At 58.7% G+C, this 115,107-nt stretch carries 101 protein-coding genes and 8 pseudogenes (1 of these 109 only partly in view); 40 read left to right on the forward strand and 69 right to left on the reverse strand.

Annotated features, from left to right (window positions below; all coding sequences use genetic code 11):
* A partial coding sequence (locus tag A3A9_RS0124910; RefSeq protein ID WP_027061204.1) for a transposase occupies window positions 1-396 on the forward strand: 396 nt, incomplete at its 5' end.
* A 510-nt stretch (window positions 397-906) separates the two neighbouring features.
* On the opposite strand, the gene A3A9_RS0124920 is transcribed toward A3A9_RS0124910, so the two are convergent.
* From A3A9_RS0124920 to A3A9_RS0124935, 4 genes are read right to left on the reverse strand one after another with little or no spacing between them, the layout of a single operon-like run.
* A complete protein-coding gene (locus A3A9_RS0124920; RefSeq protein ID WP_027033242.1) occupies window positions 907-1,461 on the reverse strand; it encodes a sarcosine oxidase subunit gamma in 555 nt (184 codons plus the stop codon).
* Window positions 1,454-4,387: a sarcosine oxidase subunit alpha family protein gene (locus A3A9_RS0124925; RefSeq protein WP_027033241.1), complete on the reverse strand. Its 2,934-nt coding sequence runs from the start codon at window positions 4,385-4,387 to the stop codon at window positions 1,454-1,456. The genes A3A9_RS0124920 and A3A9_RS0124925 overlap by 8 nt, the downstream gene beginning before the upstream one ends.
* On the reverse strand, window positions 4,384-4,674 hold the full coding sequence (locus A3A9_RS0124930) for a sarcosine oxidase subunit delta (protein ID WP_027033240.1): 291 nt from the start codon (window positions 4,672-4,674) through the stop codon (window positions 4,384-4,386). The genes A3A9_RS0124925 and A3A9_RS0124930 overlap by 4 nt, the downstream gene beginning before the upstream one ends.
* Before the next feature lie 7 nt (window positions 4,675-4,681).
* Window positions 4,682-5,932 (reverse strand): sarcosine oxidase subunit beta family protein, encoded by a 1,251-nt coding sequence (locus A3A9_RS0124935; protein ID WP_027033239.1) that lies wholly within the window; start codon window positions 5,930-5,932, stop codon window positions 4,682-4,684.
* Between the two features lie 1,094 nt (window positions 5,933-7,026).
* On the opposite strand from A3A9_RS0124935, the gene A3A9_RS0124945 reads away from it, so the two are divergent.
* On the forward strand, window positions 7,027-8,064 hold the full coding sequence (locus A3A9_RS0124945; protein WP_027033238.1) for an IS110 family transposase: 1,038 nt from the start codon (window positions 7,027-7,029) through the stop codon (window positions 8,062-8,064).
* Between the two features lie 476 nt (window positions 8,065-8,540).
* Here the strand turns inward: A3A9_RS0124945 and A3A9_RS0124950 are convergent, their stop codons facing one another.
* Together A3A9_RS0124950 and ectB are read right to left on the reverse strand one after the other, a co-directional pair.
* Complete coding sequence (locus A3A9_RS0124950; RefSeq protein WP_027033237.1) at window positions 8,541-9,383, reverse strand: hypothetical protein; 843 nt, start codon at window positions 9,381-9,383, stop codon at window positions 8,541-8,543.
* Window positions 9,373-10,632, reverse strand: a complete 1,260-nt coding sequence (gene ectB, locus A3A9_RS0124955; protein ID WP_027033236.1) for a diaminobutyrate--2-oxoglutarate transaminase — start codon at window positions 10,630-10,632, stop codon at window positions 9,373-9,375. The genes A3A9_RS0124950 and ectB overlap by 11 nt, the downstream gene beginning before the upstream one ends.
* Before the next feature lie 616 nt (window positions 10,633-11,248).
* Here ectB and A3A9_RS44230 point away from each other — a divergent pair.
* From A3A9_RS44230 to A3A9_RS0124990, 7 genes are all read left to right on the forward strand, one after another.
* Complete coding sequence (locus tag A3A9_RS44230) at window positions 11,249-11,482, forward strand: hypothetical protein (RefSeq protein WP_152536176.1); 234 nt, start codon at window positions 11,249-11,251, stop codon at window positions 11,480-11,482.
* Window positions 11,483-11,650: 168 nt separating this feature from the next.
* A complete protein-coding gene (locus tag A3A9_RS0124960) occupies window positions 11,651-11,971 on the forward strand; it encodes an iron-sulfur cluster assembly accessory protein (protein ID WP_027033235.1) in 321 nt (106 codons plus the stop codon).
* 26 nt (window positions 11,972-11,997) lie between these two features.
* Window positions 11,998-12,459, forward strand: coding sequence for an iron-sulfur cluster assembly scaffold protein (locus A3A9_RS0124965; protein WP_027033234.1), 462 nt, complete (start codon window positions 11,998-12,000; stop codon window positions 12,457-12,459).
* Window positions 12,460-12,695: 236 nt separating this feature from the next.
* Complete coding sequence (gene queE / locus A3A9_RS0124975) at window positions 12,696-13,331, forward strand: 7-carboxy-7-deazaguanine synthase (RefSeq protein WP_027033232.1); 636 nt, start codon at window positions 12,696-12,698, stop codon at window positions 13,329-13,331.
* On the forward strand, window positions 13,328-13,681 hold the full coding sequence (queD, locus tag A3A9_RS0124980; RefSeq protein ID WP_027033231.1) for a 6-carboxytetrahydropterin synthase QueD: 354 nt from the start codon (window positions 13,328-13,330) through the stop codon (window positions 13,679-13,681). The genes queE and queD overlap by 4 nt, the downstream gene beginning before the upstream one ends.
* Before the next feature lie 4 nt (window positions 13,682-13,685).
* A complete protein-coding gene (gene queC / locus A3A9_RS0124985) occupies window positions 13,686-14,423 on the forward strand; it encodes a 7-cyano-7-deazaguanine synthase QueC (RefSeq protein WP_027033230.1) in 738 nt (245 codons plus the stop codon).
* Window positions 14,424-14,908: 485 nt separating this feature from the next.
* A complete protein-coding gene (locus A3A9_RS0124990) occupies window positions 14,909-15,949 on the forward strand; it encodes a LacI family DNA-binding transcriptional regulator (protein WP_027033229.1) in 1,041 nt (346 codons plus the stop codon).
* 303 nt (window positions 15,950-16,252) lie between these two features.
* Here the strand turns inward: A3A9_RS0124990 and A3A9_RS0125000 are convergent, their stop codons facing one another.
* Window positions 16,253-16,450, reverse strand: coding sequence for an XRE family transcriptional regulator (locus A3A9_RS0125000; RefSeq protein WP_027033227.1), 198 nt, complete (start codon window positions 16,448-16,450; stop codon window positions 16,253-16,255).
* Between the two features lie 546 nt (window positions 16,451-16,996).
* On the opposite strand from A3A9_RS0125000, the gene A3A9_RS46535 reads away from it, so the two are divergent.
* Complete coding sequence (locus A3A9_RS46535) at window positions 16,997-17,416, forward strand: hypothetical protein (protein WP_167334839.1); 420 nt, start codon at window positions 16,997-16,999, stop codon at window positions 17,414-17,416.
* Window positions 17,417-18,285: 869 nt separating this feature from the next.
* On the opposite strand, the gene A3A9_RS0125020 is transcribed toward A3A9_RS46535, so the two are convergent.
* From A3A9_RS0125020 to A3A9_RS0125060, 8 genes and pseudogenes are all read right to left on the reverse strand, one after another.
* Entirely contained in the window at window positions 18,286-19,299 is a 1,014-nt protein-coding gene (locus A3A9_RS0125020) for a 1-aminocyclopropane-1-carboxylate deaminase (protein WP_027033225.1), read from the reverse strand.
* 1,292 nt (window positions 19,300-20,591) lie between these two features.
* Window positions 20,592-20,912, reverse strand: coding sequence for an exopolysaccharide production repressor protein (locus A3A9_RS0125030; protein WP_027033224.1), 321 nt, complete (start codon window positions 20,910-20,912; stop codon window positions 20,592-20,594).
* A 37-nt stretch (window positions 20,913-20,949) separates the two neighbouring features.
* A complete protein-coding gene (gene fdxB / locus A3A9_RS0125035) occupies window positions 20,950-21,267 on the reverse strand; it encodes a ferredoxin III, nif-specific (protein WP_027033223.1) in 318 nt (105 codons plus the stop codon).
* Window positions 21,264-21,467, reverse strand: coding sequence for a CCE_0567 family metalloprotein (locus tag A3A9_RS0125040; protein ID WP_027033222.1), 204 nt, complete (start codon window positions 21,465-21,467; stop codon window positions 21,264-21,266). Before A3A9_RS0125040 ends, fdxB (A3A9_RS0125035) begins: the two co-directional genes overlap by 4 nt.
* Before the next feature lie 25 nt (window positions 21,468-21,492).
* Window positions 21,493-21,899, reverse strand: a pseudogene (locus A3A9_RS41300) (DUF269 domain-containing protein).
* Between the two features lie 1,127 nt (window positions 21,900-23,026).
* Window positions 23,027-25,027, reverse strand: coding sequence for a class I tRNA ligase family protein (locus tag A3A9_RS0125050; protein ID WP_027033221.1), 2,001 nt, complete (start codon window positions 25,025-25,027; stop codon window positions 23,027-23,029).
* A 327-nt stretch (window positions 25,028-25,354) separates the two neighbouring features.
* The gene (locus A3A9_RS0125055) at window positions 25,355-26,134 is read right to left on the reverse strand and encodes a phytanoyl-CoA dioxygenase family protein (protein ID WP_027033220.1); all 780 of its coding nucleotides are present in this window, start codon (window positions 26,132-26,134) and stop codon (window positions 25,355-25,357) included.
* Between the two features lie 761 nt (window positions 26,135-26,895).
* On the reverse strand, window positions 26,896-28,200 hold the full coding sequence (locus A3A9_RS0125060) for a lysine N(6)-hydroxylase/L-ornithine N(5)-oxygenase family protein (protein WP_027033219.1): 1,305 nt from the start codon (window positions 28,198-28,200) through the stop codon (window positions 26,896-26,898).
* Window positions 28,201-28,920: 720 nt separating this feature from the next.
* Between A3A9_RS0125060 and A3A9_RS42935 the strand changes: the two are divergent.
* Window positions 28,921-29,467, forward strand: a pseudogene (locus A3A9_RS42935) (GDP-mannose 4,6-dehydratase); the annotation flags it as partial.
* Window positions 29,468-29,575: 108 nt separating this feature from the next.
* Here A3A9_RS42935 and A3A9_RS0125075 read toward each other — a convergent pair.
* Complete coding sequence (locus tag A3A9_RS0125075; protein WP_032926733.1) at window positions 29,576-30,421, reverse strand: SPASM domain-containing protein; 846 nt, start codon at window positions 30,419-30,421, stop codon at window positions 29,576-29,578.
* A gap of 1,209 nt (window positions 30,422-31,630) precedes the next feature.
* Between A3A9_RS0125075 and A3A9_RS0125080 the strand changes: the two genes are divergently transcribed.
* Entirely contained in the window at window positions 31,631-32,374 is a 744-nt protein-coding gene (locus A3A9_RS0125080; protein ID WP_027033217.1) for an acetoacetate decarboxylase, read from the forward strand.
* 24 nt (window positions 32,375-32,398) lie between these two features.
* Window positions 32,399-32,800, forward strand: a complete 402-nt coding sequence (locus A3A9_RS0125085) for a hypothetical protein (protein ID WP_027033216.1) — start codon at window positions 32,399-32,401, stop codon at window positions 32,798-32,800.
* A 718-nt stretch (window positions 32,801-33,518) separates the two neighbouring features.
* On the opposite strand, the pseudogene A3A9_RS39425 reads toward A3A9_RS0125085, so the two are convergent.
* The 10 genes and pseudogenes from A3A9_RS39425 to nifH (A3A9_RS0125135) form a co-directional block, all read right to left on the reverse strand.
* A pseudogene (locus A3A9_RS39425) lies at window positions 33,519-34,142 on the reverse strand (NAD(P)/FAD-dependent oxidoreductase); the annotation flags it as partial.
* A gap of 176 nt (window positions 34,143-34,318) precedes the next feature.
* Window positions 34,319-35,206: a universal stress protein gene (locus A3A9_RS0125095; RefSeq protein WP_027033215.1), complete on the reverse strand. Its 888-nt coding sequence runs from the start codon at window positions 35,204-35,206 to the stop codon at window positions 34,319-34,321.
* A 98-nt stretch (window positions 35,207-35,304) separates the two neighbouring features.
* Window positions 35,305-36,090, reverse strand: coding sequence for a response regulator transcription factor (locus tag A3A9_RS0125100; protein ID WP_027033214.1), 786 nt, complete (start codon window positions 36,088-36,090; stop codon window positions 35,305-35,307).
* Window positions 36,091-36,114: 24 nt separating this feature from the next.
* On the reverse strand, window positions 36,115-36,594 hold the full coding sequence (locus tag A3A9_RS0125105; protein ID WP_027033213.1) for a NifX-associated nitrogen fixation protein: 480 nt from the start codon (window positions 36,592-36,594) through the stop codon (window positions 36,115-36,117).
* 17 nt (window positions 36,595-36,611) lie between these two features.
* Entirely contained in the window at window positions 36,612-37,109 is a 498-nt protein-coding gene (gene nifX, locus A3A9_RS0125110) for a nitrogen fixation protein NifX (RefSeq protein ID WP_027033212.1), read from the reverse strand.
* Window positions 37,075-38,457, reverse strand: a complete 1,383-nt coding sequence (gene nifN / locus A3A9_RS0125115; RefSeq protein WP_027033211.1) for a nitrogenase iron-molybdenum cofactor biosynthesis protein NifN — start codon at window positions 38,455-38,457, stop codon at window positions 37,075-37,077. The genes nifX and nifN overlap by 35 nt, the downstream gene beginning before the upstream one ends.
* Before the next feature lie 9 nt (window positions 38,458-38,466).
* The gene (gene nifE / locus A3A9_RS0125120; protein WP_027033210.1) at window positions 38,467-39,957 is read right to left on the reverse strand and encodes a nitrogenase iron-molybdenum cofactor biosynthesis protein NifE; all 1,491 of its coding nucleotides are present in this window, start codon (window positions 39,955-39,957) and stop codon (window positions 38,467-38,469) included.
* A 60-nt stretch (window positions 39,958-40,017) separates the two neighbouring features.
* Window positions 40,018-41,559 (reverse strand): nitrogenase molybdenum-iron protein subunit beta, encoded by a 1,542-nt coding sequence (gene nifK, locus A3A9_RS0125125; RefSeq protein ID WP_027033209.1) that lies wholly within the window; start codon window positions 41,557-41,559, stop codon window positions 40,018-40,020.
* Between the two features lie 127 nt (window positions 41,560-41,686).
* Entirely contained in the window at window positions 41,687-43,192 is a 1,506-nt protein-coding gene (gene nifD / locus A3A9_RS0125130; RefSeq protein WP_027033208.1) for a nitrogenase molybdenum-iron protein alpha chain, read from the reverse strand.
* Between the two features lie 104 nt (window positions 43,193-43,296).
* On the reverse strand, window positions 43,297-44,190 hold the full coding sequence (gene nifH, locus A3A9_RS0125135) for a nitrogenase iron protein (RefSeq protein ID WP_006331760.1): 894 nt from the start codon (window positions 44,188-44,190) through the stop codon (window positions 43,297-43,299).
* A gap of 1,019 nt (window positions 44,191-45,209) precedes the next feature.
* On the opposite strand from nifH (A3A9_RS0125135), the gene A3A9_RS44240 reads away from it, so the two are divergent.
* The 7 genes and pseudogenes from A3A9_RS44240 to A3A9_RS44245 form a co-directional block, all read left to right on the forward strand.
* On the forward strand, window positions 45,210-45,515 hold the full coding sequence (locus A3A9_RS44240; protein WP_152536177.1) for a hypothetical protein: 306 nt from the start codon (window positions 45,210-45,212) through the stop codon (window positions 45,513-45,515).
* Window positions 45,516-45,535: 20 nt separating this feature from the next.
* Window positions 45,536-46,066: a hypothetical protein gene (locus A3A9_RS0125145; protein ID WP_152536178.1), complete on the forward strand. Its 531-nt coding sequence runs from the start codon at window positions 45,536-45,538 to the stop codon at window positions 46,064-46,066.
* A 233-nt stretch (window positions 46,067-46,299) separates the two neighbouring features.
* Window positions 46,300-47,111, forward strand: a pseudogene (locus A3A9_RS41310) (IS1595 family transposase); the annotation flags it as partial.
* Window positions 47,112-47,188: 77 nt separating this feature from the next.
* On the forward strand, window positions 47,189-47,635 hold the full coding sequence (gene tnpA, locus A3A9_RS0125155; protein WP_027033206.1) for an IS66-like element accessory protein TnpA: 447 nt from the start codon (window positions 47,189-47,191) through the stop codon (window positions 47,633-47,635).
* 26 nt (window positions 47,636-47,661) lie between these two features.
* Window positions 47,662-47,988 carry an IS66 family insertion sequence element accessory protein TnpB gene (gene tnpB, locus A3A9_RS0125160; protein WP_224690299.1) on the forward strand — a complete coding sequence of 109 codons (327 nt, stop codon included), beginning with the start codon at window positions 47,662-47,664 and terminating at the stop codon, window positions 47,986-47,988.
* Between the two features lie 109 nt (window positions 47,989-48,097).
* On the forward strand, window positions 48,098-49,576 hold the full coding sequence (gene tnpC, locus A3A9_RS0125165) for an IS66 family transposase (RefSeq protein ID WP_106406564.1): 1,479 nt from the start codon (window positions 48,098-48,100) through the stop codon (window positions 49,574-49,576).
* A gap of 14 nt (window positions 49,577-49,590) precedes the next feature.
* Window positions 49,591-49,722: pseudogene (locus tag A3A9_RS44245) on the forward strand (IS1595 family transposase); the annotation flags it as partial.
* A gap of 51 nt (window positions 49,723-49,773) precedes the next feature.
* Here the strand turns inward: A3A9_RS44245 and A3A9_RS0125175 are convergent.
* Together A3A9_RS0125175 and A3A9_RS41875 are read right to left on the reverse strand one after the other, a co-directional pair.
* Window positions 49,774-50,658, reverse strand: a complete 885-nt coding sequence (locus tag A3A9_RS0125175) for a DNA adenine methylase (protein WP_027033204.1) — start codon at window positions 50,656-50,658, stop codon at window positions 49,774-49,776.
* A gap of 67 nt (window positions 50,659-50,725) precedes the next feature.
* A complete protein-coding gene (locus tag A3A9_RS41875; RefSeq protein WP_152536179.1) occupies window positions 50,726-51,994 on the reverse strand; it encodes a hypothetical protein in 1,269 nt (422 codons plus the stop codon).
* Window positions 51,995-52,076: 82 nt separating this feature from the next.
* Here A3A9_RS41875 and A3A9_RS45330 point away from each other — a divergent pair, with 82 nt between their 5' ends.
* On the forward strand, window positions 52,077-52,253 hold the full coding sequence (locus A3A9_RS45330) for a hypothetical protein (RefSeq protein WP_167334892.1): 177 nt from the start codon (window positions 52,077-52,079) through the stop codon (window positions 52,251-52,253).
* Between the two features lie 498 nt (window positions 52,254-52,751).
* Here the strand turns inward: A3A9_RS45330 and phnL are convergent, their stop codons facing one another.
* From phnL to A3A9_RS0125345, 29 genes and pseudogenes are all read right to left on the reverse strand, one after another.
* The gene (gene phnL, locus A3A9_RS0125190; protein ID WP_224713126.1) at window positions 52,752-53,447 is read right to left on the reverse strand and encodes a phosphonate C-P lyase system protein PhnL; all 696 of its coding nucleotides are present in this window, start codon (window positions 53,445-53,447) and stop codon (window positions 52,752-52,754) included.
* A 53-nt stretch (window positions 53,448-53,500) separates the two neighbouring features.
* A complete protein-coding gene (gene phnM, locus A3A9_RS42200) occupies window positions 53,501-54,706 on the reverse strand; it encodes a phosphonate metabolism protein PhnM (protein ID WP_080680392.1) in 1,206 nt (401 codons plus the stop codon).
* Window positions 54,707-55,504, reverse strand: coding sequence for a phosphonate C-P lyase system protein PhnK (gene phnK, locus A3A9_RS0125200; RefSeq protein ID WP_051371143.1), 798 nt, complete (start codon window positions 55,502-55,504; stop codon window positions 54,707-54,709). It abuts the gene before it with no gap.
* Entirely contained in the window at window positions 55,501-56,451 is a 951-nt protein-coding gene (locus tag A3A9_RS39440) for an alpha-D-ribose 1-methylphosphonate 5-phosphate C-P-lyase PhnJ (RefSeq protein WP_051371145.1), read from the reverse strand. The genes phnK and A3A9_RS39440 overlap by 4 nt, the downstream gene beginning before the upstream one ends.
* Window positions 56,448-57,554 carry a carbon-phosphorus lyase complex subunit PhnI gene (locus A3A9_RS0125210; RefSeq protein ID WP_027033200.1) on the reverse strand — a complete coding sequence of 369 codons (1,107 nt, stop codon included), beginning with the start codon at window positions 57,552-57,554 and terminating at the stop codon, window positions 56,448-56,450. The genes A3A9_RS39440 and A3A9_RS0125210 overlap by 4 nt, the downstream gene beginning before the upstream one ends.
* The gene (phnH, locus tag A3A9_RS0125215) at window positions 57,555-58,160 is read right to left on the reverse strand and encodes a phosphonate C-P lyase system protein PhnH (protein ID WP_027033199.1); all 606 of its coding nucleotides are present in this window, start codon (window positions 58,158-58,160) and stop codon (window positions 57,555-57,557) included. It abuts the gene before it with no gap.
* Window positions 58,157-58,612, reverse strand: a complete 456-nt coding sequence (phnG, locus tag A3A9_RS0125220; protein ID WP_027033198.1) for a phosphonate C-P lyase system protein PhnG — start codon at window positions 58,610-58,612, stop codon at window positions 58,157-58,159. The genes phnH and phnG overlap by 4 nt, the downstream gene beginning before the upstream one ends.
* A 237-nt stretch (window positions 58,613-58,849) precedes the next feature.
* Window positions 58,850-59,551, reverse strand: a complete 702-nt coding sequence (gene phnF / locus A3A9_RS0125225) for a phosphonate metabolism transcriptional regulator PhnF (protein WP_080680390.1) — start codon at window positions 59,549-59,551, stop codon at window positions 58,850-58,852.
* 68 nt (window positions 59,552-59,619) lie between these two features.
* Entirely contained in the window at window positions 59,620-60,849 is a 1,230-nt protein-coding gene (locus A3A9_RS39445) for an alkaline phosphatase family protein (RefSeq protein WP_051402054.1), read from the reverse strand.
* A gap of 25 nt (window positions 60,850-60,874) precedes the next feature.
* A complete protein-coding gene (locus tag A3A9_RS42940) occupies window positions 60,875-61,903 on the reverse strand; it encodes an ABC transporter ATP-binding protein (protein WP_080680389.1) in 1,029 nt (342 codons plus the stop codon).
* Window positions 61,900-62,916: an ABC transporter ATP-binding protein gene (locus tag A3A9_RS0125245; protein WP_027033197.1), complete on the reverse strand. Its 1,017-nt coding sequence runs from the start codon at window positions 62,914-62,916 to the stop codon at window positions 61,900-61,902. The genes A3A9_RS42940 and A3A9_RS0125245 overlap by 4 nt, the downstream gene beginning before the upstream one ends.
* A 35-nt stretch (window positions 62,917-62,951) precedes the next feature.
* Window positions 62,952-64,466 (reverse strand): ABC transporter substrate-binding protein, encoded by a 1,515-nt coding sequence (locus A3A9_RS0125250; RefSeq protein WP_027033196.1) that lies wholly within the window; start codon window positions 64,464-64,466, stop codon window positions 62,952-62,954.
* A 70-nt stretch (window positions 64,467-64,536) separates the two neighbouring features.
* A complete protein-coding gene (locus A3A9_RS0125255) occupies window positions 64,537-65,439 on the reverse strand; it encodes an ABC transporter permease (protein WP_027061207.1) in 903 nt (300 codons plus the stop codon).
* A 2-nt stretch (window positions 65,440-65,441) separates the two neighbouring features.
* Window positions 65,442-66,353 (reverse strand): ABC transporter permease, encoded by a 912-nt coding sequence (locus A3A9_RS0125260; RefSeq protein ID WP_027033194.1) that lies wholly within the window; start codon window positions 66,351-66,353, stop codon window positions 65,442-65,444.
* A gap of 713 nt (window positions 66,354-67,066) precedes the next feature.
* Complete coding sequence (phnF, locus tag A3A9_RS0125270) at window positions 67,067-67,768, reverse strand: phosphonate metabolism transcriptional regulator PhnF (RefSeq protein WP_027033193.1); 702 nt, start codon at window positions 67,766-67,768, stop codon at window positions 67,067-67,069.
* A gap of 399 nt (window positions 67,769-68,167) precedes the next feature.
* Window positions 68,168-68,944, reverse strand: a complete 777-nt coding sequence (locus A3A9_RS39455; RefSeq protein WP_051371149.1) for a class I SAM-dependent methyltransferase — start codon at window positions 68,942-68,944, stop codon at window positions 68,168-68,170.
* Window positions 68,945-69,288: 344 nt separating this feature from the next.
* Window positions 69,289-69,488: pseudogene (nifH, locus tag A3A9_RS42945) on the reverse strand (nitrogenase reductase); the annotation flags it as partial.
* 620 nt (window positions 69,489-70,108) lie between these two features.
* The gene (locus A3A9_RS0125285; RefSeq protein ID WP_027033191.1) at window positions 70,109-71,818 is read right to left on the reverse strand and encodes an aminotransferase class I/II-fold pyridoxal phosphate-dependent enzyme; all 1,710 of its coding nucleotides are present in this window, start codon (window positions 71,816-71,818) and stop codon (window positions 70,109-70,111) included.
* 143 nt (window positions 71,819-71,961) lie between these two features.
* Window positions 71,962-73,854, reverse strand: a complete 1,893-nt coding sequence (asnB, locus tag A3A9_RS0125290; protein ID WP_027033190.1) for an asparagine synthase (glutamine-hydrolyzing) — start codon at window positions 73,852-73,854, stop codon at window positions 71,962-71,964.
* A 32-nt stretch (window positions 73,855-73,886) separates the two neighbouring features.
* Window positions 73,887-74,801: a class I SAM-dependent methyltransferase gene (locus tag A3A9_RS0125295; RefSeq protein WP_006333821.1), complete on the reverse strand. Its 915-nt coding sequence runs from the start codon at window positions 74,799-74,801 to the stop codon at window positions 73,887-73,889.
* A 12-nt stretch (window positions 74,802-74,813) separates the two neighbouring features.
* A complete protein-coding gene (locus tag A3A9_RS0125300) occupies window positions 74,814-75,416 on the reverse strand; it encodes a phosphatidylcholine/phosphatidylserine synthase (RefSeq protein WP_006333822.1) in 603 nt (200 codons plus the stop codon).
* Window positions 75,413-76,231 (reverse strand): phosphocholine cytidylyltransferase family protein, encoded by an 819-nt coding sequence (locus A3A9_RS0125305; protein ID WP_006333828.1) that lies wholly within the window; start codon window positions 76,229-76,231, stop codon window positions 75,413-75,415. The genes A3A9_RS0125300 and A3A9_RS0125305 overlap by 4 nt, the downstream gene beginning before the upstream one ends.
* A 30-nt stretch (window positions 76,232-76,261) precedes the next feature.
* Entirely contained in the window at window positions 76,262-77,452 is a 1,191-nt protein-coding gene (locus A3A9_RS0125310) for an aminotransferase class I/II-fold pyridoxal phosphate-dependent enzyme (protein ID WP_006333830.1), read from the reverse strand.
* 47 nt (window positions 77,453-77,499) lie between these two features.
* The gene (gene aepX, locus A3A9_RS0125315; RefSeq protein WP_027033189.1) at window positions 77,500-78,408 is read right to left on the reverse strand and encodes a phosphoenolpyruvate mutase; all 909 of its coding nucleotides are present in this window, start codon (window positions 78,406-78,408) and stop codon (window positions 77,500-77,502) included.
* Window positions 78,409-78,916: 508 nt separating this feature from the next.
* Window positions 78,917-79,960, reverse strand: a complete 1,044-nt coding sequence (locus tag A3A9_RS0125320) for an LLM class flavin-dependent oxidoreductase (RefSeq protein WP_027033188.1) — start codon at window positions 79,958-79,960, stop codon at window positions 78,917-78,919.
* 250 nt (window positions 79,961-80,210) lie between these two features.
* Window positions 80,211-81,851 carry an SDR family oxidoreductase gene (locus A3A9_RS0125325; protein ID WP_027033187.1) on the reverse strand — a complete coding sequence of 547 codons (1,641 nt, stop codon included), beginning with the start codon at window positions 81,849-81,851 and terminating at the stop codon, window positions 80,211-80,213.
* Window positions 81,852-82,034: 183 nt separating this feature from the next.
* Window positions 82,035-82,574, reverse strand: a complete 540-nt coding sequence (locus A3A9_RS0125330; protein WP_027033186.1) for a nuclear transport factor 2 family protein — start codon at window positions 82,572-82,574, stop codon at window positions 82,035-82,037.
* A 211-nt stretch (window positions 82,575-82,785) separates the two neighbouring features.
* A complete protein-coding gene (locus A3A9_RS0125340; protein ID WP_027033185.1) occupies window positions 82,786-83,031 on the reverse strand; it encodes a ferredoxin in 246 nt (81 codons plus the stop codon).
* Window positions 83,032-83,069: 38 nt separating this feature from the next.
* Complete coding sequence (locus A3A9_RS0125345; RefSeq protein WP_027033184.1) at window positions 83,070-84,287, reverse strand: cytochrome P450; 1,218 nt, start codon at window positions 84,285-84,287, stop codon at window positions 83,070-83,072.
* A gap of 166 nt (window positions 84,288-84,453) precedes the next feature.
* Between A3A9_RS0125345 and A3A9_RS0125350 the strand changes: the two genes are divergently transcribed.
* The 3 genes from A3A9_RS0125350 (at window position 84,454) to rpoN (ending at window position 87,849) form a co-directional block, all read left to right on the forward strand.
* Entirely contained in the window at window positions 84,454-84,654 is a 201-nt protein-coding gene (locus A3A9_RS0125350) for a hypothetical protein (protein ID WP_027033183.1), read from the forward strand.
* A gap of 1,117 nt (window positions 84,655-85,771) precedes the next feature.
* Window positions 85,772-86,320 carry a peroxiredoxin gene (locus tag A3A9_RS0125360; protein ID WP_027033182.1) on the forward strand — a complete coding sequence of 183 codons (549 nt, stop codon included), beginning with the start codon at window positions 85,772-85,774 and terminating at the stop codon, window positions 86,318-86,320.
* A gap of 74 nt (window positions 86,321-86,394) precedes the next feature.
* On the forward strand, window positions 86,395-87,849 hold the full coding sequence (gene rpoN / locus A3A9_RS39460; RefSeq protein WP_051371151.1) for an RNA polymerase factor sigma-54: 1,455 nt from the start codon (window positions 86,395-86,397) through the stop codon (window positions 87,847-87,849).
* On the opposite strand, the gene A3A9_RS0125370 is transcribed toward rpoN, so the two are convergent.
* From A3A9_RS0125370 to A3A9_RS0125385, 4 genes are all read right to left on the reverse strand, one after another.
* Window positions 87,846-88,499, reverse strand: coding sequence for a nitrogen fixation protein NifQ (locus A3A9_RS0125370; RefSeq protein WP_027033181.1), 654 nt, complete (start codon window positions 88,497-88,499; stop codon window positions 87,846-87,848). The genes rpoN and A3A9_RS0125370 overlap by 4 nt on opposite strands.
* Window positions 88,496-88,813 (reverse strand): ferredoxin III, nif-specific, encoded by a 318-nt coding sequence (gene fdxB / locus A3A9_RS0125375; protein WP_006333844.1) that lies wholly within the window; start codon window positions 88,811-88,813, stop codon window positions 88,496-88,498. Before fdxB (A3A9_RS0125375) ends, A3A9_RS0125370 begins: the two co-directional genes overlap by 4 nt.
* The gene (locus A3A9_RS0125380; protein WP_027033180.1) at window positions 88,810-89,013 is read right to left on the reverse strand and encodes a CCE_0567 family metalloprotein; all 204 of its coding nucleotides are present in this window, start codon (window positions 89,011-89,013) and stop codon (window positions 88,810-88,812) included. Before A3A9_RS0125380 ends, fdxB (A3A9_RS0125375) begins: the two co-directional genes overlap by 4 nt.
* A 631-nt stretch (window positions 89,014-89,644) precedes the next feature.
* Window positions 89,645-91,540, reverse strand: coding sequence for an ABC transporter ATP-binding protein (locus A3A9_RS0125385; protein ID WP_161634538.1), 1,896 nt, complete (start codon window positions 91,538-91,540; stop codon window positions 89,645-89,647).
* 34 nt (window positions 91,541-91,574) lie between these two features.
* Here A3A9_RS0125385 and A3A9_RS44905 point away from each other — a divergent pair, with 34 nt between their 5' ends.
* The 13 genes from A3A9_RS44905 to A3A9_RS39465 all read left to right on the forward strand — a co-directional run bounded on the left by A3A9_RS44905 (window position 91,575) and on the right by A3A9_RS39465 (window position 103,136).
* The gene (locus A3A9_RS44905; protein WP_154674715.1) at window positions 91,575-91,730 is read left to right on the forward strand and encodes a hypothetical protein; all 156 of its coding nucleotides are present in this window, start codon (window positions 91,575-91,577) and stop codon (window positions 91,728-91,730) included.
* A gap of 537 nt (window positions 91,731-92,267) precedes the next feature.
* On the forward strand, window positions 92,268-93,524 hold the full coding sequence (gene nifS / locus A3A9_RS0125395) for a cysteine desulfurase NifS (protein WP_027033178.1): 1,257 nt from the start codon (window positions 92,268-92,270) through the stop codon (window positions 93,522-93,524).
* Window positions 93,505-93,888 (forward strand): nitrogenase stabilizing/protective protein NifW, encoded by a 384-nt coding sequence (gene nifW / locus A3A9_RS0125400; RefSeq protein WP_006333852.1) that lies wholly within the window; start codon window positions 93,505-93,507, stop codon window positions 93,886-93,888. Before nifS ends, nifW begins: the two co-directional genes overlap by 20 nt.
* Before the next feature lie 182 nt (window positions 93,889-94,070).
* Window positions 94,071-94,922 carry an electron transfer flavoprotein subunit beta/FixA family protein gene (locus A3A9_RS0125405; protein ID WP_027033177.1) on the forward strand — a complete coding sequence of 284 codons (852 nt, stop codon included), beginning with the start codon at window positions 94,071-94,073 and terminating at the stop codon, window positions 94,920-94,922.
* Between the two features lie 20 nt (window positions 94,923-94,942).
* Window positions 94,943-96,049 (forward strand): electron transfer flavoprotein subunit alpha/FixB family protein, encoded by a 1,107-nt coding sequence (locus A3A9_RS0125410; RefSeq protein ID WP_006333854.1) that lies wholly within the window; start codon window positions 94,943-94,945, stop codon window positions 96,047-96,049.
* A gap of 12 nt (window positions 96,050-96,061) precedes the next feature.
* On the forward strand, window positions 96,062-97,369 hold the full coding sequence (locus tag A3A9_RS0125415; RefSeq protein WP_027033176.1) for an FAD-dependent oxidoreductase: 1,308 nt from the start codon (window positions 96,062-96,064) through the stop codon (window positions 97,367-97,369).
* 12 nt (window positions 97,370-97,381) lie between these two features.
* The gene (locus A3A9_RS0125420) at window positions 97,382-97,681 is read left to right on the forward strand and encodes a ferredoxin family protein (RefSeq protein ID WP_027033175.1); all 300 of its coding nucleotides are present in this window, start codon (window positions 97,382-97,384) and stop codon (window positions 97,679-97,681) included.
* A gap of 156 nt (window positions 97,682-97,837) precedes the next feature.
* On the forward strand, window positions 97,838-99,598 hold the full coding sequence (gene nifA / locus A3A9_RS0125425; RefSeq protein ID WP_027033174.1) for a nif-specific transcriptional activator NifA: 1,761 nt from the start codon (window positions 97,838-97,840) through the stop codon (window positions 99,596-99,598).
* 250 nt (window positions 99,599-99,848) lie between these two features.
* Window positions 99,849-101,330, forward strand: coding sequence for a nitrogenase cofactor biosynthesis protein NifB (nifB, locus tag A3A9_RS0125430; protein ID WP_027033173.1), 1,482 nt, complete (start codon window positions 99,849-99,851; stop codon window positions 101,328-101,330).
* A gap of 32 nt (window positions 101,331-101,362) precedes the next feature.
* Window positions 101,363-101,557: a 4Fe-4S binding protein gene (locus tag A3A9_RS0125435; RefSeq protein WP_027033172.1), complete on the forward strand. Its 195-nt coding sequence runs from the start codon at window positions 101,363-101,365 to the stop codon at window positions 101,555-101,557.
* Window positions 101,558-101,647: 90 nt separating this feature from the next.
* Entirely contained in the window at window positions 101,648-101,974 is a 327-nt protein-coding gene (locus tag A3A9_RS0125440) for a nitrogen fixation protein NifZ (RefSeq protein ID WP_006333875.1), read from the forward strand.
* Window positions 101,971-102,183 (forward strand): putative nitrogen fixation protein NifT, encoded by a 213-nt coding sequence (gene nifT, locus A3A9_RS0125445; protein WP_027033171.1) that lies wholly within the window; start codon window positions 101,971-101,973, stop codon window positions 102,181-102,183. Before A3A9_RS0125440 ends, nifT begins: the two co-directional genes overlap by 4 nt.
* 41 nt (window positions 102,184-102,224) lie before the next feature.
* The gene (locus A3A9_RS39465) at window positions 102,225-103,136 is read left to right on the forward strand and encodes an SIR2 family NAD-dependent protein deacylase (protein ID WP_027033170.1); all 912 of its coding nucleotides are present in this window, start codon (window positions 102,225-102,227) and stop codon (window positions 103,134-103,136) included.
* Window positions 103,137-104,193: 1,057 nt separating this feature from the next.
* On the opposite strand, the gene A3A9_RS0125465 is transcribed toward A3A9_RS39465, so the two are convergent.
* From A3A9_RS0125465 to A3A9_RS0125475, 3 genes are all read right to left on the reverse strand, one after another.
* The gene (locus A3A9_RS0125465) at window positions 104,194-105,147 is read right to left on the reverse strand and encodes a GDP-L-fucose synthase family protein (protein ID WP_006333891.1); all 954 of its coding nucleotides are present in this window, start codon (window positions 105,145-105,147) and stop codon (window positions 104,194-104,196) included.
* Window positions 105,148-105,234: 87 nt separating this feature from the next.
* Window positions 105,235-106,335, reverse strand: coding sequence for a GDP-mannose 4,6-dehydratase (gene gmd / locus A3A9_RS0125470; RefSeq protein WP_027033167.1), 1,101 nt, complete (start codon window positions 106,333-106,335; stop codon window positions 105,235-105,237).
* 142 nt (window positions 106,336-106,477) lie between these two features.
* A complete protein-coding gene (locus A3A9_RS0125475) occupies window positions 106,478-107,467 on the reverse strand; it encodes a nodulation protein NodZ (RefSeq protein ID WP_027033166.1) in 990 nt (329 codons plus the stop codon).
* Window positions 107,468-107,929: 462 nt separating this feature from the next.
* Here A3A9_RS0125475 and A3A9_RS42950 point away from each other — a divergent pair.
* Window positions 107,930-108,325: pseudogene (locus tag A3A9_RS42950) on the forward strand (IS481 family transposase); the annotation flags it as partial.
* Window positions 108,326-108,397: 72 nt separating this feature from the next.
* Here the strand turns inward: A3A9_RS42950 and A3A9_RS0125480 are convergent.
* Together A3A9_RS0125480 and A3A9_RS46540 are read right to left on the reverse strand one after the other, a co-directional pair.
* The gene (locus A3A9_RS0125480; RefSeq protein ID WP_027033165.1) at window positions 108,398-109,564 is read right to left on the reverse strand and encodes an NAD(P)/FAD-dependent oxidoreductase; all 1,167 of its coding nucleotides are present in this window, start codon (window positions 109,562-109,564) and stop codon (window positions 108,398-108,400) included.
* A gap of 132 nt (window positions 109,565-109,696) precedes the next feature.
* A complete protein-coding gene (locus A3A9_RS46540; RefSeq protein WP_411970577.1) occupies window positions 109,697-110,011 on the reverse strand; it encodes a methionine adenosyltransferase domain-containing protein in 315 nt (104 codons plus the stop codon).
* Between A3A9_RS46540 and A3A9_RS45865 the strand changes: the two genes are divergently transcribed.
* On the forward strand, window positions 109,902-110,171 hold the full coding sequence (locus A3A9_RS45865) for a hypothetical protein (RefSeq protein ID WP_167334891.1): 270 nt from the start codon (window positions 109,902-109,904) through the stop codon (window positions 110,169-110,171). The genes A3A9_RS46540 and A3A9_RS45865 overlap by 110 nt on opposite strands.
* A 223-nt stretch (window positions 110,172-110,394) precedes the next feature.
* Here A3A9_RS45865 and A3A9_RS42965 read toward each other — a convergent pair.
* From A3A9_RS42965 to A3A9_RS0125495, 3 genes and pseudogenes are all read right to left on the reverse strand, one after another.
* A pseudogene (locus A3A9_RS42965) lies at window positions 110,395-110,917 on the reverse strand (IS3 family transposase); the annotation flags it as partial.
* Between the two features lie 77 nt (window positions 110,918-110,994).
* Window positions 110,995-112,362, reverse strand: coding sequence for a sigma-54-dependent transcriptional regulator (locus tag A3A9_RS0125490; protein ID WP_027033163.1), 1,368 nt, complete (start codon window positions 112,360-112,362; stop codon window positions 110,995-110,997).
* Entirely contained in the window at window positions 112,359-114,212 is a 1,854-nt protein-coding gene (locus tag A3A9_RS0125495; protein WP_051371163.1) for a sensor histidine kinase, read from the reverse strand. Before A3A9_RS0125495 ends, A3A9_RS0125490 begins: the two co-directional genes overlap by 4 nt.
* A 274-nt stretch (window positions 114,213-114,486) precedes the next feature.
* Here A3A9_RS0125495 and A3A9_RS0125500 point away from each other — a divergent pair, with 274 nt between their 5' ends.
* Window positions 114,487-115,107, forward strand: partial view of a dicarboxylate/amino acid:cation symporter gene (locus A3A9_RS0125500; RefSeq protein WP_027033161.1) — the start only. The gene runs 813 nt beyond the window's last position; 621 of the gene's 1,434 nt are visible here — the first part of the coding sequence; it begins with the start codon at window positions 114,487-114,489; its stop codon lies beyond the right edge, outside the window.

Genomic DNA, 115,107 nt, shown 5'->3' on the forward strand with positions numbered 1-115,107 from the left:
ACCTTCATCGCCGGGCTGCGATGCCACGGTCTTGTCGCGCCATGGATCGTCAACGCGCCGATGAATGCCGCCATCTTCGAACGCTACGTCGAAACTCAGCTCGCTCCCGAACTGTCGCCCGGCGATGTCGTCATTCTCGACAATGTCGGCTTCCACAAGAACGAGCGCGCCGCGCAACTGGTTCGCCAAAGGGGCGCATGGCTCCTGTTCCTGCCGCCATACTCGCCAGACCTCAACCCGATCGAGATGGCCTATTCAAAACTCAAGGCGAGGCTGCGAAAGAAGGCGGCCAGAAGCTTCGATGCCCTCTGCGAGGCTCTCGGCGATATCTGCCATCTGTTCCAGCCAGCCGAATGCAGAAACTTCTTCAAAGCTGCCGGATATGAGGCCAATTAATCGCGACACGCTTTAAGGCCTAAGGTCTTTGCGCCGCCAGCGCACCATGCCGTTTGCGCCCAGGATCGTGGCCCTGTTCCACCAACGCGCCAACGCGACCTTCTGCGTCGGCGTCACTGCGCCTGGAGCTCCAGCGATTTGCGGCTGCAAAGGCCGCTCAATCCGCCCGCATTGTAGCGAAGCATGCAGTGGCGCGGCGTCTGCCGATGCATGCCCAGTGTCCGCCGCTATCTTGCGGTCGCGGGCGATCGCCCGTGTCCGGGGTGCCGCCCGTGCATCCCGCGTCTTCGCCGGCGCAGCCCGAACTCGCGCTGCCGTCAGGTCCATCCGCGTGATTGCCATCTCGCCAAGCCGCGTTCGGCTCGCGACAGCCGTGAGTAAGGCTCGTCGCCTTTTGGCGACCCCGTACGAGTCATCCGCAAATGCTGTTGCTATAAAAGCGCGTGAACGTCCGAGCCTTTTCTGGCTTGGCAACCATTCGGCGAATTGGAAAGCCTGCACTAAGCTACCTTACTCTATCCTCCTTGAGGCAATTTCTAGCGCGTGCCAGAGCGAAGCGCCAAACGAGCGCGCGCCAAGCACGGCGACATGGGTTTCGCTGCGGCGGATTACGAAACAGGTCATGTGATCAAGGACTGTACGCGTCGCGCGACCCGGACCGAAACCGGCAAGATCGATGTTGATTAGCTTCGCCAGCAATGCGTCGAGGGGGCCTGTGCCGGCCCGAGATAAAATTTCGACAGCCACCCACCCACCAGTTTGCTCGGTCACCGAACAACCGCGGGCAGCCTCTTTCAGATCTGCGGCAAAGTCCTCTTCGGCGCGGCCTTCGGCTTCAACCATCCACTGACCTGGTCCAGTCCAGAAAGCTGCCACTTCCTGATCTGCTACCCAGCGTCCCGGCCTCGGCAAATTCAAACCGAACGGTTGGGGTGCAACGGTTTTCCGGCGCAGCGCTAGAGAGGCAAGCGCCAAATCTAGGTTCTCACGAATCTCCAGCGCTGCAAACGATGCGTAACGAGGATTTTCGGCGCCCAGCGCCTTGAGCGGTCTCAGGTTAGCCACGCAGACGTACTCCTTCAGCATCAACGAAATGGGACGAAACGACGCGCAGGCGTGCGCTTTCCCCTTCGACCGGGTTCGCAGCCATGATCACCTCGCCCAACCGTTCATAGCCATTCTCGAGGAAAGCCAGCCCGATCATTGAGCCGACATGGGGCGAATAGCAGGCTGACGTGATCCAGCCCTGATCGGTATCGTGGTTCAATGCTGCTCCTTCGGCGAAGAGATGTGAGCCGACAACGATCTTGCTCCCAGGCTCGACGGGCTGAAGACCCATCAGTCGGCGCTTATTTCCCGCCAGCCCCTCGCGCCGAGACATGATCGCGCCGATTGCGTCTTTCTTCTGCGACACCATTTTGCCGAGTCCGAGCATTTCGGCAGTGGTTTGGCCGTTAAGCTGGGCTCCACCGACGTGACCCTTTTCCATCCCTAGGACAGATAGCGCTTCGACTCCAAAAGGTGTCACTTCCAGATCTTCACCCATCTCCATCAGCCGATTCATCAGTGCATGCCCGTAGCGGGCGGGAACCGCAAGCTCGTAGCCAAGTTCTCCCACGAATGAGACGCGGAAGAGCCGCGCCCGCAGACCGCCGCAAACCGTTAGTTCCGCGCAAGCCATAAAAGCAAACGCGTAGTTCGATAAGTCGAACCCGTCGACGACCCGCTCGAGCAGCGCACGCGATCTCGGACCTGCGACAGCAATTTGCGCCCAGGCCTCCGTCGTGGATATGAGCTGTACGTCAAGCTCGGGCCAGAGGCATTGCCTGGCGAAATCCATATTTCGGAAAACCAGGCCCGCATTGCCCGTCGTTGTGGTGACCACATAGTGGTCATCGGCGAGTCGCGCGCAGGTACCATCGTCATAGGGAAAGCCGTCCTCGCGCAGCATCAGCCCATAGCGAACGCGGCCGACCTTCAGCGTCGACATCATGTTGCTGTAAAGACGATCGAGAAACTGCCCCGCATCGGTGCCCTGCACGTCGATCTTTCCGAGCGTGGAGACGTCACACAAGCCAACGGCGCTACGCACGGCCTGCGCCTCGCGATCTACACTCTGGCGCCAGTGCGTTTCCCCCTTACGGCGAAAATAATCGGCTCGCCGCCAGGGGCTAGACTCGTCAAATACCGCGCCTTGGGCTTCGGCCCACCGATGGGTCGGCGTCAAGTGGGGAGGGTGGAAATGCGGCCCTATATCGCCGCCCCCCAGGACCGCCAGTGCCACGGGAGTATAGGGCGGGCGGAAGATTGTAGTTCCGGTTTCCCGGATTGTTTTTCCAGTGAGCTCCGCCATTACGGCGAGCCCGATCACATTGGCGGTCTTGCCCTGATCCGTCGCCATGCCCAAAGTCGTATAGCGTTTCAAATGCTCTACCGACCGCATGTTCTCGGCATGGGCGAGCTTGATGTCCTTCACCGTCACGTCGTTCTGGAAATCGACCCAGGCGCGTCTCCTACCCGGCACGTGAAAGACGGGTGCGATTTTATATGCATCCTCTTCCGGGGTCGGAAAATTAAGAGATTTCGCCGTGATCCCTATGTCTGCCAACGCACATCTCGCCGTTTCCGCACCCGAACGCAGCGCTTCCGCGGTCGAGAAGCGGCCCGCTGCAGCGCCCGCCGCCCGCAACCCAGAAGGCCCGTACTCGCCAGGCAGGAACGCCAGCAGCAGCTCATTCCAGGTCGGCTTACCCCGATGGTGCGAAGCCAGATGCACGTTCGGGTTCCAGCCGCCCGCGACCCCAAGGGCGCCGCAATCGATCCATTCGGACCTGCCCTTTGTTTGAAACTCAATCGAGGTTAGGCCAAGACGGCCGCGCGAGCCGGTCACAACCCCGCCGGCGATTAAACGGTAATCACCACGAGCCTTCGCCTCTGGGCGCGCGTCGATGACAGCGGCGATCTCGACGCCCTTGGCGGCGAGGTCGCAGGCGGTACGGTGACCGTTCTCGTTGTTGGTGAAGACGGCGACCCTTTCGGATGGGCACGCTGCCCAGCGATTCGCGTAAGCTCGCATCGCGCCGGCCAGCATGATGCCGGGACGGTCATTGTCCGCAAAAGCGACGGGTCGCTCTATCGCGCCTGCAGCCAAGATGGCACGTTTCGCCGTTATGCGCCAAAGTGTCTGGCGTACGCGGCCTCTTGGCTGCGCAAGATGATCCGAAACCCTTTCCACCGCACCATAGATGCCGTGGTCATAGACGCCGAAAACCGTGGTTCGGCTCATCACCCGAAGACGTGGCAGGCTCTCGAATTCTGACTCCAGCGCTGAAATCCAATCGAGGGGCGGGGCCTCGCCCAGTGTTTCCGTCTCGCATAACAGCCGCCCGCCCAGGCGGAAATCCTCCTCCGCCAGGATCACACGTGCGCCTGAGCGAGCGGCCGTCAGCGCCGCAGCAAGTCCGGCTGGCCCCCCGCCGATCACCAGCAAGTCGCAATGCAGGAAGCCCCTGTCATAGGCATCGGGATCGGCCTGCATTGAGATGCTGCCGAGTCCTGCCGCCCTACGGATGGCTGGCTCGTAGACTTTTTCCCAGAAACTTTTCGGCCACATAAAGGTCTTGTAGTAGAACCCGGCTGTGAACAGCGGTGAGAACAGGTCATTGATAGCCATTGCGTCGAAACCAAGCGAGGGCCAGCGATTCTGGCTTCGCGCCTCCAGTCCCTCGAACAGCTCGACCGTTGTCGCGCGTGTGTTAGGCTCCTGTCGCGGGCCGGTGCGCAGCTCGACCAAGGCATTTGGCTCCTCCGAACCGGCGGACAACACCCCGCGGGGACGATGATATTTGAAGCTGCGCCCAATCAGGCGAACGCCGTTGGCTAACAGCGCCGAGGCAAGCGTGTCGCCGGGATGCCCCTGGTAGCGTTTTCCGTCAAACTTGAAGTTCAGTGTTTGTGTACGGTCGATTAATCCGCCTGAGAGCCGCGTCATTTTACGCTCCTCTTGCGCGCAAGGGCCACGTCGTGGGCCAACTCGGCGCCGAGAATTTCGTGGGTGATCGTATTGCGCGTAACGACCAGCCAGGAGTGGTCGCCGTGCTCGTGGAACCACAATTCCCGGTGCGCGCCCGCTGGATTGTCGCGCAAGTATACATAGTCGCAAAAGGCGGCCTCGGCATCGGGTGCAGATGGGTCTGGACGGTCGATAAGCCGGGCGTCTCCGAGATAGGCAAATTCTCTTGCATCGCGCAAACCCAGAACTGGATGGGGAATGAGCATTTTGACCTCACTGTAGGTTCGGCTGCGCACCAGCGCCGCTTTCATCGATTAAGTATCCTCTTGCGAAGCGATCGAGTCGGTAAGCGCGCGCAGTCTCATGAGGCGTATCGGTCGCAAGAAGATGGGCGAAGGCGTGGCCGCTGGCGGGCGTCGCCTTGAAACCCCCAACGCACCAGCCCCCGTTAAAATAAAGGCCTTCGATGCCCGTGCGGTCGATGATTGGCGAGCCGTCCATCGACATGTCCATAACGCCGCCCCATTGCCGCAGGAGCCGCACCCGACCGATCATCGGCATCACGGCCATGGCGCCTTCGCAGACATCCTCCACCATCGGCAAGTTCCCACGCTGCGCATAGGAATTGTAGCCGTCGATTTCGCCACAGAAGACGAGGCCGCCCTTATCGGATTGGCTTATATAGAAGTGCCCCGCGCCGAACATGATAACACAAGGAATAATGGGCTTGAGACCTTCCGTGACGAACGCCTGCAGGACATGGCTCTCGATCGGAAGGCGCATCCCCGCCATCGCCATGACGCGGCTCGAGGAGCCCGCCACTGCCACGCCGACCTTGTTGGCACCGATGAAGCCACGCGAGGTCTCCACACCACGGATGTTGCCATCAACGATGCGAAAACCTGTCACCTCGCAATTCTGGATAAGGTCCACACCGTACAGATCGGCGCCACGAGCGTAGCCCCAAGCGACAGCGTCATGCCGTGCCGTCCCCGCGCGTGGCTGCATAAAGCCGCCATGGATCGGAAAGCGCGCATTGTCGTAGTTCAAGAAAGGAAGCATCGCCTTGAGATCCTCGCGGCTTAACAGGCGCGCGTCCGCACCGGCGAGCGCCATCGAATTGGCGCGGCGTCGATACGCATCTCGCTGCCAATCCGAGTGAAAGAGGTAAATGACGCCGCGCTGGGAGACCATCGAGTTGAAGTTCAGTTCCTGCTCCAGCCCCTCCCAGAGCTTCAGTGAAAACTCGTAGAACGGCCCGTTACCGGGCAGTAGGTAGTTCGAACGGATGACTGTCGTGTTTCGGCCAACATTCCCGGATCCCAACCAACCCTTTTCCAAAACGGCGATACGGGATTGCCGGAAGGTCTTGGCCAGGTAATAAGCCGTCGCGAGGCCGTGCCCGCCGCCGCCAACGATGACGTAATCGTAAAACGGCTGCGGATCAGGATTGCGCCATAAAGGTTTCCATCCAGAATGACCTTTGAGCGCTTCAGAAAGAACGCGAAAGCCTGAAAATCTCACAGCGGGATTCCTCGATAGCAACGTCAGAACTACAACTCCGTCACCCAAGACACGCAGTTTCGAGATGTCCGAATGTGGCAGAAAAGGTGTACCACTGCGAAAATGGCGGGGGTATCGCAAAAAATCTGAGGATCTGTTCGTGACGTGTCAAAAAAGGGCGTCGAATGACGAATTGCGCCACGCGGACCGCACTTGGCGCATTGAATGTTGCGATGGGTTAGGCGATCTCTTTTGGGCTACCTTGATGAGGATACCCTAAGGCTTTGTCATGACAGGCGAATAATGCCAGTCAAGCGCGGCAGTTTGCCGGCGATCGGTTCGAGCTATGATGTGGCTCTGGTGAAGATGCAGCGCTGCCCCGCAGGGCCACGGTGCGGCTCAAGCAGGACTAGGTGGTGCAGGTCAATAAGTGCGGTTCCAATGGGTTAAGTAACGGCAGAATCTCCGGTTAAGCCGCCGCTGTTGAATGACAATCAAGGCTCGGCATTGTCGCAAGCAATCGACCTCGACGGGGCCATGTGCTGATGGCTGTGTGACCTGGCCTGGTGGCTTTGGGGGGAATTACGTCTCAGTAAGCGAGCAGACCTTGGGGGGCGCGGAGTGCGCCAGACGGGCTACCGCACCCCTCGTCCCGCCCGAGGCATCATGCGGAGGATGCCTCGGGCGCTTTCGATCGAATATAGAGCCACCCAGTATTGGCGGACATTGACATCTCACCGTCGCGAGCCGCCGACATGTTCAGCAGCCTCTCAGGTTTTGCCGAGGCGATGCTCCGCCTTTACAGCGCGTACAAAGAGGAGCAATTCGCTGCTGCCGATCCGCGGAAGTCGCGATGGTCGGTTGCGTGGGTGCGAAGGTTCCTTGCCACATGACGCGACTGCGTTCTTGGCTTAGGAGGCTGAAAAAAGAGCGGAGATACCCGTTTTGAATTTGCTTTGTGCTTGATCTGATTCCGACACGTTCCGTAAACAAAACAGTTGTTCAACAGATGGGGTGATTGGGGTCTCGCCCGAGCCAAATTGAGGGCGGCTGCTCCTATCGAGATGTGAGAACGTGGTCGATGTAGATCGCCACAAACATCAGGAGGAGCAGCCATGAAGTATTTTGCCGGACTTGACGTGTCTTTGGAAGAGACCGCCATCTGCGTCGTCGACGAGAGCGGCCGGATTGTGAAGGAAGGGCGGGCGGCGAGTGAGCCGAGGGCGCTTTATGAGGTCTTGCGGAAAATCGATCTGCCGCTGGACCGCATCGGGCTCGAAGCCTGCTCGCTGGCGGCCTGGCTTTATGACGGTATTCGCGCCGAAGGATTGCCGGCCATTTGCATCGAGACCCGACTGGCCAATGCGGCGATGAAGACGATGCCGAACAAGACGGACCGGAATGATGCCCGCGCCTTGGCGCAGATCATGCGCACCGGCTGGTATCGACAGGTGCATGTGAAGAGCCAGCAGTGTCGGCGCTGGCGGTCCCTCCTCGTCGCACGACGCACGGTCCTCAATGAAATGCGATCCATCGAGAACGTGATCAGAGCGATTCTGCGGGAGGCCGGCATCAAGCTCGGCACGCCAAGTCGTGCAGCTTTCGCCGATCGCGTGCGCGAACTGATTGGCGCAGATACGGTCGTCATGGCGCTTGTCGAGCCGCTTCTGGCGATCGTGGCCACGATGCTCCGCGAGTTCGGGCGACTGACAAAGCAAGTCCTCAATATCGCCCGCAAGGAGCAAGTCTGCCGGCGACTCATGTCCGGGCCCGGTGTGGGACCCATCACCGCGCTCGCCTTTCGTGCCACGGTCGATCAGCCGGACCGCTTTCGCCGATCGAGCGATGTCGGAGCGCATCTGGGTCTGACCCCGGCACGCTATCAATCAGGCGAGACGGACATTCAGGGCAAGGTAAGCCGATGCGGTGACGAGCTCGCCCGCACGGCTCTCTATGAAGCGGCTCATTCGCTGCTTGTGCTCAGCAAGAAATGGTCGTGCCTCAGAGCGTGGGGTATGAACGTCGCCAAGCGGCGCGGTATGGCCCGAGCCCGAGTTGCTGTTGCCCGCAAGCTCGCTGTCATTCTGCATCGCATGTGGAGCGACGGGACAGAATTCCGCTTCGGCAAGGCACCCGGCCCCGTATCGGCATGAAATAGGGACAACAGACCAACGAAGGAGGAGTTGATTCCGCCCGAAAGGGCGTGATCCGGATCGTTCCCGCGGGGACGATGGGCAAGGCGATCTCGTTAGCAGGCACGATCCTGGGACGAACTCTCTCAAGGTCGTTCAACAGATTGAGACGCCTCGCCCTACTGACCCCATCATGCGGCGGCCTAACGTCGACCGCGAAGAGAAGCGAGTGACCCGCGGGGCGACATGGTCCGGAAAAAAATATCAGGAGGAGCTTGACCCCAAGGACCCCAATCAGAGAAGCCTGCTAGATCACCTCTCGCGTTGCGTCTGCCTTGCTTAACATCACCTCGCGATGCCTGTTCAGCTTGGCACCGCGAACAGTGGAGCGCCGGGTAATGCGGACAGGGCGGCTGTGACTAAAGGCTCCCCTCGGGTTGCGACCGATGTGATACCTGTCGGCGGAAGCGCAGTCAGTCGCTGCGACATCCTTAACTTCAAGTCCACCAGAGAACAAGATCTGGCCGGGCAAATCCGAAAAAGCTGTTTAGCAGCACGCGACGCTTTCCGTTGCCTGCTTGACCAGTGACCCCATGAACGAAACCGCCGTCAAGTAAGGCGATGTCCCCGGCCTTGAGCCGGATGTCGCGACAAGGCACATCCTTTAGATAGACTGCAGAATAGGGATAGCCCGTTGTCTCCACCCCCTGCGACTTTCGGTCGTCAACTGTCGGCTTGTGGCTCCAGAGCCGCAGATTGCCGCCTTCCTCGGACATGCTGGGGTAGAAGTTGAGCGCGGCGACGGTATTGTGCGCCACCGCAGATAGCTCGTAATCGTTCCCGGCACGTAGCACTTGAGCGACATCGTCGTGGGGGTCCAAGGAAAACGTGCCGCTGCCGGTCCAACTGAGAGCCCGACAAACGTTAGCCTGACCGTGTTCTGAGCGCGCCAGCCGCAATTCAATGCCTTGTTTGTGAAGCTCGCGCTTCAACGCGTCGAAGAGGGCTCGGACCGGATCAACTAAATTGCCAAAAAGAGCGTCAACGTGCGGCCGCGCAGTTTCTGCCTCCGCGAAATAGGTGGCTGCATCCTTCCTGTAGTGGGATGCGCCCACATATTGTCCGGGGACGCCATCTTTGCGCTCCCTGAGACCGGGACTGCCAAAAAACTTCGCGGTGATCTCCTCGGCTATTTCGGTGCTGAAAGCTTGGCTGATATGCAGAGCCGTGATCTCACCTTTTAGGACCGAGATGATCTCCGCAGTGCTGATCGAGCCGGTTCGTTCCTCGATCGTAAGAGGCGAGATGGCCGGCGTTTGACGTGCTTGGTTAGTCGCCATTTGTTTTCTCCTGTAGTGCCTGATCGAGGATGGCAATTCCGTGATCAAGTTCGTCATCTGAGATGGTTATCGGCGGAAGGACTTTAATGACGTCGCGATTTGGCCCCGACGATTCGATCAGCAGGCCGTTTTCGAACGCGACATCGTGCACACGGCCAACAACGGCCTGTGATCGGCACTTGAGGCCGGCCATCAGACCACGGCCGCGCTTTTGTTCGATGCACTTAGGGAATTTCGCAACGAGGCGATCAAGGTGTTCTTGCAGTTTGACGGCCGTCCCCTCAACGGCTTTAGTAAACTGCCTATCGGACCACATTTTGCACATGGCCGCGGAAGTCACAAAGGCGAGATTATTGCCTCTAAAGGTCCCGCTATGTTCTCCCGGTTTCCATATGTCCATCTCGGGGCGAATCAGAACTATGGACAACGGATTACCTGAACCGCTTAGGGACTTCGAAAGACACACGATGTCGGGCTCGACTTTCGCGAACTCGAATGAGAAGAAATCGCCCGTTCGTCCCGAACCTGCCTGAATGTCGTCGACGATGAAAACGACGTCGTGCTTACGGCAAATGCGCTGAATTTCTGCAAGCCATGGTGCGGATGCGGTGTTCATGCCGCCTTCTGCCTGGATGGGCTCCAGGATGATTGCGGCCGGCTTTTCTATGCCGCTGCCCGGGTCGCCCAACACGTGATCAATGTAACTCGCGGAATCGAAAGTTTGGTTCGGATAGTTCTCGTAAGGGACACGGATCACGTCGTGGCGAGCAACGCCGCCAAGCTGTCTGGTTGACGCTGAACCCGATACAGCCAAGGAGCCGAGTGACATGCCATGGTACGAATTTGTGAAGGCCATAACACTCGAGCGGCCGGTATATTTTCGCGCCAGCGCCAACGCCGCTTCGTTAGCGTTTGTCCCGGTTGGCCCAGGAAACTGTATCTTGTAAGAAAGGCCCCGGGGCTTCAGGATCGAATTGACGAACACTTCGATGAAATCACGCTTTGCAGTTGTGTACATATCAAGCGACAAGACGATATTTTGGTTGGCGAGATATTGAATTGCCGGCGCCATAATATCTTGATTGTTATGACCGTAATTGAGCGCACCTGACCCAACAATGAAATCAATATAAGGTTTTCCGGACTCGTCCCAGATTGTCGCCCCAAGAGACTTTGTAAAGACTGTTGGGAAGGATCGTCCATAGCGACGAACGTTAGACTCGTAAGCTTCAAAAATGTCGATATCCATTAAAGGGCCTCTCTGTATGCGGCTTGCGATTCAACGCTGCAGGTTCTATGTTCACGCATTCCAAACCAATTATTTCGACGATCAGCTACGGCAAATCTCTGCCTTAAAGCGAACGTATCATGGTCAGCGACTTGAGTTCGCAAAGAGTCTGTAAACTTGTTTGACGAATCTGTTGCAACGCATTGGATAGCGATAGCGTGACAGTCAGTACCCGCCTTGCGGCAGCGCTAATCGGCGGCGTTGTTGGCGGGGGCACTGACCACCGGTTTTTCCAAGCATGACTGCAACCACGATGCTTGGGTATTTCCCTATGTCGGCCGTGACGGGATCCTTGCCGACGAGTAGCTGTGACAGATAGCGATTTCTCTCCTTCGATGTGACGGCGAGACCGGTGGCCGCTCGAGTTTCGTTTTGGACGCGGACGAGCCAGACCGCGGTTTGCGATAGAACTGGAACTGTCCGCGGCCTCTAATCGCGGCCGTGGCCGCCGTGGCGGTGATTGCGCTGTTGCCTGGGCGGCGTGTTGGCCCACCTCCTGGCTTCACGGCATATTGAACGCCTCAGTCGGCCCTCGCGAGATGGCGGCCGCACTACAGTCCATGGACCGAGCACGCGAGTGGTGTTCGGCACCCACGAGCCGACGCAGAATCGACTGCGCCCTCGAGGAAGCGCGATCGATGCGGCTATCGACCACCCGGTGTTCGCCACCGCACTGCGTGGTCACGATGGCGCGGCTTTTGGAGCGCAGCACGACTTAAGAGTTCCCACCCTTACACTGGTCAACATTCATGTGATCGAAAACGCTGGCTCAGGCGACGCCACTGGCGATGTGTCCGATGCCGCTTTTTGAACGCAAGGTTCACTCTGTCCGACATCCGACAATTGTTAGATGTCAGACAGGGCGCAAAATCAGCTAACCCGTTGTTTAATTGAATTTTCCTCTCTGGCACGTTCTGTGCAGCGTAGCTTGCGAAGCATCAGCAAGAAACTTGCGAAGCATCAGCAAGAAAATAGTCCCATGATCACACTTACTGAAAACGCCGTCGCTGCCATCAAGACCGCGCTTTCCCGCGCCGACGAACCGGCGGAAGGCTTTCGCATCATGGTCGAGGCGGGCGGCTGCGCCGGCCTCAAATACCTGTTGGGTCTGGAAAGCGTCTCGCGCGAGGGCGATGCCATCATGGAGACGGACGGGTTCAAGGTGTTCGTCGACGCAAACTCCCAGCCCCATCTCGCCGGCATGACCGTTGACTTCGTCACGGACCTGGAGTCCTCGGGCTTTGTCTTCGACAATCCCAATGCGCGGGACAAATGCGCCTGCGGCAAGTCCTTCGGCTAGCCGCCATCACGACAAGGATCGGCGCCGTGCGGGATAATACCGACAACGTCTACCTCTTCAACGACAAGCTCTATCTCATCAACCCGCACAATGTCGGCGCTTTGGACACCCCCAATGCGGCCGGCGAGGTCGGCGCCGTCGCCTGCGGCGACGGGCTTAAATTGATAATGGGTTTCGACCCCAAGACCGAGACGATTACTGCCGCAACGTTCCAGACCTTCGGCCGCGGCTCGGCCATAACCGCTTCCTCGACATTTACCGAATTCATCGTCGGCAAGACCATCGATGAAGCCCTTCAGATCACCGATCAGGACATGGCGGATTTTCTCGGCGCCCTGCCGCCGCACACGACCTACTCATCGCTCGACCGCCTCATCCTGGAGCGCGGCTTGCGGCTGATGAGCGAGTTCTTCCGTGCTGTGAGGCAGGCTTTCGAGGAGACACCAGGATTCTCACGCCTCGTCGTCGTCAAGGCATCATCGCCATGACCGGCGTGATAGCGGCGTTTTTCGAGGTGATAGGTTTCAAGGAGGGAGAGGCCCTTCCCCGCAGCCTCCGCCCGCTGAAACCTAATTCTGCGTGGAGTTCGGGTGAGTGGGTTTTCGGCAATCAGCCTCGATGGTGGAACGAACTGCAAAACCTGCAGTGGGACATTTCCCACCGATTGCCGCGTCTCCTAAGCCAGCAGAGATGCTCCCTTGCTCACTCGAAGGCCGCTTAAGCCATGCCATATGCGGTCAAAGAAATTTTCTACACCCTTCAAGGTGAAGGACGAAATGCCGGGCGGGCTGCCGTATTTTGTCGTTTCGCCGGCTGTAACCTTTGGTCGGGACGTGAAGGCGACCGGGCAAGAGCATTCTGCGAATTCTGCGACACGGATTTCGTTGGGGTAGATGGCCCCGGTGGCGGACATTTTGCCACCGCACAAGAGTTTGCGTTGGCGGTCGAACAAGCCTGGCGCGGGTCGGGAACTAGGCAGCGTCTTGTCGTGCTCACCGGAGGGGAACCCCTCCTCCAGATCGATGAAGAACTCCTGGAAGCTCTGCATTCCTTGGCGTTTGAAATTGCCGTGGAGACCAACGGTACCATTCCCACACTCGCCGGCATCGACTGGCTGTGCGTCAGTCCGAAATGCAATGCACGCCTCGTGGTCATGGCAGGGGACGAGCTAAAGCTTGTATATCCTCGGATTGGCGCGGAGCCCGAACATTTCGAAGTTCTCGCGTTTGAGCACCTTCTGCTTCAGCCGATGGATGGGCCCGAACGCGAGGCGAATACGGCCGCCGCAGTGGCCTATTGTCTTGCCAACCCACGTTGGCGCTTGAGCCTTCAAACCCACAAGTTTCTCGGGATCCCATGAAAATTACGCAAGCTTTCACCTTCGAGGCAGCGCACTGTCTTCCGCGCGTGCCAGAGACCCACCGCTGTCACCGCATGCATGGCCACTCATACCGTGTGGAACTGCGTCTGGAAGGGCCCGTCGATCCAGACACGGGCTTTGTCATCGACTTCTTCGATGTCGGGGCTGTGTTCGGACCGCTTCTGCAACGTCTCGACCATCAGCATCTGAATGAGGTTGAGGGTCTCGACAATCCGACAGCGGAAAACATTGCGGTCTGGATCTGGAACCAAACCAAGCCGCTTCTTGGCCAAATGTGCTCGGTAACGGTCTATGAGACGCCGCTGTGCTGGGCTGAATACGAGGGTTGACCCGATGCAACGAGATCCGGGAACCGCACTCGTCCTTTTCTCCGGCGGCCAGGATTCGACAACCTGCCTGGCTTGGGCGCTCGAGAACTTCGAGCGCGTCGAGACAATCGGCTTCGACTATGGGCAGCGGCACCGGATCGAGCTCGATGTGCGGCCCTACCTGCTCGGGCGCATTCGAACAGACTTTCCGGCCTGGCGTGGGCGACTAGGCGAGGACCACATGATCGACATGGCCGTGCTCGGTCAAATCAGTGATACCGCGCTCACGCGCGACGTCGAGGTCGCACTGAACGCGAACGGTCTAACAAATACCTTCGTGCCTGGCCGCAACCTTCTGTTCCTCGGCTTTGCGGCCGCGATAGCTTACCGGATGGGCGCGAAACACCTCGTGATCGGCGTGTCCGAGACGGATCGTTTCAGCTACCCGGATTGTCGGGATGACGCAGTCAAAGCGATGCAACTTGCCCTTAACCTTGGAATGGAGACGCATCTCGTCATTCACACACCCCTCATGCGGCGCGACAAGGCGCAGACCTGGGCGCTGGCGGGTTGGCTGGGCGGCGAGGTGCTGGTGAAGCTCATCTGCGAGGGAAGCCACACCTGCTATAGCGGAGACCGCGAACATAGACATAGCTGGGGTTTCGGTTGCGGGACCTGCATCGAGTGTAATCTTCGCGCAGCGGGATGGGAGCAATTCCGGTGCTGCAAAGAGGCACCCGTGGCCGCCCATGAAATGACGTGAGCGCCCCAGGTCCGGGCCGACGGTGGCAATCTGTTCCATAGATCGTTTCCTTCTCTTTGTGGTGTTCAGCACGACCAGGGTGGGTGCCTTCGATGCCGTTTCGAAGGGCTGTTCCATAGGATTGAAAAGGCGGCTGCCGTCACGAACGATACGCGTGACCGCATCAAGCGCCGGGGCAAAGCCATCCCAATGAATTAGAATGGCGAAAGTGTTGTCGAGGTCCAGAAAGCACTGTCCGTTGACGTCAGCCAGATTGGCGCCTTCGCGTTGCAGCGCGCCGCGTGGCTTCGGATCGCACAGCCGCAGCGCGCGTGGTGCCATCGGGAAAAATGGCGGCCGCGGGCGAACAATCGTGCCGATTGGCGTCAGGCGGCGCGAAGCTTTGTGCAATATGTCAGACCTCTCCTTGGGCCTACTCCGCCTTCGTCGCTGACTAGATGGCGTTTGCACTTGGTAGACGTCATTCACGAAATGAGAGGCGGCTGATGAACAGGCCAACGATCGCCGATCTGGCGAAAGCCGCGGGCGTAAGTGTTTCCACGGTCAATAGGCTCTTGCACGGAACTGGCACACTGCGACCGCAGACGGCCGACCTCATTTTGAGCGCAGCGCAGCAGATCGGCTTCCGCAGTTCGGGGCCGCTGCACGAACGCAGGCGGGACAATCTCCCGCATCGGCACTTGAGCTTTCTCATGCAGCAATCGCACCGGCCGCTCTGCCGGATCTGGGCCGAGGCGCTTCTAGGTGCCTGCGCGCGACGCACAGATGCGGTTATTGAGCCAGACGTGCTCTTCGAGGACGACCCTTCCCCCGAAGCGGTTGCTGCCAATCTGCTGAAGATAGGCGGAAGCGCCGACGCAATCGCGGTAATCTCGGCCGATCACCCGCTCGTCGGCCAGGCGATTGATGAGTTGCGCCTCAAAGGCGTTCCAGTGATCGCCTACGTCACTGACCTGTCCGCCGCCAGCCGGGCCGGCTTTGTGGGAACCGACAACTGGAAGGCCGGCCGCACCGCAGCATGGTTTATCAGCCAGACGTCCGGTCGGCCCGGCAAGATCTTTCCTCTCATCGGCAGCAACCGTTATCAGTTCCAAGACATCTCGGATGCGAGCTTTCGCTCCTACATGCGCGAGCACGCGCCCAAGTTCCACGTCAGCGAAACCCTGCTGACCCATGAGGCGCCGAAGAACGCCTATGCAATCGTTCGCAGGCTGATAGCGGAGGAGCCGGAGCTCCGGGGCATCTTCGTTAATGGCGGCGGCATTTCCGGCGTTCTGCGTGCTATGCGCGAGCTCGCTGCGGAGCAGCAGTGCAAAATCCGGGTCGTCTGCCGCGACATCGGGCCCGAGGCACGCAAGGGATTGAGCGAAGGCCTGATTACTGCTTCCTTGTGCCATCCCGTCGACAGGATGCCTGAAGAACTCATCAATGTGATGCTGCGCATGATCGAACGCACGGACACACGGTTAATCGAACAGCGGATTGTTCCGTTCGAGATCCTCACGCCAGAGAGCATTTGGACTTAAGAATCGGAAGAACCATCGTCGTCCGGATAAGGTCGTCCGTGCCGCTGCGAAGCGAACCGCTTCGTGGGTTAAACTGGGGCGCAAAGGGCAGCTCGGCACTCATGATCCTCGTTGCAACCGAAATTGGCCAGGAGGACGAGGAGATGGAAATCTCCGAGGAAGCCGATCTTGTCGAGAGCTGGACCCCACGCTCGCGCCAATGATTAGGCTGCTTCGGCCGTCCGTGCCGATTTGCGCGGCTTGTGGCGCACCACAACGTCCACCTTATAAGCGCGCGTCGATCGAGGCAGCGCACCGGGCGATCTATAGAGAACTTGCCTGTTCGCCCATGACTACGGCGGATATGTCGAGCTGTTTCATAACAAGCAATTGAGCTGATTTGGCTTGAGTGAGGCGCCGACGCATAATGATGGCGCGGATCTCACGGGCGAGCTTGGCTTTCCGCAATTCCTCTTCGGAATTATCAAAGCCAAAATCCGCAAACACGTTGCCGCTGGTCATTCGGCCGGTGATTCTTCGTCATAACTTTGTTCCTTCCCATAGTTTTCGCGATCGTGCGTCTCGGCCGCCTTCAATCGCGCCTAACGAGATCGATTTCGCACTTGGGCGTGTCCCTGCCTTTCTTCTGGAAGCAAGGATGTAGATCACGCCAGCGAAGCGACGGCATGGACGGCGCGATAAGTATCCCTGTCTAAGTCGTCGACCCCCGCAAGGATGCGGCCGCCAAATCCCTTGAGGGCTTTGACCGCCAGATGCTGTTCGCCATTTGGGCATCGTTGATTGCAACACCCATCACGCTGCAGATATCGACCAATCTGACTCCGCTCAGCCACTGAAAAGAAAGATTCGGGTCAAACAGCCGTTTTCGCCAAGTGATCATATTTCCTATGAACGCATTTTGGACTGCACGGACCGTTCCAGCTCGGCGCAAAACCCTCCCAGATATTCGTCAATCGCGCTCTGCAAATGCACCCAGTAGAGCACTTTGGCGGTGCTACATCGATAATGAGCCCAGTTTTGCTTTTTTTGAGAAGATGTCCCTCTTGCTTGGCCGCAGCCAATATCCCGGTAAAAATTGGCGGCAGCGCATCGCGTTTAGCGCTCGCCGGGCGGAGCTGGTCCGGGTTGCGAAGCCCGGCGAGCGCGGATCGTCTTGGGCGATGTGTTGATCAGGCGCGGTTCTTGGAGCGCCAGGATTCATGTCCGGTTTCGATGATCTCGCAATCATGCGTGAGAGGATCGAGCAGTGCGGTCAGTTGTTCCGTCGAAGTAGCCGCGCCCGCTGACGCGGATGAGCGCCCGGGCGATGGCAATGGCCAGATGCCGCTTCCCGTTCCGGGCCACCAATCAACACGCCATTGGACAAATGCCATCAAGGGCATCTCACCGCCGGTCGGCGGCGAACAAGAAGGAGAGGAAGACATGGAACGCAGGCTTGATGACGTGATCGCAGCCCTCCCTGAGTAGCGTCGGGAGCGTGTCGATGCACGTTTCGAAGAGCTAAGGACGGAGGTCGAGTGCCTCGGCGGTCTGCGCCGTGCGGCTGGGAAGGCCCAGGCGGAGATTGCCTTGCCCCTCAAGATCAACCAGCCCTCTGTCTCGAAGATCGAGCAACAGGCCAATACGTATCTGTCGACACTTTAGAGCTACGTAGAGGCGATCGGGGGACAACTCGACCTCATCGTCGCCTCGCCGCGCGCGCCCCTCCGTATAGAGCGGCTCTGCGACGTCGTAGCCCAACCCCCTCCGCACGTAGTGCTGAAAGAGCGCCAGGTGGATGAACCCGCCCGAAGGCAACGCGCCGGCTGAACGCGCCGTTTCGGTCAAAATTGCCGAAGGGACGACAGTCTCGTCGACGCTCGCAATAGGTATGAGCAAGGCCTCGTTAAACCGGATACCGACTGCCCGCGGTCACGTCGCGGGGGACGCCTCTTCCCCTCCCCCATGCTGGCCCAGCTCACCGCCGCGCTGGGGGTGTCCGGCGATGTGCTCGCCGACGACGACCCCGCTCGAGCACGCTTGGTCACAGCTTCCATACCTGCTCAAGTAGATACCACGCGCCTGCGGATATCTTCGGTGGCTTACAATTTATAAAATTTACGGCGATTATCGCCGCACCGCAAAATGACAAAAAAGTCAAACGGACACGTCTTCTCCCTTCTTATGCGGCTTCAGGACACATTGAGCACAGGCAAATGCTGCCAAGCATGCCAGCACCACGACCCCACGTCGTGGCGGCAGTTAACAACTGCCCGCTGAAGTTTGCCAACGGGCCTTCGGTCAAACCTGGCGGAGCGCTGTTACGGCAGGCACAGCACGTGGAGAGCTGTCGAGCATCAGCCATTGCGAAAGGTGTAGCCATAACCGTTGATGGCCGGCGCGCCGCCGAGATGCGCGTAGAGTATCCTCGAGCCCTCAGGAAAAAAGCCTTTTTGAACGAGGTCAATCATCCCTTGCATCGATTTGCCCTCATAGACGGGATCGGTAATCATACCCTCGAGCCGCGCACACAGACGGATCGCCTCCTTGGTTTCCTCGGATGGAATGCCGTACCGCGGGTGCGCGTAGTCCTCCAGCAACACCACGTCATCCTCGGCAAGTTCCGATCCGAGCTCGACGAGGGTCGCTGTATGTCGGGCAATGCTAAGCACCTGCGCCTTGGTCTTGGCCGGGGTAGCAGAGGCATCGATACCGATCACGTTGCGCTGCCGACCGTCCTTGGCAAATCCGACGAGCATGCCGGCGTGCGTTGAACCGGTGACCGTGCAAACGACCATGTAGTCGAAGGCAAACCCGAGCTGTTCCTCCTGGGCGCGCACTTCCTCCGCGAACCCCACATAGCCGAGGCCTCCATTCGGGTGAACAGACGCCCCGGCCGGTATCGCATAGGGCCTGCCGCCCCTTGCCTTGACCTCATAGAGCGCTTTTTCCCAGCTGCGGCGGATACCGATGTCAAAGCCATCGTCGACCAGACGCACCTCTGCGCCCAAGATGCGGCTCAAGAGAATGTTGCCGGCCCGGTCGTAGACGACATCCTCATGTGGAACCCAGCTCTCCTGGACCAGGAGACATTTCATGCCGATCTTGGCGGCAACGGCGGCGACCATCCGCGTGTGGTTGGACTGCACGCCGCCGATGGTGACAAGGGTATCGGCATCTGACGCGATCGCGTCAGGGATGATGTATTCGAGCTTGCGCAGCTTGTTGCCGCCGAACGCCAGACCGGAGTTGCAGTCCTCGCGTTTGGCGTAGATCTCCACGTTGCCGCCCAGATGCTTGCCGAGCCGGTCGAGCTTCTCGATGGGTGTGGGTCCAAAGGTGAGCGGGTAACGCTCGAATTTTTCCAGCATATTCTCTCCGGCGATGATCATTCAGCTGAAATAGCCACGCAAAACTCGTTCCATAAGCGCTGCTTGGATTGGTCGGCCGCGCTCTCCGACCACCCATCAGAGCTTTGGGGATTTCCAGCGCTCTCCTTGCGATTGAGACGAAGCGATCCACATGTCGCCATGCTGCGATGAGGCGACCATCGCCTAGGAAACCTAGGACGACACGCGGTCGACATCTGCGTTTTTGCCAGCTTTGCAAGTGCAGCCAGACTGCCAAACCAACAGACTTCGATAAAAACGCAGTGGCTCTTGTTTGCGATTGGACCGGCAGGAACTGCACGGTTGCCGAGCCGGATTCCGCGAGGCGATTTTTGTGGCGCTCAACGCGTCACAGAGGTTTCAGCTGCTCGATCGAAGTGCTCGTCTACCTGATCGAAACGGGTGCCAATGCCCTCGAAAGGCTGGGCTCGCCGCGGCCGTAAGTCGTCGGATTGTAGTTGACGAGCGTGTGGGTCCTAGCGGTATCCAGCAACTGATTAGTAATCTGTGTCGGTGTTGCTGACGTGAACTTGCTGCTCTTCTGAACGCGAGTCGTCTGAAAGGCATGCCCGGCAGAGACGGAGCTCCCTGCCGGGCCGGGTTCGCCTTGGGAGGTGGCGTAAGCTAGCGACTTTCGTGGCGGTGGAACCACTCAATCCGTGCGTTTTGCGCAATAACGAGCATGTACCGTGCCAAGCCAAAAAGCATTTAAAAAACACCCAAGAGTCAGCTTCCTCTACGTTGCATACCCGACATTGTCGGTTATCGGACAATGCCGAACGTGCCTCTCGGCATCGACCTACGCCTGAACCCGAGCGCCCCCGCAAGGTCGTTCGCTGCCATTTCGACCTGGTGGTGACCGGGTTTTAGCTCCGACTGTTCTCCGCTGACGGACAGGGCGGATGTCGCTTTTAAAAGAGGAACTGTCTGTACCTTCAATTCAAGAGGGCGCGGCCACGAGAGACGGCGCGGCGAATGCGGTCGCGCAGATGATCGCGAGGATCAACACATCCGGCAGACTGGCAAATCAGCAGCCTGATATCTGTCCACCCTCAGGGGCGCACTCCAAACCGGGGTCAAAATTGGACGCCGATTCCCCGCCTCAGGTGTCAAAATCGCACGCCGAAACACAGGACCGTCATCGGCGAATCCGCCCGGAGAACCGAAACTGCATTCCCCTGGGCGGTAGAACGATGAGAATGCCGTCGCCTTCGACCCTACCAGGGAACCACAGCCTGAATAATGAATCTGCGCTCTGATCTTGTTACGGCGCCTCAAGGGAGGAGCAGCGATATGCCGAGCGTTTGATTGCGCTGGGGCACATCTTGAGTTTCATTCCTATGCTCATCGTCGCGCGACTGGTACCGAACTTCCTGGGACCCATCGAAAAGCTCAGCCCCTTGGCCGGCTTTGCCAGCGCAGCTGGATCGCCAAATCAGAAAGAGCACACTTACGAAATAGCCCAGCTGAAGAAGTAGCGAGCAGCCCAGCGTCGTGACGACTGCTAGACGGAAAGAATGCGAGGCGAAGTAAACCGCCACAGCGTTGCCGCACAGGACCAGCCCGAGGAGCCGACAAAAGATGATGAAGCGCATGCCGTTCTCCTGATTTTGTCTCGTCAAATCATGCAGCTCATGCTGCGATCTGGTCGGCCGCGAGATGGGTCTGGCAGTTCTTTGGGCAGACGCGGCCGCAGGCTCCGCAGCCAATGCAGCGGCCGGCATGGTCGACAACCATGATCATACGATTGAGCTCACCGTCGAAATCGTCGTCATCGGCGCCGCAGGCGCCGAGGATTTCACCCGCGTCATCGACGCCGTAAAGATGCATGACCTCCCGCGAGCAGACTTTGAAGCAGCGGCCGCAGCCGATACAGATCTTGCCATCGATAGCGATCAGATATTCCGGCACCCATATTGAGCCGTCGCGGCTGATGAATTTGCTCCTCATCGCAAAGTCTTCATTTTGGCAAGCTCTCTCCTGGCACCATCCAACTCGGCATAAACGGCATGCGTTTTCTCGGCGACTTCCTCTATCTCAATCCATTTGACCGGGAGACCCTCGGCAAGGTCGCGCAAGTTCGTCTTGGCAATTGCCGCGCGCAGTTGAAGCTTTCGGACTTTCTTCGCCATCTCATCCAGGTTTGACATGATCCTTCCTCGAAAATGGGTTTCTTCACGCCCGCGCCACTTCGGGATAGGCAATAGCTGCAGTCTCATCGCCGACCAGTTTCGCGCCGGTATCCGCGAGTTTCCGGAGAGTCTCGAAGCCGAATCGGAGACGTCTCGACAGCCGTTTGATTTCTGTTGTTGACAATGTCATCACGCCTGAGCGCTCCTCGATCGCCAGCTCCGACATGTCGAGCCTCCACAGCACGTCCGGATCCGGATTGCCAATGAGTGGATATTCCGGCGCAGTTCCTCGGTGATAATGAAATCGGCCAGCAGCCAAGTGTCCGATTTCCGTTGGCATGAGCCGTGGAAATCCTGAGCACGGATCAGCCGCAGGAGGCATTTGACGAACGGGCGGGAAAGGGCCTCGCCATTCTTGTTGACGGCAGGGCCAAGCGCTGCGTGAGACATTTCGTTTCGTTTCCTCAATTTCAGGTCTCGTCCTCAACGGAGGATTTCTGCTTTCGGTTACGCTGACTTCGGGCTCGCTTCCGCAGCCGACGTCCGGCCTCGCCAGGCCGATTCCACGTAAATGCTGCCCCTGTGGCCGACCTTGAACAGGTCCTGGACTGTGACGTCTTCAACGGCGGGCCAAATTCGCTTCGAATATCGCCGCCGCGGCTATTCGGTTGGAAGTCTAAGGTCCGAGCCCTGAGCTGGAGCAAACCGTCGACCCTGTGCTCCATGGACACAGTTACTGCGGGCGCGCCGCAGAAAATGGGCGAATTGACCAGGGTTCCATTCCACTTGTCATCCCGACACCTTGCCGGGCTGAAAGTTCGTGAGAGGATCGCCACGCAGCCAGTCGTCCACTTTGATCAGAGGAGCCGGTGACTCTCTACGCAACATGTTGTTCTCCATTCCCACACCTTTCCTGACGTTTATGCGCGAGCTGGTTCTCTCAGAACGGAACATTAGGAGACCATCAAAGTCTTGCGTGTTCTCATGCGATCAGCCCTCACTCAGTATTTCCGATCTCAACCAGCAAACGTCATGCCAGCGCGTTGCCCGCAGTAAATGCATGATTCTGCCTGGAAACCTTACAGGCCCAAGACGGCCGGTTGTTTTGAACCCAACATGTTTTCTGCTGCTGTCAGCTTTTGGACACGCATCATGCGTCAGACGCTTGAGGGCGAGAACGGCTTGGCTGTCTGCCCTGCGGCAATGTTGGCGTCGGCTCATCTAGCATCATTCGCCGCTGGCGATGCGCGGGCGCGCTAGGCTGACCCAGCGCCCCGAACCGCATGACCTTCTTGATCGGCTGGCTACAGGTCGGAAATTCCGCGATTCCGAAAAAGTTGGTCAGCGCAGTGCAGCCCGCTCGGCATTTGCCGCACGAATGGCAAGCGCCCGAAAGCTGTCAACCGAGGGATCCTCCAAGGCGCGGGCCGGCATCTCGACGATATGTTGGTTAAGGCCGGCCAGTGTTTGTGCCTATGGTCTGGGAGTGGCCTTCGGGCAGCCAGTGGTAGCGAGTAAAGCTTTGGCATCCTCGGCTTTGATTGCCGCCCAAATCTGGTCGAAATCACGATAGGCTATTATGCCTCCTCCTCATGGAGAACAGGAAGCTCTGCTCTGGCGTAGAAGCCTAGCACGGGTCCGAGATCAAAGGTCGTTCCTGGCGCAAGGCGCCGGACGGACGTGGGCCATGTTTCGGTCGAGACGCCATCGATAGCTCGCGCCAGCGTGCTGGCGAATCGGGGCATCAGCGGTGCGAGTGTCTGCGCCAGGATCGCAGCGGCCGTCGTCTGAAGGGCGAGCGAAGTGCGGGTGCGGGCGGGATAGAGACGTCGCGCCGCTTCATAGTCTTGCGCCTGTCGGTAGACTACACAATCGCTCACGAAATCGCAGGCCTGCGCGGCCGCGCGCCGGACCGAGAAGCCATCGTCCGAATAGGCGCGTTCCATCGCCGCGCGATGGATCTCTATCCGAGCAAAGAAAGCGCGATCGGCGGGAGCCCAGTCGCCTGCATCGGGCACACAGCCGCCAAAGTCCTGCTTGATTTCCCGGTGCAGCGCATCAAGCCAATTCAGCCAGATCCCTTGGAACACCTCGTTCTTGGTGCGGCGTAGCGCGTCCAGCGTGAAGTTCGTTCGCTCACCTTCCGGGCGTGTCAGGCCCAAATGAAGACGGACGACATCGACTGTCTTTGGGCCCAGAACCTCTTTGCCCCAGACCGCATGACCGCGGCTGGTCGAGAACTTCTGGCCGTCGAGCAGGTAGAACTCGTTCACATGATACCGGATGCGCGGGGTCCAGTGGGAGAAGACCTCAGCATAAAGCGCCGGATAAAGCAGGGCGTGATAGAAGGAATTATCGAAGCCGAAGAAATGGACAATTTGCCAGTCCTTGCTGGGCAGGGCCGCATTCCAGTCTCGGCCGAGCGATGTAGCTAGCGCCTGGATGTTGTAAAGAAAACCAAACGCCATCTCTGGCCAGACCCAGATCACCTGCCCCGGGAGCCCCTCGGCCGGCAGGCCCCAGTCCGAGGGGTGGGTGATGGGCACGGAAAAGTCGCCACGTTGGCGTAGACGCGCGAAGAGGTCCATGATCCGAACGGGGGCGCCCGACGCCCTTAAATGCCGGTCGATAGTGTCGTAGCACCGTTCCAGCGCAAGTTCGGGACGGCGCACGGAGCCGACCACCGGCGCCTCGGCCGAGTGCCGCGACCGGACTGCACCTAGGTCGTGGCATAGGTTCGGTGCGCCGCATTCCTCGCAGATGTTGCCACCAGCGGAGCTGCCGCAATAGGGGCAGAGGCCGATTACATCCGGTTCGTAAAGGTAGTCGCCTGTCACAGCATCGAAGAGCGCAGGGCTCCGGCGCAGATCTACCGCCGTGCTGCTCAGAAGACTACGGAAACACGCGGCTTGAAACTCTGCGTAAGCGCTATCGCCCAAAGTCGGGAGGAAGCTATGGACCTCACAGTCGAGAAGCGCAAGCGTGGCTCGAATCTCGTCGGCGTAGTTGCGCGCCACCTTTGCGGGCGTCGATTGATCGGCATCGGCACGCGTGGCGACGTAGCTCTGGTAATCGTCGCTTCCAGTCAGGTGATAGGCTTCGACCCCTTTCATGCGCAGGAAACGCGTGTAGACATCGGCGCCAAAATAAGGGCCAGAAAGATGCCCCAGATGCAGATCGCCATTAGGTGTCGGCGGCGTGGAGAAGACGAAGATCGGTCCGCGCGGAGTCGCGACCTGTGCAGCAGCTTCGAGGGCGGCCTTGCCGTCGCGCCAGTAGACATCGACGAAATTTAGCTCTTCGTCCCCATCGTTGTGCAGCACATGCGCTTCAAAAGGGTGGAACAGAACGACGTCGCCGGCTTTGACCGAGATTTCCCCAAGGTCGGTCCTGACCTTGCCCGCTCCTGACAGGACCACGAAGGCCTCGATTTCGTCGTGCCGATGGGGCTCGGATGTGACGCCTGGTGCCACCTTGCCAAATGAAAACCCGGTGCCCGCGCTTCCCGTCCCAAGCGCAGCCATGTCGATACCGAACACCCGCGACAGCTGCGTTCGAGAAAACGTGGATTTCCGCATGACGAACCTCAGCTGTCGAAACAGTGGTCTCTTCGGCTGCCGACGCAACAGCATCTGCTGCAAGTTGCGAAGAGAGCGGCAGCCCGACACGTTGGCCCCCCGTCAGAATAGTCCGGCTCTGGGCCCCAGGCGGGCGAAACTACGGGCGCCAGGAGGGCTTTAGGCGTCACAGAAGAGCGCCCGGCGACACCTCTTCACATCGACATACCGAAGCGTCGTGACGGACTGCAGGCGATGCTCCAGTAGCCGGCAATCAAAACCATGCTCTCCGCGCATTTTTTTGGCGGCCGATCAGTTTCGTTTGCATTCCCGCCTGGTTCCGTGAGCTCAATCGCGATAGAAAATGCCGTTTGGGAGCTTGAGGTTGTCGAGATCAGCCACTTTGCCCTCTGGCGGATTAAGGGCGCGCTTAAGCACGTTATACTCAGCGCGGGTCGGTCCACCGGTTGAAGCACGCTGGAACACCAAGTAGAGCGTCCGCCGCGAACGATTGCTTTTATTCGGCTTCGAGTAATGCGGTGCATAATCGTCGAAGATGAAGATGTCGCCAGCCTTCCATACTACGGGTTCCCAGGAGAATGTTTCGGCGACCTCAGGATCAATCACCCCGCCGGCATCCATGGGAAATACCCCCTTCTTGTGGTTGCCGGGGCTGAAGAAAAGGCCACCATTGTCCGGGTCGGAATCGTCAATGCCTATGGCAACGATCGCATGGACCATCCGGTCGGGCAGCCTGTGTGGAATGTGATAAATGTCCTGATGCGGGCGATAACCGCCGCTATCGGGATAGTGGAAGATCAGCAACTCCTTGAGTCTGCGCGAATCTTCGCCAAGCAAATCCTCGACCGCAGAGTTTATGCGCTGATCTTCTAGGAGGAGCAGACGCAATGGGTCATGGAAGTCCAGAAAATTCTCGGCCTTAGACGTGATCTTTCGATCATCAGTCGTCTTCTCGAACCACATGAGCCATTTATCATCGCTGACATCCCAGCGTGATATGTCTTCAACAAAGCTAGACATACCTTCCACAGCCGCGGGATCGAAGAACCTTTCGAGCCTGATGTATCCGTCTTTCTGCCACTTTTCTCTTTGTGCATCGGTCAACATGCGAAAAGCCTCCTGTTGGAAAGAGTGGTTGGTCAAACATTCCGGTTAGAGGCAGTCGGGCGCCGTCAGGGTGTGGGCCGGAGACGATACTCCACGGCATGCAGACGGCGACGCTAAGTGCGTTGCGCTCCGGGTGGATTGCAAGGCTTTGTTGTCCCTCCTCAATGGAGAGATCGCCCAGGCCCGTAAAGATCTATCGATCCGGTACGTCTGCATAGTAGTCACGGCCGAGCATGCTGTTGATGGTGCGACTGCCCGATAAGAGGACCTTTCGTGCAGCCTGACGCAACGCAAGTCGTGCGCCGCGCAAATCTTTGCGACAAGTTCCCGTTCGGGTCGGGCGATCAGGGAGGCACGTCGCTGGCATCGGGTCCATCGATGCTCCAAAAACGAGTATTGTCCGCACAAGTTCGGCGCCAGACTGCCCATCCGAGGCCACGCAGGGTCCAGGGATTCCCGAAGCTGGTGCCGATCACTTACCTCACCCGGTCCAGCCACCACACGCATCGCTACGAGCCGGAAGCCTCCGCTGACGGCCGACGCAGCCATGGTCGCCAGGGCCACTGCGCACTTTCGAGTGAGCGACCTAGTACGGTTTCGACGACCCTGGGGCAAATGGACGCCCGCAGAATAAAGCGATGCGCCCATAGATCCAAGGGCATGTTCAGTGACGATGAGTTCGGAGCGGACTCCGGCCGTCGCCGCGGCGGAGGCGGATAAAATTCCTTGGATGCCACCGCCGATGATCAGTAGTCGCTGAGTCATATCCCGCTGCCCATTTCTTCGGCTACCGGGTCGGGCCAGCTCTCGACGGTGGTACGGCTGATAAAGCCAGGATGCTCAGGGTTCGCGCACGGCGCGCGCTGTAGAAGGCTGTCAAGAATGCGGCGAGCTCGCCACGCCAGCAGGCTTAGGTTCGGATCGGCCAGCCCGCGCTGGCCGGGATTGGCGTTCTGTACGAAGATGCGTCTGTCACGCGGTCCGTCCCAGCACACCGAAAAATCCTCGTTGATGACCAACTCATTGTCGGTCTGTTGCAGCTGATCCGCCATCGGTTCCAAAAAGCTTGGCACGGCGTTCTCGTAACCGGTGGCCAGGATGACGATGTCGGCCGTGACTTCTTCGACGTCGCCCAAGCCGCGCTGCAGCGTCAAGTTGTGACCCGCGCCGGCGTTGATGCAGCGCGAAACGTTGCAACCCGGCCGCAGTGCGATGTCACATAGGTCTGGCTCAAGAAATTCGTGGCGATACAGCGCCTGGTAGACGGCGCGCAAAGTGCGATCCGAAATCCCATCCGAGGCGAGCACGAAACGCCGCAGGAACAGCTTGCGCTGCGGCTCGCTCATGGCCGCGAAACGATCCGAAAAACAGGGCATGAACAACTCGTTTGTGAACGGGCTGTTGTCGAGGGGCAGGTAGTTTTCGCGCTGCGAGACCCAGGTGATCGAGGCAGGCCGCCGTTCTCTTGGCCCACCGACCAAATGCAACAGCACCTCGGCTCCCGACTGGCCTCCACCAACGACACAAACATGTTTATGTCGCACCTCAGGATGGATGTGCAGCAAATCGGATGAATGGAACAGGTTGCGTCCGATCCAGCCCTGAAATTGAGGTGGAATCCGCGCTTGCTTGCCGATGCCGACCACCAGGTCTCTTGCACCGAGAACTGCATCGTCCGTCCGCACCCGAAACTCGCCATCATAGCGTATTTCGCGGACGGTCTCGCCGCCGCGCACAAGTGGGTTTCTGCGGAACGCCCAGTTCAGGTATTGTTCGAACTCAGCCCTGAGCACAGCATCGAACTGTGCATTCAGAAAGTGGTATAGACGCCCGTTCTCGTGCAGGTAGTTTATGAACGTGTAGGCGGATCGCGGATTCACCAGCGTGACCAGATCCTTGATGTGGCTGACCTGGAGTTCTGAGGACTCGAATGCGCTGCCTGGATGCCAGCGGAAGTCGACTTGCCGATCCAAGAACAGTGCCCCGTGCCCAACCTGCTCATGGATCTGACACGCGAGGCTCAAATTGGACGGGCCAGCACCGATCCCAATGCAAGAGAGCTCCAGGTGCCTTGCTCCTGCTGACGCCTCCCAATCAGGCGCTGTACGCGGCGAATGTCGGCCATAGCCGGTCGGCTTGCCCTCCCCGCACGCATCATCGACACCACAGGACTTGCAACAGTTTGTCCGGGCGTTCGTAGTATCGGGTGTGACGCCCGCAGATGCCGGCTCCGTGATGAGATCTGAACTCATGCCGACGACATGTTGCGCGTGGCTGGCATCAAGACTCCCGCCTCGATGACCCGGAGTGGTCAGTGACATGCTTTCGCAGCCTATCCCTCATTGCAATTGGGCTCGGTTGCCCGCCTCGACCGTGATGAGCCGACCTTCGGCCTGCTTGGCGACCAGCGAGGGCACGATCATGAGTGCGGCGACAGCATTTTTCCGTGGGTTTGATCATAGAAGACCTCCGCTGCTGCTTTCGGGAGGTCCCCTGCATCGAACGTGCCAGAGCAAAACATCAGCAAAGGGAACGGAAGGCAGGTTCGCAATCCTGTCGAGTATCCGACATTGAGGCCGAAACCTTGCACCGGCGCCGATTTTTGCACGCAATCGTACTCTTCGACTTCATAGCGTTGCAGGCTCTCTTGGCACTTTCCACACGGCCGTCATCGAGGACTGGCCCGGCGCCGAGTGTCGATCCCTGAAAAGGAATTTCCGTTATCAAGGTCCTCATGAGGACTATCCCGACATGGTCCTGCATTACGGCGACACGACGGATGCGGCTATGCGGTGGCGAAGCTCTACGGCTACTGGAGCACCATGAACTACCGCGAGGTATACGGGCTCTATGGCATCCTGTTCAATCACGAAGGGCCGACGCGCGGCGAAACTTTCATCACGCGCAAGGTGACGCGTGCGGTGGCTCGATCATGGCCGGCAAACAGGACTGTCTCTATCTCGGAAACCTGGAAGCAAAGCGCGACTGGGGCTCGGCGCGCGCCTATGTCGAGGGCATGTGGCGCATCTTGCAGCATCAACCTGACGATTTCGTGCTGGCAACCGGCGAGACACACACGGTCCGCACCTTTGTCGGGGCTTGCCTTCAGGCGAGTCGAAAAGGAAATCGTCTGGGAGGGCGAAGGCGTTGACGAGGTGGGCCGTGAACGCATGAGTAATCAAGCGCTGATCCGGATCGACAAACGCTGTTTCGGGCCAATCGAGGTTGACCTGCTGATCGGCGATGGCTCCAAGGCAGCCGACAAAACTCGATTGGAAGCCGAAGACCACTTTCGATGAGTTCGTCTCGGAAATGGTCGAGGCTGACTGCCGCGCCTACGGGATCGTGTTAGCGTGGCGTGAAAACACGATGACTTCGCGGCATGTGCATCTTGCCGTTTCAGGGACGTCGGCATTTCAGGCCCGCCGCGGTCAGCCGGCGTCAGTCAGTTCTATCGTTTGGATCGGCAAATTCACACATCCTGCAAAGCAGAAAACCAGCCGCTCCATTCATGCGATCGACGATTTCGCAAAAAACTTGGCTTTTAAAGAGATCGCCATATTCGTCGCATAGAAGGTTGCCCAATACGTGACGCCGCTCAAAATCCATGGAGCAGAGAGTGACCTCGCCGTTTGGAAGTAGTACATTCCGATACTGCCGTTCGTCCACGCATATCAGCGCTCCGACGACTGGCTGCCGTGGTTCTACAATCTTAGGGTCTACGCTTCCACCCCTGCTGCTCACCGGTCGCGCGCGAACTAGGGCTTGGGCAGGGATAATGTCGGCGATATCGGGATGGGGCTCACCCAAAACCACGAATCGGATCGAAGGGATGTCGGCGTCGACGAGTTGACCAACCAAATCGCGATACTTGGCTCCGACAAGGCGGCTATTCATGTGGGCGCCATCATCAAAAACATGAACCACGAATACCCCCAACCGCAGCGCCTGCAAGCGTTGTAGATCCTGCCCCTTCATTCCCACAAGCGTCGTGAAAATCCTGATGCCGTGGCCTTTGGCGGAAGCGTGCTCGACCATTTCGGTGCAATCGGGATTGAGCCATGGCTCAGAATACCCGGCAAAACTAATGTCGACGGAGGCTGGTACGCGCGCCAGACAGCGCTTGAAATCTCCAAGACTAAGATGCTTCGTATCAGATACTTTTCTTTGCCGGTCAGCGAACTTGTCCTGCGGACAATATGAACATCCCACGATGCATCCGGTGGTCGTCGTTATCTCCAAAACTCTGCCGGCTGGGATAGCAGAGCGCAGTTCCGGTAAAATCATTCGTTGTGACTCCCACTCGTCTTGGTCATGCATAACGTCCAGCATGGTGTCGTTGGCTTCATGACACCGACGGTCAAGACAGTCCGAATGAGCCCAGCCATCTCCGCCTGGGCAGCAGTCAACAGCCGGTTTCCTCAATCTGCCGGGCGGACTATCAACGAACTTTGGGCGCATCGGCGCGGCAGGGCGGCGCAACCGCAAAGTCGCGCGTCAGCCATTGCCAAGGTGTAGCCGTGACCGTTGAGCGGGCGCGCCGCCGAGATGGCGCAGCAGAAAATCAATCGTCTCGCGTTCTTATGCGGTCAGCCCCCACTCAACATTGCCGCATCTCCAGCAAAGGCCGTGCCAGCGCGCTTAGCCGCAGCAACTGCACGAGTAGGCTTCGAGAAACCTCACGCCCAAGGCGGCCGGTGGTTTTGGACCAGACAGTTTTTTGTCGCTGTCAGCTTTTGGACATGCATTTCAGACGCTTGAGGACAGACTTGGCTGTCTCCCCTGCGGTAATGTTGGCGTCGGCTCATCATCTAGCATCATTTCGGCACCGGCTGTGTGCGCGGAAGATCTACACGACCTGACCGCCGCGTGCAGCGACTGCCTGCCGGCTCATAGCTGATCTTTTCTCCTGAAGCCGGCGATGGGGCCAGGCCGTCGAGTGCGTGCTGCCGGATGCTGCGTATGCTGTCTGGCTAGACGGCGGATACCGCGTCACCTCCATATTTTCGCGACAGAGGTTTGGTGGCGTCGCAGGCCTTCCTGCTACATCACCGCAGTGCTCGGGAATTCGTATCTGATCCCCGTGAGGCGAAGACCTTCTCTCTCGACTGGCTCGCCGAGGCCGTCTGTCCTGCGGGCACCGAATGATTTCTCATTTGGCATGGCGCATGCGCGTCGATCCGCAAACCCCGTCTGGACAAATCGGAGCTGGCCGCCACTCCACCTCCTCCTACCACGAGGGCAGACGGGAAGCAGCGCCTTCAAATAAGGAACAAAATCACTTTACCTCGAATCTTGCCTCTCGATCACAACCGGAGCCATGGAACCGCGTCCGCGACCATCGCCTCGCGCCCCAAGGCAATTGCCCAGCGCAAATGGCTACGCGCGATTACGCCATGCATCCCTTACGAGGCTATGACAGCACCTCGGAGAGCCTCGCCGCCATCATGCAGACCGATCTAAGCCCACCTGATCCAGCACAAAGGAATTTCAAACATGCACCAAGATACCGTCCGTGGGAAAGCTTTCGCCATGCCCCTGACCAGCCCGGCCTACCCGGCCGGCCCATATCGCTTCCGCAACCGGGAGTATCTGATCATCACATATCGCACCGATCCGCAGAAACTGCGCGACCTTGTGCCGGAGCCGCTTCAGGTGTGCGAGCCTATGGTCAAGTTCGAGTTCATTCGCATGCCGGACTCGACGGGCTTCGGCGACTACACGGAAGGCGGACAGGTCATCCCTGTCTCCTTCTGTGGCCGCAGGGGGAGCTATACCCACTGCATGTTTCTCGACGACCATCCGCCGATAGCGGGCGGACGCGAGTTGTGGGGCTTTCCCAAGAAGCTCGCTAGCCCAACGCTCCGAACGGAGACGGATACCCTTGTTGGCACGCTGGACTACGGGCCGGTCCGCGTCGCGACGGGTACCATGGGCTACAAGCACCGAGCCGCCGACCTCGCGAGCGTGAGGGCCTCGCTCGCTGAACCGAACTTCCTCCTCAAAATTATCCCGCATGTCGACGGCACGCCGCGCATCTGTGAGCTCGTGGAATATCATCTAGAGGACGCCCATTTGAGGGGCGCCTGGACCGGCCCGGCAGCCCTGAACCTCTGGTCGCATGCGCTTGCCCCCGTCGCCGAACTGCCGGTGCTGGAAGTAGTCTCGGCAGTACACCTCGTCGCAGATCTCACGCTCGCGCTCGGGAAGGTCGTCCACGACTATCTCCCGGAAGCCTAGCCTCGCCATCGGAAAGGAAGAACCATGAACTTTTACAGTGATATCTCATTGAACCAACGCGATGGGGAGCTGCTGGACGGCTTCTCGACAAGGAACGCCACTGACAATCTCATACAACGTCTTTCCAGCTACCTAGCCTTAGAGGACATTCCGCCGCTTTGCAGCGAGTGCAGGCGCCTCGCGAGTAAGAGCGATTGCCCTTGCCCATCCTCCCTGCTTTTGGTGCAACATATGCTCGCTGCCGTTTACCAGCGGCTTGACGCCATTGACTGCCTCTCAGAGCAAGGCCCCATAAGACTGAAGGCTTTTACCGATTATCTGGCGGCGGTCGTTCGAATAGCTTCAGAGAGCGGCGACGCGGCACCCTGGATTGATCTAGCAACCCGGTTTAGCGCTCTTTTCGATCCCGACGAGGTTGCCCATTGATCTCGCGCTTATCGCTTTTTCGTGGAACGAGCAGCCTCGTCGGCAGATGCGTCATCGATCGCCAGCGGCGTGCCGGCGCATATGCGAGCGTAAAAGTGCCGAGCAGCCGGTGATGTATCTCGAACGTGACGACGCCGATTGGCGCGATGCGCGTTGGCTCGGGGCCTCGTGCCCAAGCATGGGTGCGTTCCCATTCCGCTGCATCGTACTCGCGATCCCGTCTGTGCCGTGCTCAAGCAAACGAGCTCGAGCGAACCGCCCCAGGTTGCGGATTTAGACAGTCGTTGATGGAGTTGGCTGGCGAATTGGCGCGTTCGGCCTTCGGTTGGAAGACCGGCTTGAGGGGGGCCAACGAGACGGAATTGGCGAAGCCACGCTGGAGTATGCCTTCACTGGGGTCGCGTCCCTGCACGTGCTGTAGCGCAGCGTTCGCGAAGCCGCTCGCGAGCGCGCCCTCATAGCGCTGAGCGGGCGAGCGGCTTCGGGGCGGGCGCAGAGGCTGGGTAGACGGGCCGGACTCACCTCACCTGGTCCAGCCACGACATGCATCGCCAAAGGCAAGGACCCCGCTGACCGCGCCCGCAAGGGGGGAGATTGGCCGTCATCGCTGCCTTCGCCAATCTCCAAGGCTAGAAGTTTGGAGCCGCCAGGGAAGCTGCCGGTCTCCCCCTTGCGGGGGAGATGGCCGGCAGGCCAGAGGGGGGCTGTCCCGCCAGCGTTAGATCACATTCAATTCCCTGAACGCCCGCCCTTCAGCGACACGGCTGTACCCAAACGCCGAGCAGTCCACCGTGCGGTAGCCGCCGTGCACGATCAGCTCGGCCAGCGCCTTGCCGACCGCCGGGGCCTGCTGCAGGCCGTGACCGGAAAAACCATTGGCGAAGAGGAAACTCTTAACCTGCGGATGCGGGCCGATCACCGCGTTCTGGTCGAGCGTGTTGTAGTCGTAATGGCCGGCCCAGGCGCGTGTCGGCTTGATCGCCTCGAAGGCCGGAATGCGGGTCGCCAGCACCGGCCAGATCACCTCTTCGAACAGCGGCCAGTCGACCTCGAAATCGGTGGGGTCGGCCGAGCCGTCGCCTTCTTCCGGTTCGGCGCCGCCAGTGAGATAGACCGAGCCTTCCGGCCGGACATAGATGCCGGAGGGATCGACCAGCAGCGGCATATCAGAATATTTGTCGCGCGCCTCGAAGACGAAGACGTTGCGCTTGCGCGGCTCGACCGGCAACACCAGCCCCGCCATGGCAGCCACCGTGCCGGCATTCGGCCCGGCTGAGTTGACGACGATGCCGACTTCCAGCCTGTCGCCATTGTCGAGGCTGACACTGGTCACGCTCTGGCCGTTCCACCTCCGCCTTGCGCATGACTGGAGAGATTTCCGGCGGGCGTCGCCTCCCGAGCAATGCTTTTCATGTTCGTTACTCTTCGTAAGATCGATTATTTCGATGGAGCCCATCTACGTATGAATGCAGGCGTCACAGTAGAGCTTTGAACAGCATCGGTGCGGGTCCGGAACCGTCATCGAGCCAAAAACAGCGGCAATGTCGGCTTTTCAAAGATCCATCTGGTCACACCGCCAAAGAGCCGCTCACGCAGCCGACGGCTGCCATAGGCGCCCATGACGATCATGTCCGCAGAAATGTCGATTGCGTGCTGCGCAAGCACCGTGGCCGCCGATTTGCCGGCACTTGGCAGGAGGTCAACCGACACCCGAGCACCGTGCCGAGTGAGATAGGCAGCGATGTCGGCTCCAGGCTCCGCGCCGTTCCCGTTGTAGTTGGCCTTCGGATCGACCAGGGCGACACGAACTTCCTCAGCAGCGCATAGGAGACCCAGCGCTTCTCGAGCCGCACGGGACGCCTCGACTCGGGAATCCCAACCGACCAGGACGCGCCGTGGCCACAGTGTCGCCTCAGCCCCCTTCGGCACAACGAGCACCGGCTTTCCCGTATCGAACAAGCAGCCGTTGACCACAGGAGGTCCGAGATTCTCGTCGTTGAGGAGCCCCGGTCCGATGATCGTGAGGTCGGCGCAGAGCGCCCGCTGTCGTGCCACTTCACCGAGGCTGGCCGGATCGCAATAGTCGGTGTCAACGTCATAGGCGAGCGACATAGATTCCAGCAGTTTCTGGATATCTTTGGAGCGTTTTTCCAGTCTGACCACGTCCTGTGTAAATCGATCGATTTGCCGAAACCGATCGTTCAATCTGGCAATTGCCTGTCCACGCCCTACCGGCCACTCGGGGACACCATCTCCGATCCGCCGATGCGACATAAGGAGCATCGGAGGGGGTATGATCAGTACGGAAAGGTGCGCGCCGACTTCCGCACACAAGCCGGCAGCGGTTCTGACGTCCTGATCGGAATGGTCAGCGCCGGTCAAACAGAGTACCGTTTTAAAGCCCATTTTCCTGCTTCTTCCTGAGTGTTCGATGAGGGCGTTTCAGGCCGCGAGACCGGCTCACAGCGCGAGGAAAGGGAGTGGAACCACACCCGGCACTCGATTCAGCCGTCCAGCTTCTCGAGCGAGTAGCCGGCCGACCTGACGGTACGGATGACAATACCGGTCGAGGCCGCCTCCAGAGCCCTTCTGAGCCGACTGATGTGGACGTCGACTGTGCGTACACCGACATGGATATTGGCCGGCCAGGCCCCCCCGATCAGCTCGTCCCTACTGAAGACCTTGCCGGGAGCCTCAAGCAAATGCCGAAGCACGTTGAACTCGATCGGTCCGAGATGGATGTCATGGCCATTGCCGCAAACCCGGTGGGCATCGAGCTTCATCTCAAGGCTGCCATAGGAAAGCCAGCTGTTGTTTTCAATCGCGTTTGAACCCGGCTTCGGCAGCGCCAGCCTCGTCCGCAGATAATCGAGCAGCTTGGCCGGCGCCATTGGCCGCACAAAGCTCTCGTCAATCCCGGCCTTCAACAGATCAAGGTGCTGGTTCTCGGCGCCGGGCGCGATCAGGGCAATGATGGGCAGGCCGCCGGTCCGGGGTTCCCGCTTGAGCCGGGCGCAGATTGCGGACCCGGTAAGGCTCGTTGGACCGCAGTCCAGCACCACGGCCTGGAATTCCCGTTCGTCGGCCTTTGCAAGTGCTTCCTTGGCGCCGCCTGCCGGCTCACTGACGAAGCCATCCACCTCCAGTATGTGGCTGAGGAACAGATAGAACTCCGCATCTTGCGAACAGATCAGGACGAGTGGCTTCATCAGCGCTACCCCGAGAACCACATTGGCCTCGACCGCGTCGGCCGCGTGGGCTGGCCATCGCGGCTCCTCAAGGCCTGACATGATCCTCTTGCTCCAAAATTGGTTTCATGCCCGTGCCACCTCGGGATAGGCGTCGATGGCTGCGATGGCATCGTCGACCAGTTTCGTACCGGCCGCGGCGAGTTTGCAAAACGTCTCGAAGCCGAAGCGATGGGCGTCGCGCAGGGTCCTGGACAGAACGACCAGCCGCCCGGCGGTGAAAAGCACGCGCCCGAACCCCTCATGGCTCATTTCGATCATCGGCGATGCCATCAGGCCGGAGCGCTCCTCGATCGCAAGGGCGACGGCAGTGTAAAACTTGTCGAGCCTCCACAGCACGTCCGGATCGGGATCGCCGATGATTGGAATCGTACGCCGCTGTTCCTTGCTGACGATGAAGTCGGCCAGCAACTCACCGTCCGCTGTGCCGTCCCATGACCCGTGGGAATCCTGAGCACGGATCAGCCGCACGAGGCATTTGACGAACGGGCTGGCAAGGGCCGCCTCGTCATCGTTGACAGCAGGGCTAATCGCGACTTCAAACATTTTGCTCTTTCCTCGTTTTAGTCCTCGTCCTCGAAGGAGGGTTTCTTTTCGGCGACACCAGCTTCGGCCAGCACCTTGCGCAGCCAGGGCGGAGGACACGTTCTCAGCATCATCTGCGTGCGCAACAGCACCTCTTGGATGGTTTGTGGCTGCGGCACCTTGATTGGATGGATTTTTGCCGAAATAACCTTGGCTGCCGAAGGCCCGCCGATGGCCAGACAGAACAGCAGATGGCAGCCCTTCAGCGCCTCCACCTTCGGCGTGACGCGGTCATCGCCCTCGGTCCGACGCTTCCCGCTCTCATCGGAAACGTCATCGAAGGCCACGGCTTCCACGAGATGCCACTCCTCGCGCGTCACGTCGTAGACAGCAAAGCGCTTGGCCGACCCGAAATGAGCATTGAGATTCTTCATGTCTTGCGTGGCGATGGCTACGCGCAATGCGCCTACTCGTCGTTCCGGCATTGGTGCGTGAACCTCGTCAGTGACGAGTGAGAGGCGACGAACGGAGCTCATCTGGCATTTCTCGTTTCCGGAATGGATCAAGCGCCTCAGGCGTCGGCGCGTGCTGATTGGCCTGGAAGATGTTGGCAACATCGAAGATCAGGTCGCGCGTCCCCCGATAGAGGATTGTGAGCTTGTGCTGGCTGCCGAGCCGGTCGAAGATCGGGAAGCCGACGCGCATGAGCGGAATGCCAAGGCGTCGCGACGCCTGGCGACCGTGGGAATGCGTAACGAGAAGATCCGCGCCCGCTGCAAGAACTTCCAAATCGCCGAGATCGCCGATCTGAACCCAGTCCGCCGGTACTTTTTGCAGAATCTTCGACATATCGGTCGTCGTGACCGCCGCTGCGATTTCGCAGCCCATGCCGGTGAAGAAGGTTGCGAGTTGATAGAGTTGGTCTGGTTCCGCAGCGATCGCAATTCTCTTGCCTCCGAAATGGAAATGTCCGTCGAGCAATGCATCCTCCAATTGCGCCCGGCGACGGCGAACCCGGGCCGGCACCGCCGCGCCCGAAACCGCCGATAGCAGCGAGACGAACCGGTCGACGGCCTTCAATCCGGTCAGCGACTGGAACACCGCGTAAGGCACGCCGGTCAACCCGTGCAGCGTTTTCGCCGGGTGGCGCATGTGCTCGCCGATGACGATGCATTGCGCGGCCGTGCCAAGCTCGCGGATTTCCTCGACGCTGGTGCCGCCATAGGTAGTGGTTACCCAGCGGTCAGGAACCGTGCCGTCGAGTGAGCCGGAGACGTCCGGCAGGATAACCGGCTTGAGCCCAAAACTTTCAACCATGTCACGCAAATGCTCGACGTCAGCGACAGTGAGATTGCATCCGGGCAGGATCGCGATCTTCTTCGGCTGCCGGGTCCGTGCGCCCGACCGTGTAATCCCTTCGATCATCGCCGCGACAGCCTTGGCCCAGCCTTCTTCGATAGCGCCGCCGAAATCAGGCGTGTTGGCCAGCACAACCTCCGTACCCGCGAGCTCTTCCGCATGCTTCAGCTTGACGTTGGCGATATCACTCGCGCAGTCTTCGCCACGGGTCTCCACCAGCGCGGTCGTGCACACTCCTATCAGCTTTGGCTTAGTGCGGGTTTTGAGGTTGAGGATCGCCTCTTCCAGATGGTCCGCTCCGCCGAGTATGGTTGCCACCTCATCCATCGCCGTTGTCTGCAAGGGGATCGCTTCCTTGAAATGCCGCACGAAGAGCACGAGCGCGAAGCTGGTGCAGCCTTGGCTGCCATGGAACAGGGGCATCGCACCCTCGACTCCAAGAAAAGCGAAGGCGGCACCCAGCGGCTGCGACGACTTCAGCGGGTTGACCGCCGCTGATTTGATTTTGCGAAGGATGCGGACCATCGAATTTCCTCAACGGTTGCCGAAGCGGTGAGCCGTCGCGCCAGCAAATTCATTGAAGGCGTTCACAGTCGCGGTCCCGTTCTTCATGCTCGCCAGATTGTCCTCCACAGCAGGCTGGCGATCCCACGGCGCCGGCTCCCGCACCTGGTCCCAGATCGGGCTATGAATGGCGAGGTCGATCTGCCGGACAAGTTCCACCATGCCGTCATAGCCGGCATAAGGATGTTGGCGCTCCTGGTTGATATCGAGCCAGGGTGTCTTGGCCTTCAGCGCGATGAATTGCGTGCGCCCGCCCGACAGCATGATGTCGGCCTTGTGTTTTGAGAGCATGGCGTAAAGATCGAGCGCTGCCATCTGCTCGAACATGTGGTTTTCGTCCTTGAGGATCCGCTTGATCCGCTCCTTGTCTTCGACTGTGGATTTCTTGACCGAGGTGCCGACGATCTCCATGCCGATCTCCATCAGCGCGTGGACGACTGACCAGGACTTCACACCGCCCGTATTGAGCAGCACGCGCTTGCCTTGAAGCCGCTGGCGGTAGGCCTCGAGCTTCTTCCACGCAATCGCCTCCTGCTCAGCGATCAGCGTGTCCGTGCGCTCGAGGATCTCCGCATCGGCGCCCTTCCTCACCAGCAGCTCAGCAATGTTGCGAAGTGCCTCCGAGGTATCGGTTATGCCGTAGAAGGAGCCCTCGAAGAACGGGATGTCCCAGCGCCCCGCCATCTTGCGGGCCAGATTGATCAGTGCGCTCGAGCACACCAACATAGCCGCCTGGGAGCGGTGCGCGGATGCAACGTCGATGTAACGCGCATCGCCCGGAATGCAGGCGCGCACCCGGATGCCGAGCCGATCAAGCAGCGGCTTCACCAGCCAGAATTCGCCGGAGAGGTTGAATTCGCCAAGGATGTTGATGTCGTAGGGCCCGGCGTCGTCGGGTTCCACCGTGCCGATGACATGATCGAGCAACGCTTCGGCGGCGAGTTTGTTGCCGAGGTTCTTGGAGCCGGCCAAGCCCGGCGCATTGATCGGCACCACGGCCAAGCCGAATTTTTCGGCCGCGCGTTTGCACACGGCCTCAATGTCGTCGCCGATCAGCGCCGTCACGCAGGTCGAATAGACGAAGACTGCCGGCGGCGCATATGTTTCCTTGATCTCGCGGATCGCCCTGAACAGCTTCCGCTCGCCCTGCCCCATCACGACGTCGAGTTCGGTGAGGTCGGTTGTGAAGCTTGTCCGCCACAGGGTTGGCCCGGACGAGGCTGCGCCTCTGTTGTCCCATGAATTGCCCTCGCAGGCGAGCGGTGCATGGACCAGGTGCGCAACGTCGGTGATCGGCTGCAGGACGATCTTGGCGCCGTCAAAGGCGCAGCCGCCGGCTGCCGCCCCGGGGGTCAGCGGCTTCGAGCAGCCCTGCTTGCGCGCCTTGGCATCCTTGCCGCGGTTGTTATCGCAGGCGGGCTCGTCGAAAACGTCCTGGATCTTGGCACTGAGCGAGGTCATTGCGTCAGTCTCCGAAGTCCATTGGGCGATTGGCGGCCTCGGCGAAAAGCCGGCACGGGCTTAGCGGGTGAGGTCATAGGAATAGTCCGTCACGCCCGTTTCGCTCGTCTCGCGATCGAGCTTGTCGAATATCTTGTCGAGGATCGTCGTCAGCACGCGTAATCCACCCTGGTAGCCCATGAGGGGAAAGCGATGGTGATGGTGCCGGTCGAAGATTGGAAACATCAGCCGGATCAGCGGCGTGCCGGTGTCGCGCTCCAGATACTTGCCATAGGAATTGCCGATCAGCAGGTCCACCGGCTCTGTAAAAAGCAGCGAACGCATCGCCCAGAGATCCTTGCCCGCCCAGACCTGGGCATCCTGGCCGAAGGACGAGGATGCAAGCAACTCCTTCATCTCGGCCTCCCAGGCCGATGTGCCGTTGGTCGCGAGGCAATGTGTCGGCTCGCCGCCGGTCTCCATGACGAAGCGGGCCATGGCGTAGACGAAGTCCGGATCCCCATAGATTGCGTACTTCTTGCCGTGCAGCCATGACTGGCTGTCCGCCATGGCGTCAACCAGTCGGCCGCGCTCCATCCGGATCGTCTCGGGGATCTCCTGGCCGGAAATCGCTGAGACCTTCATCAGGAATTCGTCGGTCGCCTGGACTCCCAGCGGATAGTGGAAGGATGCCGTCGCCTGCCCGACCTCGTTGCAATATTCCAGCGTCTTGCGGGTGTTGTAATGCTGCAGCGACAGTGTCGCCTCCGCGTTGAGTGCCCCTTTCACGTCTTCGATCTTCGTGCCACCGTCATACATGCGGTATTCACCGTCCGACGGCGTGTCGAACTGGTCTGAGGCGTCTTGAATGACGGTATAAATGACACCCATCAGGTCGAGGAGGCGCTTGAGTTCCCGGTTGTTTCCGACGCAGAATCCGTCGAAGCCTGGAATGATGTTGATGGTCCCAGCGGCTTGCGAGCGCTCGCTGCCCTTCCAGAAATGCTCCAGCACGCCCTTCACCATGCCGTCGTAGCCATCGACATGGCTGCCGACGAAGGCAGGCGTATGAGCGAAAGGCACGTCGAAGTCGCACGGGACCGAGCCTTCGTTCTTGGCGTTCTCTATGAAGCTCCGCAGGTCGTCGCCAATGACCTCGGCCATGCAGGTGGTCGAGACGGCGATCATCTTGGGGTCGTAGAGCTTGTATGTATTGGCGAGCCCGTCGACCATGTTCTTGAGGCCGCCAAACACTGCCGCGTCCTCGGTCATCGAGGAGGAAACCGCTGACGAAGGCTCCTTGAAATGTCGCGACAGATGCGAGCGGTAGTAGGCAACGCAGCCCTGGCTACCGTGGACGAAAGACATGGTGCGCTCGAAGCCCGCGGCCGCGAACACCGCACCGAGCGGCTGGCAGGCCTTGGCGGGGTTTATGACAAGCGCCTCGCGAGCGAGGTTCTTTTCGCGGTATTCCCAAGTCTTGGTCAATTCGCGTTGATCGGTGACGATCTGATCAGGGTGCGGACATTCGAAATTCAGTTTCTTCTCGGCAAGCATTTGTCTGTATTCCGGCTCGCGGAACAATGGAGCATGGTCGAGAACTTTTTCGGCCGATTGCGGCATGGTGGTTACCTTTTCCATCTGGCTGCGGCAAGCGGCAGCACAGGGACATCGAAACTTGAAGGGCCTCTCGCGGATCGAGTGCCCCCGAGCATTTATCGGCCTCCCTGCCTGGCAGGGAGGCCAGTCCTCATTCGGCGGCGACGGCCCTCAGCGGTGCGTCCTTCATCTTCTTCCACGGCGCGCGGTAGAGACCCCAGACCGGGTTGTTGATGGCCAGATCCATGTCGCGGGCGAAAATGGCGAAGCCGTCATAGCCGTGATACGGGCCGGAATAGTCCCAGGAGTGCATCTGGCGGAACGGGATGCCCATCTTCTGCACCGGGTACTTCTCCTTGATACCGGAGCCAACGAGATCAGGGCGGATGCCTTCGATGAACTTCTCCAGCTCGTAACCGGTGACGTCGTCATAGATGAGCGTGCCATTTTTCACGTAATGGCCGGTGCGCTGATAGTCGTCGTTGTGGGCGAACTCATAGCCGGTGCCGACGATCACCATAGCGAGGTCCTCGTAAGCAGTGATGACGTGACGAGGACGTAGCCCGCCGACATAGAGCATCACCGTCCTGCCTTCGAGGCGCGGTTGGTACTTGGCGATGACGGCATCGACCAAGGGCCGGTATTTGGCGATGACCTTTTCGGTCTTCTCCTCGATTTCCGGGCCGAAATGCTTGGCGATGTTGCGCAGAGAGGCCTCGATCTGGGAGGGGCCGAAGAAATTGTATTCCATCCAGGCGATGCCGTACTTTTCCTCCATGTGCCGGCAGATGTAATTCATCGACCGGTAGCAGTGGATCAGGTTGAGCTTGGCCTTGGGAGCGCGCTCTATTTCGGCGAGTGTGGCGTCGCCCGACCAGTTGCCGACCACCCGAAGCCCAATCTCTTCGAGCAGGATTCGCGAGGCCCAGGCATCGCCGCCAATGTTGTAGTCGCCGACGACGTTGACGTCGTATGGGCCGGACTCGAACGCGACATCGTCCTTGTCGAAGACCCAATCGCGGATCGCATCATTGGCAATGTGGTGGCCGAGCGATTGTGAAACGCCGCGGAAACCTTCGCAGCGCACCGGTACAATCGTCTTTTCGTGCTCCTTGGCTTTCTTGCGCGACACGGCCTCGATATCGTCCCCGATCAGGCCGATCGGGCATTCGGACTGCACCGAGATGCCGCCACTGAGCGGAAACAGGTCCTCGATCTCGTCGATGATCTTTTCCAGCTTCTTGTCGCCGCCGAAAACGATGTCCTTCTCCTGGAAGTCGGAGGTGAACTGCATTGTCACGAACGTGTCGATACCCGTCGTGCCGACGTAATAGTTGCGGCGTTGCGACCAGGAATATTGCCCACAGCCGACCGGCCCGTGCGAGATGTGGACCATATCCTTGACTGGACCCCACACCACGCCCTTGGAGCCGGCATAGGCGCAGCCGCGGATTGTCATCACGCCCGGAATGGATTTGATGTTCGATTTGACGTCGCATTCGGAAAGGCCCTTGTCCTCCCCGCCGGCCTCGTCCTTGCTCGTTGCGACACTGAGGTGCTTCTTGCGACGCTTCGCCGCCTTGTCTGGATATTGGGACAGCACGTCTTCGATAAGCTTCGCATGCAAAGCGCCGTCATTCTCATAGTCGAGGCCCATGGGACCTGCCCCTTTCAAGGTTCGGGTAACGCCTCGCCAACGAGGCCTTGTTTCGTACAAAGGGGCGCCAGGTCACGGTCGGCGCCCCCTGTCGGTAGCGGCGGCTACTGAGCGACGGCCAATTTCGCTTCCTTGGCCTGAAGCTCGGCAAGCATTTGCTCGTCCGTCTTCATGATGCCGAAGTCGAGCAGCATGTCCTCGAGCTCCTCCATGGTGATTGGGGTCGGGATGGTGCCCTGGCCCGAATTGACATGGATCTTCTCGGCCAACGCGCGGTACTCCCCTGCCTGTTTGGAGTCCGGCGCATACTGGATTACCGTCATCTTTCTCAGTTCGGCGTGCTGGACGATGTTGTCGCGCGGCACGAAGTGGATGAGCTTGGAATTGAGTCTGGCGGCCAGCGCCTCGGAGAGGTCGAGCTCGCGGTCGGTCTGTCGCTCATTGCAGATCAGCCCGCCGAGCCGCACGCCGCCCGAATGGGCGTATTTCAGGATACCCTTGGCGATGTTGTTGGCGGCATAGAGCGCCATCATCTCGCCGGACATGACGATGTAGATTTCCTGGGCCTTGTTTTCGCGGATCGGCATCGCAAAGCCGCCGCACACCACATCGCCCAGCACGTCGTAGGAGACATAGTCGACATTATCATAGGCGCCGTTCTCCTCGAGGAAGTTGATCGAGGTGATGACGCCGCGGCCGGCGCAGCCGACACCCGGCTCGGGGCCGCCGGACTCCACGCACTTGATGTCTTTGTAGCCGATCTTGAGCACGTCCTGGAGTTCAAGGTCTTCCACAGAACCTTCTTGGGCGGCGAGATGCAGAACGGTATCCTGCGCCTTTGCGTTCAGGATCAGCCGGGTGGAGTCGGCTTTGGGGTCGCAGCCGACGATCAGGATTTTCTGTCCGAGGTCGACCAGGGCGGCTAGCGTATTTTGAGAGGTGGTGGACTTGCCGATGCCCCCCTTTCCGTAGAATGCGATCTGACGCAGACCTGACATGTTGCTTCCTTCCTTCTTTCCATCCATAGCGGTTACCGCGACTTCAATGCCGGTCGGCAGATCCCGCCGCCTCGCACCGATCGTTTCAAAACTCGTGCCAATTCGGCCAGTTAGATCGAAGAAGAAATTTTATGATTGCTTTTCAGCTATTTAACATTTGGCAAAAATATTAAATTGGCTAAATAGACTTGTGTCGCGGGCCCGACAAAGGCGACAGGAGATGTCGGATGAGGCCGGCAATCGCCTCGAGATGACGTTGCTCCGGGCCGGCGTCGGGAAGCCTCCACGGAAAGAACCCGCGGGCATGCAGAGCGGTGAAGAGCGGTTGTGGTCGTGACGCCCTCGTCCATGGCGGCGCGGGCGTAACCGGTTAGCCGATCCGACTTGTAGAACTCGGTGAACATAGAGATTCGTCAGCGTCACGAGGCTCGCCACGCACTTCCGAATGGCCCATGTTCTTCGTCTTCGAGCCAACCGACTGGATCAGTTTCTGGTAGGCAACGTTCGCGACCCGCAACGCTGTCTCCGCAGCCTTGTTCGCTCGCCTGCGAACTTCAGGCGTCGACCAAGCTTGGACACTAGGTCAGGCAGGCTTTCGCCAACGTCGTCGTCGGCAAGCTCTGGCGTTCGCTTGATGAGACCGTAGATTGCGTGGACGACCTCCTGCGGTGTGGGGAAGGACGCACCACGAGAGAAAAGCGCTCATAGGTATCGAGGAGCGCCGCTTCGTAGAGGAACCGGAATTTGCGGGATAAGATCAAAAGAGCGTCATCATTAAGATAACGGAAGAGTGTCATTCGTGGCATTTACCCGAGGTGCCCACGAATTGTATGCCACCGCTTAGCGAGCCAACTTTTTCATGAACTTAGCGACACAGCGAAAGTTGCGATTTTGGCGATAGGTACGGTACGCCTGGCGCTCTTGCTTGCCGTGGAACCATCATCGCGGTCACAACGAAGTCGTGCGCTTCAATTGCGGTGCCAACTCTTTCCTGCGATTATTGGCGGGGGGAGCGGGCGATGATTAAAGGCTCAATTGCTGGATGCTTGTTGGTTCTGACACCGCTGCCGGCATTGGCCGGCGATTTCGGTGGTCTGACGTTAACTTCGACGTGCGACCAATATAACAAGTCATCAGGTTCGAACCGCGCCGGCTTCGTCCACGACTTGATCGTCGGAACAAGTGCCGCAACGGGCAAAGACTACCAATCCCACCGCGTTGACATTCAAGCGTGTGTTGCAGCGACGTTCGCCCCACCCTGCGTGACGGGAACAACATCCATCCGCGAAGTGTTGGCCGCTTGCATGCTGATGGTAGGCAACTAAATCGATGAGAGCAGTATCCCGTGCCTGTGGCTGTTGAAGCGGTTTGGACGAGCAAAGAGATCATCCTCGCGATCATCGCGACAGGGCTAATTTCGGCTTTGGCAGGCTGGGTAGCCGATTTCGTTAAGGAGCGTTGGTCCGAAAAGCGGTCAGCGCGATACGCGGCGATGCGGTGCGCGATCGCCTTTGAAAGCTACGCCGCAGATTGCTGGAACAATGCCAATATGAGCGAGGGCCATTTTCATATGGCCGAGGAGGCCTATTCGGAGTCCCTTCCACCGGCGCCTGTCATTCCGGAGGATATTGATTGGCGTTCAGTGGATCCGATTTTGGCGGATGCGGTCTTGTCCTTTATGACGTCCAGCAAGATCGCGGAATCAGAGGCGGCTTACGCACGCGTCTACGAAGGCAACCCCTTCGACTTCGACGATGCTACTCGGATGCTGGGACGTCGGGCGCTGGAAATATCGTCCAAACTCCGCTCACGATATGGCATGCGACCAAGTGCAGAGTACGAGAAGATGCATAAGCGGTTGAAAGGCAGCGGCTAGCCTGTCTGGCTGGATTGACAAGACCCGCCACCGTAGCAGCGGGCCAAATTCCAATCCGGTGGGGATTTCACTCGTACCGGAAATCCTGCAGCGAGGCGTGACGCAAATCCTCCTCGCCTCGCCCGATCAGCCCAGGCTTGGCCCATATACTCCAGCGCACCCAATTTTTTGGCGATTATGTACTTTACAAACCAAGCCTCAATAGGTATCGTGAACTATATATCAGGGTTGCCATGTCTATCTTTTCCAAGCCTTATTTTCATGATGAAGCAGCCGCTTTCGAGCACCTTGAGGAGGTGCTCTGGAGGGGCGAGCCGGTATGTCCGCACTGCGGCACGATCAACAACGCTACCAAGTTGCAAGGTCAGGCTACCCGAGTTGGCGTTTGGAAGTGCAAAGACCGCCATTGCCGGAAGCAGTTCACGGCAAAGGTCGGGACTGTGTTCGAGAACGGCCGCATTCCTTTGAACAAAATGTTGCAGGCGGTGCACCTGATGGTCTCCTCCAAGAAGGGGATCAGCTCGCACCAACTGCACCGCATCCTTGAGATCCAGTACAAGAGCGCATGGTTTCTGGCGCACCGTATCCGTGAGGCAATGCGTGACGGTTCACTGGCGCGGATTGGCGGCGGTGGCGGCTTTGTGGAGGCTGACGAGACTTTCATCGGTCGCGAGCCCGGAAAAGCAAAGAAGCGCGCCTACCATCACAAGATGAAAGTGCTTTCGCTGCTCGACCGCGAGACCGGCCAAACGCGCAGTATGGTCGTGGACGACCTGAAGCCGGCGACCATAACTCCAAACTTGGAAGAGAACATCGCCAAGGAAGCCCGCGTCATGACCGAAGGCCGGACACTATTTCCACCTCAACAAGAGCTTTGCTGAACACAGCATCGTTCGGCATGGACAGGAGGAGTATGTTCGCTACGACGCTCGCCATATCCACCCACACCAACACGATTGAAGGCTATTTTTCGATCTTCAAGCGCGGCATGAAAGGCGTTTACCAGCACTGCGGCAAGAAGCACCTGCACCGCTATCTGGCGGAATGTGAGCGCTGTACCGGCACCACCTTTCGCGCGTGGTCGTGAGCAGCGATGTTCGGAGCCTTTGAGGGCTTCGACACATGACGATTTCAGAGCTTACGCTTAAGTCCAAGGATTCTGAGCCGGCGCGACGTTTCGAGGTGTTCACGGGTTCTGGACGGCGGCGCGATTGGTTGCCGGAGGAGAAAGCGCGGATCGTGGCGGAAAGCTACGATGCTGGCGAGACCGTGAGCGCAGTGGCCCGGCGACATGCATTGTCCCCGCAGCAGCTGTTCGCCTGGCGCCGGTCCGCGCGGGTGCCGTTGGCGAATGCGCCAGCACCGGAGCCGTTGTTTGTTCCAGCGGTGGTCGCGGCACAGGAGCCCGAACCGGCGGGGAAGCGCGCGAGATCGACACGGAAGCGGAAGGCCGCGCGAGAAACCGGCGTGATAGAGCTGGAGATTGACGGCGTCGCCATGCGGGTCGGTCGTGGCGCCGACGCCAGGACAGTGGCGGCGGTGATCCGTGCGCTGAAGGCGCCGTCGTGATCGGGCCGACGGGTGTGGTCAAGGTGATGGTCGCGACGAAGCCGGTGGACTTCCGCAAGGGGGCCGAGGGCCTGGCGGCGCTGGTGCGCGAGACGATGGGCGCCGATCCGTTCTCTGGCGCGGTCTACGTCTTCAGGGCCAAGCGCGCCGACCGGGTCAAGCTGGTGTACTTCGACGGCACCGGCGTGTGCCTGCTGGCGAAGCGTCTGGAAGACGGGAAGTTCTGCTGGCCTGCCATCACCGATGGCGTGGTGAGGTTGTCGGCGGCGCAATTGCAGGCGCTCCTGGAAGGGTTGGATTGGCGGCGCGTGCATGACGCCCGCGAGACGCGCGCGCCGGTCGCGGCAAGTTGATTCCATGGGAGGCTAGAGGCGCTGGCAAAGCATTGGAATGCATGATTGAATCGGCCTTGTGAGCAACCCGGCCGAGCCTCAGACCAACGATCCGATCGCGCTTCAGGCGATGCTGGCGGCGGAGCGCGCCGAGAACGAGCGGCTGCGCCAGATCATCAAGGAACTGCAGCGCCACCGCTTCGGCCGCAGAGCAGAGAGCCTGCCGGTCGACCAGCTGCTGCTGGGCCTTGAAGAGGCCGAGCAGATCGAGGCTGAAGGCTTCGCCGCGGAGGACACCGCCGATACTGCCAAGCGCGAGGCTCGCGCCAGGAAGCGCCGCGCCAACCGTGGATCACTGCCCGCGCATCTGCCGCGTATCGAGCAGATCATCGACATTCCCGACTATATCTGCCCGTGCTGCAAGGGGATGCTGCACGTCATGGGCGAGGATCGTTCCGAGCGCCTCGACATCGTGCCGGCCCAATTCCGCGTCATCGTCACGCGCCGGCCGAAGTATGCCTGTCGGAGCTGCGAGGAGATTGTAGTGCAGGCGCCGGCTCCGTCGCGGCTCGTCGAGGGCGGCATCCCGACTGAGGCGACCGTCGCCCATGTGCTGGTCTCCAAGTACGCCGACCATCTTCCCCTGTATCGCCAGGCGCAAATCTACGCCCGCCAAGGCGTGAACCTGGATCGCTCAACGCTTGCCGATTGGGTCGGCAAGGCGGCTTTCCTGCTCCGCCCCATCCACGAGCGGTTGTTCGAGCGGCTGAAGGCGTCCGGGAAGCTCTTCGCCGACGAGACCACGGCGCCGGTGCTCGATCCCGGGCGCGGCCGCACCAAGACGGGCCAACTGTTCGCCTATGCACGCGACGATCGCCCCTGGGGCGGGATCGATCCGCCCGGCGTCGCCTATCTCTATGCGCCCGATCGAAAGGCCGAGCAGCCACTGCGGCACCTTCAGGGCTTCGTCGGGATTCTGCAAGTCGACGGCTACGCGGGATACCGGGCGTTGGCCGAGCGCAATGCCGTGAGCCTGGCCTTCTGCTGGGCCCATGTCCGTCGCCGCTTCTACGAACTGGCCCAGTCCGGGCCCGCGCCGATCGCGACAGAGGCGCTCCAGCGCATCGGCGAGCTCTACAAGATCGAGAGCGAGATCCGGGGCCGCCCGGCGGAGGAGCGCTGCGCTGCTCGCCAGCAGAGAAGCCGACCCATCATCGACGCCCTCGAGCCGTGGCTGCGCGGGAAACTCGCGCTGGTCAGCCAGAAGAGCAAGCTCGCCGAAGCAATCCGCTACCCGCTGTCGCGCTGGGCTGGGCTTGGTCGCTTCCTCGACGACGGCCGCGTCGAGATCGACTCCAACGTCGTCGAACGCTCGATCAGGCCAATCGCCCTCAATCGGAAGAATGCGCTCTTCGCCGGTTCCGACGGCGGTGGAGAGCACTGGGCGACGATCGCCTCGCTCGTAGAAACCGCGAAACTCAACGGCCTCGACCCGTACGCCTACCTCGCCGACGTCATCACCCGCATCGTCGCAGGCCATCCGCAAAGCCAGCTCGACTACCTGCTGCCCTGGGCGTATGCCCCCGCGCCACTCAAGGCCGTGGCCTGAGAACAGCGGTTACGGCGGAATTTGACTTCCGCTACAACAACCGCGTGGCGTTGGGCGTTGACGATGTTGCCCGGGCTGAAAAGCTCGCCAAGGGGCTCGGCGGAAAGCGCCTGACCTATCGCAGGCCTGACGTCACCACAGCCTAAGCGCCGGCTCACACCGCGCGAGCTTTGGGAGGCGATGAAGCGGAAGCACCGCTAGGCGGCGCTTCGGTATTGAGGTTTGTGAACCTGTGCGTCTCGAAGCTCGTCGGGCACTTTAAGGCCCTTGGATACGACGAGAAGTTCCGAGCCAACGCGCTTTACCTGAGCCGAGTAGTTGAGAGAAATCTCATACTGCCTGCGCGTCTTGTAGAGAGCGCTTATTTCGTCGCAGCGGTCGTAGGTGATTATCCAAGGCCTATCGAGGCCCAGGATTTTCGTCGCGACCGCTGCATGGTCCTCGGGATCGTAGAAGCTCGTATAGAGGGTCGAGCCTTTTTTGAAGTACGGCGGATCGATGCAAAGGAATGTGCGTTCGGGGAGGTTTCGTTCGACGTGCTTGAGGAAGTCTAGCGCGTCCTTTCTGTGCAGGTGGATGTGGTCCCGGTATCTTTGCACTCGCCTAATTCGCCGCTCTAATTCGCTCTTGGTGAAGCGGCAATCAATCTTGTAGTCGCCTACCTGACCGAGGCCACCGATAACCCCTGCGTTCTTGATGATTCCGGAGCGATTTGTTCGATTCAGGAAGAACGTGGTGAAGGCTATTTCTAGTGGTGATAGGCCGCGCTGATTTCGTTGCATTTCACGTCTTCGACGCCATTCGTCGAGCGTGACAGGCGTTCGATTCATCAAGTCGATGAAATCGTCTGTTTGGTTGAGGACGACATTCCAAAACGCCCATATTCCGCGGTCGATGTCGTTGATGTGAATGTCGCTGACGTAGCCGCCGTAAAGCAAGCCGAGCGCCAGCCCGCATCCCCCGGCATAGGGTTCCGCATAGTGCCCGTACTGCAATTTGTTCAGACGGATGATTTGGGACACAAGTCCCGTCAGTGGAGCTTTTCCGCCCGGATAGCGCAGCGGTGAGGTTGCCAAAGGCATATCGCAAACGACCCTTCACTTTGAAATGATGGGGGATTTTAGCGAGTTCGTTTCGCCACGGCCATAGCTATTTTCGCGGCTTTATGGATTCGGCCGTTTTGGTCAACAATGGCGTAATCGTCGCCAGATCGTTCGCGAGTTGCAACCTGTCAAAATTCGCCGATGTCTGATGATGCTTGGTTGCGTTTCCGTTGCGGGCAATACGCATCAACGCATCGCGGATCGGATTGAGTGCCCTGCCGCTTGCGAGGCCCAAGTCTGACATCCTTTGATTGCTGAAGAATGCGTTGAAATCAGTGTCCGCATTCTTGCCTGCGAGGGCCGCCAGCGATTCAACAAATGCCCACACGCCAATCGTCAGGAGCAACGTATGTTCGACGTGCACCGCGCAAATCGAATAGTAGAGTGCCTCAAGCTTGGAATTTGTGTTGTCCTCAAGAGCCTTTGCAAGGCCCTTTTCGTATTCCAGATGGGATACGGGCCGCGGCTTCTGGGGCTGGGCTTTCCGGCGGCTTTTCACCACGGCCGGCGTGATTGTTTTCAGCGAAATGGGCTCGGTGCGCTCGCCGGTGATATCCGAACTGGCCGCCAGCTTGCGGCCGTAGGTATCGATCTGCGCACGATTCCGACGTGAATTTATCTTTTCGCCTTCTTTGAGATCATCAACGAACCGAGCGAGCTGCTTCTTTATGTCGTCGGACGGTCGAGTGTACGTCACATCGTCAGGGCTGCTTGAGTCGATGCCGATCGCCTCTCGCACAATGCTGCTGTTCAGGAAACGTTGCGCTGTCGTCAGCTTGCCTTGGCGTTCGTCCTTCGAGATGAAGCCTAGGCTTTCGGCGGCATCCAATACCGCGAGGGCAACCCTGTTGCGACTTGACCCGAAGTGGCGCGCTTTCTGCGCGGCATCCCAGTCAAGCAGACCAACGCCGCCCTGCGCGCCATCGTGGATGATCCCCATCCAATATTTGAGGTCGTCATGGTCGCCGAAAACAACAGCGCTTAGCTTCTTGATCGGAACATGGCCCGAGGTTGACGATAGCCGGGCAAAATCCTTCCGGAGATGCGGCGGCGCAAGGTCCGGATCATTAAGCAGTTTGATCGCGCATACCCGTCGGTTGCCTTCCCAAACCTGGTAGGTCTTTTTTGTGGCGGCCGATCCGGAACCGGGAATCTGAACGAGTCCAACCAATTGCAGCGGATTTGGCCCGGCTTCCGCAATGCTTCTGGCGAGATTGAAAACTTGTTCATCCTTGCACAGATACTCTATAATCTCGTCTTGAGATTCCATAGGCTCATGGCGAGGGTTTTCCTCATACAGGTAGATTCGATTCACCTCAATAGAATCCGGCTGTCGAGTTGTTGCCACTGCGTTTCCCCCCAAGAATTGTCCGTCATCGGAACAGGACATTTTTAGTATGACGGATGAGAAACACCTAACGCAATCTCAGAAGTTTGAACAGGCAGCCCGCGAATTGGGCTGTGATGATTCAGAGGAAGTGTTCGACGCTAAATTGCGGGCGATTGCCAAGCAGAAACCAAAAGATGAGCACCCGCGCCAGAAAGCCGGCAAGCCTCGGTCGCACTCAAAGTAGGGGCGACGCCGGTCATGCGTGTAGCCCGTATCTAGCGGTTGGTGCGAAAAGTACATAATCGCAGTTTTTTCGCAAGCGGGGGTGTATGGCGAGTTGTCACTGGACGGATACGATTCAAAACTCGTGCTGCATGACGTCGAGCATGAGCTTTACCCAGGATCGTTGGACTTAACCATTCACGGCGTTGTCGACCATACAGTTAAGATCTCTCTGGTCGATTGCATCCGGATGGGCAGCAACAGAAAAGCAGATGCTAAATGGACTATTTCAAAACATTTCGTCACCATATAATATTTGGTGGTATTAATTTCAACGACATAGATAGATATATTAACTTCTATTCTTCCCCGTCTGACTGACTCCTCCAAACTGTTCTGTGACTCCGATACATTTTGAACTATTATCGACCTCGATCTTGTCAAAGCGACCTTGGCTGCTAATGCTGATTTTTTCAAGGCGTACGATACACATGCTGATCGACAGAGCCGTGTCACGCAATCAGGCGACCGCAAACAACCGGTCAGCGACAGCTCGGCGTACCTCTTCGTCATGGAAGATGCCGACGATCGCTGCCCCGCGCGCCTTAGCTTCGGTGATGAGGTCGACGACGGTGGCCCGGTTGGCGGCGTCGAGGGATGCAGTCGGTTCGTCGAGGAGTATGATGGGATAGTCGACGACGAAGCCGCGGGCTATATTGACACGCTGCTGCTCGCCACCGGAGAAGGTGGCTGGTGCGAGCGGCCAGAGCCGTTCGGGAATGTTGAGGCGCGTGAGCAGCGTTTTGGAGAGCGCCTTGGCCTGGTCGGCCGGGATGCCCTTGGCGATGGCGGGGCCCGCGACGACGTCGAGGGCGGGCACCCGCGGGATGACGCGCAGGAACTGGCTAACGTAGCCGATCGCGCTGCGGCGGATTTCGACGACCTCCCAAGGTTCGGCGGCGAGGAGATCGACGGTTTCGTTCCTATGTACGACGAGGATCTTGCCGGCATCCGGCTTATAATTGGCGTAAAGCGAGCGCAGGAGCGTCGACTTGCCGGCGCCGGAAGGACCGACGAGGCAGACGCACTCACCGGCGTTGACCGTGAGTTCGATATTGTCGAAGACAGGCAGGACAATGCCGCCCTGGGCGTGCAGCGTGAAGGTCTTGGCAAGGCCAACGGCGCGAAGTGCGGGGTCCGTTGCTGAGGATATCACCAGACAATTCTCCTTGAGGGTCATCGGACCGTATGCTTGCGGTCCGCTTTCTATCAAAATACTTGACGACCTTGCCTCCACACTCCGCGAACAACGGGAATGTCGGCGATTTCAACGATGTGGCAGAGATCGGCGCGGCCGCCGATTCCAATCATCCCTCTGTCGCAAAAGCCGGTCACCGAGGCAGGGACCGAACTAACCGTGGAAATGGCCTTCGTAAGACTCATCCCGATCGGATCCCTTGTCAGTTGAAAGGCTCCATGCAACAGGCTCGCCGGAACGTAATCCGAGGCAAGGATGTCGAGGTGACCGGTTGTCGCCAGCTCACGGGCGCTTATGTTTCCCGAGTGCGAGCTGCCGCGAACGATATTCGGTGCGCCCATTAAGATGCAAATGCCAAGGGAGCGCGCAATCTCCGCAGCAGCCCGGGTTGTCGGAAATTCAGAGATCAAAACTCCAGCGTCATTCGCTTCTCGAACATGTTCAGGTGTTTGATCATCATGGCTGGCGAGCGGCAGTTGCCGAGCGCGCGCAAGGGCAATAATTCGGCTTCGGTTTTGAGGTCCTATCGTCCGTGAGGCATCGATCCATGCTTCGATTCGACGGTCGGCGTCCTCTGCCGACCAGCCATACTGCTTGATCTGCATTTCACGGAAGCGGTCGAGTTGGGGCGATTGGCGATGACCAGGGGCATGGTCCATCACCGATACGAGTTTCACAAGCGGATCGCCGACCAAAGGCGTGAACACGGACATCACCTCTTCGTCGGTCACCTCGCAACGCAAATGCAGAAAATGATCCGCTCGAAGCAGTCCATGGGCCCTGGCTTCACGAATCCCGTCGATGAGAACGGGCAGGATGCGAGCTCGATCAGCTTGTCTGGTATGATCCCGGGTCGTTGATCCTATGCAAAGGGAATCAAAAACTGTCGTGATGCCGGCTGCTATGACCAGCGCATCGTGTGCCATGACCGCCGAAAGATGATTCCACACCACGCCGGCGCGCGGCAGTGCATGCTTCTCCGAATTGTCGGTATGGAGATCGATGAGGCCTGGCGTCACATAGCCGCCTTCGAGGTCGATCGCGCCAGGCACTGTGCTTCTGCCGGCGGCGATGTCGTCGATGTAGCCATCGATGATGTGGACTGTTCCATCATAAACTTCATCCGGCAAAACAAGTCGCGCGCCGGTTAATGTCAGTTCGTTCGGGGAGAGCTTTGCCGCTGCACGGTGCGGTGAAGTATCCGTTCTTATGATCATTCAGAGCACCGAGGAAACGAGAAGCTGCGTGTAGGGATGATGCGGATCGTCCAGAACCTGGTCGGCGAGGCCGGTCTCCACCATGTTTCCTCGCCACATCACGATGATGCGGTCCGCCAATAGTCGGGCAACAGACAGGTCGTGGGTGACTATCACGACAGCCACTCCGATATTCATGACCAGGCACCGCAGCAGGTCGAGCAGCCGGGCTTGAACCGATACATCGAGGCCGCCCGTCGGTTCGTCCATAAAGACGAGGCGCGGCTTGGTAACGAGAATTCTGGCAATTTGCAGACGTTGCTGCATGCCACCGGAAAACGTTTTCGGTCGATGATCTGTGCGCAGCAGGTCAATCTCAACCTGGGCAAGCCAATTCTGAGCTTCCTCTCGTATGCGACCATAGTGGCGTGCACCGACTGCCATTGGCCGCTCCCCTATATTGCCACCAGCGGTGACTTCCATTCTAAGGCCATCTCGCGGGTTTTGGTGGACGAGTCCCCAGTCCGTCCGCATCAGCTTGCGGCGTTCCGGCTCCGATAAGGTCAAAATGTCCGTCGGTCCTTTATGATTCAGATCGTAAATGACGGAACCCTGATCAGGCATCAAACGTCCCGACAGGCAGCTGAGCAACGTCGACTTTCCGGATCCGGATTCCCCGACAATCGCGATGATTTCCCCTGGAAAGAGATCGAACGAAAGGTCCCGGCAGCCTACCGTCTTTCCATACATTTTCGTGAGCTGCCGGACGGAAAGCAGCGGCTGGCGGCGGGCGGGCTGGAACTGAGCCGCTGCTCTCATCGTGATTCCGATCCCGTTGCGATTTTCGAGGGTAAGAGCAATTCGATGTCGGCGGGATCGCCACGATCCGGTCCAAGGTGACCATGGTTCCGGCGAGTAGTGCAGTAGTCGGTGTCCGAGCAAACGAACATCCGACGACCCTTGTCACTCATCACGATCTCATCAAGATAACTGTCAGTCGCCCCACAAAGGGAGCAGCATTGCCTCCATCGCTGCACACGAAACGGATGGTCTTCGAAATCCAGGCTCTGCACCTGTGTGTAGGGGGGGACGGCGTAAATCCGCTTTTCACGGCCCGCGCCGAAAAGCTGAATGGCTGGATTGTTCGCTATCTTCGGGTTGTCAAATTTGGGAATAGGTGAAGGCGACATCAAATATCGCCCGTTTGTCATAACTGGATAGCTGTTGGTCGTCGCAATATGACCAAAGCGCGCGATATCTTCGTAAAGCTCGACACTCATCAGACCATATTCTGCATAGGCATGCATCTTACGGGTTTCGGAGTCCCTCGGTTCCAGCCGGCGCAACGGTTCGGGCGACGGCACTTGGTAGACGATAATTTGTCCCTCCTTGAGAGGCGTTTCGGGCACCCGATGACGCGTCTGAATGATTGTGGCAGCCTCTGTTATTTCGGTCGTAGCGATGCCGGCCACACGCTTGAAAAAACGCCGGATGGAGACGGCATTCGTTGCGTCGTCCGCGCCCTGGTCAATCACCTTCAGCGTGTCGTTTGGTCCAATGACACTGGCTGTGACTTGAATGCCGCCGGTCCCCCACCCGTACGCCAGCGGCATTTCGCGGCTGCCAAACGGAACCTGAAGGCCTGGAACGGCCATGGACTTCAAAATGCATCGCCGGATCATCCTTTTGGACTGTTCGTCCAGATACGCAAAATTGTAGGGTTGGCGGAAGCTGCGGCCGGCTGCGTTGTCATGAGGTCCCGTCATTCCGCGGCCTCCTTGCTTGAACGGCGGCGGTTATGCTCCTCCCGCAACTGTCTTATGAATTGCAGGTCGCCCTGGAAATCGACATAGTGAGGCAAAGTGAGATGCGAGACGAAACCGGCCGCCTCGAGATTGTCGGTATGGGACAGAACGAACTCTTCATCCTGAACAGGGTATTTTGCTTCCTCGCCGTATTCGCGACAGCGCAACGATCGGTCAACGATTGCCATTGCCATCGCCTTGCGCTCACTCTTTCCAAATGAGAGACCATATCCGCGGGTGAAGCGCGCAGGCTCGTCTTCCGAGCCCCCAAAGAAATCCAGCATCTGGCATTCCGTGACGATGATGTCGCCAATAGAAACAGAAAAGCCCAATTCCTCGGGTAGGATTTCTATCGTGACATCCCCAACCCTTGTTTCCCCTACGTAGGGATGGGCAGCGCCATAGCCACGCAGCGCTGAATACGCCAAACCCACGACAAATCCCTCATCGCCACGGGCCAGATTTTGCAAGCGCTGATCGCGACCGGCGGGCATGGCAAGAGGATCTCGGGTGAGATCGAAAACCGGTGACTGGTCGGGTTCCGGCAACTCGGCTTCAATCAGGTCTTCGTCGGAAATGCTGTCGAAGGCACGCGGAAAAGTTGGATCCAGCGGATCATCCGCGACCTTCGCTTTCGGCATATCGCAATCAACAATATCGAGATGATCAAAATCAAGCAGCCTATGTGTGTACTCATAGGTCGAACCGAGAATCTGCCCTCCGGGAATGTCCTTGAAGGTTGCTGAGACGCGTCGCTGAATGGCCATCCGGGCTGTATCGAGCGCGTTTGACACTGCCAAGCGCGGTAGAGTCGTGCGAAACGCCCGGAGAAGGAAGATCGCCTCAACGGCGTCGCCTTGGGCTTGTTTCAATGCCAATGCCGCAAGCTCTCTATCGTAGACAGAGCCCTCACACATCACTCGGTCGACAGCGAGACCGAACTGCTCGGCAATCTGCCGGACCGTAAGTTCGGGAACTGCTGGGTCTCCCCGCCGATCCTCCGCAACCAAACCATGTGAGTTGAGGATAGCCTCCTCCCCACCTTTTACGGCAACATAAGCCATCTAGATCTCCCCGGATATGCTGCGAGGAAGAGCGATAATTGCATTTCCGGAGGTAAAGAGAACATCGACTCCACTCGGATAAAGCTCATGATTGAGCTCCCAGTCCTCCCAAAACCAAGATGCAAGCCCATCAACGTCCACCGAAACTTCGCGCTGGATGCCCGGTCCACGCCACCGAACAGGCGGACCGCCGTTTAAAGATGGCACCTGGACAACAATCGTCGTCGAGACCTGAGGCTCCAATTCTGTTCCGGGATTGAACTCGGCCAGGCGCGGCATCGTCATCGGATTGGCCACAATGGCAAATGTCGATCTTTCAACGCTGTCCACAAACGGCACCCCGCAGTGAAACCCAAGGTACTTGCGAACCGAAGGTAGATTCGACCGGGAATCGAGCCAGACCGGTGTTTCGCAATCCGCAAGCGTGAGGCAGACGGCGGCGGTCGCCGGATCAAGGGGACCGACTGCCGCAGTGGCAGAGACCAGCGTTTGCGGCCTGCCGACATATGCATACGCATCTAACACGCGGCGGAATGTGTCCTGGCTATCGAAGACAGGATTTGCGAATCCGGGCTCAAGCCCGGCAGTATCCAAAACGCTGATCATTCCGGACTGATGCCTCGAGCCATTGCGAAAAAGTGGACCTTAGTCGAAGCCGCTTTGCGGCTCTTGATCTCACGGCGGGCGGATTGCGCGATTCCAAATTCGGTAACGAACCGAAGTACGCCGCTCGCACTGTCATCTGTTCCTTGCAACAGCGCATCGAAAACTGCCGCCAGTTGTGCATGACGCTGGTCGCGCCCGAGGACGAAGGCGAAGCCCGTCATGCCATCGGCCAACCTAACGGCACATCGGGTCATCGTGACCTCACCAAGGTTGAATAGGGCGCCGGTACCCCCGGCGCGTCCACGCACAAGCACGAGGCCGGTTTCCGGTCGGCGAAGCCAATCAAATTGCGGCTGGATGGCCAGGTTGTCCCAGGCCCGCTCAAGTTCATCGCATCGGGCTCGCGCGAGAACCGCCATCCATCGCTGCCGCTTTTCAACTTCAATCCGCACCGGTGTTCGCCGCTTCGATTAAACGCCCGGCTCAGGTCCGGGCTCATCAGGGTGTTGGACATTGATGCCTAGATGTCTAGGTATCTCCGGATAGACATAGTTCCTTTTTGCAACGATTTGATGACAGGGCATCGGCCCATCAAGTATTATTGCGATCCCGACTGGCAGAGCGGCCGCCTGATCCGCCAGAGGTGGTCTCGCGAATAAGCCGCCGTGTTCACACGCGACTCTTCGCGCTTATTCGTTCGTTTCAATAAGATATTCGTACCGGTCGCTTCGTATGACGCTGAAAGCGTATTTGATCGGTAAGCCATCCGGCGTTACGTCGACATTGGTCTCAAAAAGTACCGGGCTGGACGAAGATATTCGCAGGAGCTGCGCTTCTTGCGGGCTAGGTCTTCGGGCCGTGATCCGTGTCCATTTCCGCTTATATTCCGCGATGCCGCAGCGCTTCAAGGCGGCAGTGGGAGAGTTCATTCCCTCGAATGCGGTGGCGAGGCCAGGAACGCGCGCTGCCGGATAGTAGCTCGTTCCGGTCGCCAAAGGCCAATCATTGATGAATGAGGTCGACCTGACCTCGGTAACCAGTGCTGAGGGAGCGATGTTCAAATGACTTGCAATATCAGGTTCGACAGAAGTTTCGTTGATCGACAGTATCTCCCGCTTCACGGACTTGTTCTGACCAAGGAGCTTATAAGTGAACCTGGGATCGCTGTTCAGTTTGTGTGAAACGAAATCATCAGCAACAAAGGTTCCGACACCATGCTGAACTCGCAAGGCGCCTTCAGATTCCAAAACCTTGATGGCATTGCGCACGGTATGCCGATTGACGCCAAATCGGTCTGCCAAGACAAAATCGCCAGGCAGGCGGCCATCCTGGAAGGCTCCCGCATCAATATCATTGAGTAGAGCGGACCGAACCAGTTCCCAACGCTTCATTGAACACCATTTTCTTTTCGGTTCGAATCAATATCGTCTCCTGGAGCGATATAACTGCTCATTGTGTATTATCGGAAAAGCGGGCAATCGGAAAATGTATCGCCGGGCAGTCCAAGGACGCATGAAAGCGTTGGAGTTAAGCGCGTCGCTTCAGCCCCTTCCGCGACCTCATTCGGAACAGCCGGCCCGGAAATAATGCAAACACGATCATCCGCAGCAGAGCCAGGTCGAAAACCATGGGTAGATTTGTATTTCGGACAGCCGACCGGTTGGTCTGCCGGATGGTGTGCCGGGGTCTCTTCGAAATCACATTCTGGCGGCGCCGTGAAAGTGGCAATTCTGTTGCGGAGTTCAATTGGTAGATGATCGCTATTCCAGGCCTCTGCGCCATACTGGAGCAATTTCTTGGTTACCTCTCGGCGGTCCATATCGCTTTCAACCAAAACGTGCAGCGTTGCACCTTCGGACTGCCACACCTTTCCCGGAATGATCAGGTCCGGCAAGATTGATGTTTTGATGTTACGGTGGCCATGATCGCTGACGATCGCAATCGTGTAATCATCACGCCGACCTGCCCGGCGCAGACTATCCAAACAACGACCAACGAGAGAATCCGCGAAAGCGATCGCGAAATGAGCTTCGTCGCTCCCATAGCCGAAGTCATGCTGGAAGGCGTCCGTGGCATTGATCTCCGTAATGAGAAGATCAGGTGCCTCTTCTGACTCGAGCAGACTGGCGGCCGCGGCGATCGTAAGCTGGTCACCGATAAGCGTCCTGGTAATGCTGGATACGCCGTCCGGCCCGCTGAATTCAGGTACGTAAGAGGGCAGCGGGATGGCCCCCAGTCGGCCGCGTGGATCCTTTATCTTCAGCAGTGACGGCGTACTCCCATCGCTGGGGATCTTGATGAAGCCCGGGCCACGCAGCCAGCAAGGTGGAACATAGATGGACGTATCTTCCGGCTTAATGAGGGCGTGCCCGATGCAAGCCACGTCGAGGCCGGCACGCGAGGCAAGAGTCGCAATCGTCGGAACGAGGAGGTGTTCTGCTTCAGCTGCAACAAAGGCGCCGTCACTCAGGATGCGATTGCCAAAGATACCATGTATCTCGGCTCCGACACCTGTGAGTATGGAAGCCCGACCCGGCATGGAGGTCGCTGGTACCGCAGAGCGCATGCGGCGTACGAGATATCCATCGGCTGCCAGTGACGATAAGTTTGGCAGACGGTTGGCATGTGCTTGGAAATAGTCGGCGCTCACGCCATCGATCATTATGAGAAGAAGTTTTCGATGCGTCATTGCAATCTAGCTCACTCAAAAGAGATTAACGTTTTATACATGCTATCCAGTGGCCTGCGCCGACTTGCCGAAGATCTGGCGTGACCTTGGCACATTCTGCGCTGGCAATTGAGCACCTCGTTCTAAAGACGCAGCCTGATGGAGGTGTAACAGCGCTCGGAACTTCGCCTTTCAGAACTACCCGTGCTCGGCGAAGACTTGGATGGGGAACGGGAAGCGCTGAAACCAGGGCTTCGGTATAAGGATGAGCGGGCGCATTTCGAAATATTTCGGCCGGTGCGATTTCCACGACCTTACCGAGATACATTACGATTACCCGATCTGCTATATGGCTAACCACTCGCAGATCATGCGAGATGAACAGGATCGTAAGAGCATGCCTTTCCTTCAGATCAAGAAGTAGATTAACGATCTGAGCCTGGACCGAAACATCGAGCGCCGATACGGGCTCATCGGCGACGACGAAATCCGGCTCGGTGGCCAGGGCCCTGGCGATGGCAATCCTTTGGCGTTGCCCCCCACTAAAAGCGTGAGGGTGACGCGAGCCGTGTGCTGGGGATATTCCGACTTGAGATAAGAGTTCGGCGATCCGTACCTGCCGCGCCTGCGTTGTCAGATGAGCTTTGTGGATTGACAGCGGGTCACCAACAATTTCCGCCACAGTCATGCGCGGGTTGAGGCTGCTATACGGGTCCTGGAACACCATCTGCATTTGCCGCCGAAAAGAATACATCTCTTTGGACGACAGAGCTGTCAGATCGGTCCCTTTAAATCGGATCCGACCGGAACTCGGCGTGACAAGCCGCAGCAAGCTCCGACCTAATGTCGTCTTGCCTGAGCCGGATTCGCCGACCACGCCCACGATTTCGCCAGGAGCAATGCAAAACGATATTCCATCGACGGCTTTTATGGATCGTTTCAACCTGAACGGTGAGATGTTGCGGAGTGGCAGATGGACGCGAAGGCTGTCAACTTCAAGCAAGGGCTTGCCACCATAGGTGATCGGGACTGCACCGGTTTCGGGCGTTTCAATATCGCTAATATTAGCATTCATAGGACAGCCTCCGGCTCCCCAGCGGCCTCCACGATTTGACGCCAATGCATGCAACGCACGCTGTGCCCGCGGACTGTTTCGAGGTCCGGTGGGCGGTAGGCGCAATCAGCGGCTGCATGGCAGCATCGTGGGCGAAAGGAGCAGCCAATTGACAGGTTTGCGAGGTCCGGAGGATCGCCGGGCACGGCAGAAAGCCGCCGGGAAGATCCGTCTCCGGAGTGGAGGCCCGGCCGCGCTTTTAGTAGACCGCGAGTGTAGGGCATCCACGGATCGTCGAATATCTGCATGACATCGCCTTCTTCGACAATTCGGCCGGCGTACATCACCAGAACCCGGTCAGCGATCTCGGCGACGACGCTGAGGTCATGCGTGATGAACAGCAGTGCCATGCCAGTGTCCGCCTGCAACTCGTGAAGGAGGCCGAGAATTTGCGATTGAACTGTCGCGTCGAGCGCTGTGGTCGGTTCATCGGCGATGAGTAACTTAGGGCGACACGAGAGTGCGATCGCGATCATTGCTCTTTGTCGCATGCCACCGGACAGCTGGTGCGGGTAATCGTCCAGGCGGCGTTGAGCGTCGGGAATACCGACGCGATCAAGCATTGCCTTTGCTTGCCGGCGCGCCTCACGAGCACTGCACTGTTTATGGGTTCGAAGAACCTCCGCGATCTGCTCGCCTACGGTGCAGACGGGATTAAGCGCCGCCGCGGGTTCTTGAAATATCATGGCAATTTCGTTGCCCAAGATCGTGCGTTGACGTCGTTGAGAAATCCGGAGAAGGTCCTCCCCTCCATAGAGGACCTTCCCCGCAACTACGCGCCCCATCGACTTTGGGATAAGGTTCAGGATAGAAAAGGCAGTTGCCGATTTGCCCGATCCGGATTCTCCGACAAGGCACACAGTACTCCCTTGCTGAACCGAGAACGACACATCTTCGACTGCTCTGACAGTGCGACCTTGGGAGTAGAAATAGGTGCGTAGATTTTCGACACGGAGAAGCTCGCTCTGTTTCATCCTAGACTTACCTAGTTGCTGGGAGGTCTAGCTTTTCACTTCGTGAAGTGAATGTTGTCGGGGCGAAAGTCCATTGTGTATTCGGTGTTCGGGAGCCACTGAATACCTGATCGGACCCCGTAGAATTCCGGTGCGCGGTACAAATACGTGCCCGGAGCTTCCTCCTCAAAAAGGTCGATCATCTTCTGGTAGATGTCGTGACGACGTCTCCTGTCGAGGGTCGTCTCGCCCTCCTCGGCCAGTTCGTCGAAGTGCGCCTCGTCTTTCCAAAGGTCCTTCGACCAAGTCATGTAGAGGGTGACCGCAGGATCCGTTGGCACGACCCAGTCAGAGCTGTTTCGTGCGGTAAGTACCGGATTGTCCTTGGTGAGTTGGGTCCATCCTTCATCGACGCGGACACTGGCATTTACGCCAATCGCCTTCCACATCTGCACGACGGCTTCCGCAACAGCGACGCCATTGGTGTAGTACACTGGGTGCGTCACGTAGAAGATCGGCTGCCCTTTGTACGATGATTCCTTAAGCAGCTGACGAGCTCGATCCGGGTCGAACGGCGGAGTCGGGCGATTGGGGTCATAAAGCTCGGGTCCCCATGCCTCGTATTGCGCCGAATGCGGAAGCGTGGCCTTGCCATCCCATAGGGCATCGACGAGCAACTGGCGATTGATCGCCAGATTGAGGGCCTGTCGGAGCTTCACATCGGCCATCACCGGATTATAGGTGTTGTATTGAATGAAGTGGTGGTTCATCAAGACACTGCGAACTTTGCAGCAACCCAGACTTTCCACGGCTTTTAATTGATCCGGAGGTATGCTGTTGACAATGTCGACTTCACCATTTGCAAGTGCAGTTATTCTTGCCGACACCTCTGGTATGGACCTGAACGTCAATCTGGAGATCGTGGGGCGTCCACGGAAGTAGGAGTCATTTGCTTTGAGATCGATGCTTTCATCAGGCTGGAGCTTGACGAAATCGAATGGACCTGTGCCCACTGGCTTTTGCCCAAAACCGCTTTCTCCGACCGACTCGAAATATGCCTTCGGCACGATTTCGCTGGTGTGATAGGCCAGCAGCTGAAGCAGGATCGGGCTTGGTGCCTTCGTCGTGATCCTCACAGTTAGGTCATCGACGGCGTCGATTCGCTCGATAACCTTGAGAAGATTCCTGGCTTCGACATAATCGGAAGCCGGATCCAGGATGCGGTCGAACGTGAATTTCACATCAGCACTGGTGAGAGGCTGACCATTGTGGAAATGAACATCGGGCCGGAGTGAAAACTCCATGGTGCGGTCATCGATCTGCTTCCAGCTCTCTGCCAAGCCGGGCACGAGTTCATAGGACGTCCGGTCTTTGCTTTTGGAAAAGTCCCTCGCGACCAGCGTATCAAACATGTTGTAGGTGATGGGTAAGTCCACATTCCCGAGAGCTAGCCCAGGATCGAAATTGGCGCGAACCGTGTTGACGCCAACGGTGAGTGGCGGCCTCGTATCCTCCTGCGCGACAGCGAAGGTCGGCAGCAGCATGGCGATGGCCAAGAGTAGTTTTCGCATATGGGGTCTCCAAGATTAAGGTGATGGTGGCTAGTCTTTCCTGCAGGAAATGGGATTGGAGCTGCGGCTCTTACGTGCGGCTCCGGGGATCGAGGGAGGCACGCAGCCAATCACCGATCGTGGCTGCCGCGACGGTGATCATAACGATCACGACACACGGAAATATCGCGAGCCAAGGTGTGGAGATCAGGTAGTTTCTGGCCTCGCCGAGTAGCGATCCGAGGGAAACATTTGGCGGCTGAACACCTACGCCGAGGAAAGAAAGTGAAGACTCCAGCACGACGATCTCGGCAAAGCTCAAGCTGGCCAGAACGACGACGGGCGAGAACGTGTTAGGAAGAACGTGACGCATCGCGATACGCCAAGGCGACGCCCCTGAACATCGAGCCGCTTCGATGAAACTGCGTCCTTGGAGGGCCACGACCTGCCCGCGGACGATGCGGGCATACCTATAGTAATCCGAAAAGCCGATGATCAGCACCAAAACGAGTGGATGCGTACCAGCTAATGCGACTGCTGTCAGAGCCACCAAAGTGGTTGGCACAGCGGCCTGCGCGTCAACCACAGCCGACAGGCATTGGTCGGCCCATCCTCCTAACGTTCCGGAAATCAATCCGCCCAGCGTGCCCGCGACGACGCCAATAAAGACACCGGCAAAAGCGATGAATAGCGTGGTGCGCGTCGCGAAAAGGAGGCGAGAAAAAACATCGCGCCCAAGATGATCAGTTCCTAACGGATGGTCGTCTGTGCCGCCTGCGAAAACAGGCGGCTGGAGACGACTCAACAGGCTTTGCTCGGAGATATCGTGTGGAGTGATTGCGGGAGCAGCTAAAGCCAACAAGATCATAAGAAACAGAATGGAGAGCGAAATGATCCTCGCTGCCGGCGGGCGGCCACGCCGGGGCGGAGCCAGAACAAGCTTGTCTTCGGTTTCGCCAACAATTGGTTCCGACACGCGGATATCAATGCTCATGATCACCTCTCACGTATCCTGGGATCCAGCAGGCCGTAGGCAACATCGACAAGAAGGTTGGCGAAGATAATCGCTGCCGAGAAAACCAGAATTCCGAATTGAAGCAGGGCGAAGTCGCGTTTCATGACAGCATCGATCACGAGACGCCCTGCGCCAGGCCAGGCAAAGACTGACTCCGTCACGACCGCGCCCGCAACTAGGCCGCCGAATTGCAAACCCATAATAGTCAAGACAGGGAGTATTGCGTTCCTCAGCCCGTGCTTCAGCACGACAACAGCTGGGCTCAATCCTTTGCTGCGGGCATAGCGCATGTAATCCTGCGCTAAGACCTCAAGCATGCAGGTTCGGACGAGGTGAGCTGTGTTCGCGCACGTCGCAAGAGCGAGCGTGATCACGGGCAGAATAAAATGTTTCCACGTCCCCATGCCGCCACTCGGCAGAAGCCTGAGGGAGAGGCTGAAGATTAAGATGGTGGCGATGCCGACCACGAAATTTGGGATAGCCTGCATCACAACTGTTGCAGTCGTGAGCGAACGATCGAAGAGACTATTGTGACGGAGCGCAGCCCATAGGCCGCCGCACAAGCCGATGGCGACAGACAACACAAACGCTGGAACGGTTAAAAGAAGAGTGTTGGGGACCCGCTCCATAAAAAGTTCGACAACTGGTCTTTTGGAGAAGAAACTTTGCCCAAAATCTCCCCGAAGGAGCGCTTCGCCATACCTTAGATATTGTGTTGCGATGTCATCATTCAGTCCAAGCTTTGCCCTAAGCTCAATTCGTTGTGCTTCGGGCATCTCTGGCGGCATAAGGAAGCCTGTTGGATCTCCCGTCAACCGTGTCGCAAAAAACACGATGGTAAGAATTGCCCATAAGGTAAGTGCGCTGCGTAAAGCTCTAGAGATGAAGAACACAGGTCTTGCTCCACGCAACAGCCTGAAGGGCTATGAGTGATGTACAGATGTCTAGGTATCTTAGGAACCTTCGTGTAACGCTTTGATGACAATGGGACCAAGGAATTTGGTTTTCCTGCAAACGGGGAGAGCTTTGGTCGATGTACCGCCTCAGCCAGAGCCGGTTACGCAGCCAGCGTTGTTTGCGTCCCTCCGGCTTCAGCTAGCCCTGCTCCATCGCTGGCCATGAGACCGAACCCTCAGAATTTGGTCAGCCGGCGGGTCGTTTGCGGGTGATCGAACGTTGACTCTATCGGGTCGGTCACAAAAAAGCCGACTGCCAGCCACCCGGCTGCCGCGTCTTCGAATTCGCGCACCTTAGTCCGGCAGCTCGGTGTGAGTGGAGGCGGGCAATGGGTGAGCGCGATGGCACGGCGCTACCGGCGGCATTCGAGCCAGCTTTCACTTGGCAGCGCGTGGCGGGAGCGGCGTGAGCCCGGCCCGCATGGAGCACATCGGATCGATGGAGCACCGCTCGTCACGACCAAACCTGGCGAGTCCCTTCTGAGCTTCTTCTTGTATGCGGCCATAAAGCCGCGCGCCGATCGCCCTTGGCTCTGTCGTAATTCCCCACAGGCGCTAACTTCATCGTGACACCATCCCCTGCAAAGCGGGCCGGCTAATCCGCGGGTGCATCAGCGAATTAGCCACGGTTTCGCGCCGAATTCTCCGTGCTAATCATTGATTTCGATAAGATATTCATATCTGTCGCTTCGTATGACGCTGAATTCATATTTGATCGGCAACCCATCGGGGGTTACATCGACATTGGTCTCAACCAGTACCGGGCTGGACGACGATATCCGTAAGTGTTGTGCCTCCTGCTGGGTGGGTCTTCGTGCCGTTATCCGTGTCCATTTCCGCTTGTATTCCAGAATACCGCAGCGCCTCAAGGCGACAGTGAAGGAGCTTACTCCTTCGAACGCAACTGCAAGACCCGGAGCTCGGCTGATTGGAACGTGGCTCGATCCGGTGGCCAAGGGCCAGTCATTGAGGAACGAAACCCACCTGACCTCAGTAACCAACACTAACGGAACGATCCTCAAACGCTTTGCGATATCGGGTTCAACGGAAGTCTCGTAGACCGACAGTATCTCTCGCTTCACCGATTTGTTCTGACCGAGGACTTTGTAAGTGACCCTGCGATCGCTGTTCAGCCTAGGTGAAACGAAATCATCCGCAACAAAAGTCCCGACACCGTGCTGAACCCGCAAAGCGCCTTCAGATTCCAGGGCCTTGATCGCATTGCGTACCGTGTGGCGATTTACACCAAATCGTTCTGCTAAGACGAAGTCGCCAGGCAAGCGCCCATCCTCGAACGCACCAGCATCGATGTCACTGAGGATAGCAGATCGAACCACTTCCCAGCGCTTCATACCTCACGACCTTCCTTTCCGACTTGCGTCAACAACCTTCTCCGAAGGAAAAAGGACTGGGGAAGACCCGACGAGCGGACCACCGGCAGCCAGCGGTTGACGTCTACTGATTTGCGCGAACAGCCCTGGTCATGCGTAAGGCCGGAGGGTGGCTGGAGCGAAGTGCCGAGGGGCCGTTAGGCACATGCGTCGTCATGCGCTCGGCGGATTTCGTCGTGATGATTTTGTTTGGGGCACCATCTCGCCAGACATCGCAAGCAACCATATGGTCGATGGAATAATAACCGACCGGGGCGACGCCAGCGGCAAGCAACCCGTCGATCCGGTTCAGCCCCAACATCAGCCGCGACCGAAGCTGCGTGGCGAGCGCACGGCGTTTTCGATGGCGACACACAATTCTCATGGTGTTTTGCGAAATACCGACATGTACTGCCAAGATGCGTTGTCAAACGGGCGCCTATGCCAGTCTCCGTAACGCTCGAGAAGCTCAAGTCCGCTGATCTTTGCGAGCAAGTCGAGTTCCGTTGGATAAACATATCGCATTTTAATCGGCATCGTCCGGCTTCCGCCCGGTGTGATCCAAAGGTCTTGAGAAACAAAAAGTTGTCTAGGTCTGTCATGCCTGGTAAATCGCACCATCGCGCGCCGTTCATCGATATGAATAACGGTCGTTCTTTGGTCACCATAGAAGCCTGCGCCTGAAAAATTCTCAGTATCTGGATAGTACAAGTGCACCACAAAGCGACCGTCAGGCTTTAACGACTTCGCGACCGATTCAAAGCAGCCAATTTGTTGACCGACGGTCACCATAAGTGAAAAAGTGCTATTAACGCAGTAGACGAGATCATATTGAGTGCCCAGGTCAAACTCTGCCATGTCGCCAAGGTGCGTTGTGACCAAATCGCCACCGGCTTTGGCACGAAGCGATGCAAGCATCCTTTGCGAGTTATCGAGACCGTGAACCGAAGCTCCCGTCGCCGAAAGGGGCAAGGCGATGTGGCCGTTTCCTACGCCCAGTTCGAGCGTGGTTCCGTTCCTTGCGAAGGGCGTGAGAAAATTGACTGCCCGCGCGTTCTCGACGGACTCATTGAGCGCTTCCACATATTCATCGTAGACATCGCCCCATATTTCACCATAGGCGGTGTAAGCGTCCTTCACTTGCGCATGATCTTTCATGACGTCTTCCTCAATTGCCTGTCCAGCCAGTATGTTGATACAGGCCCTTCGGAAATCGCCCGCCAGAGTTGCGCATACTGGTTTCGTGTTGCCACAGGTCACACTGCCTCGGGCTCGCGAGTACGGGCCTTATCTTTGCCGGCCATGGGTGCTTTCGTGAGCTATTCTTCATCCAAAAATCTGACTTCAGCTCGAACAATGATGAAGTGCGGCGGAAAGTCCGTTTTGTAGAATTTCGCTTGGTGTTTCGGCGGATAATTTTGATGCATGTCGTTTCGAAAGCTCTTGCCAGCAACAGCTTGGCTCGAAGAGGGTGAGCTCGGGGGCGAGAGGACAGCCGACCTTGAGCATGACTTTGCCGCGAGATGCAGGGCCGTATCCTGCGTGCTTTCGAGTTCATTATCAGACGGCTGTCGGCTTCGGGTCACAGCCGACGATGCGGATCTTCTGCCCGAGGTCGACAAGGGCCGCGAGATTTTTTTTGGGAGGCGGTGAACTGCCGATGCCCCCTGCCGTAGAATGCGATCTGACGCAGACCTAACATGTTGCTTCACTTCCTCCGTTCCCATCCATCACGACTGCCCGCGACATGAACGCTGGTCGACAGCTCTCGCTGCCTGTGCCGAAGCGATTCAAAACTCGTGCCAACTCTGGCCGATCGAGCCGAACGAAACTTTGTGGCTGCTTTTCATCGATTTAGCCTGAGCAAAACAGGAGATCGGCTAAGGCTGTGTTGCGAATCCGACAAAGGCGACAAGCGATGTCGGATGGCGTGTTTGAGACGACGGCCTCGGAGGCCGGAAGGAAGTCAGGGGGCCTCGGGTGGCGAGACTAGGCGATTTTGATCGGAAGACCGCGGCAGGGAAGGCGGTTTACGCAAACTTGCGTATCGCTCCAGGTGCGTTTTGGCTCAGCGTCGACCCTACTTGTGCGGCCGCCATCGGGACGCTTTGCCGCCAATGGGGCACGTAGTCTACCAAGTATCCTATGTCGCGGGCGACCTACCTTCGGAAATATTGAATCGCGCCGTCAAATCTCGGATGCACACTTCGCCATTGGCCTGATGATTTCGACGAGCCTTTTATGACGGTTATAAATAAGACAACGTGCTTTCCTCTCGCGGAATATGAAAAGGACCAGTCAGTTCGAAGCGTACATGTCACGTCAGACATTGGTCTCAGAGACGGTAGATGAGTGGCTTAAAGTGCGCCGCAGGGTTTTTGCCAGCCTCTCGTTCTCCGCCCGACTTCGAACCGTCAGGCGAAGATATCGATCTGCGTCGTCCATCGCTTGGTAGCCGCATTCTCTTACAAGGACGGATTCAAAGAGAACGAGGCGGCGCTTGAGCTCAGCGGCGGATACCGAATTTTCAGGCAGCCGGCATAGGATGAAATTCGTTTGCGAAGGAACTACGTCGAGACCCGGTACCGTCTGCAGCTCCTGGATCAACAGCTCTCTATCCTTTCTTAACAGTCTCAGACTGTCTTCCAGTTCCTCTGCGAATTCGGGCAGCAGGAACAGTGTGTATTCCGCAATGCCGTTGATGTTCCACAACGGCAGTTTCCGGCGCACGGCCGCAACCAGGGCGGGATCGCCAGCCAAGAGGTAGGCGAGCCGGATTCCGCCGAGTCCGAAGACCTTTCCAAGGCTCTTCACCACGATCAGATTGCCACAGGACTGCACCAGATTCTCAACGCTGTTTGATCGGCCGTCGGCGGGAAAATCAATAAACGATTCATCCACGATCAGCCGCAGCCCGCGAGACCCTAGACCCTCGGCCAGCCATGCCACGTCAGCATAATCAACAAGTCGACCGGTCGGATTGTTTGGATTTACAACGATTGCCGTATCTGCGCCTGTCGCCGTTGCGAATTCCAAGAAAGCTCGAACGTCGAGATCGAAATAGGGCGGAGCGAGGACGAAGTTGTTCTTTCGTTCGTCATCGAGTGGCGTTTGAAAGCCGGCGAACGTGGGCGTGGGAATCGCGATTGTGGGGTTCAGCACTGAATAGAGCGCCTGGATGAGATCGGTCACCCCGTTTCCGACTGCAATAAAGTCCGGCTGCTGCGACGTCATCGCGCCAACAACTGAAACGATATCGATCTGCTGAGAAGGATAACATGTTAACACGCCTTCAAGCCTCGTCGCCAGCCGGTCGTAAAAAGCCGTCGGAGGGAAACGGGTATTGCAAAGAAGCATGTGCTCGGCGATTGGCTTACGCCAATAACCTCCGACGCTCGTTTCCAGACGCCGCAGCAAGTTCTCCTTGTCACATCGAAATTCCGCTATGGATGCGTCGACACCGTCGCGAATATCGAGCAGTTCGGAGCCAGCATTCAACTCATCTGCAGGGAGCGCCATCTCCAGCCCGGACAGACCCACGGCTAACGTGCTCAAGGTCTGACGTCGAACGTCAGATGCCGCGCCGTGGCTTTCAGGTAAAAAATTGCGTAGAACATCCGCACTCAATCGATAAATCCCGGTCGGTGCGTCGGGCCGCCAGGCAGAGCCGCGCAATCCGCTGTCGGTATCGATTCCGTCAAGAACCTCGCTGTCGAAAAACGGCGTTCCCCATATTAGGAGAGTGTCACCCTCATGATCCCGTAGCCTCTCAATGAGGTCGCTGTGATGCGCAGCGCGCCACGAAAGGGTATTTGTGCTGTCCTGTAGGCAAAACCTCTCGGATATGCCGCTGCTTAAATTTTCAACGAGAGCGACATCTTCAATGCCGTTTTCGGAACAGGCGTTGACGAGACGGTCCAAGAGCGGCTGACCGCTGATCGGGACCAATGGTGCATCGTAACTGCCGCTCCACAGATGTATTTTTGGCGTTCTGAAATCGAGGATAAAAACGGCACGAGTTGTACCTACCATTTCGGGGCTCCTTTCTTACAAGACGCAAAAAGTACGAATGGAAGCCCCTCCATCCCCAAATGAAAACGACGAACAGGCGATCGAAATGTCCGTATGCGTTCATATCGGCGTCATCCGGAGCTTATAGGGGGCTCGGATATTCGTCATGAGAATACCTCTTTGAAGAATATCCCAAGGTTGGCCAGCAGCCAGAACTTCCGGCCAAACGAATCTGAAGGATTTCGTCGTCCGGCCTTGAACCAACGCCGCAAAGCAGCAGGGTCGAACAAATCTCCCAGCGGAGAGTCCTTATCAAACAACAGCCTTCGATATTCCGTTGCTCCCTCGCCCACGGCCCACTGGCCCAATGGAAGCGGAAATCCCATCTTTTTGCGAGATAGAACAGATTTGGGCAAGACGCTCCGGTATTCCCTTCGCAAGGGGTATTTTGAGACGTCGAGACGTTCACTGAAGGAAGCAACCGGATGCCAAAGTGCCTGGGCCGAAGCGATTGGAGACCTCCACCTCAACCGCTGGGAGCCGGGCATCGCCATTGCGGCGGTGACGAGCTGGTGATCGGTATAGGGGACGCGAGCTTCAAGCCCAGCTGCCATTGTGGTGTTGTCAACCATTTCCAGCAACGCGGGCAAATGCGTAGAGACGAGAACATATGAGATCTTGCTAAAGAAATCTCCGCCCGCCTCCGCAAATTGAGTCGAGAAATGATCGAAGAGCTCCATCTCGTGCTCGGTTCGCATCTGGCCATCGATAGCAAGTGAACGGATCTCATCAGCCGGGAAGTAGCTATAGCGCTCCAGGAAGAACTGCAGCTGACTGCAATGGACGCCGAGTCCAAGGCGTCGACGTGCGATCTGAGCAAGAGCAGGTGGCAATGCGGTGATGATTTTGCTTCGGTTGTAATCATACGGTGTACGGAACAATCGGCTGTAACCAGCAAAAATCTCATCGGCGCCCTCGCCCGTGAGTACGACTTTGTGCTCCTTCGAAATCGCCTTTGCGAGCGTGAACATGGCGGTTTCGTTATGCATTCCAAGCGGATGTCCACGCAGGCGAACCAGCTCCGCTACAGCGTTGATATCGGAAGGTTCTCCAATTGGGACGACCCGGTGAGTGAGCCCGAATTCGGCGGCGACCTCCATCGCATAGGCCGTTTCGTCATAATCGGGGGTCTCGACCTTGCCGGTATAGCAGACCGGACGGATTTGGGAGCGAGCGGATGCCTCATAGGCCAGGATGCTCGAGTCAAGTCCACCGGACAACAATGCGGCGACCGGTACGTCAGCCACCAGCTGACGTTCGACGGCGCTTCCAAATAGTCTCCTTATGTCGGAATAGTCCGGCTTCGATCGCGAAATTCGCGCGGACAGATTCCACCAACGTTCGGACGTGTGTCGCCCATTTCTTATTTCGAGGAGATGTCCGGGCTCTAACTTGGAGATCCCGGCGAACAGCGTTCTGGCGCCGACAACCGCGCGATAGGATAGAAAGCTGAGCGCGCCGATCATGTCAGGTCCGTGCATTACGCCCGGCCAGCGAATGAGAGCGTTCGGCTGCGACGCAAACAGAAGCCCAACATCGCAAATCGTGTAGTAGAGGGGTTTTACCCCCAAACGATCTCGGGCGATGAGAACAAGCGATTTCCGTGGATCGAAAAGCGCGAAGGCAAATATCCCGTCAAGGCGATTTAGGAATGACTTTCCCCAAGCAATATAGCTAAGAATTAGAACCTCGGTGTCGGACACCGTCGAAAAGGAAAAGCCCATATCCCTCAATTCAGCTTTAATTTCCCGATAGTTGAATATCTCGCCGTTGTACGTTACCACCACTCCGGTATTGGCATCGCGATAGGGCTGATTGGCTCGAGAATGAGCGTCGACAATCGATAGCCGTCGATGCGCGAATGCTACCGATTGATTAATGTATAGGCCGCTGGCATCAGGTCCGCGATGAGCGAGAGCGTCAGCGCAACGCTCAACGGCCGCAGCACAAACGGGTGTTCCCTCGTTTTTGAGGACTATCCCAAAGATTCCGCACATTGGGGTCGCTCTCTTGGCACGAATAACGCCGACTACGTGCTCGGCTTTTCGCCGATCATCTGGATGCAGCCATCGCCGAACCAGAAGCGGGCCAGCGGGTGGTCATAATGACGGTACATCGGAGCGAGAAAACGCCGAAGGTTATGGAAATTTCTCGTATATCTTGAGATCCTGCGGATTTTCTCGAAGCCGCACTCGCCATACCAACCTCGGATTTGAGCCTCTGTGAAGGCGAACTCGTGATAGGTCGGCGCCTGGAAGCGATCCCGGATCGTCACGAACAAATCATCATCAAAAAGACTCCGAAAGAATTCGTTTTCGCCAGGTATATATTCCTTCTCTTCGCCGTCCTTTATTCTCAAGATCCAGTTGATGGCTTCGCGTGCGGTGGATGCATCCAGATTGTCAATGGAACTGCGGAATTGCTCGTCGCTTTGGTAGAGTTCTCGCAAGTGATTGATGCATCGGTAAATGACGCCGTTGGCGGTACCCATAATCGTCAAAAAGAAGCTGCCGCCGGGGCGGGTTACACGGGCAAGCTCTTCAAAGCCTTTTTTCGGATTGCTGGTGTGCGGCAAAACCCCTGCGCAATGGACAAAATCAAAACTGAAGTCGTCAAACGGCAGATCGAGCACACTACCAGCGACCAGTTCCGAGCGCGGCCCAAATCGGCTGAGCCGTTTGCGCGCGCAATCCATCCAATCATTGCTCAATTCAAGCGAAACAACGTTTCGTGCCCCCTTGTCGAGAAACGCATAGGACGCATTCGCGTTGGAGCCGCAGCCCGCGTCCAGGACATCAAGGCCGCGGAAGCTGCCGGTTGGCAGGCCGAAATATTCCTCCTCGATTAGAGAGACCAACCTGTCGAATATGTGGTCGTCATTCTCCTGCTGGCGCTGGTAGCGATCAAAGACGGTGCGAGTTTCGATCTCGAAAGAGTTTTCCATGTATTCTCTTCCCTATAGCTTTGTGAGCAAGGCGACAGATCCGGCTGCGGCGAGTGTAAGGTTGCCCAAGCGCAACGCACTGCCGGTACCCGGAAATTTGAAGTTTGAAAGATGCAGGACCGACAGCACAAACCCTGCACCGATCAATAGGTTGCCCAGGCCCTTCACCGGCAAGTGACGGTCGGCGACGAACAGCAATGCCAACACGAAGAGGTTATTGTTCAACGGCAATCCTCTGCCGAATCCGTCAGCGTCCAGTCCGAACGTCGAAAAATAGCTGAGGCGCAGAGCCCCTGACAGGATGAGGCAATTGGCAGCCAACAATGCGGGAACGGAGAACGCGTTGAAGGACAAAATGAGAACCGCTGGAAAGACGGCTGCGTAGACCAAATCAAGCAGCCCGTCCAACGTGCCACCCAGCTGTGCCATCAAAGCGGACCGGTTCGGGGAACTCTTCGCAACCATGCCGTCGGCATCATCCGCCAAAAGAGCCCACAAGCCGAAACAGATGCCAATCTCGAAGCGCCCGATCAAAGCAAAGTAGATCGCCGTGGTGGCCAAGATCAGCCCAAGGGCCGTAATGGCATTTGCAGCATCGAACAGATAGCGGATCATCCTCCTACCCCCGCAACGGCGGCCGGCGCGCCGGCACTGTGTCTGTGAGGTCGCTCGAGGGCGAAAATTCTTTCCGCCACCCGCAGGTCCTGTTCACTGTCGATCTCGTACCATCGCAAATCGTCACATCGCGCCGCGGCGAGTTGCAGCCCGCGCTGCTCGATGAGATGCGCGAGCAACTCCTCCGTATAGGCTTTGATCGCGCCCGAGCCGATCAGGTCGTGGAGGACCGGGACGATCACCGTTTGGAGTTCGGCGCCAGAGAACCGGATGAGGTTCATCATCTTGAAGAGCACCGGGGTGCCTGATGCCAGATTTGCTGCCGTCTGCTTCAACCGGACTTCGGATATGAAGCCGTTGCCGGAAAGGACGGCCGCGGACCCTTCCATGGATGGATCGAACGGCGCGACCGCGGCGGCATTGGCCGCCTCCACCCTGATCAGGTGGCGCAGCGCATCTTCTTCGAAGAAGACGTCACCTTCGAGGAGATAACAGTCGCCGGAAAGAAGCGTGTCGCGTGCCAGCCAGAGCGAGTAGGCGCTCCCTGTCTTGTCGAAGACCGAGGACTCGACATAGTTGATTTCAAGTCTGCCGAAGCGTTTGCCACAGGCATGGCGTATGGCATCCTTGCGATAGCCGACAACAATCGTTACCTCTTCGACTCCCACCGCCTGAAGGTTCCACAGTGCATTGTGAAGTATCGGTGTGCCGTTGACTTCGACGAGGGGCTTGGGACACAGATCGGTCAGCGGACGCAGGCGGGAGCCGAAGCCGGCAGCGAGAATGACGGCTTTCCTGGGAGCAGCGGGAGGCATCTCATTCACCTCTTTCGTTGTGTTGCGGTGTCATTTCCAGGCGTTGAGGAATTCGACGAGCCGGGCCAGGCCGGTCGCGAGTTTTTCAGGTGGAATTCCATAGGACAGGCGCAGGCCGGCGGGGTCGCCGAACGCGGTGCCCGACACAGCTGCGACGCCAGCTTCGGCAAGCAGACCCGTCACGATATCGTCGGCTGTCGTTGAGGCGCCGTCTTCCGCTCCCGGTCGCAGCAGATGGGAAAGGTCGAGATAGAAATAAAAGCCCCCTTGCGCCCTGGCGACCGGGACACGCGTCAACGAAGAAAGCACGTCGAGACCGACCCGTCTGGCGCTTGTCAGGCGTGAACGCAGCTTGCCTTCATAGTCCGAGCCACCCCTTTGCAAATGGGCGAGCACCGCGTGCTGGGCAATTACGTTTGGATTCGAAGTGGTGTGCGATTGCAGGGCCTTGACGGCATTGATCACCCCTTTTGGACCCGCCAGATAACCGATGCGCCAGCCGGTCAATGCTAGCGATTTGCTGAAGGAGTTGACGATCAGCGCGCGTGCTCGAATTTCGGGAGCGACCGAGACGATCGGATGGTGGGTATGACCCCCATGCACGAAGTCACCATAGCACTCGTCGAAAATGATCCACAGGTTGCGGCTGACCGCCAATTCAGCGATGGCCATCAGAGTCTCAACATCGTAGACCGCACCGGCCGGATTGCTGGGCGTGTTGACGACGATCGCCCGCGTGCGTTCGGTGACCGCCTCCTTGATGTGTTCGGGGCGCGGGACGTAACCGTTGGACTTGGTGTCGACGAAGACCGGTGTGCCGCCGGCGATTAGCACCTGGGCCGGAAACGTTGTCCAGTAGGGCGCCGGGATGATGACCTCGTCGCCCGGATTTAGCAGCACCATTGCGGCATTGAACAAGGCCTGCTTCGCTCCGGACGTCACGGCAACTTCCTCGGCCTTCCAGATCTGTCCGGTATCGAGGGAGATCTTCCGCGCCAGTGCCTCGCGCAACTCCACCATGCCAACGCTATCAGTGTAGCGATTGACGCCCTTATTGATGGCGTCGATCGCGCCGTCGCGAATCGTGGGTGCAAGCTCGCTCCAGATCTCGCCGGCGGTCAGATCGATGATCTCCTTGCCAGCATCGGCCGCCGCTTTTGCGGCAGCGCGCGCCGCGGCGGTACCCGATGTACCGAACAGATTTGTCCGATGCGCAAGCATGTGCGCTCCTGTTTTCGTTTTGCTTTTCAAAAGACGGGCTGGGCCTGCTACCGCACGCTGGTCGCCGTCTGCGGCAGATATTTCTCTTCCGCCGCTGAGAGTTCCTGGTAGTTGAGGAGATCGAAGAGTTCGTCGAGCGTCGCCACCTCGTCCTCGATACCGGCGATACTTTCTTCGCGGAGGATGCGGTCGCAGACCTGGCGCATGGCCGAGATCGCCGCGCGCATGTTATGGTTCGCCCATATGACCGTGGAGATTCCGGCCGCCCGATACGCGGAGACCGGTGTGCGGTAATATTTCGTAGGCACGATCACGACCGGAAGGTGGTTCTGCCAGGCGCGCGTGAAGGCGAAAATCTGCTCAGCGTTGGACTTGCGGGAATGAATCAGAATAGCATCGGCGCCGGCCTCAGCGTAGGCTTGTGCTCGCGCCAGCGCCTCATCCTCTCCGCGGCCGGCGATGAGCGCCTCGATCCGGGCGACCAGAACGAACTCCGCATCCGGCACTTGGTCCTTCACCGCCTTAAGCCGGCCGCAGAACTCGGGAATATCGGCCAACGGGTGCCGATCACCGATGAACGAGTTCATTTTCGGGAACGCCGTGTCCTCGAGACATATGCCGCTCGCGCCATGTTGGCGCAGCTTGCGGGCGACCAAACGGGCATTGTTGAAGTTCCCGAACCCGCTGTCCCCGTCGACGAGGACTGGAATGTCCACCGTGTCGGAAATTCGCTCAACGACATCGACGAGTTGGGACCAGGAAGCTTCGTTCGCATCTCGATATCCGAGACTGGATGAAATCGAGAGGCCGGACGCCCAGAGCGCCTTGAAGCCAGCGCGCTCGGCAATCGCCGCCGAAAGGCCGTCATGAGCCTCCATTGCGAAGGCGAGTTCACTGGACGCGATCATTCGGCGCAAGCTCTCTCGCGTCTGCGCACCAGACTGCCTCTCCACCATGCGGTCTCACCTCCACCAACGCTATCCAGCCGACAAGCCTGTCATCGCTGCCGCACGAAGTACTTTCAGTGACGCACGCTCTGCCCGCCGATTGGCGATCCGCCACTGTCGTGCACCCATACAGAATCAATGAAGCAAGGCGCGTGCCGAATTGGCGAACCACCTGCGCCGCACCAGTTCTCCATACCGGCGCGCCAGGTCCCCTCTCGACCATTTGTCGGGCTTCCGACATCCTCGTCCAACTTCGGACACAAGAAGGGTCGCGGGAGTGGCTATTCGTCTACGCCATGGCGGCCGTTCCGGGCTGCCGATCAACGGTCTCAAGCGAGATGGCCAGGGAGCGGAAGACCGGCGGTCCGTGCAGGCAAGGACGGACGACGTTGGTCTTCGATCCCGGCAATCGCCAGTCGGCTTGATTATTTACCCATGCCTCATGGACGAAGTGTCGAGCATCGGCATACGAGATTTCAACACCCCCAGGGGCCCGCCCCAAGCTTCAAGCCTTGACCTAACCAAGCGACTTGTTGATCGCTGGAATGATCTTGTCTCCCCAGAGCTCAATCTGGCGTAGCATCGTCTTTTGGTCGAAATCTCCCAATTGGGTCTGAATTGCGATCTGGTCCGGCTTCAGGATACTTATCTCTTCCAGCAGGCGATCGATGACGCGACTTACGCTGCCGATCGGCAGGTTCTGGCGCATGGTCTCGAACGACAGATCCTGCTTCGTCGGTGTTTCCTGCAGCAGATAGCCGTCCCGGCTCTGCTGGCGGCGCTGATGAAGTGCTTCAGATAGCCGGCGCTGGAAGCGGGCGTTGTCGAGATAGCTGTCGAACTCCGCCTGATCGTCGCTGGCATAGCAGCAGCGCAGAAGCCCTACCTTGGCGGCAGTGACATCCTTACCCCGCGAGGCCGCTGCTGCCTCGATGGTCTCACGCAGCGTTCTCAAGTTTTCCAAGCCGTTGTGGAACGCCGTGACGAAAAGATTGTGGCCCTCACGATAGGCCCGGCACATGCTTCGCGCGGACCCGCAGGCGATCCAGATCGGTGGGGCTGGCCTTTGGATGGTGCGCAGCGAAATCGCCGTTAAAGGTATTTTCTCATACTGGCCATTGTGCTCGAAGACCTTCTGGTTAAGGCCCTTGAGAAGGATATCCAGGTATTCCGCAAACACGGCCGGCGCCTGATCGACATCGACGCCGAAGCGCTCGAACTCGAACTGCTGGTATCCCGAGCCGACGCCGAGTTCGAGGCGGCCGTTCGAAACGATATCGGCAAAGCCGATCTCGGAGAGCAGGCGCTGCGGTTGATATAGCGGCAGCACACACACACCGGTGCCAAGGCGAATGGTGCTCGTAAGGCCAGCACAGTGCGCCACCATCATCAAGGGCGAGGGAACCAGGCTGTAATTGTTGAAGTGGTGCTCGGCGAACCAAGCGGTGTTGAAGCCAGCCTGCTCCGAAGCGATTGTCTGTTCTATGGAATTACCGATGACGCTGTCGCACGATTGATGATAGCCTCGCTGGGCCGCCAAGATGAACGTCGCGAATTCCATGGCGTGTCCCTCGTTTACACAAAGTGGCCAATCAAGCCTTCGACTTGTGCCGATTGCGGGTGGGCCGCGGTATCGATCCGGCCTGGCGGCGACGTAGTCGACGATCTTGCGCAAAGCCGCTTATCGTTCGGCGGCCGCAGGCAAGCGCCAAAACCTGGCTAGTGATTCGACCCTGATGACGAGTTTTCCGTCACCGATGAAGACGATCACTTGGCAAGCCGTGCTTGGCACGTGCCTTGCAGCCGCAGTCTCAATCCTCGAACCTCGTCGGCTTCGACGAACCGCAACCGGTCGCCGGCGAACATTCGGTTGGATTTTCTTGATCGGTTGGCTGGGCGTTTCGCGCGTCAGCCAACGAGGTCAAGCCGCCGTCCACGTAGAGGGTCGAGCCGTTTACGTATGAGGCATCAGGCGAGGCCAGAAAGAACACTGCCTCGGCGACGTCTTCGGGCTCTCCCATCCGCCCCATCGGGATGCGCCGTTTGATCGCTACGGAATCGATGCAGCCGGACTCGATCAGCTGAGCAATGTCAGGCGTACGGATATAGCCAAGAGCGACGGTGGCCGTTCGGATGCCGACCGACCCGAGTTCGGCCGCCATGCACCGGGTCAGAATGTTCATACCCGCCCTGGACGCCCCATAGGCATGGCGCGGCACGAAGGGCAGGAAACTATTGATCGATCCAAGATTGAGGATTACGCCGCCGGCGTCCATCGACTTGATCGCCTCGCGCGCGCAGGTGAAGGTGCCGGTGAGATTGACGTCCAGTACCCGCTCGATCTGTCGCGGGATTTCGATCCCTCGCACAAACGTATCGGCAATAGCAGCACAGTTGACGAGGATCTCGATGCGACCGAAGCGCCCCCGTATTTCCTCGAACAGGGCCACCACCTCGCTCTCGACCGCCAAGTCGGCGGATTTCGCCACGTGCCTGCCGCCCAGCAAACCAGCGAGTTCTGCCGCCCCAGCACCATCTTTATCAGCAATCACGACTGTGTCGGAGTTCGCGGCAAAGCGGCGAACGACGGCGGCGCCTATACCGTTCGCGCCGCCCGTCACGACCACTGTGCGCGCGCCAGTTCGTTCGGCCGGCCGGAAGAGTTCGGCTCGAGGCGTCTCGTCGACCGGCGGGTGCGCGTCGCCCGGCTGGTTGAACGACATCCAACCGCCGTCGACCGTCAGCACCGATCCTGTGATGTAGCCCGTCTGTGCGCTGGCCAAAAAACGCACGGCCCGAGCGATCTCGTCGGGGCGCGCCATTCGCCCCATGGGCACGCGGCGGCGCACGGCCGCGAGGTCCATCTTGCCCGCACGTTCCAGTTCCGCCACCATCGGCGTGCGCACGTATCCTGGCGCTACCGCCGTTACGCGGATGCCGCGCGAGGCCCACTCGCATGCAAGCGATCTCGTGAGAGCGATCAAGCCTGCCTTCGAGCTGGCATAGGCGTTGCGCTTGGGATTGCCGAGCACGCCCGCCAGCGAAGCGACGTTGACAATGGCAGCGCCGGGCTGCATGCGGCTCGCCGCTTCGCCGGCCATGATGAAAGGCCCGATCAGATTTGTTGCCAGCACGCGTCGGAAGGCCTCGAAACCGGTGTCGATAGTCGCAGCCATGGCGGGTCCTATCGCCGCGTTGTTGACGAGAACATCGATTTTCGCGAACTGCGCTTCGATGTGGCCGTATAGGGCGACAATGTCCTCTTCTCGTGAGACATCGCATTCGAGGCCCAGATGCGGATGGCCGAGACCGCCGGCCAGTTCAAGAACGCCGCTGCCAGGAAGGTCCACCGCAACGACGATGTCTCCATCGGCGGCAACGATCTCGACCAGCGCACGGCCGATTCCGCCTGCCGCTCCCGTTATGATGACGACCCGTCCTGCCTGCTTCATATGAACCTCTCCGCAGCCAGCGTCAGAGATATCGACGCGAGTCAGCCGCAAGACCGGTCGCGGACGTCCTGGTGACGGCGAGTTTCCATACCGGGTAGACGTGTTGCGTTCCGCGACCGCTCCCGCGACGCGGCTCCGCAATTGGGAGCCTTGGAAAGCATTGTGGTGACATGCATGGCATTTTCATTTTGATGACGAGCTGCGGCGCTTCCTGAGCGCGTAAACCGGGTCATTGGGATGCGCTGCTCCGATCGGTTGCCGCAAGCCGAACCGTTCTGCCTCGGGGACCGCTGGTGGGGTCTGCTCTTCGATCCAATCGTAAACGACGGTCCGTTCGGCGATGCGCCACGCCCCTTCCCTCTTCTGAAAAAGATCGCAGTAACGGCCGCAGAGAAGCACCTGGCGTGCTTCTCCGTCATTGTCTGGTCCGCGTTGCAGCGCGGTGAAATAGCTTTCGACCACTGCCTCCGGCGGGTCGATGAATTCGATCAAGACGTTCGTGATCTGGTGGATTAAGCGCGGTCCGGTTTTGAAGAGACCAAGCGCAAACTCAAAGAAGCCCTCGGCTGAGCCGCGATAGGCACCGTGATTGTCATGCGCATCGGGCCAATATGCACTGCGCAGCGCAGCCTCATCCGCGCGGTCTATGCCGCGGCAGTACCGATAAAGGCAGTCGCGGATCGCCTCGCGGTCGCGCAGTTCGGTGATTTTTGCCTGGCCCATCGCTCTGTCGCAAATTTGAGATTGGAAGAGGCGTTTCGTGCCTCTAGGTGCGTGCAAGGTCGAACCGATCGGCAACTGAAGAAGCCAGAACGGAGACGAACTTCACGTGTTGCGTGCGTGTCATTGAGGTCTCGACGCCGGAGAGAAGGTAGGCAGGGAAGCGGCCGGACATCTTGCTTTGCGGTGTGGGGCCACGTCTCGTCGATTCCACCTAAGCTTCCCCAGTTCTTGGTTGCATGGCGGCTGGTCCGAACCGCGCTGCCGATGTGCGATCGACTTCCAGCGCACGTTCGGGGCAGGATCGCGCGCCTTGTGACGCAAGCAGTTGCTCCCCCTCCGCAACCTGAATGTCACCGGGCAGGATGTAGCCATCGTCATCAAGCTTGAAGATGTCCGGCGCTTGCGCCCAGCATCGCGCGTGACCCTGGCATTTGGCATTGTGGACGATAATGCGCATAGCGCTGCCTCCATTGTCTTGGCATGGCTCGGCGATGGTCATGACCAGTCCAAGATCAGATTTTCGATCCCGAACACATGGCCGCCACAGGTGATGGGCGCTGTACCCTCCTTGATCCGGAAGGTCGGTATGCGCGCCAGCCACTCCTCCAGGCCAATGACAATCTCGCGCCGGGCAAGGTGTGAGCCAAGGCAACGGTGGGGACCATAGCCAAAGGCGGCGTGGCGGTTGTGCTCTCGCGCCAGATCGACCGTGTTGGGGGATTCGAATTCCTCCGGGTCGCGATTTGCAATCATCGTGGCGCACGAAACATAGTCTCCCTTTCGGATCGGCGCGCCTTCGAAGTCGATATCTTTCGTAGCCACGCGGATCAACTGAATGGGCGGATAGGCCCGCAGCAACTCTTCGGTTGCGAGCAGGATGCGGTCCGGTTCGCTGCGCAGCAGTTCCTGATCCTTGAGGTTGCGCGCTAGATAAGCCAGGTCAAAGCCAATAGCTGCTGCGACAGTGTCAAGTCCCGCGACGAACACAAGCACGCCGATGCCACGGATCTCCCCGTCGGTTAGCCGGCGGCCTTCGATCTGTGCCTGCACGATGAAGGTCATGAGATCGTCGACCGGATCCTTGCGGCGATTGGTTGCAAGTTCATCGATGAAAGCCACAATCTTGCGGGCAGCCACAGGTCGTTCCACATCGTCGCCGTGGAGCAGATCTTTCGCCCAGCCGACAAATGTATCGAGTCCCTGATCCGGCAACCCCAGAAAGCGAAGGAAGATGCTGACAGTGAACGGAAAGGCAAAATCCTTCATGACGTCGCAGCTCGTGGCCGATGCGGTGATCCGGTCGATCAGGGCTATCGCTCGCTCACGGACAGCCGGTTCCAGTGCCGTCACCCGCTTGGGCGAAAGCAGCGGACTGAGCAGTGAGCGAAATGCGCCATGGGCCGGTGGATCGAGCTCAAGCGGGATCGTCGGCCAGGTTTCGCCCAGTATGGAGGAGAAGATGCTGCGATGGCTGGAAAAAGTTTCAGTGTCCTGCAGCACCTTACGCTGGTCTGCGGCGCGGGTGATGACCCAGGTGCCCCGGCCATCTTGCGTGTTGTAGGGGGAATAGAAGATCGGAGGCCCGTCATGGGCGCAAGCGACGGCTGCGTGTGGATCCCCGTTGGGCGTTGGTGGCATGCCTGGCGATGTGAACAGGCTGAAGTCTCTCACCATTTCGGGCGGGACATGATCTGGAACCGGGTTGATCGCCATTGCATTTCTCCTGCCGTCTAACCACTAACCAGGCCGCGCACCATGGCATCTTGGCCATCCAGCAAGCTTGTTGCCCTCTTGGCCAGACCGCTGCCTGTCCGCCAAAGAGCCGACGAGCGAAATCGTCGGAGACGCGGCGTTTTCCAGCTTCGAACGGCGAACCGGAATGAAGCTCTTGCTCCACAGCGGTTCGGGGTCGATCATCTCTTCGAGGATATCCGCAGCGCGGCACGCGAAAGACCGGCTGGCCGCCGAAGTGCTCGCCGGTCTCCTCAAGCGCCGGCGAGAGGACAGGAGCAAGCACATTCTGGTCGAACCGTATCTGCAGGTCGATCGGTGGCCATTGGCCGGTGCCGGGCGGTTGTGACGGTGACGCCAGTCACGCCGGTCGATATTGCATTCCGCGGGCAATGCCCGTTTCGGATAGAAACTGAACTGACGCTGACCTGACATGTCGTCTTCCTTCATTGCATTGAGCACTCACGAATGGACGCCAGTCGGTATCTCCTGCCGTCTCACATGAGAGCTTCAAAAGTCGTGCCAACGGCGCGGAAAGAGCCCTGCAGGAGATTTTCTACATATCATTCAACAGCTTGAACGAATGCGCAGCCGCAAGCCTGGCGGAGCAAAGCCGTGTCCCGGACATGACAAACCCGACGGCAAAGTCGCGGCAGCTTCAAAATGCTCCGAGAGCACAAGGCGGTCTTCCCGTCACTTCAGGACCGTGCCCGCCTCACGCAAGCGCAGTTCAGGAAGATGGGCATGGCCAGCTTGCTAATGGACGTGCTGGCTTTTTTGTACCCGTTGTCGATTTCGAAGCGGTCTCGCGGGCGTCGGTAGGGCGAAGCGCGTGGGCCTGTCAGCCGTCTCAATCCTGAGAACGGAGGCCATAGGGACCCTCGTCAGGTTAACCCCGATCGACTCCTGTCCCTCGTTCCGAGTTTGAGCCCAGATTTTCGCTTCGAATACGAGCCACGTGTTCGCCGACCCGGCGACCCGGCGACCCTCCGGTCCGACTTCCGACATTTTTGTCCAGCTTCGGACAAAGAGGGGGCGCGGCTTGATACGCATAAACGGGATCTCCTCTGCCCAGAGCTCACGATCAGATGATTATGGGCGCGCTCGCTCTCGGCGAAGGCACGGTCTTGGCCGCTCAAGGCAAAGAGTGTCGCTGCAAAAAACAGTGTGAACCCCCAGCCTAAAATCAAATGGCACGGCGCTTGCGTCGTACTCGGCAGAACCCATCACAAGGTGGCCAGGAGTAAGACCATTGCTGACATCGCGACGCCCCGTACAAGCGCGTAGTGAAACCGTTCTCGTGCCGCCACAAATCGAGAACGCCCGTGCTCGCGAGCGGTTTTGCCATGGCTGATCCAAGGTCGACGCAAAACGCGCGGCGCTCGACCGAATTGCCGGCCGCGGTCGATGCCGTGTCAGTTTCAACCGAAAAAGCAGCGCACCAGTTTTCCTCCAGGAGCACATTGATGACGGTCAAAAAAAAGGTTCCTTTTGTCACCTTTCGCACGCGTGTTCGCGATGAGTCCATCGAGGGGCCAAACCCGTACCGCTGGGAAGACAAGACATCCGACGACTATTTCAGCGGCAAGCGCATCATCCTGTTCTCGCTGCCCGGTGCCTTCACCCCGACCTGCTCGACCTTGCAGTTGCCCGATTTCGAAATGCTCTACGACGAGTTCGAGAAGGAGGGAATTGACGCGATCTACTGCGTTTCCGTCAACGATGCGTTCGTCATGAATGCGTGGGGCAAGGCCCTGGGGCTGAAGAAAGTCCAGCTCATACCAGACGGCTCGGGCGAATTCACCCGCAAGATGGGCATGCTGGTTGCCAAGGACAATCTCGGCTTCGGCATGCGCTCCTGGCGCTACGCTGCCGTGATCAACAATGGCGTAGTGGAGCAGTGCTTCGAGGAGAACGGTTTCTGCGACAACAGCGAGGCCGACCCCTATGGCGTATCGTCGCCGCAGAACGTCCTTGAAACGCTGAGAGCCGCCAAAGCCGTGACGGCTGCATGATCTAGACGAGTCAACGTCTCGAAAATCCCCTTGCACAAGGCGAAGGGTCGCTCGGTAGGAGTTTCACGCTAACCATGGAGTCCTCAGCAAGCCTGCTTCAGCGTCAGAAGCAATCGTTGGTTTTGACGCCGCAAATGATGGAATCCATTCGCCTGTTGCAACTGGCGCATCCCGAACTGCATCAGTTCGTCGAGCAGGAAATCGAGAAGAACCCCTTTCTGGAACGGGCATCAAACCGGGCGCCGAAGGACATTCCGTCGATTTCGGCCGGGAAGCCGCGCATCGGGCCGACCACGGGCGGAATATCGGATCAGGCCTCGCAGTGGAAATCAATCCGCGGCAAAAACAATGTCCAACCGGGGGGAAACCATGCGTTCGAAGATACCTGGACGTCCATCGAAACATTGCACGACCATGTCGCTCGTCAGATCGCTCTCAGCGCATTCGCGCCGCTGGAGCGGCGAATAGCTGGCGAGCTTGCCGGTCATCTGGAAGACACCGGATACCTTCCGGTGAACCTTGCGGAACTGGCCCGCAGCCTGAATGTCCGGGAGGCTGTTGTGGAACGGGTTCTCGGAACCTTGCAGCAGTTCGATCCACCGGGTATTTTTGCGCGAACTCTCAGCGAATGCCTTGAGATACAATTGCGGCAGCTAGACAGATTCGACCCGGCAATGGCAGCGCTGGTCGCCAATCTTGAAGCGCTGGCGCGACGCGATTTTCAATCATTGAAGCGCCATTGCGGTGTCGATGAAGACGACCTTCTCGACATGTTGCACGAAATCCGCGCGCTCGATCCCAAGCCTGGAAATCGATTCCAATCCGGAGGGCCTGAATCGATCATTCCCGACGTCTTGGTCCAGCCCTCTCCCGGAGGTGGGTGGCAAATCGAACTCAATCCAGACACGCTGCCCAGGCTGCTGATGAACCAAAACTATTTTGCCCAGGTCTCCCGCCTAAGCGCCCAAAATTCGAAAGACCAGTCATTTCTCAACGAATGCCTCCAAAACGCGAACTGGCTAATCCGCAGCCTTGATCAGCGCGCCAAGACGATCCTCAAGGTAGCGGCTGAAATCATCCGCCAGCAGGACGCCTTTTTTGAACATGGGGTCGCCCACCTGCGGCCTCTCAATCTCAGGACTGTCGCGGATGCGATCAACGTGCACCAGTCGACGGTAAGCCGGGTAACGTCGAACAAGTACATGCTGACCCCGCGCGGCGTGTTCGAACTGAAGTATTTTTTCACTGTCGCGATCGGCTCCTCCGAAGGCGGCGACGCGTACTCCGCCGAAGCTGTGCGCCATCAAATCAAGGCGATGGTTGCCGTGGAATTGCCCGACGAAGTGCTTTCCGACGACGACATCGCCACGCGGCTCAAGGAAACCGGGATCGACATTGCTCGCCGCACCGTTGCGAAATATCGTGAGGCGCTGAACATCCCGTCCTCCGCGCGACGTCGCCGGGAAAAGCGCGTGCGGCTTCGATGCCAATCAAGCCCGGACGGCGGCGGCGACGAAAGCAGCTCTTAATCCAAAGCGAACCCGTTCTTGATCCGTGCCAAATGGCTTTCGCCTTCCTCCGGGCCAAAACAGCTTTCGAAATCGCCGCATTCCTGACAACTGGGCGCGGTGCATAGCGAAAAGCCTTCAGCCTCGCAGAGCTTACGATAGAAATACTTCTTCCATTTCATGTTTTTGGTGTTGCCGGCCGCCAGCGCCGGGAAATGCCTGGCCATTAAGCGGCTGAGTTCGGCCCGATTGAAAAGGCCAAGGTCCTGCCACAGATGGTCATTGCGCAAACTGCGCCTGGCGATGATCTTGGCGAAGAGGGTGCTCGCCGGATCGCCTGGTCTGGCATGCCCAATAAGCAAGCCGCGCAGAAGCCCTTCCTCCATATCCGGCTCGGGATCGGTCAGCTTTTCCAGCGCGAAGGCGTTGACGGGAACAGCCGGGAAATAGCGTGTCATGACATCTCGCAGGTCGGCACGCGAAAGGCCGGTTGCTTCGGTCGCGGTCGCCTTGCCGGCCTCGACCTCCTCGAACGCGAGGTAGAAAACACAGGCAAGCACATGCCGGTCGAACGCCGCCGCCTGGTCTGTCGGCGGCCATTGGCTGGTGCTGAAACAGCCACGGTGATGGGCGAATGTGGCGCCGTTCTGCTGGTCTTGTCCCCAGCTCATGCAGCAAGCTTGTCGGCCGCAAGGTGGGTCTGGCAGTTCTTCGGGCAGACGCGGCCGCAGGCGCCGCAGCCGATGCAGCGGCCGGCATGGTCGACGATCATGACCATGCGGTTGAGCTCGCCGTCGAAGTCGTCGTCCTCGCCCGCGCAGATGCCGAGGATTTCGCCTGCGTCATCGACGCCATGAAGGTGCATGACCTCGCGCGAGCAGACCTTGAAGCAGCGGCCGCAGCCGATGCAGGTCGCGCCATCGATCGCCGTCAGATAGTGCGGCGTCCAGGGAGAGCCGTCGCGGGTGACGAAAGCGCCCGTCATTGTGAATTCTCCAACGCTGCGAGTTCTTCCTTTGCCGCATCCAACTCGGCAAAAACCTCGAAGGCTTTCCAGGCGACCGCCTCGATCTCGGTCCAGTTGACCGGAAGGTCCTCGGCAAGGTCGTGCAATTCCATCTTGGCGGCTCCCGCGCGCGACTGCAGCTTGCGGACCTTCTTCTGCAACAGCGCAAGGTCTGACATGATCCCCTTCCTCGCAAGCCGGTCGTTACGCCCGCGCCATGTCGGGACGCGCTTCGATGGCCACGACCGCATCGCCGGCGCGCCGGCCTCGGCGGGTTTCCGGAACGTCTCGAAGCCGAGCCGGTGATGCCGATGGTAGGCGAGACGCTGCAGCCAGCTTATGCAATCCCGCGCGGCGAGACGCAGGTCCGTATCCTGCACCTCGAGTTCGGCATAAGAGCGGTTGAGCGCAGACGACAATCAAGATCTTGTTCCCGACGTCGACGCGGGCGGTGAGCGCATATTGTGAGGGTGTCGATTTGGCGACACCCATATGCCAGAGAAGGCGGATCTCGCGTGGACCCGGCGCGTTGCTTTCCTTCGCTCCATTGATCGCATCAACCAGGATCTAAATGATCGCGCGGCGGCCGCCGCCTCAGGAGGAAGCCCCAAGCGCCGTGCCGGGAACGCAGGACGCAGCTCATAAAAAATTGTCTTCATCCCATTCATTGGTTTGCTCAAGAGCGCGTCAGGAAGACAGGCCGGCACCAAGCGTGTCGTGGATTGGACAAACCCGACGACAGGTTGGGGCCGCCCGTTCAGGAACGGCCCGACAGGATTGCTGGGGAGGCAAGCTGAATTCACGCCGCGTTCAACCGTGTTGCACATTGGTCTCATCCCACCCCTTTGTCAGTTCCAAGGCCTGCCGCTCGAACAGGCGGCGGTAGATGCCGTCGCGACGGATCAGCGCGTCATGGTCGCCCTGCTCGGTGATGCAACCACGGTCGAAGACAAGCAGCCGGTCGAGTGCCCGCACCGTCGAGAGCCGGTGCGCAATGACGAGCGTGGTGCGCCCGACCATGAGCCGCTCCATCGCCTTCTGGATCAGCACCTCCGATTCCGAGTCGAGGCTTGATGTCGCCTCGTCCAGAATGAGGATCGGGGCATCGGCGAGGAAGGCGCGCGCTATCGCCACACGCTGGCGCTCGCCGCCTGAGAGCTTCACGCCGCGTTCGCCGACCAGCGTACCGTAGCCGTTCGGCAGGCGCGCAATGAAGTCATGCGCGCTGGCGAGCCGCGCCGCCTGCTCGACATCGGACCGAGAAGCACCCGGCCGCCCATAGGCTATGTTCTCGGCCAGCGAGCGGTGGAACAGGAGGGGCTCCTGCTGTACGATCGCGATCTGCGAGCGTAGCGAACCCTGCGTCACCCGCGAAATGTCCTGCCCATCGATCAAGATTCGTCCAGCATCCAGGTCGTAAAGCCGCTGGATGAGCTTGACGAAGGTGGTCTTGCCGGAGCCAGAGGGGCCGACCAGACCGACCCGCGCGCCGGCCTCAATCGAAATCGACAAGTCGCTGTAAAAGGGCGACCAATGATTGCCGTAGTGGAAGTGGACGCTCTCAAAATCGATGTGACCCTTCGTGATCCGGATCGGCTTGGCGCCCGGATCATCGGCCACGTCGGGCGGCTGGCTGTAGGTTTGGACCAGTTCCTCCATCTCATTTACAGAGCGCTGGATGTTGCGCACGTGTATGGAAACATCACGCAAGTAGCCATATAGGACGGTGAAAGAGGCGAGCACCAAGGCGATGTCACCTGGGGTAGTCTGGCCGCGCGACCACAAAAATAAGGCATAGCCAATCAAAGCCGCTCTCATCGCAAGAAGCATGATCCCCTGGAATGCAGCACTGACCGTCCCGCGCACCCAGGTCCGGAGGGTGCGGTGCCGCCACTTGGAGATGACTTTCGCAAGGCGATGATCTTCCCGCACCTCGGCGCCGAAGCCTTTGACCACCGCGTTACAGCTGATCGCGTCCGCAAGCGAGCCGCCAAGCCTCGTATCCCAGTTGTTGGCGAGGTTTGCGGCTGGCGCCACATAGCCGAGCGACAGGATAATGATCAGCGCCACATAGCCAACCGAGCCGCAAGCGATGATCAGCCCCATCATCGGCCAATACCAGCCGAGCAGAACGCTCGACCCCACGAGCATGATAAGCGACGGGAACAAGGCAAGAAGGATCGTGTCGTTAAGGAGGCAGAACGCCCACATGCCGCGCGTGATCTTGCGCACCGTAGAGCCGGCGAAGGTTTTCGCATGCCAATCGGTCGAAAAGCGCTGGACGCGATGGAACGCGTCGCTGGCGATGTCCGACATCATCTTCAGAATGAAGTCATTGACGGCAATGAAGGCGATGTTGCGCATGACGACGGCGCCGAGTGCGAGCGCGATCAACATTGAAAAGGCCGCAAGAGCCGCATCCCACACGACGGCGTCGGCTGCCGCTCCTTGGGCGACCGCGTTTACGAGCCGTCCGGAATAGAGCGGCGTCAGAACGTCAAGGAGCGTTGCCACCAGCACCGCGATCATAATGATCGCGAGCCGGACCGGCTGCTTGCTCCAGTGGCGCATGGTGAAGGCGAAAACGTCGCGAAAGGCGGCGCCGCGTAGATCGATGTGAAAACGCCGCGTGGCTTTGTACGAGCGCAGCAGGCCGCTCGGTCTCAAGAAACCCGAAATGGAAGGTCTGCGTGAGGACGAAAACATCGCTCGGAATGCGGGTGGCTGATCTGGACCTGACATGTTGCTTTCTTTCCTTCGTTCCATCGATCGCGATGTCACCCGCGAGATGAATATCGGCCGCGGGCACGCGCTGCCCTACGAGGAGAGAACCGCAAAAGCCGCGCCAAAGGCTCAGAAAGAAGCTCAGAAGAATTTTCTGCATATTCTACAATGACAAACGAGATCTCAGCAGGGCAACGGGGGCGTAACAGTGCCGTGTCGCGCACGCGACAAACCCGACAGGACGCCTCGGTCGCGCGGGCATCCTTGGCGAACGGCCCGACAGGATTGCTCCTCACGCGAGGCGGAATCTACGCCCGCCCGATTCAACGGCGTTCCGCGTTGAACAATTCCCGCCGATGTCGGACATGCGACATAGCAGTGTTAGAGCCATCATGTTGTTTTGAAATGATTCCCTTCTTTGGCACGGTCCATGCGTAGCTGTTCGCGAACGCGTCCGGCCTGAAGGAGAGACAGTCCATGATCAAGCGCACCGAAAACGCCGTGGCCTAAAGACCGCGCTTGCCGGGGGCCGAGCCGGCGCAACGCTGGCGCACCAAGGTCGAGGCGGGTTGCCGCGCCGGCGCCAAGAAGCGCGCAGGCCGAATGTGGCGGCGGCAACTCCTTCGGCTAACCATCATCATCATCATCATCATCATGACAGACCGGGCGTGCGCCTTGTGTGATTGCGCTCAGCAGAAGGATCACATCCATGAGACCTGTTTATCTGGACAACAACGCAACGACACGGGTCGATCCTGAAGTCGTTCAAGCAGTGCTGCCGTTTTTTACCGACCAATTCGGCAACCCTTCGTCGAGCCACGATTTTGGCGCTTCCGCCGGGGCGGCGGTGAGAAAGGCGCGCCTGCGGGTGCAAACGCTGATCGGAGCGGAGTTCGAGGACGAGATCACCTTCACCTCGGGCGGGACGGAAAGCGACAACGCCGCGATCCTTTCTGCGCTCGAGGTGATGCCTGAGCGCACAGAGATCGTGACTTCCGCAGTCGAGCATTCGGCCGTGCTGACGCTTTGCGCCCACCTTGAGAAGACGCGCGGCATCAAGGTGCATAGGATCCCGGTGGATCGCCACGGCCGGCTCGACCTCGACACTTATAAGGCCGCCCTCACCCCGCGCGTGGCGATCGTCTCGATCATGTCGGCGAACAACGAGACCGGAACGATCTTCCCGGTGGTCGAGCTTGCTGAGTTGGCCAAGGAAGTCGGCGCCCTTTTTCATACCGACGCGGTGCAAGCGGTCGGCAAGCTTGCGATCGACTTGAAATCGACGGCAATCGATATGCTGTCTCTCTCCGGTCATAAATTACACGGACCGAAAGGGGTCGGCGCACTTTATGTAAAACGCGGCGTGCGCTTCTGTCCGCTGATCAAGGGGGGAGGCCAGGAGGGCAACCGCCGCGCCGGCACGGAGAATACGCCAGGCATCGTCGGTCTCGGCGTGGCAGCCGATCTTGCCTTGAAATTCATGGACGACGCGAACACACGGGTAAAGGCGTTGCGCGACCGCCTGGAGAAGGAACTTCTCCAGCGCATCCCACACGCCTTCGTCGCCGGCGATTTGCTAAAGCGGTTGCCGAACACCGCAAACATCGCCTTTGGAGATATCGAAGGTGAGGGCATACTGCATTTCCTTAATCGCGAGGGCATCGCCTGCTCCTCCGGCTCTGCTTGCGCCTGCGGCTCGCTGGAGCCGAGCCACGTCTTGGTGGCGATGAACATCCCCAATAGCGCGGCACACGGGGCAATCCGTTTCTCCTTTTCGCGCAACAACGGCGAGGAGGACGTCGACCGCGTGCTCGAGGTCATGCCCGGGATCGTTAAGAAGCTGCGTGAGCTTTCCCCATCTGCCAGCCAGGCGAGAGGACTTCAATCAGCTCCAGGCCTGGGCGACAAGGCAAACCCGACCACCGTTTCCGGCCCAGGAGAATGCAATGCGCAGTTGTTTCGCTGAAAGCCGCGCCATCGATGTCACCGACATCCTCGCCCGGCTGAAGAGCCTGTCGGCTGCGGAGGAGTTCTTCGCAGCCCTTGGCATCTCTTATGATCCGAAGGTGCTCAATGTCTCACGGCTGCATATCCTGAAGCGCATGGGCCAATATCTCGCTGAAGAGGATTTCGCCGGCCTTCCCGACGGGGTGATCGCCGCGCGGGCGCGTGCGACGTTGGAACGCGCTTATGAGGATTTCGCGACATCCTCGCCACTCACCCAACGGGTCTTCAAGGTGCTCAAAGAGCACGATCCCGACAAACCGGCCACTCGGGACCACACCTTTGTCCCGTTCGAGTCGATCCTGAGGCGGTTCGGGACAGAATAACGCGACACGAGTGCGACGCGACAATGTCGAAAAGCCGACAAACCCGGTCATCACGACGGCACCTTCGGAAGAAAACAACCCATGTCAAAAGGAACAGAGCAACGCAAAATGGTTGGCACGAATGATGCTGCGAAGGAGATGAACGCCAGGGCCGCTTGCGGATTGGAGCCGAGAAAGACGCAATGCACATTGTAATCTGTATCAAGCAGGTGCCGGACTCCGCGCAGATACGTGTCCACCCGGTGACGAACACGATCATGCGCCAGGGCGTGCCGACCATCATCAACCCTTACGACCTGTTCGCCCTCGAAGAGGCACTGAAATTGCGCGGCGCCCATGGCGGCGAGGTCACCGTGCTTACGATGGGTCCGCCGATGGCAGAAGATGCGCTGCGCAAGGCGCTCACCTATGGCGCCGACCGAGCGGTACTCTTGACCGACCGCTGTTTTGCCGGCTCCGACACGCTGGCGACCTCCTTCGCGCTTTCTCGGGCAATCGTGAGAATTGCCGAGACCTTCGGCGCGCCGGACATCGTCTTCGCCGGCAAGCAGACGATTGACGGCGATACCGCCCAGGTCGGGCCCGGCATCGCCAAGCGCCTCGGCCTCCTGCAGTTCACCTATGTGGCGAAGATCGACTCTATCGATGTCGATGCGCGCGAGATCACCGTCAAGCGCCGTTCGGAAGGCGGTACGCAGATGCTGAAAAGCAGGCTGCCTTGCCTCATCACAATGCTGGAAGGCACCAACGAAATCCGCAGGGGCTCGCTCGACGACGCCATGCGCGCCGCGCGCAGCCAGATCGTGAAATGGAGCGCGGCCGAAGCTGGCATTGAGGACCTCAACAAATGCGGCCTGCGCGGCTCGCCGACGGTCGTCAAGCGCGTTTTCGCCCCAACCACGAAGGCGGAAAAGGCGACGCAGATCGACATGACCGACAAGACGCAGCACGACCTCGCTGACGAACTGATCGCCGCAATCTTTACCCGCCAGCCAGCGCTGGAACACGAACTCGCCTTCGACGGCGGCCAGTGACGGGACGGCAAGGAGAGATGATGTCGAACGCGAACCGCGAAGCCCCTCCTTCCGCCGGCCGTGCCGGCATCAAGAGGGAATTGCCTGAGCACTTTAGGGACTATCGGCACGTCTGGGTTTTCATCGAACTGGAACGCGGCGAGGTCCATCCCGTGTCCTTCGAACTGCTTGGCGAAGGCCGCAAGCTCGCCGACAAGCTAGGCATCCAGCTTGCGGGGATCGTGCTCGGACCGCCGGGCGAGGCCACGCAGCATGCCGTTGCCGAGGCCTTTGCTTACGGCGCCGACCTTGTCTACCTCGTCGAGGCACCGCTGCTTGCCGACTATCGCAACGAGCCTTTCACCAAGGCGATGACGGATCTGGTCAATACCCACAAACCGGAGATCCTGCTTCTCGGTGCGACCACGCTCGGCAGGGATCTCGCTGGCTCAGTAGCGACGACCTTGCTGACAGGGCTCACTGCCGACTGTACCGAACTCGATGTAGATGTCGACGGTTCGCTCGCCGCGACCCGTCCGACTTTCGGCGGTTCCTTGCTATGCACGATCTATACGCTCAACTACCGGCCGCAGATGGCCACGGTACGACCGAGGGTTATGGCCATGCCACCGCGGACGGACAAGCCGGTCGGGCGTGTCATCCGGCACAAGCTGTCAATGACCGAGGAAGAGATCATCACTAAAGTCCTTGGCTTCAACCTCGATCGCCAATCGGCAAAGGCAAATCTCGCCTACGCCGACATCGTGGTTGCCGGAGGCCTCGGTCTCGGCTCAGCGGAGAATTTGCAGCTTGTGAAGAATCTAGCGCGGGCAATCGGCGCCGAATATGGCTGTTCGCGCCCGTTGGTCCAGAAGGGCTGGATGCCTGCCGATCGGCAGGTTGGCCAAACTGGCAAGACCATCCGGCCAAAGCTTTACATAGCGGCCGGGATTTCCGGCGCCATTCAGCATCGGGTTGGCGTGGAGGGGGCTGATTTGATCGTGGCCATCAACACCGACCCGAACGCCCCGATCTTCGAATTTGCCCATCTCGGCATCGTCACCGACGCAATCCGTTTCCTGCCGGCATTGACGGAAGCTTTCACCCGGCGGCTGTCGCCGCACAGCCACGACAAGCTTGCGAGCTAAAGGGAGAGGGCCATGATCGAGCAAGAATTCGACGCCATCGTCGTCGGGGCCGGTATGTCCGGAAACGCGGCCGCCTACACCATGGCAAGCCAGGGCCTGACGGTGCTGCAGTTGGAGCGCGGCGAGTATCCGGGCTCCAAGAATGTCCAGGGCGCCATCATGTACGCCGACATGTTGGAGCAAATCATTCCGGATTTCCGGGATGATGCGCCTCTCGAGCGGCATCTGGTCGAGCAGCGATTCTGGGTGATGGACGACACCTCCCACACCGGGATGCAGTATCGATCGGACGATTTCAACGAGGCGAAGCCCAATCGCTACACGATCATCCGCGCCCAATTCGACAAGTGGTTTTCGCGCAAGGTGCGCCAAGCCGGCGCGACGGTGCTGTGCGAGACGACGGTGACCGAACTTGTCCGCAGTGCCAGCGGCAAGGTGATCGGCGTGCGCACCGACCGGGCTGGCGGGCCGATCTACGCGGACGTCGTCGTGCTCGCAGAAGGTGTCAACGGGCTGCTCGGTACACGGGCCGGCCTGCGCAAGATGCCGAAGCCAGAAAGCGTGGCGCTCGCTGTCAAGGAAATGCATTTTCTACCCGATGAGGTCATTGAGCAGCGGTTCGGCCTCCAGGGCGACGAAGGCTGCGTGATCGAAGCGGCGGGCACGATTTCCCGCAGCATGGCCGGACTGGCCTTCCTCTACACCAACAAGGAGTCGATCTCTCTCGGCATCGGCTGCCTCGTCTCCGATTTCGCCCAGACAATGGAGAGCCCTTACGTCCTCCTCGACAACTTCAAAAACCATCCTTCGATCCGGCCGCTGATCGCGGGCTCGGAAGTCAAGGAGTATTCCGCGCATCTCATTCCCGAAGGTGGCTACAAGGCAATTCCGCAGCTCTTCGGCGACGGCTGGGTGGCGGTCGGTGATGCCGCCCAACTGAACAACGCTATCCACCGCGAGGGTTCGAACCTCGCCATGACTTCCGGCCGCATCGCGGGCGAGGCAATCATTGAGATCAAGGGCCGCAACCAGCCGATGATCAGGAGGAACCTCGCCCTCTACAAGACCATGCTGGACAAGTCCTTCGTAGTCAAAGACCTGATGAAATATAAGGACATGCCGGCCCTGATACACACCAATTCCCGCAATTTCTTCATGACATACCCGCAGTTGATGTCGCAGGCCGCGCAGAACTTCATGCGGGTCGACGGCACCCCGAAAATCGAGAAGGAAAAGGCGACCACTGCTGCCTTCATCAAGGCGCGTTCGCGCTGGGGGCTGATCAGCGATGTGGTCCGCCTGGCACTCGCGTGGCGCTGAAGGAGAAACAGGATGACGATGGCCGTGACGAAGTTACGAGTCGAGGAGAAGCTTTATCAGAACCGCTATCTGGTCGATCCGGGCCGCCCGCATATCAAAGTGCGACCGCACGAGAGGCCGAGCGCGAACCTGCTCGCGCTGACACACATCTGCCCGGCCAAGTGCTATGAGTTGAACGACAAGGGACAGGTGGAGACCACTTCCGACGGCTGCATGGAATGCGGCACCTGTCGCGTGTTGTGCGAGGCCAACGGTGAGATCGTATGGAATTACCCGCGCGGCGGCTTTGGCGTACTCTTCAAGTTTGGATGACTGGCGCAAAGAGCGAGAACGAGAGGCTCGCAATTGCGGTCAAGACCGCCAATATTGTTCACAATTGCCGAAAAGCTGAAAATACTATGTTTCTGGAACTCGAAGTACAAAAAAGGGGTTGGGAGGAGCACCTTGGACAACCCTTGAGGTGTTTGCATGGCTCACATGCTTCCAGATCAGGTCGGTGAAATTGTATCTCGGAACACTCCGCCTGAACCTGCGGTCGAAGCGGCGCGCAATGCGGACAGCTTGCTCAGGGGAATCTACGAGATATCGAAGATTCTGACTGCCCCGACCCGGCTGGAGATTACGCTTGCCAATGTCGCGAATATCCTCTCCTCGTTTGTGCAAATGCGTGATGGCGCAATCGTCGTCCTGGACGCTGAAGGAGAGCCGCAGATTAGCGCAACTACCGGCGGTGCTGTGCCTAAGTCAGCCGCCGGCAGCGTCATACCCCAGGCTGTAATAGACAAAATCGTCGCTACTGGAGTTCCGATCGTCATACAAGACACAAGCACGTCCGAGCTATTTCAGGCTGATCCTCAATCGAGCAGCGGCACGGTCGCAACTGCGTTTATCGGTGTCCCGCTAAAGGCTGAGGAAAAGATCTTCGGGACGCTGTCGATCGACCGCGTCAGGAACGGTACCACCAGGTTCCGCTACGAGGAGGACTTACGTTTCCTGGCCATGGTCGCCAATCTGGTCGGCCGGACCATCCGCCTGCATCGCACTTTGAGCACGGCTGGTCAGCGACTTATCGAGAAGCAACCGAGACCAGAGCAGTCGCTCGACGAGGACAGGACCCATTCGGCCCGACATCCGCATGTCAAGATCGACGGAATCATAGGAGAAAGTCCCGCGCTCAAGCAAGTGCTGGAGATCGTCTCGGTCGTGGCCAGGACCAATTCCACCGTGCTTCTTCGAGGCGAAAGCGGTACCGGCAAGGAGTTCTTTGCACAGGCCATCCATAAGCTTTCACATCGGAGGGAGAAATCCTTCGTCAAATTGAACTGCGCGGCACTGCCCGAAAGCGTTTTGGAATCGGAGCTCTTTGGCCACGAGAAGGGCGCCTTCACCGGGGCTATCCTGCAGCGCGCTGGCCGGTTCGAATTGGCAAATGGCGGAACCCTGCTGCTTGATGAAATCGGCGAGATTTCGCCTGCCTTTCAAGCCAAGCTGTTGCGCGTCTTGCAGGAAGGAGAACTGGAGCGAGTGGGCGGCACCAGGACCCTAAAAGTTGACGTGCGGCTCATATGCGCCACCAACAAGGACCTCGAGACGGCTGTCCGGAATGGAGAGTTCAGGGCCGACCTTTATTACCGCATCAATGTGGTGCCAATAGTCCTGCCTCCCCTCAGAGAACGACCGGGCGATATTCCACGCCTTGCGAACGCTCTCCTCGACCGATTCAACAAGGAGAACCATCGCGATCTTGGCTTCACGCCGTCGGCGCTTGACCTGATGTCGCAATGCTATTTCCCTGGCAACGTGCGTGAGTTGGAGAATTGTGTGAGACGGACGGCCACACTTGCGCGTTCAACGACAATAACTGCGTCGGATTTCGCCTGCAAGAACAGCCAGTGCCTGTCTTCGCTTCTGTGGAAAGGAGTCGACCGTTCGCACGGCGCCTATGCCGTCGACGAGTTCGCACGTGGCAATATGATGCCGGTTGGATCGCCGCTGCCTGCCATGCGAGTCGGCCCCTCACAGAATGAGGCATCGCCCGGCGAGACCTGCGACCCCCACCATCCCGTTTGCCCTGCAATGAACCCGCGTCTGACGGAACGCGACCGGCTGATTGATGCGATGGAGAAAGCCGGCTGGGTTCAGGCCAAGGCGGCTCGTGTTCTTGGTCTCACGCCGCGGCAGGTCGGCTATGCTTTGCGCCGGCATCGTATCGGAGTGAAGAAGTTCTAAACGTCCCTGATGACATCAAACGTGGGGGCGCGCTTGCTGCCCGCACCGGGCGTAACTGAGACAAGACGTCACTTTTCGCATTGCTTTTGACCGTTGTCGGCGACCTGACAAAACCGTGTCGCAGGAAACGGACACAATTGGACACAAAAGGCCGACGTAAAAGCCAACATGACGGATAAGACCGCTTTTGGGGTTGGCATATCTCTTGCGCTCTGAAGTGCGATGTTCACATCACGCACGGAGCCGCTCCATGTCCGCACCGATGATTTCGCTACAGGGCCTTTCCGGCACGACAGTCTTCGATCAGTCGCCGGCGAGAGCGAAATCCGGTGGCTGCGCATCTTCATCCTGCGGCTCCTCCGCGAAGCCGCACGAGATGGACTCGGCCGTCTGGGAGAAGATCAAGGATCATCCCTGCTTTTCAGAGGAAGCGCACCACTATTTCGCGCGCATGCATGTGGCGGTCGCCCCAGCCTGCAATATTCAATGCAACTACTGCAATCGCAAATTTGACTGCGCCAACGAAAGCCGGCCTGGGGTCGTTTCGGAAAGGCTGACGCCCGACCAGGCGCTGCGCAAGGTGATCGGGGTTGCCAACGAAGTGCCGCAGCTTTCCGTGCTTGGCATCGCCGGACCGGGCGATGCCTGTTACGACTGGAAGAACACAAAGGCGACATTCCAACGGGTCGCCAAGGAAATCGCCGACATCAAGCTGTGCATCTCAACCAACGGGCTCGCGCTGCCAGACCGCGTCGCCGAGCTTGCCGAAATGAATGTCGATCACGTGACGATCACCATCAACATGGTCGACCCGCGGATCGGTGCCAAGATCTATCCGTGGATCTTCTATGACAACCGCCGTTATACCGGCGTTGAGGCAGCCACGATCCTGCACGAACGACAGATGTCGGGGCTGGAGATGCTGACGGCGCGCGGCATCCTCACCAAGATCAATTCGGTAATGATCCCCGGCGTAAACGATGAGCACCTGATCGAGGTGAATAAATGGGTCAAGGAGCGCGGCGCGTTCCTGCACAATGTCATGCCGCTGATTTCCGACCCGGCGCACGGTACGCATTACGGCCTGAGTGGGCAGCGCGGCCCCAAGGCAATGGAGCTGAAGGCCCTTCAGGATCGTCTCGAAGGCGGCGCCAAGTTGATGCGCCACTGCCGGCAGTGCCGGGCCGATGCTGTCGGCCTGCTCGGCGAGGATCGTGGCCAGGAATTCACGCTCGACCGGCTTCCCGACAAGGTCACGTACGACGCCAGCAAGCGCGAGACATATCGGGCAGTGGTCGCGCGCGAGCGGGGCGATCGCCTGGCGGCCAAGAGCGAGGCGCTCGGGATGGTCAAGACCGCAGGCTCCGGCAAATCGCTTCTGGTAGCGGTGGCGACCAAGGGTGGCGGCCGCATCAACGAGCATTTCGGCCATGCGAAGGAATTCCAGGTTTATGAGGCCTCTCCGAAAGGGATCAGTTTCGTCGGTCATCGCAAGGTCGAACAGTATTGCCTCGGCGGCCGGGCCGAGGACAAGAGGCTCGACGGCGTCATCTCTACGCTCGAAGGCGTAGACATCGTGCTGTGCGCGAGAATTGGAAATTGCCCCGAGGATCGTCTCAAGGAAGGTGGGATCCGAGCAACAGACGCTTACGGGTATGACTACATCGAGACCGCGATCGGCGCGCTTTACGCCGCCGAGTTTGGGAGTGAGCCACTGGCTGCGACGGCCTGAGCCGCCTCATTCTAACCGAACCGGAGTTGAAAATGGCCTTTAAGATCATCGCTTCCCAATGCACCCAGTGCGGTGCCTGTGAGTTTGAATGCCCTTCGGGCGCGATTAAGTTCAAGGGCGAGATCTACGTGATCGATCCGAAAAAGTGCACCGAATGCGAGGGGACCTTCGAAACGCAGCAATGCGCCTCGGTATGTCCGGTGTCGAAGACTTGCGTCCCTGCCTGACCTCCATTTCGGCTACCGACACGGTCGAGGCGCCTCCGCAGGACTATTGACCTCCTGTTGGAAAGCTGCAGCCGAGAGAAAGGAACGGCCATGAGCCTCGGACGCGAACAGGACATCGAAATCCGTACACCCCCGCGATTCATGCCGGGTGAGCGGGTCCGCGCCACACGCCACATAAAAAATGACGGCACCTATCCGGGCAAGGAGATCGGTGAAAATCTGGTGCGCAAAGGCGACGAGGGCTATGTGCGCGACATCGGCACCTTTCTCCAGCAGTTCTACATCTATGCGGTCGAATGGGTCGATCGCGGCACCGTCGTCGGCATGCGTGCGCGTGAACTCATGAGCCTTGAGACGGCCCGGACTCCTTCCAGTGCCGAAATCGGTGCTGGCTTTAACAAAGGAACGGCCCGATGAGGGTAATGATCCGCAGGACCGGTGCTGGCTTGTCGGCATATATTCCCAAAAAGGATCTCGAAGAGCCGATCATCAAGGTCGACAACGAACACTTATGGGGCGGGGCTGTGACGCTGAAGAACGGCTGGCGGTTAGTTCTGCCCGACCTTCCGTGGGACACGCCTTTGCCGATTACCGTCGAGGCAAGGAAGATTTCCGGCGAGGACTGACCTTCGGGTTGACACAAAGAGAGCGGCAAAGGGATACGAGCATGAACACAATGACCTCGGGCCATCTCGTCGTCATTCGGGACAGTTTTGCCGAAAGGCAGCTTGACCTTTTGAAGAAAGCGCTCGCGGCCGATCAGGTCATTCCCTATCTCGGCCCGGGTCTGCTTGAGATCCGCTCCGCGGGACCGCCCGTACCGCATACCCCCGAAGCCGTTGCCGCAGCGCTCAACAAGCGCACGCCAGCCCCTTCGAAGATTCGCACCAACATGTGGTCGGTAGCGCAGTATATCGAACAGCGCCGGCACCGCCGGACGCTTCAAGCTTGGATGGCCGAAATATTCGCGGCCCCGGTGGTGCCGACCATCTTGCATGCCTGGCTTGCAACGCTGCCGCTCTCCGTGATCGTCGACAGCTGGTACGACGGTGCCATGCGCGCGGCTCTAATACAGACCCGCCGAACGGACGTCGTCGAAATACAGGGCGTAACACGGGCGCACGAGATCGGTGACATTTGGACGAAAGCCTACGATTTGTCCGGGATATTACTCGAATCCGCACCAGCGGCGAAGACGGTTCTCTACGCCCCTCACGGCGGTGCCAGGCCGGCCGCAAACTTCCTCGTCGCAGATTCCGACTACGTTGAAGTGCTGAGCGAAATCGACATCCAGACGCCGATCCCTGACCTGGTGAAGGAACGGCGAGCCAGCCGTGGTCTTTTCTTCATCGGCTGCCGCTTCAACGATCAGATGCTGCGCACCTATGCCCGGCAGATCATGAAGCGCTCCAATGGCCCACATTTTGCGGCAATCGATACAGCGACGCTGACCAAGAACGAGCGTCGTTTCCTTGCGGCAAGCGCAATCACGGTCATTGACATGCCGACGGGTCAGGCCGCAGCCCGTCTCGTCGGACTGGGCGAGACATTGCATGAAGCCAAACGGGGTATCGTTTGAGCCATTCTCAGACGCCTCAACATTGCCGAAAAGGTAAAACGGGCAATTGACTTCCGGGTTTTTCAACAACTCCGAGAGGCGCTCTGAAAAGCTACGACGGTTATTTCATTCGAGGCTGCAGTGGATATGGCATTCGATGCTGCGGATGAACACAGCGGCGACGGGCTCGAACCAGCCGAGCAGAGCATAGTCTGGCGCCAGGGTTGTCGCGGCGAGCGGTCGCAGCTGATCGGCTTCACTTGGCGGTAAAAGCTGTGGCACGGCGCGATGACCAGGGCCGGTTGGGGTCGATGCCAATCGAGCTAAGGCCAAGCGTGCTCACCGCATAGGCGGTCACCTGCCACTGCCATCCCAGAGTGTCAGGATGATCGCGTTGCGACAGCTTGGCGCGCCGCAGACGCGAGCGATTGGTTCAGGGCAGCCCGCTTCGCCATCAACGAGACCCACTGCTGCATGAGTTGTAAACGCCCGCACCACGGCGCCGCGAATCCGCGCTTGTGGCGCCATGACCTTGAGGCGAGTGAGTTCGGCGCTAACAACGCAGACTGAACCAATCCGATCAGCCCGGCCCATGCCGGAGAGCACGGCGACCAATGCCGCCAGCTCCACCACGCAGGGGGACACGATCCCGCCTGCGGCTAAGCGCGAGTTGAAAAGCATACGTCGACGCCCGCCATTTCCGCATGCACCGCCTTGGATAAGGCCTGCCTCGAGGCATGATGCGGGCCTGGTTGGCCTTCCTGTCGATGCCAGCTTCGTAAGCAGCGGCTCCCGCGAGGTCGAGCAGTTCTAACTGGCGGCTTGAGTTGACGGCGCTCACGCACAGCCGTTCCAGTGCGGCCGGTTATGCGGCCTTCCTTCCCTTCCCATTTGGCTTGGGCAAGCTTCTGGGTGATCCTCTGCATCGCCGGTCGCAGAGAGGTCCGGTCTGCAACGTCAGCACAGGCCACTATTGCGGCCGCCTCGGGATGTATGCGTCCCTCTCATCTGTTTGGCCGGACTGGGCGAGCTTGCACCCGGTCGGACATGCAGTCCAACCTGGATGCGCGCTTCCACATCAAGCCGCATGAAGGCGAAGAAAATCCTCATACGTCGCTTGCAACCCGGCACCAAGAGACGTTTTGGCTTTCCAGCCAAGGTTACGCAAGCGCGTTACGTCCAGTAGCTTGCGCGGAGTACCGTCTGGCTTCGTCGTGTCGAACACCAAATTGCCCTCCCAGCAGACCGCCGCCTTGACGAGTTCCGCCACCTCGCGAATTGTGACGTCCTCACCAACGCCAACATTAATCAGGGGCGCAGTGTCGGGGGCTGTCAAGGCGTCAAAATCCGAATCTGGCAGGCCAAGCAGGAACGCAATGGCATCTCCTACATCCGACGAATACATAAACTCTCGCCGAGGATTTCCGGATCCCCAGACCCCCACAGAGGAGTCGCCGTTCATTTTAGCTTGATGAAAGCGGCGTATCAGAGCAGGCAGAACGTGACAATTTTCGGGGTGATAATTATCGCCGGGACCATATAAATTGGTCGGCATCAACGCGAGATAGCGCGCCTTGTACTGCCGGTTGAAAGACCAGCACGATTCGACACCTGCGATTTTTGCCAAAGCGTAGGGACGATTCGTCGCTTCAAGCGGACCGGTGAGAAGGTATTCCTCCCGTATCGGCTGCGGACAGTCGCGTGGATAGATACACGAGGAGCCAAGAAAAATCATCCGTTCGACGCCGGAAGCGTAAGCGGCATCAAAAACACTGACTTGAATCGCGAGGTTGTTATGAAGGAAATCGACAGGGGAGCTGGCGTTCGCCAGTATACCACCAACCTTTGCGGCGCACATAACGACGTAATCTGGCCGCTGCGACATGAAGAACCTGCGCGTCTCGCTCCGGTCAAATAGATCCAGTTCGTCGTGAGTACGTGTTATTATCTCATAGGATCCTAATGCCTCGAGGGCTCTCATTGTGGCGGATCCAACAAGGCCGCGATGGCCTGCCACATAGACTTTCTTCATCTTTTTGTTTTCCATTGTTAACGCTCTGGGCGCTCCTTAAGAAGGCCACCATAGCACTGACAACAACCCAGCATGGCGCCGCCGTTGTCAGCATAACTCTCGTGGACTGTGTGAATAATAACCCTGCTTCATCAGCACTGCTTCACGCTCAGCCATGCGCAAATCTTCCCGAACCATCTCCCTAACCAATTCGATGAAGGAGATTTTGGGCTCCCACCCAAGTTTTTCTTTCGCCTTGCGGGCATCGCCGAGAAGTGTCTCGACTTCTGCAGGACGAAAATAACGGGGATCTACTTTTACGATCAGAGCTCCCGTCTTTGCATCGTACCCCTCTTCGTCGACCCCTTCCCCCACCCAACGAACATCGATGCCGAGTTCAGCGGCCGCGACGGTGACGAATTCGCGCACCGAATGTTGCTCACCGCTAGCGATCACAAAGTCTTCAGGTTGCTCCTGCTGCAGCATCAACCACTGCATCTGGACGTAGTCTCGAGCGTGCCCCCAATCGCGACGCGCATTAAGGTTGCCCAGAAATAGAGTGCGCTGCATTCCAAGCTTAATCCGAGTCAAGGCGCGCGTGATTTTGCGAGTTACAAATGTTTCTCCGCGCGCAGGTGACTCATGATTAAATAAAATGCCGTTACACGCATACAAATTGTAAGATTCTCGATAGTTTACGGTGATCCAGTGAGCATACAATTTGGCAACAGCGTAGGGGGACCGGGGGTAGAACGGTGTCGTCTCGGTCTGTGGCGTTTCCCGCACCAGCCCGTAGAGCTCAGACGTCGAGGCTTGGTAGTAGCGCGTATGCTTGACGAGCCCCAGGATCCGAATTGCCTCGAGGATACGCAGCGCACCCAAGGCATCGGAGTTCGCGGTGTATTCTGGTTCTTCAAAGGAGACTGCAACGTGGCTCTGAGCTGCCAAATTGTAAATTTCGTCCGGCTGAACCAGTTGGATGACGCGCGTAAGGCTCGACGAGTCTGTCAAGTCCCCGTGGTGAAGTGTAAGATCAACGCCACTTTCATGAGGGTCATGATAGAGATGGTCTATACGGCCCGTATTAAAAAGAGACGATCGTCTCTTTATCCCATGCACGGAATAGCCCTTTTCTAAAAGCAATTCTGCGAGGTAGGAACCGTCTTGCCCCGTAACCCCGGTGATTAAAGCTACTTTTCTCTTTGACAAGCTTGAATCCTTTTGATTTTGACGCGCCCATGAAAACGCTCGCGTGCGGCGGGATTGCGTGGCGAGAAAGGGGCGTATTGGGCAGGGCGAACGGGGGCCTCTGCGCGAAGGCAAGTGAGAGTTCGAGCGGGATGCCAGCCTTTCATGGAGCCGGGGGACGTTCGAAAGAGTTGTCGATCAAGATCAAACGACGCGGGTCATTCAAATCGAATTCGACAATTCGTGGCACGAAGAGGCGGGCATAGCGGGTGAAGGCGCTAGTCGGAGGAAAGCGAATAACAGTGTCGCATCGACCGAGGAGATACATCTCAACGAGCGCGGAAAACCCCCCGTCGGTGCCCAGTGCTGCACTGTGTAAGGGGCCGGCCTGATCCTCCTGGAAGCGTTTTGGGACGGTGAAAAGTTCGGGAAATACGCCCGACAGGTGATCAACAACCTTGGCGCTGTCTGTACACAAGAACACCCTTACAGGTCTTGAATGCGGTTGCGCCTTGGCCATACGAATGGCAGTGCATACCTGCTCTAAGGCAACCTTTGGATCAGCCCAGTAAGGTGCGTGATCCATAATATCTTCGCCGTTGCCGTGGCGGACATGGACTCCAATTATGCTGTGCCCGTCAAAATGTTCCTGGTAGAGCGCTTCAATGCGATCCTCAATTTCGACCCTCGGTGTGATGCTCCTAAATATGGTTCGCTCCGCCTTTTCATCGCAGCGCCACATCAAGCAAGCATCACACACTACCGTGTTGGCTTCACAATCATCTTGGGCCTGGAAAAGATCGTTAAGCTCGTCACGTTCTTGGAAAATCTGTTCATCCGGACGGTACACGCAGTCGATGGATGGCTTGTTCCACCACGACGGGAAGAAGGGACCAGGGAATGAGACGTGGTTGATCTGGTCATCGCAAATGACCCGTACACCACCGATATCCGCAATTGGCTTGAAGAAAGCTGGAAAGGCATTCGCAAACGGGTTGTCAAGGTAACAAGAGCCGCGCCAATCTATTGCTAAAGCGCGTCCCGTCCGATGTGCGTAGTCCCAAGCCGACGCGAGAGACCACAGGCAATCACCGAGACCCGTGCGCCGTCGAGAAACAACGAACCGATCGTTCCTTGAGCGATCAACAAGCATCTAAATTGCCTCTCTCCAGAACACCACAAGCCTCAGCTTTGCTGCTGCGTTTGAGGCAAGCGCCTGCGCAATTCGGGGAAGATTGTCGTGCTGTGCCAATGCGATGTAGCTTGCGTCTGTCGCGGAAGTGCCTGGCCGCGATGGACGCGCGCCTGGGCTGGTCTTCCGCGCAGACCAGAAAATGCTCTTCGGAGCCAACGCAAACATCAACCACTTTCCTTAAGGCTGCTACATTCTTGAATTCTTTCTATGCATCGTGCCGTAACATCGGTAAAATCGTCTGTTTCGATGAAACGCATCCACGCCATGGATGGCTAGGGACATGGGTTCCAGAGCGTTGGCTGTGAACCCGCTCGCTGTGCTCGACGCACCGCTAACCCCAGCGGAACCTCACGGTGACAGCACGCAGCATCGACCTAAGTGAGCCGGCCATGAGCGCGGGCCGCGGCCACGAAGCTTCGACTGGGCCAGGTTCTGCACGGGAGCGCCACAAAGAAAGAGGCGATGCGTCGAGCTGTAAGCGAGCCTGAGCTCGCTTTCGAAGCGCTATGCCATCAACCCCAAGACGGTCGCGAAGTGGAGGAGCGGAGTTCGACCGCCGATCTGCCCACCGGCCCCAGGGAGCCGAGATCGAAGGTTCTGTCTGCCGTAGAAGAGGACTGTTGTTGTGGCCTTCCGCCGCAACACACTGCTGCCGCTGGACGATTGCCTCTACGGCCTTGCAGCCGACGATCCCGCATCTGACGCGCTCTTCATTGCACCGATGTCTGCAGAGCAAGCATCGGCTTCTTCCACATTGATATTGCGGAGATCCCAACCGAACAGGGCAAGCTAAACATCAAGGCCTTTGTACCGCGGCACCGCCTGTCGCGAACCTTCGCGCCCCTCTGTCCCGCCGGCACCAAAGGAGCCGTCGCGGCGCCGTTGTTGCTAGATCACATTCAATTCCCTAAACGCCCGCCCTTCGGCGACACGGATGTACCCAAACGCGGAGCAATCGACCGTGCGGTAGCCGCCATGCACGAGAAGCTCGGCCAGCGCCTTGCCGACCGCCGGGGCCTGCTGCAGACCGTGGCCTGAAAATCCGTTGGCGAAGAGGAAATTTTTCACCTGCGGATGCGGGCCGATGACCGCGTTCTGGTCGAGGGTGTTGTAGTCGTAATGGCCGGCCCAGGCGCGTGTCGGCTTGATCGCCTCGAAGGCCGGAATGCGGGTCGCCAGCACCGGCCAGATGACCTCTTCGAACAGCGGCCAGTCGACCTCGAAATCCTGGGGATCGGCCGGGCCGTCGCCCTCTTCCGGCTCGGCGCCGCCGGTGAGATAGACCGAGCCTTCCGGCCTGACATAGATGCCGGAGGGATCGACCAGCAGCGGCATGTCGGCATATTTTTCGCGCGCCTCGAAGACGAAGACATTGCGCTTGCGCGGCTCGACCGGCAGCGCCAGCCCGGCGAGAGCGGCGACCTTGCCGGCATTCGGCCCGGCGGAATTGAGGACGGTGCCGGCTTCGATCGTCTCGGCATTGTCGAGCCTGACGCTGGTGACACGGTGGCCCTGCCGCTCGATGCCGATGACCGAGGCGGTCATAAAGTCCACGTTCTTGCCGCGCAGCGCCTTGCGGAACAGCGTCAGCATCGCATGCGCGTCGAACCAGCCTTCGCCGCTGCGGCCGTAGGAGCCGGCGGATATACCTTCGGTCGACAGCCAAGGGAAGCGGCGCGTCAGCTGATCCGCGTCCTCGAGCAGGATGTCGGCCCCCTCGGCGACCTGCGCTTCGTGATTGGCATACAGGATCGGCAGCCCGTTCTCGCTAGCGAGAATGAGAAAGCCGCCCTCGCGAAAACCGATGTCGGCGTCCGCGCCGAATTCTTCCTTCAGCCGCCGGAACAGTTTCATGGTGAACTGCGACAGGCGGATGTTCTGCGGGATCGAGAATTGCTGGCGAATGGAGGCGCAGGACAACGTCGTTGCCGCGTGCGCGAACTGCGGATCGCGCTCGATCAGCGCGATCGAGCCGGAAAACCCTTCATCGCGCAGATAGTAGGCGATCGAGGAGCCGACGATGGCTCCTCCGATGATAACGATGTCGTAACGCACTTTTTTGTCGCCTTTCCGGTAACCGCCCGTGTCGATCACACAGCCGTCAGCATGATGTCGAAGCGCGTGCCGCGGCGGGCGCGGGCCTAGCGAGTTGAAAAGGGTTGCCGCATGCGCTTGATCCAGCGGCGCTCACGCAGCTGCCGGTCCTGCCTCACGCAGCAAGTCGTCGGCTCTGTCCTTCTTCTCCCAGGTGAACTCAGGCTCTTCACGGCCGAAGTGTCCGTATGTCGCCGTGTTGCGGTATATCGGGCGTACGAGATCAAGCATCTTGATGATGCCTTTCGGTCGGAGATCGAAAACATGCGAATCCAAACATGAGGCCCTGATCCCGCCCTTGCTCGAGATCCTGCCATCGTCCTTCATCAACGCCCTGGCTGATGTCGGGCGACTGCCCGGTGAGAGCCAGAACGACGGCGCAATTTCGACCATCAAAGCCGATGGCATCGTCGTAGCCAATATCGAGTATCGTATCGCGGGCGACTTGGGTGTAATCGATGTGCGCATGGCTGGTACCCTCGTCCTGCTGGCTTTGTCATTTCGCGCTCTTCGCAAATGCTGTTTGGCGGCGGAACATAAAACGGCACCAGATTTCTGCCGCCACTGATCTCGCAAGTTGTGATGAGCGTACCATTGACAGCGATTTGCGCTCGCAACGATTCCATGAATTTCTTTGAAGGATCTGTTGCAACGCTAAACAACAACGCAACGAGATTGGCGGGGGCCTGGTAAGACGGCAAGCTGGAACTGGTTGGCCAAGAGGGAGGCGATCGGCGCACCTTTCCCCAGGCGACGTGCTAACTTGCATCGTGCACCTCATCCGCCATTTGCTAAATGTTTAGTCCCGGCATTTGCTGGAGCGGATTGAAAGTGAACGCTCGGGCTGGGAAGCCCATGCCTTCCAGATGAACTCGCAGGGCGTGAGGCCCTTGAGGGTCTTCAGCTTGCGGCCGAAATTGTAGGCCGCGACGAAGTCGGCAAGATGCCGACGCAGTTGGTCGCGATCGTCGTAGTGGAAGCGCTTGACGGTTGCGTCTTGATGGTCCGGTTCATTCTCTCGACTCTTCTCGCCGGCCTGTCGCCGTCGACATCTGGCAATCGGCCGATGCTTGCCTGCAGACAGTGGTGGGAGCGCGTCAGATGCGGGACGTCGGCTGCAACGCGTAGAGGCAATCGTCGAGCGGCAGCAGCCTTGTTGCGGCGGAAGGCCACAACAACGGTTTTCCTCGACACACAGAACTGTCGACTCCCTGGAGCCGGTGGACAGATCGGCGGTCGAATTCCGCTTCTCCACTTCGCGACCGTCTTGGGGTTGATGCCATAGCGCTCCGAAAGCGACCTCAGGCTCGCTTCACCTAGCCCATAGTGCATCCTTTGAGTCGGACGAGAATGGCGAAATTTCTTTTCCGCGACATGCAAGCAAGAAGGCTTCAGCCAATGGCGGTTTTTCGATAATCGGCCGTGTCTATCCCATGCCGTTTCAGCTTGTCGTAGAAGGTCTTGCGGGGAACTCCCAGGACTTCGATCGTGCGCCTCACGTCGCCGCCGCATTCCTGCAAGGCATCGCGGATGACAGTCGCCTCATAAAGGCTGACCTTCTCGGACAAGTGGAGGCTTGATACCGCTTGTTCCTTTCGACCTGATGCAATGGGCGTGCCTAGCCTTTCAAGTCCCAATGCAACGCGATCGGCGAAATGCACGAGTTCACGGACATTGCCGGGCCAATTGTGGCTCACGAGGCGATCGCGCACGCCAGCGCTTATGTCCGGAACTGGCCTGCTGAAGCGTTTGGAGGCGCGTTCCAGGAAATGCCCAAAGAGCATCGGGATGTCTTCGCGCCTTTCGCGAAGCGGCGGGATGCGGAGCGTCACCACATTCAGCCGGAAATAAAGGTCTTCCCGGAAATCTCCGCGGGCGGCCGGATCGCCGAGATCGGCCTTGGTAGCCGACACGACACGAAGGTCGATGCTGCGGGTTTCGTTCGTGCCAAGCGGCGTGATCTGTCGGGTCTCAAGCACCCTCAGAAGCTTCACCTGGAGTGCTGGCGGCATCGACTCGATTTCGTCGAGGAAGAGCGTCCCTCTGTTCGAATGCTCGATGCGACCGGTCCTGCGCCTCTGCGCGCCAGTAAAGGCGCCTGCCTCGTGCCCGAAAAGTTCGCTATCGATGACGCTTTCGGGCAGCGCTCCACAATTCAGGGCAACGAAGGGCTTCGTGCGTCGTCTGCTCCAGCGGTGAAGCAGATCCGCGACCACCTCCTTGCCCGTGCCCGTCTCGCCTTCCACAAGGACATCCACATCAGTATCGGCGATCTGGCGGAGAGTTTCGCGCAATCGAATCATGGTCGGTGCCTCCCCGATCAGCGGGATATCGCCCGCAGATCGGACAACCGCATCCCTAAGACGTCTGTTTTCCAGGACCAGGCGCCGTTTTTCCGAAGCGCGATGCAGCGTCACGAGAAGCCGGTCGTTCGCATATGGCTTCGAGATGAAATCGTAGGCGCCATCCTTGATGGCGGCAACGGCCAGCTCGACGTCGGCATGCCCGGTGATCAGGACAACCGGAATTTCCGGGTCGATCGCCTTCACTCGCTCGAAGAGCTGAAGTCCGTTCAGCCCGGGCATACGGATGTCACTCACGACAGGGCCATCGAAGTTCCCGTCGATTCTGGCGAGTGCGGCCTCGGCCGAACCGAACACGCTCGGTGAGAACGAGGCAAGCTTCAGCATCTGCGTGGCTGCGCGAAGCACATCCTCGTCATCGTCGATAAAAATGACCGGTCCTGATTCAGCACTCATGCCGCTCGCCTCAGCTCGACCGTGAAGGAAGTCCCTCTCCCGTGGCCGGCATCATCATGCCGCAACGAGCCGCCGAGCTCACGTGCGATCTCTTGCGAAATGACCAGGCCAAGACCGAGACCCTTTTCCTTGTTGGTAACGAACGGCATGAAGAGGCTCCTGCGAATGTCGGGGGCAAGGCCGGGGCCGTTGTCCCGAAGGGAAATAGCGACCATTTCCCCGTTTTCGGCGAGCGCTATCTCGACGCGGGGCTTCGGTTGATCCTTCAGAGCGTCAAGCGCGTTCTGGAGAAGGTTGACGAGTATCTGCTCCAGTCGCATGCGGCTTGCCATGACAATTGGAGACGGATCGATCCGCTTCCGTTCAATCGTCACCCCGGAATCGCGAATTCGGCCTGAAAGAAGCGACAGAGCGCCGTCGATCGCGTCGTCCGCCAGTATCGGTCCCATCGATCCGCTGGCGCGGCGGGAAAAGGACCTTAGCGTTTCAGTGATCGTGCCGATCCTGCCGGTTATGGCGACGATCGAGGTCAGATTCTCGGCGGTTTCTTGCGACCGGCCGATCCCTAGAAGACGCGCGGCATTTTCAGCATAGGTGCGGATTGCGGCGACCGGCTGGTTGATCTCGTGGGCGACCCCGGCCGTTATCTGTCCCAGGATTGACAAGCGGTTCGCCTGGGCGAGTTCCTCGCGCAGGCGACGCACTCTTGCTTCAGCGTTCTCTCGCTCGGCGATCTCACCGGCGAGCGCTGCGTTCGAGCTCTGGAGCTCCGCCGTGCGCAGTTCGACGCGATGCTCCAGTTCCGCATTCAGCAATACAAGCACTTCTTGCCGCTGCCGGGCCGCCCGCCGCCGTCGAACAATGATGAAAATGACGAATCCAACGAGAACGAGGGCAAGCAGCGTTGTCACGCGGGCTGTCATGACCGCCGAGGAGATCTCGGTGTCGGCGGGGATGAGCAACGACATGCGCCAGCCCGGAACTGCTTTGCCGAGATCCTGCGAAACCGCAACGAAACCGGCTGATCGACTCTCAGGAGTTGCGGTGACCAGGTTGTCGCCGCGGCGGGAAAGCGGCACCGGCTCGAAAGTCACGCCCGGTAGCTGCAGACGATCGCGAGCGGTTTGCTTCTCCTTTGCGGAAAGCGGTGAGAGAGCGCCAAAACGCCATTGGGGCACGCTCGTGGCAAGAACCACGCCTCGCTCATCGGTCGTGAAGACCACGAAGCCGCTCTCCAGCCAACGCGACTCGACGCGGTCGAGCTCCACCTTCACCACAACCACACCGAGCGGCCCCTCCGGCCCATCGACCCGGCTCGACAGATAGAGACCAGGGCGCGCGCTAACCGTGCCGAGCGCATATTGCATAGCCGCGCCATCCGCCATCGCCTCGGTGAAGTAGTGGCGAAAGCGGTAATCGCTGCCGACGAAACTGGTCGGCTCGCCGGCGTTGCTCGCAGCAACCGCTACGCCCTCAGGATTAATGATGTAGAGTATAGAAGAGCCGGCGTCGCGCGCGATGGCGCGAAGCTTCTCATCAAGCGCGGCTTCGTTGGCAGTGCTCGGACTGCGAAGCATCTCCTGAACGGCACCGTCGCGTGCCAGAACCAGCGGAATCATTCGCTGCTTCTCGATCTCTCCTTTCAAACTGTCGGCTGCAAGCGGGAACGCGGCAAGAGCACGGTCGCGTAGGGCATACTCTGCTCTGGTGCCGGCGATGCGTCCCGTTGCAAAGACGACGAAACAGAGCGCCGCACCAAGAATTGCAAGCAAAACCACAAGCCAGAGAGATCGACCGCCGGATCTACCAGGGAAGACCAATGGGGCGCGCTGGAAGGCGCCATTACCCATGTCTTCTTCTTCTGCCATCGTATTCTTAAAACCGATCATTGACGAACCATAGTGCGGGGTTCCGCCAGAAGGGAAGGCGATCCGTGCGGAAAACCGCACAATCTTGCTGCGCGATTTGTTGAAGATACCTGAGGCTCCGGCGATTTCCGCGCTCTCTTGGCTTGGCACGGCTATTGCGGTCAACAACGCAGCAGCGTTCGACCGGGGCGCCGCGATGGGAGAAGCCGCGGGGAGGAACAGCCCGCCCCAAACCGGTCAGGGAGAGAAAACTTACATGTTGACCCCACTGGCTCCAAGCGTAAAGCGCGCACCCCGCAAGACCCTTTTTGCCAAGCCTTACGTGCAGGTGCTTGTCGCAATCCTCCTCGGAGTTGCGGTTGGCCATTTTTATCCGCAAATCGGAGAAAACCTGAAGCCGCTCGGCGATGCCTTCATCAAGCTCGTCAAGATGATCATCGCGCCCGTTATCTTTCTGACCGTGTCGACTGGAATTGCCGGCATGAGCGATCTTCAGAAGGTCGGCCGTGTTGCCGGCAAGGCGATGGTCTATTTCTTCACCTTCTCGACGCTCGCGCTTATCGTCGGCCTCATCGTCGGCAATGTCATTCAGCCTGGCGCCGGCCTCAACATCGATCTGACCTCGCTCGACGTCCAAGCCGTCAATGGCTATGCCTCAAAGGCCCATGAGCAGTCCGTGACCGGCTTCCTCATGAACATGATCCCGACCACGATTGTCGGCGCCTTTGTGGAAGGCGACATTCTACAGGTGTTGTTTTTCTCCGTCCTCTTCGGCATCGCGCTGGCGATGGTCGGAGAATCGGGCAAATCGGTTCTTTCCTTCCTTCAGGACCTCACTGCACCCGTTTTCAAATTGGTCGGCATCCTGATGAAAGCC

The sequence above is a fragment of the Mesorhizobium loti CJ3sym genome (genome assembly GCF_000472785.1).
GTDB classification, from domain to species: domain Bacteria; phylum Pseudomonadota; class Alphaproteobacteria; order Rhizobiales; family Rhizobiaceae; genus Mesorhizobium; species Mesorhizobium loti_E.

What these genes read in the sequence shown, in the direction of transcription:
- A3A9_RS0124960 (WP_027033235.1), top strand. Translation starts at nt 11,651, where the DNA reads ATGATCACACTTACTGAAAACGCCGTCGCTGCCATCAAGACCGCGCTT.
- A3A9_RS0125340 (WP_027033185.1), bottom strand. Translation starts at nt 83,031, where the DNA reads ATGCGCATTATCGTCCACAATGCCAAATGCCAGGGTCACGCGCGATGC.
- A3A9_RS0125095 (WP_027033215.1), bottom strand. Translation starts at nt 35,206, where the DNA reads ATGGGCTTTAAAACGGTACTCTGTTTGACCGGCGCTGACCATTCCGAT.
- A3A9_RS0125420 (WP_027033175.1), top strand. Translation starts at nt 97,382, where the DNA reads ATGACGATGGCCGTGACGAAGTTACGAGTCGAGGAGAAGCTTTATCAG.
- A3A9_RS0125320 (WP_027033188.1), bottom strand. Translation starts at nt 79,960, where the DNA reads ATGGAATTCGCGACGTTCATCTTGGCGGCCCAGCGAGGCTATCATCAA.
- nifH (WP_006331760.1), bottom strand. Translation starts at nt 44,190, where the DNA reads ATGTCAGGTCTGCGTCAGATCGCATTCTACGGAAAGGGGGGCATCGGC.
- A3A9_RS0125435 (WP_027033172.1), top strand. Translation starts at nt 101,363, where the DNA reads ATGGCCTTTAAGATCATCGCTTCCCAATGCACCCAGTGCGGTGCCTGT.
- A3A9_RS44905 (WP_154674715.1), top strand. Translation starts at nt 91,575, where the DNA reads ATGTTGCTTTCTTTCCTTCGTTCCATCGATCGCGATGTCACCCGCGAG.
- phnK (WP_051371143.1), bottom strand. Translation starts at nt 55,504, where the DNA reads ATGAGAGCAGCGGCTCAGTTCCAGCCCGCCCGCCGCCAGCCGCTGCTT.
- nifB (WP_027033173.1), top strand. Translation starts at nt 99,849, where the DNA reads ATGTCCGCACCGATGATTTCGCTACAGGGCCTTTCCGGCACGACAGTC.
- A3A9_RS0125380 (WP_027033180.1), bottom strand. Translation starts at nt 89,013, where the DNA reads ATGTCAGACCTTGCGCTGTTGCAGAAGAAGGTCCGCAAGCTGCAGTCG.
- queC (WP_027033230.1), top strand. Translation starts at nt 13,686, where the DNA reads ATGCAACGAGATCCGGGAACCGCACTCGTCCTTTTCTCCGGCGGCCAG.
- ectB (WP_027033236.1), bottom strand. Translation starts at nt 10,632, where the DNA reads ATGGATATCGACATTTTTGAAGCTTACGAGTCTAACGTTCGTCGCTAT.
- phnF (WP_027033193.1), bottom strand. Translation starts at nt 67,768, where the DNA reads ATGAAGCGCTGGGAAGTGGTTCGATCTGCTATCCTCAGTGACATCGAT.
- fdxB (WP_006333844.1), bottom strand. Translation starts at nt 88,813, where the DNA reads ATGACGGGCGCTTTCGTCACCCGCGACGGCTCTCCCTGGACGCCGCAC.
- nifW (WP_006333852.1), top strand. Translation starts at nt 93,505, where the DNA reads ATGCGCAGTTGTTTCGCTGAAAGCCGCGCCATCGATGTCACCGACATC.
- queD (WP_027033231.1), top strand. Translation starts at nt 13,328, where the DNA reads ATGAAAATTACGCAAGCTTTCACCTTCGAGGCAGCGCACTGTCTTCCG.
- tnpA (WP_027033206.1), top strand. Translation starts at nt 47,189, where the DNA reads ATGACGATTTCAGAGCTTACGCTTAAGTCCAAGGATTCTGAGCCGGCG.
- nifK (WP_027033209.1), bottom strand. Translation starts at nt 41,559, where the DNA reads ATGCCGCAATCGGCCGAAAAAGTTCTCGACCATGCTCCATTGTTCCGC.
- A3A9_RS0125255 (WP_027061207.1), bottom strand. Translation starts at nt 65,439, where the DNA reads ATGAGCATTGATATCCGCGTGTCGGAACCAATTGTTGGCGAAACCGAA.
- nifN (WP_027033211.1), bottom strand. Translation starts at nt 38,457, where the DNA reads ATGGTCCGCATCCTTCGCAAAATCAAATCAGCGGCGGTCAACCCGCTG.
- A3A9_RS0125175 (WP_027033204.1), bottom strand. Translation starts at nt 50,658, where the DNA reads ATGCCTTTGGCAACCTCACCGCTGCGCTATCCGGGCGGAAAAGCTCCA.
- A3A9_RS0125385 (WP_161634538.1), bottom strand. Translation starts at nt 91,540, where the DNA reads ATGTTTTCGTCCTCACGCAGACCTTCCATTTCGGGTTTCTTGAGACCG.
- A3A9_RS0125105 (WP_027033213.1), bottom strand. Translation starts at nt 36,594, where the DNA reads ATGTTTGAAGTCGCGATTAGCCCTGCTGTCAACGATGACGAGGCGGCC.
- A3A9_RS0125415 (WP_027033176.1), top strand. Translation starts at nt 96,062, where the DNA reads ATGATCGAGCAAGAATTCGACGCCATCGTCGTCGGGGCCGGTATGTCC.
- rpoN (WP_051371151.1), top strand. Translation starts at nt 86,395, where the DNA reads ATGGAGTCCTCAGCAAGCCTGCTTCAGCGTCAGAAGCAATCGTTGGTT.
- A3A9_RS0125345 (WP_027033184.1), bottom strand. Translation starts at nt 84,287, where the DNA reads ATGGCGATCAACCCGGTTCCAGATCATGTCCCGCCCGAAATGGTGAGA.
- A3A9_RS42940 (WP_080680389.1), bottom strand. Translation starts at nt 61,903, where the DNA reads ATGAATGCTAATATTAGCGATATTGAAACGCCCGAAACCGGTGCAGTC.
- A3A9_RS0124930 (WP_027033240.1), bottom strand. Translation starts at nt 4,674, where the DNA reads ATGCTCATTCCCCATCCAGTTCTGGGTTTGCGCGATGCAAGAGAATTT.
- A3A9_RS39445 (WP_051402054.1), bottom strand. Translation starts at nt 60,849, where the DNA reads ATGACGCATCGAAAACTTCTTCTCATAATGATCGATGGCGTGAGCGCC.
- tnpB (WP_224690299.1), top strand. Translation starts at nt 47,662, where the DNA reads ATGGTCGCGACGAAGCCGGTGGACTTCCGCAAGGGGGCCGAGGGCCTG.
- A3A9_RS0125475 (WP_027033166.1), bottom strand. Translation starts at nt 107,467, where the DNA reads ATGCTTGTTGATCGCTCAAGGAACGATCGGTTCGTTGTTTCTCGACGG.
- nifT (WP_027033171.1), top strand. Translation starts at nt 101,971, where the DNA reads ATGAGGGTAATGATCCGCAGGACCGGTGCTGGCTTGTCGGCATATATT.
- phnF (WP_080680390.1), bottom strand. Translation starts at nt 59,551, where the DNA reads ATGAAGCGTTGGGAACTGGTTCGGTCCGCTCTACTCAATGATATTGAT.
- nifE (WP_027033210.1), bottom strand. Translation starts at nt 39,957, where the DNA reads ATGACCTCGCTCAGTGCCAAGATCCAGGACGTTTTCGACGAGCCCGCC.
- queE (WP_027033232.1), top strand. Translation starts at nt 12,696, where the DNA reads ATGCCATATGCGGTCAAAGAAATTTTCTACACCCTTCAAGGTGAAGGA.
- asnB (WP_027033190.1), bottom strand. Translation starts at nt 73,854, where the DNA reads ATGTGCGGAATCTTTGGGATAGTCCTCAAAAACGAGGGAACACCCGTT.
- nifA (WP_027033174.1), top strand. Translation starts at nt 97,838, where the DNA reads ATGGCTCACATGCTTCCAGATCAGGTCGGTGAAATTGTATCTCGGAAC.
- nifS (WP_027033178.1), top strand. Translation starts at nt 92,268, where the DNA reads ATGAGACCTGTTTATCTGGACAACAACGCAACGACACGGGTCGATCCT.
- A3A9_RS0125350 (WP_027033183.1), top strand. Translation starts at nt 84,454, where the DNA reads ATGAAGCTCTTGCTCCACAGCGGTTCGGGGTCGATCATCTCTTCGAGG.
- A3A9_RS0125465 (WP_006333891.1), bottom strand. Translation starts at nt 105,147, where the DNA reads ATGAAGAAAGTCTATGTGGCAGGCCATCGCGGCCTTGTTGGATCCGCC.
- A3A9_RS0124945 (WP_027033238.1), top strand. Translation starts at nt 7,027, where the DNA reads ATGAAGTATTTTGCCGGACTTGACGTGTCTTTGGAAGAGACCGCCATC.
- A3A9_RS0125040 (WP_027033222.1), bottom strand. Translation starts at nt 21,467, where the DNA reads ATGTCAAACCTGGATGAGATGGCGAAGAAAGTCCGAAAGCTTCAACTG.
- A3A9_RS0124990 (WP_027033229.1), top strand. Translation starts at nt 14,909, where the DNA reads ATGAACAGGCCAACGATCGCCGATCTGGCGAAAGCCGCGGGCGTAAGT.
- A3A9_RS39455 (WP_051371149.1), bottom strand. Translation starts at nt 68,944, where the DNA reads ATGAAAGATCATGCGCAAGTGAAGGACGCTTACACCGCCTATGGTGAA.
- A3A9_RS0125490 (WP_027033163.1), bottom strand. Translation starts at nt 112,362, where the DNA reads ATGAGTGCTGAATCAGGACCGGTCATTTTTATCGACGATGACGAGGAT.
- A3A9_RS0125030 (WP_027033224.1), bottom strand. Translation starts at nt 20,912, where the DNA reads ATGCGCTTCATCATCTTTTGTCGGCTCCTCGGGCTGGTCCTGTGCGGC.
- A3A9_RS0125000 (WP_027033227.1), bottom strand. Translation starts at nt 16,450, where the DNA reads ATGACCAGCGGCAACGTGTTTGCGGATTTTGGCTTTGATAATTCCGAA.
- A3A9_RS0125410 (WP_006333854.1), top strand. Translation starts at nt 94,943, where the DNA reads ATGTCGAACGCGAACCGCGAAGCCCCTCCTTCCGCCGGCCGTGCCGGC.
- A3A9_RS0125050 (WP_027033221.1), bottom strand. Translation starts at nt 25,027, where the DNA reads ATGCGGAAATCCACGTTTTCTCGAACGCAGCTGTCGCGGGTGTTCGGT.
- phnH (WP_027033199.1), bottom strand. Translation starts at nt 58,160, where the DNA reads ATGATCAGCGTTTTGGATACTGCCGGGCTTGAGCCCGGATTCGCAAAT.
- A3A9_RS44240 (WP_152536177.1), top strand. Translation starts at nt 45,210, where the DNA reads ATGATTAAAGGCTCAATTGCTGGATGCTTGTTGGTTCTGACACCGCTG.
- A3A9_RS0125250 (WP_027033196.1), bottom strand. Translation starts at nt 64,466, where the DNA reads ATGCGAAAACTACTCTTGGCCATCGCCATGCTGCTGCCGACCTTCGCT.
- A3A9_RS0125075 (WP_032926733.1), bottom strand. Translation starts at nt 30,421, where the DNA reads ATGATTTTACCGGAACTGCGCTCTGCTATCCCAGCCGGCAGAGTTTTG.
- A3A9_RS0125295 (WP_006333821.1), bottom strand. Translation starts at nt 74,801, where the DNA reads ATGGAAAACTCTTTCGAGATCGAAACTCGCACCGTCTTTGATCGCTAC.
- A3A9_RS0125080 (WP_027033217.1), top strand. Translation starts at nt 31,631, where the DNA reads ATGCACCAAGATACCGTCCGTGGGAAAGCTTTCGCCATGCCCCTGACC.
- aepX (WP_027033189.1), bottom strand. Translation starts at nt 78,408, where the DNA reads ATGGTGGAGAGGCAGTCTGGTGCGCAGACGCGAGAGAGCTTGCGCCGA.
- A3A9_RS0125495 (WP_051371163.1), bottom strand. Translation starts at nt 114,212, where the DNA reads ATGGGTAATGGCGCCTTCCAGCGCGCCCCATTGGTCTTCCCTGGTAGA.
- A3A9_RS0125055 (WP_027033220.1), bottom strand. Translation starts at nt 26,134, where the DNA reads ATGTTGACCGATGCACAAAGAGAAAAGTGGCAGAAAGACGGATACATC.
- A3A9_RS0125285 (WP_027033191.1), bottom strand. Translation starts at nt 71,818, where the DNA reads ATGGTAGGTACAACTCGTGCCGTTTTTATCCTCGATTTCAGAACGCCA.
- phnM (WP_080680392.1), bottom strand. Translation starts at nt 54,706, where the DNA reads ATGATCATAAGAACGGATACTTCACCGCACCGTGCAGCGGCAAAGCTC.
- A3A9_RS0125330 (WP_027033186.1), bottom strand. Translation starts at nt 82,574, where the DNA reads ATGGGCCAGGCAAAAATCACCGAACTGCGCGACCGCGAGGCGATCCGC.
- A3A9_RS0124925 (WP_027033241.1), bottom strand. Translation starts at nt 4,387, where the DNA reads ATGACGCGGCTCTCAGGCGGATTAATCGACCGTACACAAACACTGAAC.
- A3A9_RS0125305 (WP_006333828.1), bottom strand. Translation starts at nt 76,231, where the DNA reads ATGCCTCCCGCTGCTCCCAGGAAAGCCGTCATTCTCGCTGCCGGCTTC.
- nifD (WP_027033208.1), bottom strand. Translation starts at nt 43,192, where the DNA reads ATGGGCCTCGACTATGAGAATGACGGCGCTTTGCATGCGAAGCTTATC.
- nifX (WP_027033212.1), bottom strand. Translation starts at nt 37,109, where the DNA reads ATGAGCTCCGTTCGTCGCCTCTCACTCGTCACTGACGAGGTTCACGCA.
- A3A9_RS0125085 (WP_027033216.1), top strand. Translation starts at nt 32,399, where the DNA reads ATGAACTTTTACAGTGATATCTCATTGAACCAACGCGATGGGGAGCTG.
- A3A9_RS39440 (WP_051371145.1), bottom strand. Translation starts at nt 56,451, where the DNA reads ATGACGGGACCTCATGACAACGCAGCCGGCCGCAGCTTCCGCCAACCC.
- A3A9_RS0125100 (WP_027033214.1), bottom strand. Translation starts at nt 36,090, where the DNA reads ATGTCAGGCCTTGAGGAGCCGCGATGGCCAGCCCACGCGGCCGACGCG.
- A3A9_RS0125440 (WP_006333875.1), top strand. Translation starts at nt 101,648, where the DNA reads ATGAGCCTCGGACGCGAACAGGACATCGAAATCCGTACACCCCCGCGA.
- A3A9_RS0125310 (WP_006333830.1), bottom strand. Translation starts at nt 77,452, where the DNA reads ATGCTTGCGCATCGGACAAATCTGTTCGGTACATCGGGTACCGCCGCG.
- fdxB (WP_027033223.1), bottom strand. Translation starts at nt 21,267, where the DNA reads ATGAGGAGCAAATTCATCAGCCGCGACGGCTCAATATGGGTGCCGGAA.
- A3A9_RS0125300 (WP_006333822.1), bottom strand. Translation starts at nt 75,416, where the DNA reads ATGATCCGCTATCTGTTCGATGCTGCAAATGCCATTACGGCCCTTGGG.
- A3A9_RS45330 (WP_167334892.1), top strand. Translation starts at nt 52,077, where the DNA reads ATGACGGATGAGAAACACCTAACGCAATCTCAGAAGTTTGAACAGGCA.
- A3A9_RS0124950 (WP_027033237.1), bottom strand. Translation starts at nt 9,383, where the DNA reads ATGGCGACTAACCAAGCACGTCAAACGCCGGCCATCTCGCCTCTTACG.
- A3A9_RS0125370 (WP_027033181.1), bottom strand. Translation starts at nt 88,499, where the DNA reads ATGAGCTGGGGACAAGACCAGCAGAACGGCGCCACATTCGCCCATCAC.
- A3A9_RS0125360 (WP_027033182.1), top strand. Translation starts at nt 85,772, where the DNA reads ATGACGGTCAAAAAAAAGGTTCCTTTTGTCACCTTTCGCACGCGTGTT.
- A3A9_RS0125245 (WP_027033197.1), bottom strand. Translation starts at nt 62,916, where the DNA reads ATGAAACAGAGCGAGCTTCTCCGTGTCGAAAATCTACGCACCTATTTC.
- tnpC (WP_106406564.1), top strand. Translation starts at nt 48,098, where the DNA reads ATGCTGGCGGCGGAGCGCGCCGAGAACGAGCGGCTGCGCCAGATCATC.
- A3A9_RS46540 (WP_411970577.1), bottom strand. Translation starts at nt 110,011, where the DNA reads ATGCCATCGGCTTTGATGGTCGAAATTGCGCCGTCGTTCTGGCTCTCA.
- A3A9_RS0125405 (WP_027033177.1), top strand. Translation starts at nt 94,071, where the DNA reads ATGCACATTGTAATCTGTATCAAGCAGGTGCCGGACTCCGCGCAGATA.
- A3A9_RS39465 (WP_027033170.1), top strand. Translation starts at nt 102,225, where the DNA reads ATGAACACAATGACCTCGGGCCATCTCGTCGTCATTCGGGACAGTTTT.
- A3A9_RS0125325 (WP_027033187.1), bottom strand. Translation starts at nt 81,851, where the DNA reads ATGAAGCAGGCAGGACGGGTCGTCATCATAACGGGAGCGGCAGGCGGA.
- A3A9_RS0125210 (WP_027033200.1), bottom strand. Translation starts at nt 57,554, where the DNA reads ATGGCTTATGTTGCCGTAAAAGGTGGGGAGGAGGCTATCCTCAACTCA.
- A3A9_RS0125020 (WP_027033225.1), bottom strand. Translation starts at nt 19,299, where the DNA reads ATGCTGGAAAAATTCGAGCGTTACCCGCTCACCTTTGGACCCACACCC.